The 115,343-nt window shown below is 67.1% G+C and carries 98 protein-coding genes and 1 riboswitch (2 of these 99 cut by a window edge); of the genes, 60 read left to right on the forward strand and 38 right to left on the reverse strand.

Annotated elements, in window-relative coordinates; genetic code table 11:
- The 10 genes from DKG74_RS14095 to DKG74_RS14135 all read left to right on the forward strand — a co-directional run.
- Positions 1-613, forward strand: the end of a protein-coding gene (locus DKG74_RS14095; protein ID WP_165837685.1) for an autotransporter outer membrane beta-barrel domain-containing protein. 1,820 nt of this gene lie to the left of the window's left edge; only the last 613 of its 2,433 coding nucleotides appear in the window; its start codon lies beyond the left edge, outside the window; it ends in the stop codon at positions 611-613.
- Positions 614-711: 98 nt separating this feature from the next.
- Positions 712-867, forward strand: coding sequence for a hypothetical protein (locus DKG74_RS21810; RefSeq protein WP_165837686.1), 156 nt, complete (start codon positions 712-714; stop codon positions 865-867).
- Positions 868-1,282: 415 nt separating this feature from the next.
- On the forward strand, positions 1,283-2,122 hold the full coding sequence (cpaB, locus tag DKG74_RS14100) for a Flp pilus assembly protein CpaB (RefSeq protein ID WP_165837687.1): 840 nt from the start codon (positions 1,283-1,285) through the stop codon (positions 2,120-2,122).
- A 29-nt stretch (positions 2,123-2,151) separates the two neighbouring features.
- Entirely contained in the window at positions 2,152-3,546 is a 1,395-nt protein-coding gene (locus DKG74_RS14105) for a type II and III secretion system protein family protein (RefSeq protein ID WP_165837688.1), read from the forward strand.
- Positions 3,543-4,793 (forward strand): CpaE/TadZ family protein, encoded by a 1,251-nt coding sequence (locus DKG74_RS14110; protein ID WP_109906816.1) that lies wholly within the window; start codon positions 3,543-3,545, stop codon positions 4,791-4,793. Before DKG74_RS14105 ends, DKG74_RS14110 begins: the two co-directional genes overlap by 4 nt.
- A gap of 21 nt (positions 4,794-4,814) precedes the next feature.
- Positions 4,815-6,185: a TadA family conjugal transfer-associated ATPase gene (locus DKG74_RS14115; RefSeq protein ID WP_109906817.1), complete on the forward strand. Its 1,371-nt coding sequence runs from the start codon at positions 4,815-4,817 to the stop codon at positions 6,183-6,185.
- Positions 6,186-6,207: 22 nt separating this feature from the next.
- Positions 6,208-7,131, forward strand: a complete 924-nt coding sequence (locus tag DKG74_RS14120) for a type II secretion system F family protein (RefSeq protein ID WP_109906818.1) — start codon at positions 6,208-6,210, stop codon at positions 7,129-7,131.
- 22 nt (positions 7,132-7,153) lie between these two features.
- Complete coding sequence (locus DKG74_RS14125) at positions 7,154-8,080, forward strand: type II secretion system F family protein (protein ID WP_109906819.1); 927 nt, start codon at positions 7,154-7,156, stop codon at positions 8,078-8,080.
- Entirely contained in the window at positions 8,077-8,769 is a 693-nt protein-coding gene (locus DKG74_RS14130) for a tetratricopeptide repeat protein (RefSeq protein WP_109906820.1), read from the forward strand. Before DKG74_RS14125 ends, DKG74_RS14130 begins: the two co-directional genes overlap by 4 nt.
- Positions 8,766-9,092 (forward strand): hypothetical protein, encoded by a 327-nt coding sequence (locus DKG74_RS14135; RefSeq protein ID WP_109906821.1) that lies wholly within the window; start codon positions 8,766-8,768, stop codon positions 9,090-9,092. Before DKG74_RS14130 ends, DKG74_RS14135 begins: the two co-directional genes overlap by 4 nt.
- 30 nt (positions 9,093-9,122) lie before the next feature.
- Here DKG74_RS14135 and DKG74_RS14140 read toward each other — a convergent pair whose 3' ends face one another.
- Together DKG74_RS14140 and DKG74_RS14145 are read right to left on the reverse strand one after the other, a co-directional pair.
- A complete protein-coding gene (locus tag DKG74_RS14140; RefSeq protein ID WP_109906822.1) occupies positions 9,123-9,521 on the reverse strand; it encodes a response regulator in 399 nt (132 codons plus the stop codon).
- Between the two features lie 2 nt (positions 9,522-9,523).
- Positions 9,524-11,194, reverse strand: coding sequence for a sensor histidine kinase (locus DKG74_RS14145; protein ID WP_109906823.1), 1,671 nt, complete (start codon positions 11,192-11,194; stop codon positions 9,524-9,526).
- Positions 11,195-11,637: 443 nt separating this feature from the next.
- On the opposite strand from DKG74_RS14145, the gene DKG74_RS14150 reads away from it, so the two are divergent.
- Entirely contained in the window at positions 11,638-12,669 is a 1,032-nt protein-coding gene (locus DKG74_RS14150) for a response regulator (RefSeq protein WP_165837689.1), read from the forward strand.
- A gap of 67 nt (positions 12,670-12,736) precedes the next feature.
- On the opposite strand, the gene DKG74_RS14155 is transcribed toward DKG74_RS14150, so the two are convergent.
- The gene (locus DKG74_RS14155; RefSeq protein WP_109906825.1) at positions 12,737-14,134 is read right to left on the reverse strand and encodes an aminotransferase-like domain-containing protein; all 1,398 of its coding nucleotides are present in this window, start codon (positions 14,132-14,134) and stop codon (positions 12,737-12,739) included.
- 482 nt (positions 14,135-14,616) lie between these two features.
- Here DKG74_RS14155 and DKG74_RS14160 point away from each other — a divergent pair, with 482 nt between their 5' ends.
- The 13 genes from DKG74_RS14160 (at position 14,617) to DKG74_RS14220 (ending at position 30,809) form a co-directional block, all read left to right on the forward strand.
- Positions 14,617-15,099, forward strand: a complete 483-nt coding sequence (locus DKG74_RS14160) for an MSMEG_0572/Sll0783 family nitrogen starvation response protein (RefSeq protein WP_109906826.1) — start codon at positions 14,617-14,619, stop codon at positions 15,097-15,099.
- Between the two features lies 1 nt (position 15,100).
- Positions 15,101-16,150, forward strand: a complete 1,050-nt coding sequence (locus tag DKG74_RS14165; protein WP_109906827.1) for a Nit6803 family nitrilase — start codon at positions 15,101-15,103, stop codon at positions 16,148-16,150.
- Positions 16,086-17,183: an MSMEG_0568 family radical SAM protein gene (locus DKG74_RS14170; protein ID WP_109906828.1), complete on the forward strand. Its 1,098-nt coding sequence runs from the start codon at positions 16,086-16,088 to the stop codon at positions 17,181-17,183. Before DKG74_RS14165 ends, DKG74_RS14170 begins: the two co-directional genes overlap by 65 nt.
- Positions 17,184-17,186: 3 nt before the next feature.
- On the forward strand, positions 17,187-17,726 hold the full coding sequence (locus DKG74_RS14175) for an MSMEG_0567/Sll0786 family nitrogen starvation N-acetyltransferase (RefSeq protein ID WP_109906829.1): 540 nt from the start codon (positions 17,187-17,189) through the stop codon (positions 17,724-17,726).
- Positions 17,723-18,706 carry a sll0787 family AIR synthase-like protein gene (locus DKG74_RS14180; protein WP_109906830.1) on the forward strand — a complete coding sequence of 328 codons (984 nt, stop codon included), beginning with the start codon at positions 17,723-17,725 and terminating at the stop codon, positions 18,704-18,706. The genes DKG74_RS14175 and DKG74_RS14180 overlap by 4 nt, the downstream gene beginning before the upstream one ends.
- Complete coding sequence (locus DKG74_RS14185; RefSeq protein ID WP_109906831.1) at positions 18,699-19,001, forward strand: MSMEG_0570 family nitrogen starvation response protein; 303 nt, start codon at positions 18,699-18,701, stop codon at positions 18,999-19,001. Before DKG74_RS14180 ends, DKG74_RS14185 begins: the two co-directional genes overlap by 8 nt.
- Positions 18,998-20,269 (forward strand): MSMEG_0569 family flavin-dependent oxidoreductase, encoded by a 1,272-nt coding sequence (locus DKG74_RS14190; protein ID WP_109906832.1) that lies wholly within the window; start codon positions 18,998-19,000, stop codon positions 20,267-20,269. The genes DKG74_RS14185 and DKG74_RS14190 overlap by 4 nt, the downstream gene beginning before the upstream one ends.
- A 193-nt stretch (positions 20,270-20,462) precedes the next feature.
- Positions 20,463-20,963, forward strand: a complete 501-nt coding sequence (locus DKG74_RS14195) for a hypothetical protein (RefSeq protein ID WP_165837690.1) — start codon at positions 20,463-20,465, stop codon at positions 20,961-20,963.
- A complete protein-coding gene (gene bcsQ, locus DKG74_RS14200; RefSeq protein ID WP_109906834.1) occupies positions 20,963-21,751 on the forward strand; it encodes a cellulose biosynthesis protein BcsQ in 789 nt (262 codons plus the stop codon). Before DKG74_RS14195 ends, bcsQ begins: the two co-directional genes overlap by 1 nt.
- On the forward strand, positions 21,748-26,382 hold the full coding sequence (bcsA, locus tag DKG74_RS14205) for a UDP-forming cellulose synthase catalytic subunit (RefSeq protein WP_109906835.1): 4,635 nt from the start codon (positions 21,748-21,750) through the stop codon (positions 26,380-26,382). The genes bcsQ and bcsA overlap by 4 nt, the downstream gene beginning before the upstream one ends.
- 1 nt (position 26,383) lies before the next feature.
- Positions 26,384-29,281 carry a cellulose synthase subunit BcsC-related outer membrane protein gene (locus DKG74_RS14210; RefSeq protein WP_109906836.1) on the forward strand — a complete coding sequence of 966 codons (2,898 nt, stop codon included), beginning with the start codon at positions 26,384-26,386 and terminating at the stop codon, positions 29,279-29,281.
- Positions 29,278-29,763, forward strand: a complete 486-nt coding sequence (gene bcsD, locus DKG74_RS14215) for a cellulose biosynthesis protein BcsD (protein ID WP_109906837.1) — start codon at positions 29,278-29,280, stop codon at positions 29,761-29,763. The genes DKG74_RS14210 and bcsD overlap by 4 nt, the downstream gene beginning before the upstream one ends.
- 2 nt (positions 29,764-29,765) lie before the next feature.
- Positions 29,766-30,809 carry a family 8 glycosyl hydrolase gene (locus tag DKG74_RS14220; RefSeq protein WP_109906838.1) on the forward strand — a complete coding sequence of 348 codons (1,044 nt, stop codon included), beginning with the start codon at positions 29,766-29,768 and terminating at the stop codon, positions 30,807-30,809.
- On the opposite strand, the gene DKG74_RS14225 is transcribed toward DKG74_RS14220, so the two are convergent.
- The 8 genes from DKG74_RS14225 to DKG74_RS14260 form a co-directional block, all read right to left on the reverse strand.
- On the reverse strand, positions 30,806-32,011 hold the full coding sequence (locus DKG74_RS14225; RefSeq protein ID WP_109906839.1) for an MFS transporter: 1,206 nt from the start codon (positions 32,009-32,011) through the stop codon (positions 30,806-30,808). The genes DKG74_RS14220 and DKG74_RS14225 overlap by 4 nt on opposite strands.
- A gap of 11 nt (positions 32,012-32,022) precedes the next feature.
- Positions 32,023-35,106 carry an efflux RND transporter permease subunit gene (locus DKG74_RS14230; protein WP_109906840.1) on the reverse strand — a complete coding sequence of 1,028 codons (3,084 nt, stop codon included), beginning with the start codon at positions 35,104-35,106 and terminating at the stop codon, positions 32,023-32,025.
- Entirely contained in the window at positions 35,106-38,207 is a 3,102-nt protein-coding gene (locus tag DKG74_RS14235; protein ID WP_109906841.1) for a multidrug efflux RND transporter permease subunit, read from the reverse strand. Before DKG74_RS14235 ends, DKG74_RS14230 begins: the two co-directional genes overlap by 1 nt.
- Before the next feature lie 4 nt (positions 38,208-38,211).
- Complete coding sequence (locus DKG74_RS14240) at positions 38,212-39,429, reverse strand: efflux RND transporter periplasmic adaptor subunit (RefSeq protein WP_109906842.1); 1,218 nt, start codon at positions 39,427-39,429, stop codon at positions 38,212-38,214.
- A complete protein-coding gene (locus DKG74_RS14245; RefSeq protein ID WP_165837691.1) occupies positions 39,416-40,741 on the reverse strand; it encodes a glycosyltransferase in 1,326 nt (441 codons plus the stop codon). Before DKG74_RS14245 ends, DKG74_RS14240 begins: the two co-directional genes overlap by 14 nt.
- Positions 40,741-44,721, reverse strand: coding sequence for a non-ribosomal peptide synthetase (locus DKG74_RS14250; RefSeq protein WP_165837692.1), 3,981 nt, complete (start codon positions 44,719-44,721; stop codon positions 40,741-40,743). The genes DKG74_RS14245 and DKG74_RS14250 overlap by 1 nt, the downstream gene beginning before the upstream one ends.
- Before the next feature lies 1 nt (position 44,722).
- Entirely contained in the window at positions 44,723-45,490 is a 768-nt protein-coding gene (locus DKG74_RS14255) for a 4'-phosphopantetheinyl transferase family protein (RefSeq protein ID WP_109906845.1), read from the reverse strand.
- Positions 45,491-45,738: 248 nt separating this feature from the next.
- Entirely contained in the window at positions 45,739-46,659 is a 921-nt protein-coding gene (locus tag DKG74_RS14260) for a LysR family transcriptional regulator (protein WP_109906846.1), read from the reverse strand.
- A 122-nt stretch (positions 46,660-46,781) separates the two neighbouring features.
- Between DKG74_RS14260 and DKG74_RS14265 the strand changes: the two genes are divergently transcribed.
- The 8 genes from DKG74_RS14265 to DKG74_RS14300 all read left to right on the forward strand — a co-directional run bounded on the left by DKG74_RS14265 (position 46,782) and on the right by DKG74_RS14300 (position 54,991).
- On the forward strand, positions 46,782-47,624 hold the full coding sequence (locus DKG74_RS14265) for an SDR family NAD(P)-dependent oxidoreductase (protein ID WP_109906847.1): 843 nt from the start codon (positions 46,782-46,784) through the stop codon (positions 47,622-47,624).
- A gap of 18 nt (positions 47,625-47,642) precedes the next feature.
- Positions 47,643-48,848 carry an acyl-CoA dehydrogenase family protein gene (locus tag DKG74_RS14270; protein ID WP_109906848.1) on the forward strand — a complete coding sequence of 402 codons (1,206 nt, stop codon included), beginning with the start codon at positions 47,643-47,645 and terminating at the stop codon, positions 48,846-48,848.
- A gap of 1 nt (position 48,849) precedes the next feature.
- On the forward strand, positions 48,850-49,635 hold the full coding sequence (locus tag DKG74_RS14275) for an SDR family oxidoreductase (protein ID WP_109906849.1): 786 nt from the start codon (positions 48,850-48,852) through the stop codon (positions 49,633-49,635).
- 23 nt (positions 49,636-49,658) lie between these two features.
- On the forward strand, positions 49,659-49,958 hold the full coding sequence (locus DKG74_RS14280; RefSeq protein ID WP_109906850.1) for a transposase: 300 nt from the start codon (positions 49,659-49,661) through the stop codon (positions 49,956-49,958).
- A gap of 84 nt (positions 49,959-50,042) precedes the next feature.
- Positions 50,043-50,810: an AcvB/VirJ family lysyl-phosphatidylglycerol hydrolase gene (locus tag DKG74_RS14285; RefSeq protein ID WP_109906851.1), complete on the forward strand. Its 768-nt coding sequence runs from the start codon at positions 50,043-50,045 to the stop codon at positions 50,808-50,810.
- Between the two features lie 3 nt (positions 50,811-50,813).
- Positions 50,814-52,238, forward strand: coding sequence for a WS/DGAT/MGAT family O-acyltransferase (locus DKG74_RS14290; RefSeq protein ID WP_109906852.1), 1,425 nt, complete (start codon positions 50,814-50,816; stop codon positions 52,236-52,238).
- Between the two features lie 27 nt (positions 52,239-52,265).
- Positions 52,266-53,984, forward strand: coding sequence for an AMP-binding protein (locus tag DKG74_RS14295; protein ID WP_109906853.1), 1,719 nt, complete (start codon positions 52,266-52,268; stop codon positions 53,982-53,984).
- Entirely contained in the window at positions 53,981-54,991 is a 1,011-nt protein-coding gene (locus DKG74_RS14300; protein WP_109906854.1) for an NADP-dependent oxidoreductase, read from the forward strand. The genes DKG74_RS14295 and DKG74_RS14300 overlap by 4 nt, the downstream gene beginning before the upstream one ends.
- Positions 54,992-54,995: 4 nt before the next feature.
- Here DKG74_RS14300 and DKG74_RS14305 read toward each other — a convergent pair whose 3' ends face one another.
- Positions 54,996-55,913, reverse strand: coding sequence for a LysR family transcriptional regulator (locus DKG74_RS14305; protein ID WP_109906855.1), 918 nt, complete (start codon positions 55,911-55,913; stop codon positions 54,996-54,998).
- 116 nt (positions 55,914-56,029) lie between these two features.
- Between DKG74_RS14305 and wrbA the strand changes: the two genes are divergently transcribed.
- A complete protein-coding gene (gene wrbA / locus DKG74_RS14310) occupies positions 56,030-56,632 on the forward strand; it encodes an NAD(P)H:quinone oxidoreductase (protein ID WP_109906856.1) in 603 nt (200 codons plus the stop codon).
- A gap of 143 nt (positions 56,633-56,775) precedes the next feature.
- The gene (locus DKG74_RS14315; RefSeq protein WP_109906857.1) at positions 56,776-57,108 is read left to right on the forward strand and encodes a DUF1491 family protein; all 333 of its coding nucleotides are present in this window, start codon (positions 56,776-56,778) and stop codon (positions 57,106-57,108) included.
- On the opposite strand, the gene DKG74_RS14320 is transcribed toward DKG74_RS14315, so the two are convergent.
- The gene (locus DKG74_RS14320) at positions 57,088-58,803 is read right to left on the reverse strand and encodes a glycoside hydrolase family 17 protein (RefSeq protein ID WP_133251596.1); all 1,716 of its coding nucleotides are present in this window, start codon (positions 58,801-58,803) and stop codon (positions 57,088-57,090) included. The genes DKG74_RS14315 and DKG74_RS14320 overlap by 21 nt on opposite strands.
- 165 nt (positions 58,804-58,968) lie before the next feature.
- On the opposite strand from DKG74_RS14320, the gene DKG74_RS14325 reads away from it, so the two are divergent.
- Positions 58,969-60,555, forward strand: a complete 1,587-nt coding sequence (locus DKG74_RS14325; RefSeq protein WP_109906859.1) for a fatty acid--CoA ligase — start codon at positions 58,969-58,971, stop codon at positions 60,553-60,555.
- Positions 60,556-60,676: 121 nt separating this feature from the next.
- Here DKG74_RS14325 and DKG74_RS14330 read toward each other — a convergent pair whose 3' ends face one another.
- Complete coding sequence (locus tag DKG74_RS14330) at positions 60,677-62,848, reverse strand: methyl-accepting chemotaxis protein (RefSeq protein WP_133251597.1); 2,172 nt, start codon at positions 62,846-62,848, stop codon at positions 60,677-60,679.
- 142 nt (positions 62,849-62,990) lie between these two features.
- Between DKG74_RS14330 and crcB the strand changes: the two genes are divergently transcribed.
- The 7 genes from crcB (at position 62,991) to DKG74_RS14365 (ending at position 70,020) form a co-directional block, all read left to right on the forward strand.
- Positions 62,991-63,374 carry a fluoride efflux transporter CrcB gene (gene crcB / locus DKG74_RS14335; protein WP_109906861.1) on the forward strand — a complete coding sequence of 128 codons (384 nt, stop codon included), beginning with the start codon at positions 62,991-62,993 and terminating at the stop codon, positions 63,372-63,374.
- Positions 63,371-64,384, forward strand: coding sequence for an RluA family pseudouridine synthase (locus tag DKG74_RS14340; protein ID WP_109906862.1), 1,014 nt, complete (start codon positions 63,371-63,373; stop codon positions 64,382-64,384). Before crcB ends, DKG74_RS14340 begins: the two co-directional genes overlap by 4 nt.
- Entirely contained in the window at positions 64,381-65,079 is a 699-nt protein-coding gene (locus DKG74_RS14345) for an ATP12 family chaperone protein (protein ID WP_109906863.1), read from the forward strand. The genes DKG74_RS14340 and DKG74_RS14345 overlap by 4 nt, the downstream gene beginning before the upstream one ends.
- A gap of 186 nt (positions 65,080-65,265) precedes the next feature.
- Entirely contained in the window at positions 65,266-66,798 is a 1,533-nt protein-coding gene (locus tag DKG74_RS14350) for an acyl-CoA carboxylase subunit beta (protein ID WP_109906864.1), read from the forward strand.
- An 18-nt stretch (positions 66,799-66,816) separates the two neighbouring features.
- Complete coding sequence (locus DKG74_RS14355; RefSeq protein WP_109906865.1) at positions 66,817-68,820, forward strand: acetyl-CoA carboxylase biotin carboxylase subunit; 2,004 nt, start codon at positions 66,817-66,819, stop codon at positions 68,818-68,820.
- 71 nt (positions 68,821-68,891) lie between these two features.
- Positions 68,892-69,167 carry an acylphosphatase gene (locus tag DKG74_RS14360; RefSeq protein ID WP_109906866.1) on the forward strand — a complete coding sequence of 92 codons (276 nt, stop codon included), beginning with the start codon at positions 68,892-68,894 and terminating at the stop codon, positions 69,165-69,167.
- 145 nt (positions 69,168-69,312) lie between these two features.
- Positions 69,313-70,020, forward strand: a complete 708-nt coding sequence (locus DKG74_RS14365) for a hypothetical protein (RefSeq protein WP_133251598.1) — start codon at positions 69,313-69,315, stop codon at positions 70,018-70,020.
- On the opposite strand, the gene lipB is transcribed toward DKG74_RS14365, so the two are convergent.
- Positions 70,021-70,698, reverse strand: a complete 678-nt coding sequence (gene lipB, locus DKG74_RS14370) for a lipoyl(octanoyl) transferase LipB (RefSeq protein ID WP_207779370.1) — start codon at positions 70,696-70,698, stop codon at positions 70,021-70,023. It lies immediately after the preceding gene.
- Positions 70,699-70,796: 98 nt separating this feature from the next.
- Between lipB and DKG74_RS14375 the strand changes: the two genes are divergently transcribed.
- Positions 70,797-71,033: a FliM/FliN family flagellar motor switch protein gene (locus DKG74_RS14375; RefSeq protein WP_109906948.1), complete on the forward strand. Its 237-nt coding sequence runs from the start codon at positions 70,797-70,799 to the stop codon at positions 71,031-71,033.
- A gap of 4 nt (positions 71,034-71,037) precedes the next feature.
- Here the strand turns inward: DKG74_RS14375 and DKG74_RS21815 are convergent, their stop codons facing one another.
- The gene (locus DKG74_RS21815) at positions 71,038-71,484 is read right to left on the reverse strand and encodes a GtrA family protein (RefSeq protein ID WP_165837693.1); all 447 of its coding nucleotides are present in this window, start codon (positions 71,482-71,484) and stop codon (positions 71,038-71,040) included.
- Positions 71,481-74,135 carry a glycosyltransferase gene (locus DKG74_RS14385; RefSeq protein WP_109906870.1) on the reverse strand — a complete coding sequence of 885 codons (2,655 nt, stop codon included), beginning with the start codon at positions 74,133-74,135 and terminating at the stop codon, positions 71,481-71,483. Before DKG74_RS14385 ends, DKG74_RS21815 begins: the two co-directional genes overlap by 4 nt.
- A 481-nt stretch (positions 74,136-74,616) precedes the next feature.
- On the opposite strand from DKG74_RS14385, the gene DKG74_RS14390 reads away from it, so the two are divergent.
- From DKG74_RS14390 to DKG74_RS14400, 3 genes are all read left to right on the forward strand, one after another.
- Positions 74,617-75,546, forward strand: coding sequence for a LysR substrate-binding domain-containing protein (locus DKG74_RS14390; protein WP_165837694.1), 930 nt, complete (start codon positions 74,617-74,619; stop codon positions 75,544-75,546).
- A gap of 100 nt (positions 75,547-75,646) precedes the next feature.
- A complete protein-coding gene (locus DKG74_RS14395; protein ID WP_165837695.1) occupies positions 75,647-77,644 on the forward strand; it encodes a PhoX family protein in 1,998 nt (665 codons plus the stop codon).
- A 121-nt stretch (positions 77,645-77,765) separates the two neighbouring features.
- On the forward strand, positions 77,766-78,386 hold the full coding sequence (locus tag DKG74_RS14400; RefSeq protein ID WP_165837696.1) for a TetR/AcrR family transcriptional regulator: 621 nt from the start codon (positions 77,766-77,768) through the stop codon (positions 78,384-78,386).
- A 3-nt stretch (positions 78,387-78,389) separates the two neighbouring features.
- Here the strand turns inward: DKG74_RS14400 and DKG74_RS14405 are convergent, their stop codons facing one another.
- Both DKG74_RS14405 and DKG74_RS14410 read right to left on the reverse strand, forming a co-directional pair.
- Positions 78,390-79,004, reverse strand: coding sequence for a LysE/ArgO family amino acid transporter (locus DKG74_RS14405; RefSeq protein ID WP_109906874.1), 615 nt, complete (start codon positions 79,002-79,004; stop codon positions 78,390-78,392).
- Positions 79,001-79,930 carry a DMT family transporter gene (locus DKG74_RS14410; protein ID WP_165837697.1) on the reverse strand — a complete coding sequence of 310 codons (930 nt, stop codon included), beginning with the start codon at positions 79,928-79,930 and terminating at the stop codon, positions 79,001-79,003. The genes DKG74_RS14405 and DKG74_RS14410 overlap by 4 nt, the downstream gene beginning before the upstream one ends.
- Positions 79,931-80,093: 163 nt before the next feature.
- Between DKG74_RS14410 and DKG74_RS14415 the strand changes: the two genes are divergently transcribed.
- The 4 genes from DKG74_RS14415 (at position 80,094) to DKG74_RS14430 (ending at position 83,429) form a co-directional block, all read left to right on the forward strand.
- On the forward strand, positions 80,094-80,549 hold the full coding sequence (locus DKG74_RS14415) for a DUF3592 domain-containing protein (protein ID WP_109906876.1): 456 nt from the start codon (positions 80,094-80,096) through the stop codon (positions 80,547-80,549).
- A gap of 54 nt (positions 80,550-80,603) precedes the next feature.
- The gene (locus DKG74_RS14420) at positions 80,604-81,794 is read left to right on the forward strand and encodes an MFS transporter (protein WP_109906877.1); all 1,191 of its coding nucleotides are present in this window, start codon (positions 80,604-80,606) and stop codon (positions 81,792-81,794) included.
- A complete protein-coding gene (locus DKG74_RS14425; protein ID WP_109906878.1) occupies positions 81,791-82,423 on the forward strand; it encodes a DNA-3-methyladenine glycosylase family protein in 633 nt (210 codons plus the stop codon). Before DKG74_RS14420 ends, DKG74_RS14425 begins: the two co-directional genes overlap by 4 nt.
- Positions 82,424-82,493: 70 nt before the next feature.
- A complete protein-coding gene (locus DKG74_RS14430) occupies positions 82,494-83,429 on the forward strand; it encodes a lipid A biosynthesis lauroyl acyltransferase (protein ID WP_165837698.1) in 936 nt (311 codons plus the stop codon).
- A 149-nt stretch (positions 83,430-83,578) separates the two neighbouring features.
- Here the strand turns inward: DKG74_RS14430 and argE are convergent, their stop codons facing one another.
- The 4 genes from argE to metZ form a co-directional block, all read right to left on the reverse strand.
- The gene (argE, locus tag DKG74_RS14435) at positions 83,579-84,748 is read right to left on the reverse strand and encodes an acetylornithine deacetylase (protein ID WP_109906880.1); all 1,170 of its coding nucleotides are present in this window, start codon (positions 84,746-84,748) and stop codon (positions 83,579-83,581) included.
- 78 nt (positions 84,749-84,826) lie between these two features.
- Complete coding sequence (folE, locus tag DKG74_RS14440; protein WP_243404135.1) at positions 84,827-85,528, reverse strand: GTP cyclohydrolase I FolE; 702 nt, start codon at positions 85,526-85,528, stop codon at positions 84,827-84,829.
- Positions 85,529-85,655: 127 nt separating this feature from the next.
- Positions 85,656-86,048 carry a Co2+/Mg2+ efflux protein ApaG gene (gene apaG, locus DKG74_RS14445; protein ID WP_109906881.1) on the reverse strand — a complete coding sequence of 131 codons (393 nt, stop codon included), beginning with the start codon at positions 86,046-86,048 and terminating at the stop codon, positions 85,656-85,658.
- Positions 86,049-86,126: 78 nt separating this feature from the next.
- On the reverse strand, positions 86,127-87,347 hold the full coding sequence (gene metZ / locus DKG74_RS14450; protein WP_109906882.1) for an O-succinylhomoserine sulfhydrylase: 1,221 nt from the start codon (positions 87,345-87,347) through the stop codon (positions 86,127-86,129).
- 71 nt (positions 87,348-87,418) lie between these two features.
- Positions 87,419-87,494, reverse strand: a riboswitch (SAM riboswitch).
- A 225-nt stretch (positions 87,495-87,719) separates the two neighbouring features.
- On the opposite strand from metZ, the gene DKG74_RS14455 reads away from it, so the two are divergent.
- Entirely contained in the window at positions 87,720-88,589 is an 870-nt protein-coding gene (locus DKG74_RS14455; RefSeq protein ID WP_109906883.1) for a hypothetical protein, read from the forward strand.
- A 17-nt stretch (positions 88,590-88,606) separates the two neighbouring features.
- Here DKG74_RS14455 and DKG74_RS14460 read toward each other — a convergent pair whose 3' ends face one another.
- Positions 88,607-89,029, reverse strand: a complete 423-nt coding sequence (locus DKG74_RS14460) for a hypothetical protein (RefSeq protein ID WP_109906884.1) — start codon at positions 89,027-89,029, stop codon at positions 88,607-88,609.
- On the opposite strand from DKG74_RS14460, the gene DKG74_RS21505 reads away from it, so the two are divergent.
- The 4 genes from DKG74_RS21505 to DKG74_RS14480 all read left to right on the forward strand — a co-directional run bounded on the left by DKG74_RS21505 (position 89,012) and on the right by DKG74_RS14480 (position 92,956).
- Positions 89,012-89,485, forward strand: a complete 474-nt coding sequence (locus tag DKG74_RS21505) for a helix-turn-helix domain-containing protein (RefSeq protein ID WP_133251599.1) — start codon at positions 89,012-89,014, stop codon at positions 89,483-89,485. The two genes, DKG74_RS14460 and DKG74_RS21505, sit on opposite strands and share 18 nt — an antisense overlap.
- 135 nt (positions 89,486-89,620) lie before the next feature.
- Entirely contained in the window at positions 89,621-91,285 is a 1,665-nt protein-coding gene (locus DKG74_RS14470; RefSeq protein WP_109906886.1) for a flavin monoamine oxidase family protein, read from the forward strand.
- A 79-nt stretch (positions 91,286-91,364) separates the two neighbouring features.
- Entirely contained in the window at positions 91,365-92,339 is a 975-nt protein-coding gene (locus tag DKG74_RS14475) for an NAD(P)H-dependent flavin oxidoreductase (protein ID WP_109906887.1), read from the forward strand.
- 230 nt (positions 92,340-92,569) lie between these two features.
- A complete protein-coding gene (locus DKG74_RS14480; protein WP_109906950.1) occupies positions 92,570-92,956 on the forward strand; it encodes a DUF983 domain-containing protein in 387 nt (128 codons plus the stop codon).
- A 6-nt stretch (positions 92,957-92,962) separates the two neighbouring features.
- Here the strand turns inward: DKG74_RS14480 and pepN are convergent, their stop codons facing one another.
- On the reverse strand, positions 92,963-95,602 hold the full coding sequence (gene pepN, locus DKG74_RS14485) for an aminopeptidase N (protein WP_109906888.1): 2,640 nt from the start codon (positions 95,600-95,602) through the stop codon (positions 92,963-92,965).
- Between the two features lie 116 nt (positions 95,603-95,718).
- Here pepN and DKG74_RS14490 point away from each other — a divergent pair, with 116 nt between their 5' ends.
- Both DKG74_RS14490 and DKG74_RS14495 read left to right on the forward strand, forming a co-directional pair.
- On the forward strand, positions 95,719-96,126 hold the full coding sequence (locus DKG74_RS14490; protein WP_109906889.1) for a nuclear transport factor 2 family protein: 408 nt from the start codon (positions 95,719-95,721) through the stop codon (positions 96,124-96,126).
- A 290-nt stretch (positions 96,127-96,416) separates the two neighbouring features.
- Entirely contained in the window at positions 96,417-97,208 is a 792-nt protein-coding gene (locus DKG74_RS14495) for a hypothetical protein (RefSeq protein ID WP_109906890.1), read from the forward strand.
- A 111-nt stretch (positions 97,209-97,319) separates the two neighbouring features.
- Here the strand turns inward: DKG74_RS14495 and DKG74_RS14500 are convergent, their stop codons facing one another.
- From DKG74_RS14500 to DKG74_RS14545, 10 genes are all read right to left on the reverse strand, one after another.
- Positions 97,320-97,967, reverse strand: a complete 648-nt coding sequence (locus DKG74_RS14500; RefSeq protein ID WP_109906891.1) for a YitT family protein — start codon at positions 97,965-97,967, stop codon at positions 97,320-97,322.
- A 67-nt stretch (positions 97,968-98,034) separates the two neighbouring features.
- The gene (locus DKG74_RS14505; protein ID WP_243404136.1) at positions 98,035-99,288 is read right to left on the reverse strand and encodes a UbiH/UbiF/VisC/COQ6 family ubiquinone biosynthesis hydroxylase; all 1,254 of its coding nucleotides are present in this window, start codon (positions 99,286-99,288) and stop codon (positions 98,035-98,037) included.
- A gap of 290 nt (positions 99,289-99,578) precedes the next feature.
- A complete protein-coding gene (locus DKG74_RS14510; protein ID WP_109906892.1) occupies positions 99,579-100,403 on the reverse strand; it encodes an ABC transporter permease in 825 nt (274 codons plus the stop codon).
- Complete coding sequence (locus tag DKG74_RS14515; RefSeq protein ID WP_243404137.1) at positions 100,400-101,446, reverse strand: ABC transporter permease subunit; 1,047 nt, start codon at positions 101,444-101,446, stop codon at positions 100,400-100,402. The genes DKG74_RS14510 and DKG74_RS14515 overlap by 4 nt, the downstream gene beginning before the upstream one ends.
- Positions 101,443-102,588: an ABC transporter ATP-binding protein gene (locus tag DKG74_RS14520; protein ID WP_109906893.1), complete on the reverse strand. Its 1,146-nt coding sequence runs from the start codon at positions 102,586-102,588 to the stop codon at positions 101,443-101,445. Before DKG74_RS14520 ends, DKG74_RS14515 begins: the two co-directional genes overlap by 4 nt.
- A gap of 97 nt (positions 102,589-102,685) precedes the next feature.
- Positions 102,686-103,786 (reverse strand): polyamine ABC transporter substrate-binding protein, encoded by a 1,101-nt coding sequence (locus tag DKG74_RS14525; RefSeq protein WP_109906894.1) that lies wholly within the window; start codon positions 103,784-103,786, stop codon positions 102,686-102,688.
- A 149-nt stretch (positions 103,787-103,935) separates the two neighbouring features.
- Entirely contained in the window at positions 103,936-104,883 is a 948-nt protein-coding gene (locus DKG74_RS14530) for a class I SAM-dependent methyltransferase (RefSeq protein ID WP_109906895.1), read from the reverse strand.
- A 23-nt stretch (positions 104,884-104,906) separates the two neighbouring features.
- Positions 104,907-105,998: a glycosyltransferase family protein gene (locus DKG74_RS14535; RefSeq protein ID WP_109906896.1), complete on the reverse strand. Its 1,092-nt coding sequence runs from the start codon at positions 105,996-105,998 to the stop codon at positions 104,907-104,909.
- A gap of 4 nt (positions 105,999-106,002) precedes the next feature.
- Positions 106,003-107,322 carry a glycosyltransferase family protein gene (locus DKG74_RS14540; RefSeq protein WP_109906897.1) on the reverse strand — a complete coding sequence of 440 codons (1,320 nt, stop codon included), beginning with the start codon at positions 107,320-107,322 and terminating at the stop codon, positions 106,003-106,005.
- 160 nt (positions 107,323-107,482) lie between these two features.
- Positions 107,483-108,589: an ELM1/GtrOC1 family putative glycosyltransferase gene (locus tag DKG74_RS14545; protein ID WP_109906898.1), complete on the reverse strand. Its 1,107-nt coding sequence runs from the start codon at positions 108,587-108,589 to the stop codon at positions 107,483-107,485.
- An 89-nt stretch (positions 108,590-108,678) separates the two neighbouring features.
- Between DKG74_RS14545 and DKG74_RS14550 the strand changes: the two genes are divergently transcribed.
- A complete protein-coding gene (locus DKG74_RS14550; protein WP_109906899.1) occupies positions 108,679-109,500 on the forward strand; it encodes a glycosyltransferase family 2 protein in 822 nt (273 codons plus the stop codon).
- Positions 109,501-109,614: 114 nt separating this feature from the next.
- On the opposite strand, the gene DKG74_RS14555 is transcribed toward DKG74_RS14550, so the two are convergent.
- The 3 genes from DKG74_RS14555 to DKG74_RS14565 form a co-directional block, all read right to left on the reverse strand.
- Positions 109,615-110,787, reverse strand: a complete 1,173-nt coding sequence (locus tag DKG74_RS14555) for a glycosyltransferase family 4 protein (RefSeq protein ID WP_109906900.1) — start codon at positions 110,785-110,787, stop codon at positions 109,615-109,617.
- Between the two features lie 14 nt (positions 110,788-110,801).
- A complete protein-coding gene (thrS, locus tag DKG74_RS14560; protein WP_109906901.1) occupies positions 110,802-112,721 on the reverse strand; it encodes a threonine--tRNA ligase in 1,920 nt (639 codons plus the stop codon).
- A gap of 117 nt (positions 112,722-112,838) precedes the next feature.
- A complete protein-coding gene (locus DKG74_RS14565) occupies positions 112,839-113,513 on the reverse strand; it encodes a winged helix-turn-helix domain-containing protein (RefSeq protein WP_165837699.1) in 675 nt (224 codons plus the stop codon).
- A gap of 106 nt (positions 113,514-113,619) precedes the next feature.
- Here DKG74_RS14565 and ribA point away from each other — a divergent pair, with 106 nt between their 5' ends.
- Positions 113,620-114,711, forward strand: a complete 1,092-nt coding sequence (gene ribA / locus DKG74_RS14570; protein ID WP_109906903.1) for a GTP cyclohydrolase II — start codon at positions 113,620-113,622, stop codon at positions 114,709-114,711.
- Positions 114,712-114,830: 119 nt separating this feature from the next.
- A protein-coding gene (locus DKG74_RS14575; protein WP_109906904.1) for a hypothetical protein crosses the window boundary here: on the forward strand, positions 114,831-115,343 show its 5' portion. Its footprint extends 342 nt past the window's final position; the window shows 513 of its 855 coding nt (coding positions 1-513); it begins with the start codon at positions 114,831-114,833; its stop codon lies off the right edge, out of view.

Below are 115,343 nucleotides of genomic sequence, written 5' to 3' on the forward strand. Positions count from 1 at the left end.
CCAGGTGGTCGACAGTCTGGTCGGGGCGCAGAATGGCGCGCTTGACCCCGTGCTCGACACTGTGAACGACCTCCTGTCGGGTGACCTCGGCGGTCTCGGCGGGGCGGGCGGCCTCGGCAGCCTCGGCGGCGGCACGGCGGCGCTGTCGGATATCCCGGTGCTCGGCGATGTGCTGGGCGGCCTCCTCGGCGGCCTCGGCTCGTCGGTCGGCGGCTCGACCGGCGCCACCGGTGGCCTGATCGACGTCGTTCAGGGCACGGTCAACAACCTGCTGGTCGGCACGCCGCTCGAAGCCGTTGCCGGTGTCGTCGACACGCTGGTCGATCCGCAGACCGGGGCGCTTTCGCCGCTGACCGGCCAGCTGAACGGCCTGACGTCGGTCGCCGGCGGGCCTCTGGCTCCGGTGACCCAGCTGGTCGACGGTCTGGTCGGGGCGCAGAACGGCGCGCTCGATCCGGTGCTCGATACGGTGAACGGCCTGCTGTCCGGTGGCCTCGGTGGCCTGGGCGGTCTCGGTGGTCTCGGTGGCCTGGGGGGCGGGACCGCCGCTCTGACCGACATCCCCGTGGTGGGCGGTCTGCTGAGTGGCCTGCTGGGCGGCCTGCAGGCCTGACCGGAACAGGAAATGTCATGGGCCGCGGCCGGCTTTGCCATGCCGCGGCCCTTTCGCTAAAGTCGTCGGCACAGAATGCCTAGGCGGGAATGATCAAGATGCGCGCGCGTTTCATCCATGGGCTGGCCGTGATCCTGGCTTTGAGCCTCGCCGCCCAGCTCGGTGCCTGCGGCAGCCGCCTCAACGGCAATGCCTCTGGCGGTTCGGGCCGCGCGACGACAGCCGGCGGCGGACTGTCGATTCCCTTCCCCTGACGGCGAGCCGCCCGAGGGCGGACCTTGGCGCCGCGCCGACCGGAAGCCCCCGAATCAGGGCTGGCAGCGCTGGAACGCGCGGATCGCCGGCCCGGCGTGCTGTCGGCGAAACCTCCGGAACATCGAGAATTTGCTCCCTTTTCGGGTGATGTTGGGTTCTTCCCGATGCCACTTGGATTATAGTTAGCGTGGTCGAAGGGGCGGGGAGCGGCGGCGTTGAGGTATCGGGCATTTTTTTGCCGGATACACGTTTCGCAAACGAAGCCTTTACCAAATCGCGCCAGATTGGCGTGACGTTGCAGGCCCCGATCCGATCCCGACAGATCGGCATGGGGGCTCGGGACACAGTCTTCGGAGTCAGGGGCGCGGTCCGATGGGGCGATCTAAGTTTCGTTTGATCTTCGGGGTGGTTCTGGTGGCGGTCGCCATCGGACTCATCGTTTACGGTATCACCTCGATGCGCCGGCCGCCGCCGGTCGTGCCGGGCCAGCAGGCCACGGCAGCGCCGAGCCAGGATCTCGTCAGCATCGTCGTCGCCTCGCGCGACATCGGTCGCGGCGAGAAGATCGAGGCGGCCAAGGCGACCATCCTCAAGGTCCAGGGCCCGGCGCCGGTCGGCTCCCTCAGCGACCCCCGGTCCGCGGTCGGCGCCGTGGCCCTCGTCGCGATCCCGGCCGGGCAGATCGTGTTGCAGAACTCGATCCTCGCGCCCGGCGACACGACGAAGCCCGGCCTTTCCGTGCTGATCCCGGACGGGATGCGGGCGGTCGCGCTTCGCGTCAACGACGAGGTCGCGGTCGGTAACTTCCTGCGCGCCGACGATCTCGTCGACATCCAGCTCGTGCTGTCGAACAGCGCCCTCGGCCCGGCCGAGGAAGGCGGCAACCCCGAGCGGCGCGAGTCCCGGGTGGTGCTGCAGGCGCTCAAGGTGCTCTCGGTCGGCGAAGCCTTGACCGAAGAGACCGGCGACAAGGCGATCCGGATGCAGAACATCACGGTCGCGGCCACGCCCGAACAGGCGCTGGTGCTCGCGGTCGCCAAGCAGTCGGGGGTGTTCTACCTCGCGCTGCGCAATCCGATCGACAACAAGGAAGAGCCGGTCAAGCCCGTGCGCCTCGAGGATCTCGTCGGCGCCGCGCGGCCCCAGCCGGTTCCTTCCGACAGCAGCGCGGCCCTGCCCGTACCCGCCGTGGTCGCGCCGCGCCAGATCGAAGTCATCCTTGGGTCCAACACGGGCAAGCAGGCGGTGCCATGAGTGAGAAGACGATGCTTCGGGTGGCTGCAATGACCCCGCGTGCCGACAAGCGAGATGGCGCCATGCGCCGGTTTCGTCAGGCCATGCTTTCGACGGCGACCGCCATCGCCCTGACCTTCGCCCTGCCGGCCCTGACCGGTGTGACGCTGGGCGAGGCGCAGGCCGCGGACTACGTCAACCGGCCCTCGCTGGTGATCCAGCCCGGTGTCCAGACCCCGCTGACCCTGACCAGCCCGATCGAGCGGGTCGCGATCGGCGACCCCGAGACGGTGACCGGCCGTGTCGTCGGCCCGACCGACATCCTGCTGCTTGGCCTCAAACCCGGCCGCACGAATCTGATCGTGTGGGAAGTCGGCGGCGAAAAGGCTTATGTCTACCCGGTGGTGGTGCCGCTCGGCACCGGCGACCTGACCCGCGATCTGCGCGAAGATCCCGAACTGTCGGGCGTTCGCGTCGATGCCGCCGGGGGCAAGGTCGCGCTGAAGGGCAGCGTGCCCTCCAATGACGCTCATGCCCGCGTGCTGCAGATGGCCTCGCGCTATTTCCCCGATGGCGTCAGTGACCAGATCAAGGTCATGCAGCAGCAGATGGTCAGCGTCGAAATCAAGTTCGCCGCCCTGTCGACCTCGACGCTGAAGCGCCTCGGTTTCGACTTCCGCTCGGGCCCGAACACCAGCTTCGAATATGCCGTGTCCTCGCCCGGCGCGGACCTGACGGGCGCGCTCTCGGGCGTCTCGCCGGTCTCCGACGCGCTGAACGTGCTGATGCGCCTGCCTGGCTCCGACCTTTCGGTGGTGCTCGGCATTCTCTCCGGCGCGAAACTGGCCCAGGTCCTGGCCGAGCCGACCCTGCTGGTCCGTTCGGGCGAGACGGCGGAATTCATTGCCGGCGGCGAAATTCCGATCCCGGTGCCCCAGGGTGACGGCAACACGATCACCATCGACTACCGCCAGTTCGGCATCAAGCTGAAGGTCGCGGCGACGGTGCTCAGCCCCAGCCGCATCCTGCTGAACCTGACCCCCGAGGTCTCGGACCTCGACTATGGCCGGGCCATCAGCATCGCCGGCACGCAGGTGCCCGCGATCGTCAAGCGCGGCGCGAGCTCCACCCTCGAACTCGGCAATGGCCAGAGTTTCGTGCTCGCCGGCCTGATGTCGTCCTCGACCGCGGACTCCGACGATGCGCTGCCGGTGCTCGGCGATCTGCCCATCCTCGGCGCCTTCTTCAAGCGCCAGCAGACCACGCGTGAGCGTCAGGAGCTGATCATCGTGGCGACGCCGCGCCTGGTCTCGCCGATGGATCCGCGCGCGATCCCGCCGCTGCCGGGCACGGACCTGAAAGATTACGATCCCTCCTATGGCGACATGCTGCTCGGTCGTAACCGTCTGCGTGATGTCCTGCCGCAATACGGGCTGCTGCCATGACCACAGAACGTCGCGCCATTCTCGTCGTCTCCAGCGACGAAGACTTCGCCGAACGGGTGACGTCCGCCCTGTTCTCCCGCTGCTCCATCGTTCGCGGCCTGCCCCAGCTCGAGACCCTGCGCGGTCTCATCGAGTCGACGGGGATCGAGGCGATCATCGTCGATCTCGACGATGTCGCCTGGGACGGCCGCAACATCACCGAGCTGATCGTCAGCCTGAAGGCCGAGCAGCCGGCGACGCCGCTGATCGTCGCCAGTTACAACATCTCGGCCACTTCGCTGATCCCGGCCATGCGCGCCGGGGCCAACGATGTGATCGACAAGGACTTCGCGGCCGATGACCTGATCGCGCAGATGGACTGGCTGCTGCAGTCGCGGCCGGCCAAGCGCGGCAGCAATTCCGCGCGCATCCTCGCCGTCATGGGGCCGAAGGCCGGGGTCGGCTCGACCTCGATCGCCGTCACCATGGCCGCCGAACTGGCCCGTCGCGCCGGCCCGAGCGAGCGCGTGCTGTTGCTCGACTTCGGCTTCCCGCCGTCGGAATCGGTCGATCTCCTTGGCATCAAGGCGTCCTATTTCATGACCGACGCGCTCGGCGATCTCGGTCGGCTGGACTCGACGCTGATCGACGGCGCCTTCGCCCAGACCAAGACGCCGCGGCTCTTCGTGCTGCCGCTCGCGGTCGACGACGAGAATGCCCAGATCGCCGGCCAGGGCGATCTCGCCCAGCTCGTCGACGTGCTGCGCTCCTATTTCACCGCGATCGTCATCGACGTGAACCGGGCCCTCGCGCCGCGTGTCGCCGACCGTCTGTTCGTCGATGCCAATGCCTCGATCCTCGTCGTCGACCAGTCGGTGACCTCGATCCATGGCGCTTCGGCCGCGCTCGATCGGATGCGGCGCCAGATCAACAAGGATCCGGATTTCACCCTCGTCGTGTCGCGCCACGTTGCCCGGCTGCGGCCGACGCCGGAGGAAATCGCAACGGCGGTGCGGGCCAAGGGCCGGCCGTTCCTCGTCGCCGAGGACCGGGTGTTCGTCGATGGCCAACGCAATCTGGGCACCATCCTGACGGATAGTGGCAGTGCCTTCGCCCGTTCCGTCCGCGCCATCGTCGATGCGACCACGGCGACCGCGGTCGCGGCGTCGGGGTCTTCGCCGACAGCCTCGGCGGCCGCCCGTATCGCGGCCGGCGGCAATGGCGGCATTCTCTCCCGTCTCGGCATCGGCCGGGCCGGGGCGCGTTGAGCAGTCAGGCAGGAGTGAGCGATGCGTGAAACGACCGGGCCCGGCGGCGGCGCGTCCCTCGGGGCGCCGGCTTTCCCCACCAATCTTCCGGGGGGGCGGGCCGATGGCGATATCTATACCTCGCCACTGTACCAGGAACTGAAGTTCCGGGCCTTGACCATCGTCCACGACTATCTGGAAAAGCGCGGCTTCACCCCTGACAAGGCGAACGGCGAAGTGGTGCGCAGCGAGATCAGCCGCGCCATTTCCGTCGTCGTCGCCGGTGCCGGCGTCGCCCTCAACGCCGCCGAGCGCGAGCGTCTGCTCGACGATGTCTTCTTCGAGATCGTCGGTCTTGGCCCGCTCGAGCCGCTGCTCGCCGACACCACGGTCGACGACATCATCGTCAACGGCCCCAGCCGCATCTATGTCGAGCGCGGCGGCGTGCTCGAGCGGGTGACGACGCGCTTTCGCGACGACGCCCATCTGATGAACATCATCCAGCGCATCGTCAGCCCGATCGGCCGGCGCGTGGACGAGGCTTCGCCCTTCGTCGACGCCCGCCTGAAGGACGGCAGCCGCGTGAACATCGTGATCCCGCCGATCGCCCTCGACGGCGCCACGGTCTCGATCCGCAAGTTCAAGCGCATTCCGCTGAAGATTCACGATCTCGTCCGCACCGGCACGATCAGCCAGGAAATGGTCGATTATCTCGCCGCCTGCGTCCGCGCGCGCATCAACATCCTGATCTCGGGCGGTACCGGCTCGGGCAAGACGACGATGCTCAATATCCTGTCGGGTTACATCTCGGCGACCGAACGCATCGTGACCATCGAGGATGCGGCCGAATTGCAACTGCGCCAGTCCCACGTCGTGCGGCTGGAAACCCGGCCGCCTTCGGCCGACGGAACGCCGGAAATTACCGCGCGCGACCTTGTCAAGAACGCGCTGCGTATGCGCCCGGACCGCATCATCCTCGGCGAAATCCGTGGCGGCGAGGCGGTGGAAATGGTGCAGGCCATGACCACGGGCCACGACGGCTCGATGGCCACGGTCCACGCCAATTCGCCGCAGGACGCCATGAGCCGCCTCGAGCTGCTGCTCGGCTTCGGCGGGATGCAGGCCAATGTCGCGACCGTGCGCAAGCAGATCACCTCGGCGGTGCAGGTCGTCGTGCAGGTCCAGCGCCTGTCGTCCGGCGCGCGCAAGGTCATTTCCATCGCCGAAGTGGTCGGCATGGAAGGCGAGACCATCGTGCAGAACGAACGTTTCCGCTATCGCGACAATCCGGCTTCGCCCGGCCAGGGCAGCTTCGTCATGGTGACCCGCCATTCGGCCTTCGCCGAGCGGCTGGCTTCGGTCGGCGGCGTGACGCCGGCGGGCGGCGGCGGCCGTTTCGAAGGTCGTCCGTGACGGCGGTGGGGGAGGGGTTGCGATGATCCAGTTCGGTCTTGCCCTGCTTGCCGCGGTCGCCGCCGGCTATCTGATCGAGAGCTATATCAACGACTGGCGCGCCGACCAGGTCTATCGCAGGCGGCTGCAGCAGCTCGGCCGTTCGATGGGCATGGCGACCGATGGCGAGGGTGACATCCCCGAGACCGAGCGTCTGATGGGCCTTCTCATGATGTCCTCCTCGGGCATCACAAGGCGCATGATGCAGGCCGACTGGACGGTGACGCCGCAACGCTTCATCGCCTATGTCGCGGGTCTTTTCGTCATCGTTGCCGCGGCCGTGTTCTTCCTCGGTCTGCTGGGCGGGCTGGCCGCCGGCCTCGGCTACCTCGGCCTGTCGTATCAGGTTCTCAGCGCGGCGGCGGAAAAGCAGGTCAATGCCTTCCTGGAGGAATTGCCCAGCTTTCTCGAGCGTCTGCGCCAGTTGATCTCCACCGGCAACAGCCAGGCCCAGGCCTTCGACAAGGCGCTGATCTATTCCGGCGACGCGGCGCGCTGCTACCTCGATCCGGTGGCATTGCGGCTGAAGATCGGTGTGCCGCTGCCTGATGCCCTGCGGGTACAGGCGCAGCGCCTCGGCGTCGCCGAACTCGCCATGCTGGCCATGATCGTGCGCACCAACCTGCGTTACGGCGGCAATCTCAGCTATATTCTCGAACATCTCAGCCGGGTTCTGCGCGACCGCATCCGGGTGCGGGGCGAATTCAAGGCGCTGTCCTCGGAGTTGCGCAGCACCGCTTTCGTGATGGTGGCGATCCCGCCGCTGGTTGGTCTTGCCATCATGGCGATGAACCCGTCCTACCTCGACTATTTCGCCGAGAAGGGCCAGGCCATGCTGGGTGTGGCGATCGGGCTCGAAGTCATCGGCATCGTGATCATGCGGCGCCTGCTGCGGGTCGAATATTGAGCGGCGGCGAGGGAGACAGTCGATGCCCTATATGATCGCCGCCGTCCTGCTGATCGCCGGTGCCCTGATCCTGTTGTTCGTCGGCAGCAACGTGCTGGTCGGCGAGGTGCGCAACATCGGGGATACGCGGCGCCTGCGCAGCCGCATGGCCGATGTCAGCCGCAGCGACGCCATCCTCGACGAGGAGCACGAAGGCGGCGGCTTCTTCGAGCTGGTCGGCCGGGCCACCACCCGCAGCCAGAGCACGCTGAACGAATTCGAGCAGATCATGCGCTCGACCGGGCGTTACGACGCGGGCGCGCCCTATTGGCTGGCGGGTGTCCGCCTCGTCGGCGGCATCGCCCTTGGTGTGATCGGCTTTGGCGTTGCCCTGTTCCTCGCCAAGATGAACACGGCCATTCTCACCGGTGTTGCCGGTTTCGCCATCGGTTACCTCGGTCCCCGCTATTATCTGTCGTCTGTCGCCAAGGCCCGCAGACGCCGGATCGAACGCGAGCTGCCGTTCCTCATCGACATGCTGCTGCTGCTCGTCCGTTCCGGCGCCTCGATCGAACAGGCTTTCCGCCACCTGACCCAGGAAGAAGCGGACGGCCTCGGCACGATCAAGGGCACGCTCGAGCGGCTGGTGAACGACATCGACCAGGGCAAGGGCTACGAGGTCTCGCTGCAGCGCTGGGGGGCCCGTCTCGCCATCGACGAAGGCCGCGAATTCTCGGCCCTGCTGATCCAGTCGCTGGCCCACGGCACGGAATTGACCTCGGCCCTGAAGATTTTCTCGGACACGCTGATCGAGCGGCGCATGAATGCCGCCCGCATGACCATCGGCCAGCGCATGACGCAGCTGACCGTCGTCATGATGCTGTTCATGATGCCCCCGCTGCTGATCGTCATCGCCGGCCCGGCGGTTTCGCGGCTGATCGAGGGCCTGACCAAGGTGAATGGGGGATGAAGGTGAAACCGGTTTCCGCCGGAAGGTCGCGTCGCCTGTCGCTGGCGGCCGCGCTGCTGGTGCTGCCGCTTGCCGCCGCCGGCTGCCGCAGCGCGTCGCCCTCCCTGTCGACCAGCGGGGCCAGCGTGACCACGCCGACCGCCGAGGAAGACGCACTCTATATCGCGCTGATCCGCGGCATGAATGACCGGGGTCAGTCGCAGGCGGCGCTCGCCTTCCTCGACGATTACCTGAAGCGGCATCCGGATGACGTCGAGGCCCTGAGCCTGAAAGGCGATGCCCTGTTGCGGACCAAGCAATATGAGGCGGCGGATCAGGTCTATATCGCCCTCGACAAGCGCCGGGTCCAGCCGGTGGCCGCCTTCGGCCTCGGTCAGGTGCGGGCACAGGTCGGGGACTGGAAGGGGGCGGTGCCGCAGTTCGCCCGTGCCGCCGGTGCCGCGCCGACCGATGCCCGCGTGCTGAACAATTACGGCTTTGCCCTGCTGAAGACGTCGGACTTCGCCAAGGCTTACGACGTGCTGGCCCGAGCGGTCGAATTGAGCCCGCAGAGCCAGCAGATCAGGACCAATTTCGCCATCGCCGCCCTGAACACCGGGCGCGAGGCGCAGGTCGACAGCATTCTGCAACCCATCCCGGCGGCCGAGCGGGAGGCCGCGCTTACCTTTGCCCGGAGTTGGAAACCATGACGAAGCATTTCCGCCTGCGGCCCATGGCGGCCGTCATCGCTCTTGCCCTCGCCTCCGGCCTCGCGGCGGTCGCGCCGGCTTCGGCGCAGGACCAGGGACCGGCCAGCCTCGGCGGGGCCAGCGCGACCACGACCGTGCCGGCGCTGCCGCCTTTCGCGCGGACCCGCGCGATCCTGCAGGCGCAGAACGCGCAGACGCTGGGCCGCAGCGCGCCGACCACCGGCGCCGAGTCCGGCAAGGTCTACGAAAATTACCTGAGTTCGATCGGCAAGGGCGGCGCCGGCCCCAAGGTGCAGGGTCTCGCCGACACGTCGACGAAGTGATTCTGGACGGCAGCTGTCCGGCCGGGCGTCTCAGGCGCCCGGTTTCGCCAGACTGTCGATCACCCGGCGGCAGATATCGAAGCTGAGCGGCTTGTTCAGAACGATGGGGGCAAGGCCCCGGTGCGACGCCGCCTCGGCCACCAGTTCCGGGTTTCCGCTCATCAGCACGACCTGCTCGGTATGGCGCAGCAGGGTCATGATTTCGGCGGCGCGCACACCGCCGAGCTGGGGCATCCCCACATCCATCAGGACAACGTCGGGCCGCTTGTCCCGGGCGATTTCCACAGCCTCGATGCCGTTGGCCGCTTCGAGAACCTTGTAGCCGATGCGGCCGAACAGCTCGACCAGTTCGCTGCGCAGATCCTCGTCGTCATCGACCACCAGGATGGTCGGCGACTTGGCGCCAGGCTTCTGATTGGCGGCACTCATGATCAGCTTGCTGCTTCCTCGACATACGCAGGTATTTCCAGCCTGAATACGGCGCCATTGCCCTCGTTGGAAGCACTGATCGTCCCGCCCATGTCGGTCATCAGGGTTCGGCAGATGGAAAGGCCGAGACCGCTGCCGTGGCCGACTTCCTTCAGGGTGAAGAAGGCGTCGAAGATGCGGTTCATCACATCGGCCGGAATGCCGCCGCCGCTGTCCCTGACCTCGACCAGGACACGGTCGGAGATGCCATCGTCGTGGACCGAGATGCGAATCTCGCCCCGGGTCGGCTCGTTGCGGAGCCGGCAATATTCGGCAATGGCGTCGCGGGCGTTGACGACAAGATTGAGGAAGACCTGCTGCAGCGATACCGGGTTGGCTTTCAGCGGCCGGCAATAGGGCGGTGCATCGCAGATCAGCTGGATGCCGCGGTTGCGCAGCGAGCCTTCGGTCAGGTGGCGGATATTGTCCATGATCTCGGTCACCGAGACCGGGCGCAGGCCCAGGGTGCGGCGGTCCGGATGGGCGAGGGTGCGAATCGCCCCGATGATCTCGCCCGCGCGAAGGGCCTGGTCGTGAATGCGGTCGAGCTTGGCGACCACGATCGCCTGTTCAGCCGAGCCAACCGAATTCTGCCGCTCGTTCTCGGTCTCGAGGGCGAGTTTGGCGTTCTTCACCGCCATGGCGATGACCGACAGCGGCTGGCTGATCTCATGGGCGATGACGGTCATCAACTCGCCGAGGGTGGCGAGCTTGGCCGTGTTGATCAGGATGTTCTTCTGTTCGTCGACCTCGAAGGCCTGAGTCGCGATCAGGCTGAGGCGCTGCATCAGCGCAAGCTGCGACGGCTCGAAGAAGCCCGGCGTCCGGTGCAGCGCGACCAGCATGGCGGCTTCGTTGCCGATGGTCAGCGGCGCGACCAGCGCATTGCGGAAGCGGCGCCGAACCGAGTCCGGGAATTGCGACCATTCCCGCAGCACCGTCATGTCGGCGACGACCAGCGCCTCGCCCATCAGGGCGGCGCTGATGATATCGCCATTGGGCCATTTCAGCCCGGCGAGCGCGGGATCGGTGGCGACGACGACCAGCAATTCGTCGCGCGTGCGCCGCCGCACCACCAGGGCCTCGTCGAAGCGCAGCAGGCGGGCGAAAAGGCTGAACAGATCGGCGCATTTGTCGGCGAGGGGCGAGGGCTGGATCAGCGCGCGGAGCGAGGCGAGCAGAACATCCGCTTCCTCGCGCAGGCGCATCTCCCGCGTACGGTTGGCCTCGGCACGTTCCAGCAGTTCGACCAGTTCGCCGCGGTGTTGCTCGTCGAAGGGCCGGCCGCTCCAGACCTTGCCAACGCCGACATAGCCGCCGTCGGGGCCGGCCGTGCCGGTCAGGGTGAAGTTCACCACCGAGCCGTCGCGCTGGGCAAAGCTGAGGGCGATGTCGCGCATCGGGGCGAGTCGGCCCAGCAACTGGCCGAAATGCTCGCCCTGGGCGGGATAGAGCGTGCGCTGGGCGAGTCGGTCGAGCTTGGCGCCGCGCAGCAGCTGGATCACGGCGGGATCGCAGCCGACATCGAGCGGCGAGATTTCCTCGACCCGAAAATCGGCACTGCTGCGCCAGGTGAAATCGGCGGCGAGGCTGAGAAGGTCCGGGGGCGAAGCCATGTCGACGGCATTGACCATGATCACGCCCCCCGACCGGGCGACCGACCCATCGTCCCAAGCGCCTGGAATTTCCGAAGAATCCGATCGTACACTGCCCGAACCCCCTTATGACGACGGCGGGTTTGTCCCGCGATCGCTGCCGCCGGAAACATACCATGGCGGCCCCGCCACGCCCCGACCGGCGAAGTCTAGGGAAACTTGGTGAACAGGGTGTAAACCCCCGTCCCGCGCGTCCTCCGACGAAATTACATTGTTCGTTCACATCCCGTATCGCGAATCATCCAATTTTGGACCAATTTGTGATTTGTTCACGATGTTTGGTTAGACACTGAACCGTGGTGCTGGCACTGGGTGCAGCATCTGTCGGGGTGGATGAATTCGCTTCCATTCCGCGCCCGATTGGGCATAAAGGTCTTATGTCCGCCCAAAGGGGGGAGGTGGGTTCGCCAATGACGCCTGGTATGAATCGTTCCAACACGATCTCAACGCCTGTCTATGTGATCGACGATGATGCCTCCATTGTCGAGGAAGTTGGCGATTTCCTGAAGCTGAAGGGTTTTGTCGTTCACGCTTTCTCGATTCCCGCGGAAGCTCTCGACAGCATGTTGGCTGAAGCCGAGCCCTTCCTGCTGGTCACCGACATGCAGATGCCGGGATTGAGTGGTCTCGATCTGGTGCGCGAGTTGCGTCACTTTGGGGGCTCACCGCGCATCTTTGAGACCATTCTGTTTTCGGCTTTCGCCGATCTCGACCGCGCCATCAATGCGCTGAAGCTCGGGGTGCTGGACTTCCTGGTGAAGCCGGTCGATCTCGACCAGCTGGTCGCCGCGATCCACCGCGCCGCCGAGGCGCTGGAGCTGCGTCGCGACAGCAAGCCGAATGACCGCGATCTCTCGGTGCAGCTGGCGGAAACCCTGGCCAAGGCCAAGGAATTGACCTCGACCATCGAGAATGCCGCGGTCCGTCTGTCGCGCGAATCCTCGGTGCCGGCGCCGTCTTCGATGTCGACGCCGCGCACTTCGGGTCCGGTGCCGGTCGCGCCGCCGCCGGTGGCGCAGCCTGTGCATCGCCTCAGCATCGGCCAGCCCCGCACTCTGCCGGGTCAGGCGCCTGAAGATGGCGAGATGCTGCACCGGATCAAGGCGCTGCAGGCTGCGCGTCGTTTCCGCGACAAGCTGCTGCCGTCCTGCGTCGACGGCGACGCCAACTGGGAAATCCTGCTCTATCTGATCGAGCAGTCGCTGCTGCACCGGGTGGTCTCGGTCACCTCGGCCTGTCACGCGACGACGCTGCCGTCCACCACGGCGATGCGCAAGATCGACGAACTGGTCTCGACCGGTTGGCTGCAGAAGCGCCCCGATCCGTCGGATCGCCGCCGCACGCTGATCGCGCCGACCGACCTGTGCCGCGACCGGATGCGCAATTACCTGCTGGGCCTGCCGGTCAATATCGGAACCCCGGGCTTCGAATCTTCGGTGCCGGCGCTGGCCTGATCAGACCGACATCCCAGGAACAGAAAGGCCGTCCGGCATCTCCGGGCGGCCTTTTTCCATATCGGGGTCAGATCACGCTGGCGGTCGCCGCCGGGGCGGGATGGATCAGGGCATCGGCCAGATATTCGAGAGCCTGTTGCGCTGCCTTGCGGTCGGCGAGACCGCCGAGACAGACGCGCACCGCTTCCGGCGCTTCGCGCGAGACGACGAAGGCATCGCTGCCGACGACGCCGATGCCGGAATTGCGCATGTGGCCGGTGAAACTGGACCGGCTCCAGGGCGCGGGCAGATTGACCCAGACGTGGAAACCCTCGGGATCGGCCTGCCAGGTCCCGGCCGGCAGGATGTCGCGCACCAGCGCCTGCCGGGCGCGCGACTCGGTCCGGATCGCGCTGAGCACATCCTCGGCCACGCCCTCGGCGATCCAGTGGGTGGCAAGGGCGACGGTCAGCGGCGAGGCCATGACGGTCGAGGCGCGCAGGAAGGCGGCGAGGGGCCAGGCGCTGCGCACATCCGGCGCGACGAGATAGGCGACGCGCAGGCCCGCCCCCAGGCATTTGGCGAGGCCGGCGACGTAATAGGTGATGTCGGGGGCGAGCACGGCGAAGGCCGGCGGCGGCGCAACCGGGATGCAGCCATAGGCGTCATCCTCGATGATCTTGACGCCGTGGCGCCGGGCGACCGCGATCAGATCGTGGCGCCGCCGCGTGGTGATCGTCGCCGTCGTCGGATTCAGCAGGGTGGGGTTGCAATAGAGCACCTTCACCCCGTGCCGCTGACAGGCCTCTTCAAAGGCGGCGGCGTCGATACCCTGTTCGTCCATGGCGAGGCCGACCATGCTCAGGCCCAGTTGCGCGGCGATGGCCCGCGCGCCGGGGTAGGTCAGACTTTCGCAGGCGACGGTATCGCCCGGCCGCAGGATCGTGCTCATGATCGCCAGCAGCGCGGCGTGGGCGCCGGGACAGATCAGCACCCGGTCGGCCGGAACTTCGACCCGGTGACGCGCCAGCCAGACGATGGCCGCGTCCTTGTCGGCCGGCGCGCCGCCGAAGCCCTGGTAACGTAGCAGGGCCTGCAGGTCGGCGCCGATTTCGGCAAGCCCCCGACGCATCCGTTCGACGAGGGCGGGATCCTGCGGCTCGGGCGGGAGATTCATGGTCAGGTCGACCAGCTGGACCGCGCGGGCCGGGCGCGGGCCGGGCGTCGCGGCCATGGTGCGCACGAAGGAGCCGGCGCCGACCCGCGATTCGATCAGGCCCCGGCGCTGCGCCTCGACATAGGCGCGCGCGACCGTGGTGAAATTCAGCCCCAACTGCTCCGCCAGCTGGCGCTGGGGTGGCAGGCGGTCGTTGGGAGCGAGGCGCCCGGCGCGCATGTCGGTCTCGATCGCGTCGGCGATGGCGATGTAGTGCGGACGAGTGGACTTGCCGATGTGGGGAACCCAGCCGACGAGCTTGCGGGCCATCTGCGAACCTTGGTGTAGAGTGAATGCAGTCAATTCGTTCAATGGTGGGAAATTGACTGTACTGAAGTGTCACGTCAAGGACGCTGCCGACCCGGGCTGGGCCGCAGGACGCATCCCTTGTTCCGGTATTTAACGCTGCCCTTCGCCTGGGTGCAAGGGCCGCTCTCGGCCCAAGGCCCGCCGTGCTTCTCGGCTTGGCGAGCGGTGGGTTCCGGTGGTGTCGGGGCGGGCGCCGGGCAGATTGTCGGCGCTGATGCAGGCTTTAATGATTAAAATTTGATCTTATTGATGCTCAATTGGGTGGCGGTGGTCAAAATTGCGCCATCCCGCATTGACGGGAAATCCCGTGATTGACCGTATTAAATGACTGCATTCATTTGAATCTGATTATCTGTTGTGCAGTCATTTGACTGGCATGGGGTTTGCAAAATCCTTCCCGTCACCACCCGGCGCGAGCCGAACGGACCCAGGGGAGATTTGTAATGCCTGAAGTGACAAAGCCCGCTCACCAGAAGGGCGACTTCTTCGTCAACTACGAGGAGAAGGTGTTCGAGGATGTGAAGGCCAAACCGGGCGAGAAAGCCCTGGTCACCTTCCACACCGTCGCCTTCGAAGGCTCGATCGGTCTCGTCAACCTGCTGCAGGCCACCCGCCTGCTGCGCAAGGGCTTCGAGACTTCGGTCCTGCTCTATGGCCCCGGCGTAACGCTCGGCGTGCAGCGCGGCTTCCCGACGCTGGGCGACGAGGCTTTCCCGGGCCATCTCGCCATGAACAACCAGATCGTGAAGTTCATGGGCGAGGGCGGCAAGGTCTATGCCTGCCGTTTCGCGCTGCAGGCGCTTTATGGCCATGGCGAGCCGTCGCTGATCCCGGGCATCACCCCGATCAACCCGCTCGACGTGATGGACCTCATCCTGATCCATCGCCGCGACGGCGCCTTCATCCTCAACACCTGGACGCTGTGACATGAGCGCGGGTGGACGGATGGTGAGGGCGGCGGCGGTCCAGATCGCCCCCGATATCGCGCGGCCCGACGGCACGCTCGAGCGGGTGTGCAACGCCATCATGGAGGCCGCGGCCAAGGGCGCGCAGCTCGTGGTCTTTCCCGAGACCTTCGTGCCCTATTACCCTTACTTTTCCTTCGTCCACCCGCCCGTCCTCACCGGGCCCGACCACCTGCGGCTCTACGAGCACGCGGTGGTCGTGCCGGGGCCGGTAACGCAGGCCGTCTCGCGCGCAGCCGCTTCGGGCCGGATCGTCGTCGTCCTCGGCGTCAACGAGCGCGACCACGGCTCGCTCTACAATGCCCAGCTCGTCTTCGATGCCGACGGCAGCATGGTGCTGAAGCGGCGCAAGATCACGCCGACCTATCACGAACGCATGATCTGGGGCCAGGGCGACGGATCGGGCCTTCGCGTCGTCGAGACGGCGGTCGGCCGCCTCGGCGCACTGGCCTGCTGGGAACATTACAATCCGCTCGCCCGCTATGCCCTGATGACCCAGCACGAGGAAATCCACGCCAGCCAGTTTCCGGGATCCATGGTCGGGCCGATCTTCGGCGAGCAGATGGAGGTGACGATCCGCCACCACGCGCTCGAATCCGGTTGCTTCGTCGTCAACGCGACCGGCTGGCTGAGCGAAGCGCAGATCGAGGCGATCACGCCGGACCCGAAATTGCAGAAGGGCCTGCGCGGCGGCTGCCACACGGCGATCGTCAGCCCCGAGGGCAAGCATCTGGTGCCGCCCCTGACCGAGGGGGAGGGGATGCTGGTCGCCGATCTCGACATGGCCCTGATCACCAAGCGCAAGCGGATGATGGATTCCGTGGGCCACTACGCGCGGCCCGAACTCCTTTCCCTTCAGCTCGACAACCGGCCGGCGCGGGCCGTGGTGCCCGCGCTCGACCCGATGCCCGTCCCGTCCCCCATCCCCAGCCCGCGGAGCGACGCCCATGAAGCCGACGACGCAGCAGACCTTGATCACCGAATTGCAGTCCTTCGGGGTTCGGCTGGCTGATCCGGGGGCGGGTGCCGCCAGCCGGCGCGGCGGCGCCGGGCCGTCCGACCACAAGGCCATGACGGTCGAGGGCCAGACGGTGATGGTGCCGGTTCATACCGCACCCGCCTTCGCCTCGCCCTATGTCGCGGAAAAGCCGGATGCCGCGGGTGTCTCGGTCATCCGGCGGGATGGCGTCGCGGTCGGCGAAGTGTCCTTTCCGCTGAAGCCGCGCTTTTACGAGTTGCAGACGCTGGACGGCATTCCCTATTCCCAGATCGCGACCCTGCACGGGCGCGACGTGCTGGCCACGACGATCCTTCAGACCTGCATCCGCTATCAGAGCCGGACCAAGACCTGCAAATTCTGCGCGATCGGCCAGAGCCTCGCCGCCGGCCGCACCATCGCCCACAAGACGCCGGAACAGCTGGCCGAGGTTGCCCGTGCCGCCGTGCTGCTCGACGGTGTCAAGCACATGGTGATGACGACGGGAACGCCCAATGTCACCGACCGGGGTGCCGCCGTGCTGTGCGAAAGCGCCTTCGCGGTCAAGGCGGCGGTCGATCTGCCGATCCAGGGCCAGTGCGAGCCGCCGGACGACGATGCCTGGTTCAGCCGCATGAAGGCGGCCGGCATCGACACCCTCGGCATGCATCTCGAGGTGGTCACGCCGGAGTTGCGGGCCGAGATCATGCCGGGCAAGGCATCGGTTCCGGTGTCCCGTTATCTCGATGCCTTCAAGGCGGCGGTGCCGGTCTTCGGCCGGGGTCAGGTCTCGACCTATATCCTGGCGGGCCTCGGCGATACCCAGGAGGCGATCCTCTCCATCGCCGAGACCCTGATCGAACTGGGCGTCTATCCCTTCGTGGTGCCCTTCGTGCCGATCTCGGGCACGCCGCTTGAAGACCATGCGACGCCGTCGCCCGCCTTCATGCGCGACATCCTGCAACCCCTCGGCGCCATGCTGAAGGCGGCCGATCTGCTGTCGTCCGACATCAAGGCGGGCTGCGGCAAATGCGGCGCCTGTTCCGCCCTGTCGAGCTTCGAGGGCTGAGCCATGATCTTCGAGCCGGTCCTGCCCTATGTCAGTGGCGAAGCCCGGGTGAAGATCGCCACCGCCCGCTGGGAACTGGCGGGCGCCGCGGCGCTGCGACGCCAGGTGTTCTGCCGCGAGCAGAAGATCTTCGTCGGCGACGACCGCGACGAGACCGATGCCCGGGCGCTGGCCCTGGTCGCCCTCGCGCCCATTTTTGGCGTGCCCGATCAGGTCGTCGGCACCGTGCGCATTCACGAGGATGCGCCGGGCCACTGGGCCGGCTCGCGTCTCGCGGTGGAGCCGGCGTGGCGCCGGCTGGGGGCGCTCGGCAGCGGGCTCATCCGCCTCGCCGTGGGTACCGCCGCCGCGCGCGGCTGCCGGCGCTTCACCGCCCATGTCCAGGCGCAGAACGCGCCGCTGTTCCACCGCCTGCATTGGGCGACGCTCGATATCGTCGACCTGCACGGCCGGCCCCATCATTTCATGGAGGCTGACCTCGGTCATTATCCCGCCCTCGCCGACGAGGCGGGCTTCGCCGTCCTGATCGGGAGGCGGGCGTGAGCATCGCCGATCTCGCCCTTCGCCTCGCCGGGGCCCGCGGCCTTGGGCACAAGCGGGATATCGCCGGGGTGATGACCGCCCTCGGCCTCGGCGGCCAGAGCGCCATCGCCGTTGGCGACGATTGCGCCGCGATCCCGGACGGCGACGGTTACCTGCTGTTCGCCATCGAGGGCTTCCTCGCCGATTTCGTCGAGGCGGAGCCGTGGTTCGCCGGCTATTGCGGTGTGATGGTCAATGTCTCGGACATCGCGGCCATGGGCGGGCGGCCTATTGCCGTCGTCGACGCGCTGTGGAGCCGGGATGGCGCGCGCGCGGCGCCCATTCTGTCGGGTCTGGCCGCCGGCAGCGCCGCCTATGGCGTGCCCATCGTCGGCGGCCATTCCAACACGCGGAACCCGGGGGGCGAGCAATTGTCGGTCGCCATCCTCGGCCGGGCGCGCAGCCTGCTGACCAGTTTCGATGCGCAAGGCGGCGACCGGCTGTTGATGGCGATCGACCTGCGCGGGCGCTATCGCGATCCGCATCCCTATTGGGATTGCAGCTCGACCGGGCTGCCGCCGCGCCTGCGCGCCGAAATCGAAATCCTGCCCGCGCTCGCGGAGGCGGGTCTTGTTCATGCCGCCAAGGATATCAGCATGGCGGGCGCGGTGGGCACGGCGCTCATGCTGCTCGAATGCTCCGGCCTCGGCGCGACCATCGACGTTAGCCGCATTCCCCGGCCCGAAGGCGTCGCGCTGGAGCGCTGGCTGATTTCCTTTCCCAGCTTCGGCTATGTCCTCGCGGTGTCGCCCGATCATGTCGACGAGGTGACGGCGCGTTTCGCCGCGGCCGGGATCGCCTGCGCCGATGTCGGCGGCTGCGACGCCGGCGGTCTCGTCCGCCTCGCCGACGGCAAGGACAGCGCCCCCTTGTGGAATTTCGCGCGGCAGCCGCTGATCGGCTGCGGCCCCGTCACCAACGGAGACCGAGAACATGCCTGAAGCCTGGTTCCGCGTGCGTTGGCCCGATGGCGCGGTCGAGACCTGTTACTCGCCGTCGTCGTCCATCGCCCATTATTTCGTCGCCGGCACGAGCTATTCGCTGCCCGAATTTCTTGCCCGCAGCCGGGCCGGCCTTGGCGCGGCCAGCGAGCGCGTTCGCGAGCGTTACGGCTTTCCGTGTTCGCGCGCCATGGGCCAGCTCGCCCGCATCGAACAGGCCGCCGCCGCCATCGCCGAACCGGATCAGGCCACCGTCACCATCGAAACCATGCACATCCAGGGAGAACTGCCGTGACCACCAGCCATTATCCGGTCCTCGTCATCGGCGGGGGCCAGGCCGGCCTTTCCGCCAGCCACTTCCTGAAGCAGCAGGGCATCGACCATCTGATTTTCGAGAAGAGGCGCCGCGGCCATGCCTGGCGCGAGGAGCGGTGGGACAATTTCTGTCTGGTCACGCCCAACTGGCAGTGCCAGCTGCCGGGCTTTCCCTATGCCGGGGCCGATCCCTTCGGCTTCATGAAGAAGGCTGAAATCCTCGCCTATCTCGATGCCTTCATCGAGAAGGAGCAGCCCCCCTTGCGCGAAGGCGTGACGGTAACTGCCCTGCGCCAGCGCGGCGAGGGCGGCTTTTCGGTCGAGACCAGCGAGGGCACCTATACCGCCGATCAGGTGATCGTCAGCGTCGGCGGCTATCACATCCCCAATATCCCGAGGGTGGCGGAGCGCCTGCCGCGCGGCATCCTGCAGGTTCATTCCTCGCGCTATCGCAGCAGCGAGGCCCTGCCGCCGGGGGCGGTGCTCGTCGTCGGCTCCGGCCAGTCGGGCTGCCAGATCGCCGAGGACCTGAAGATCGACGGACGCAAGGTCCATCTCTGCGTCGGCAGCGCGCCGCGCTCGCCCCGGCGCTATCGCGGACGGGACGCCGTCGAATGGCTGCACGACATGGGCCATTACGACCTGCCGGTCGAGCGCCATCCCCTGGGCGAGAAGGTGCGTGGCAAGGCCAACCATTATCTGACCGGGCGCGACGGCGGACGCGAGATCGACCTGCGGCGCCACGCGCTCGACGGCATGGTGCTGCACGGCCGCCTGCTCGATGTCGAGGACGGGGGCATGGTCTTCGCCGACGATCTCGCCGCCAATCTCGATGCGGCCGACGCGACCTACAACCGCATCCGGGAAGGCATCGACGCCTATCTGGCCGAGAAGGGCATCGACGCCCCCGAAGACCCGCCCTATGTCCCGCTGTGGCGGCCGGCGCCGGGCGAGGGGAGCGGCGTGCTGGACCTTGAGGCGGCGGGTATTTCGACCGTGATCTGGGCCACCGGCTTCCGCCCCAATTTCACCTGGGTCGAAGTGCCGGTGTTCGACGGGCGCGGCTATCCCACGCACAAGCGGGGCGTTTCGGTCTGCGCCGGACTCTATTTCCTGGGGCTGCCCTGGCTTCACACCTGGGGCTCGGGACGATTCTCGGGGGTTGCCCGCGACGCGGCCTTCGTGGTCGAGAGCATCGCCGCGCGGCGGAGCGAAATGCTCCCAAGCGAGCAGCGATTCACGGCCTGAAAATCGTCGACCTCTCTCAAAGCGCGAGAAAATTGGGGGTAGAAACGCAATTTCGGCGAAAATATTAACCCAATCCGCCCGATAATGCCGATTAAACCGGAAAATTGCTCCGATATTGTGGGCAAAAGCTGGTGTATTTTGTGAACGGTGTTAGGGCCAGATGGCGAATCATCTGTCGGAAGCGGGGTTGGCGATGTCGGCAACGGAAGATACCTCGAGGCTGTTCCGGGCAATGGGGCTGGAGCGCAAGGCGGGCGACTATAAGGATATCGGTCCGCTGACTCGCACCGGCAGGATCGCCGCCTTCGACGAAAGCGCGCTGCCGATGATGGCAGCGGTCGCCCGCTCGCTCGATGCAGGCCCCGCCGAACCGGCCGCCCCCTCCGTTCCGGCGTTCATGCCGGTTTCTGCGCCGGCTCCCGCCTTGGCCGAGGTCATCGCCGCCCGCGCCGAGAGGATGTCCCCCCTGATGGCGTCCCTGACCCCGCCGGCCCCCGCGGAGGCGGAGCCTCCGGCGCAACGAGAAGCCGCCGCTTCCGTGGCCCCGGTTCCGGTGTCCGCGCCATCGCCGTCGCCAGGGATATCCGCCCTGTCCCGCGTATTCGAGCGTTACGCAGCGTCGCCGGTAGAGGCCGTGCCTGCCGCGCCTGCTGCCGGCACGCCGTTGAAACCCCTGTTCGACAGATTGCGCTGATGCCGGTCATCGCCTTTTCATCGCCAAAAGGAGGCGTGGGCAAGACCACGCTGACCGCCAATGTCGCCATTGCCCTGCACCAGTTGGGCTGGGGCGTGCTGGTGCTCGATTTCGACGTGCAGAACAGCCTCCGTCTGCATTTCGGCGTGCCACTCGACGACGAGCGGGGCTATGTCGCGGCCGGCGATACGCCGGAGGATTGGCCCGATCTTGCCTTGAAGACGGAAGCGGGCGTTTTCCTGCTGCCTTACGGCGGCGCGACCGAGGACCAGCGGCTGCGCTTCGAGCGTCATCTGGCCGACGATCCGGATTACCTGACGCGCGGCCTGCGTACCGTTCTGGAGCGTCCGGACTGGATCGTGCTGGCCGACCTGCCGCCCGGGCCGGTGCCGGCGCTGCGCGCGCTCGACCGGATCGGCGCCATTCATATCGCCGTGCTGCTGGCCGACGCCACTTCGCTGTCGCTGCTGCCGGTGATCGAGCGTGGACATTTTTACGGCAACAAACGGCCGCTCGTCGTGCTCAATCAGGTCGACCCGCGCCGGCAGCTGAGCCGTTCGGTCGCGGAATTCGTCACGGCACGCATCCCCGAACATCTGATCGGCCAGATCTATCGCGACGAGGCGGTGGCGGAGGCGATCGGCTGGCAGCGTTCGGTCTTCGAGCAGGCTCCGGCCAGCGTCGGCGCCCGGGACATCAAGCGGCTGGCGGAAGTGCTGTCGGCCCGCCTCAAGATCGAGGCACTGCCACCGGAGCCGGCCGTGCAGGTCGGTGAGGCGCGGCGATGACCGCCGCCGACCGCCACGATGGCCAAGCCCCCGCGGCACCCGCGCGCCCGATCGAGGAGCGGATGCCGCGCTGGGGATTCTATGCCGCCCTTCTGATCGGCGGGTGCGCGGCCATTCCCGTGGTGATCGCGCCGTTCGATCTTTATCAGCAGATCGGTTTCGGGGTCGTCGTCTTCATCGCCGGCCTGATCATGAACCGGTGGCGCGGTCAAAACATGACCGTCATGCTCAGTGTGTTGTCGGTGCTGGTCTCGACCCGTTATCTCTACTGGCGGGCGACGGAAACGCTGACTTTCGAGAACTGGTTCGGCGCCCTGCTGGGCTTCGGGCTGTTCTTCGCGGAATTCTATGCCTGGCTCATCCTGGTGCTCGGCTATTTCCAGACGGCCCTGCCGCTCGAGCGCAAGGTCGAAATCCTGCCCGACGATCTCGACCTGTGGCCGACGGTGGATGTCTATATCCCGACCTACAACGAGGCGCTCGACATCGTCAGCGATACCATCCTTGCCGCCGCCAATCTGGACTACCCCGCCGACAAGCTGCGCGTCCATGTCCTCGACGACGGGCGCCGGCAGGAATTCCGTGAATTTGCCCGCAAGATCGGCGTCAATTACATCGTCCGGCCCGACAACGCCCATGCCAAGGCCGGTAACCTCAATCACGCCATGAAGGAGACCGACGGCGAGCTGATCTGCATTTTCGACGCTGATCATGTGCCGACGCGTGCCTTCCTGCAGATGACTGTCGGCGGTTTCCTGACCGATCCGAAACTGTCGCTGGTCCAGACGCCGCACCATTTCTATTCGCCCGATCCCTTCGAGCGGAACATCCGCGGCGGCGACGCCATCCCCAACGAGGGCGAGCTGTTCTACGGTCCGGTGCAGAAGGGCAACGATCTGTGGAATGCGGCCTTTTTCTGCGGCTCCTGTGCCGTCATACGGCGTGAGGCTCTCGATTCCGTCGGCGGTTTCGCCGTCGAGACGGTGACCGAGGATGCCCATACCGCCTTGCGGATGCAGAAGCTGGGGTGGAACACAGCCTATCTCGACATTGCGCTGGCGGCCGGGCGCGCGACCGAGCGTCTGGTGCTTCACGTCGGTCAGCGGGTGCGCTGGGCGCGCGGCATGACCCAGATCCTGCGCCGTGAAAATCCCCTGTTCGGCGGCAAGCTGACCCTGGCGCAGCGTCTGTGCTACCTGAATGCCATGCTGCATTTCCAGTTCGCGCTGCCACGCATCGTGTTTCTGACCGCGCCCGTGGCTTTCCTGTTGCTGGGCCAGAACATCATCGCCTCGACCGCGCCGCTCGTGCTCGCTTATGCGCTGCCTCACCTGCTGCATTCGAACATGACGAACATGCGCGTGCACAGCCGCTATCGGCTGACCTTCTGGGGCGAGCTTTACGAGACTTCGCTCTCTTTCCACCTGGTCTGGCCCGTGCTGGCGGCCATGATCAATCCGAAGCTGGGCAAGTTCAACGTGACCGAAAAGGGCGGCCTGCTCGAACGCGAGTATTTCGATTTCAGGATCGCCCGCTTTCACCTTCTGACCCTGGGTATCGTCACCCTCGGTCTGATCATCGGCTGCTACAGGTTGGTCCACGGATGGTCCGACGGCGAATTGCGAGGCGTTTTACTCATGAATGTCGCCTGGTCCCTGTTCAGCGGACTGATCCTGATCGCCGCCATTGCCGCCGCGCGCGAAACCCGGCAGATCCGCAAGACCGTCCGCCTGCCCATCGCCCTGCCGGCGACCATCTTCACCGAAGAGGGGCACGCGGTCTGCGTGAAGACGCTCAATCTCTCGACCGGTGGCGCGCTGATCCGCCTGCCGGAGGGAGTCGATGTCGATGCCGATCTGGTCGACGGGCTGGAACTGCCGGTTGGCGATGGCGCGGAAGTGTTTCCGGTCAAGGGCATCGCGGTTGAGCGCGGTCTGCTGCGAACCAGTTTCGAGGACATGCCGGTCGATCTGTATCGAATGCTTGTCGGTGTCGTTTTCGGGCGCGCCGATGCCTGGGTGGTGCGCCGTCCGCCGCCATCGGACAAGCCCAGTACCGCCCTTCTAAGCCTGATGCGGGCGACCACGGGCCTGTTCGCGCCCAGCCATACCAAGGCCCCGGCCGGACGCGCCGGACAGCCCCGGCCGCCGGTCGTGGCGGAGCCGCCCGCGCTGCCGTCGCGCGCCAGTCTGCCGGGGGCGCGCGTCACCGGGGCATCCGTCGTGGTGGCCTTGGTCGCGGCCCTGGCCTTCCTTGTCCCCAGTGGCCGCGCGGCCGCTCAGGTCGCGTCGCCGTCGGCCGGGGCACCGCAGGTTTTGCCGCAGCCGCCCGCGCTTCCATCCCCCCCATCGACGTCGGCATTGCCGGTGCCGTCCGCGCCGGTCGCGCCCGGTGGGGTGGGCGCGCCGCCTGTCGCGGACACGGCAGCGCCCGCGATGCCGTTGCCGCCCGTGCCGGGCGTGGCCGCCACGCCCGGCACGGGCGCTGCCGCCACGCCCATGGCGGGTAGCCGCACAGTGAAAGTCTCGCTGAAGGAGCTTGGGGCGATCGAGCCGCTGCGCCTGCTTGGCGTCGAGGCGGAAATCGGCTTCCCCCTCGATATCCGGCGCGATGAAGTGGTCACGGCGGCGAAGTTCGTCGTCACCATCGCCTATTCGCCCTCGCTGCTGCCCGAGCTTTCGCACATGACCGCGCTGGTCAACGGCGAGGTCGTCGGCTCGATGCGGCTGGAGCGACAGAATGCCGGCGGCCTGACGGTGGAAATCCCGGTCAATCCCGCGCTCTTCGTCCGTTATAACCGGATCGGCCTGCGCGTGATCGGCCATTACACCATGGATTGCGAAAACCCGGTGCACAGCAGCCTGTGGTCGATCATCAGCAACCAGAGCGCCCTGGAACTGACCTTGCAGCCGTTGCCGCAACGCAGTGATCTGGCGGCCCTGCCGGCACCATTCTTCGATTCCGCCGAGCGCAAGGCGCTGTCGCTGCCCATTGCCCTGCCGGCCGGCCCTTCCAGTGGCACCATTCACGCGGCCACCATCGTCGCATCCTATTTCGCTGCCGAGGCCGGCTTCCGGGGCTCGGCCTTTCCGGTCAGCCTGGGGTCGGTTCCGACCGGCAACGCGGTGGTGATCGCCACGCCGGAGGCGCAGCCGCCGGGGCTCGGCCTGCCGCCCATCACCGGGCCGACGCTCAGCGTCGTCGGCAATCCGTCCGATGCTTTTGGCCGGCTGCTGGTGGTCGCGGGCCGTAACGACGACGAATTGCGGGCCGCCGCGACCACGCTCGCCCTCGGCTCGGTCGCGCTCAGCGGCACGACGATGACGGTCGGTGTTCCCAGCGTGCCGCCGCGCCAGCCTTACGACGCGCCGCGCTGGCTGCGCGGCGACCGGCCCGTCCGCTTTGGCGAACTGGTCGAGCCCGGCGCGCTGCAGGGCGCGGGCTTCGTGCCCGGCCCGCTCGCCGTGCCCTTCCGGACCTCGCCCGATCTCTTCGTCTGGAGCGAGCGGGGTCTGCCGATGACCGTGCGCTATCGCTATCCGCGCGGGGAATGGCTGGATCTTGAACGCTCCCGGCTCGATGTCGCGATCAATCGCGAATATCTGAAGTCGTTGCCGCTCGGCGCCCCGACCATCCTCGATGACGTCCGGGATATCGTCAGTGACGATTTCGTGCTGAACGAATCCCGGGTCAAGGTGCCGCCGTTCCAGATCTTCGGCAGCAACCAGCTTTCCTTCTTCTACGATCTGCGGCCGAAGAAGCGCGGCGAATGCGAAGGCACGCTGCCGACCGGCATTCGCTCGGGCATCGACCCGGATTCGACCATCGACATTTCGGGGGCGGAACGCTTCGCCGTGATGCCCAATCTGTCCTATTTCGCCAGCGCCGGTTTCCCCTTCACCCGGGTCGCCGACATGGGCGATACCGCCGCCATCCTGCCCGATCGGCCCAAGGCGCAGGAAATCGAGGCGTTGCTCGACCTGATGGGTCGCTTTGGCGAGTTCACGGGCTTCCCGCCGCTGCGTCTCACGGTCTTGCAGGGCAGCGCCAATCTCGTCGCCGCCCGGGGCAAGGATGTGCTCGCGGTCGGCACGCTCGACGACCGCCTTGGCCTGCCACGGCTGCTTGGCGATGGGCCGATCCAGCTGTCGGACAACCGGTTGAATGTCGCCTCCGGCCGTGCCATCGACCGGGTCTACAACCTGCTCGACGGCGAAGGCTGGACTGAAGACACCGCGAAAGCCGGCCAACTTCTGCTCGGTAACAATGATTTCGCCGGCATTCTGGGGCGTGAGACCGGGGACGGCCAGTCGCTGGTCATGGTGCTGGCCAGCCGGTCCGAGCGCCTGCCCAAGGTGGTGGCCGGTCTGGCCGACACGGAAATCAACGCCGCGGTCTCGGGCGATCTCGCGATCTTCGATCAGGCCGGGGCCAGCAGCTTCCGCATCGGGCCGACCTACACCGTGGGGCACCTCGGCGCCTTCAGCAGCTTGCGCTGGTACTTCCGCAACAACCCCATCCTGCTGTCCGTGATGACGGTCGTCGCCGTCGTCCTGCTGGCCGTGGTGATCATCATCTTCCTGCGACTGATCGCCCGGCTGCGCCTGCGGCGCCCCAAGGCGGAGGTCTGACATGGCGCCCTTTCTTCGCGATCGCCTGTCGGCCCGGCCGGGCATCGCCCTGCTGGCGGTCGGCATCGCCCTCGGTGCCGGCTTGCCTGCCGCAGCGGAGGACGTGACATCGCCCTTGCCGGCGGCGCCCGAGGTGACGCGCGTTCTGCTTGAACAGGCGGTGTTCTGGCGCGAGAAGGGCCGGCGCGACCTCGCGGTTGATGCCCTGCGGCGAGTTTATGCCGTCGCCCCGGATGCCCCCGAAGTGCTCTATGGCCTCGGCGCCTTCGCGCTGCAGGACCAGGATTACGCCGCCGCCCGGGGCTGGCTGGCCCGTCTTCGCCAGATCGCCCCCGGCGATCCGCGGGGCGATCTGCTCGAAGCCCGGATGCGCGAGGCCACGGTCGCTGCCGCCCCGGCCACCGAAAGCGCGGCGACCACCCGCGTCGCCCCCGCCGCGCCGATCCGTCCCGATGCCGCGCCGGCCGCGGCGCAGGGTGACCGGCTGCGCCTCGCGGGTCATTTCGCCGAAGCCTATGACGTGCTGGCTCTCGCCCTCGGCAGCCGTCCCGACGATCCTGCCCTGCTCGCGGCGCTCGCCCGGCTTTACGAAGATGGCGGAATGCCGGTGCAGGCCTTGCAGGTCTATAACGCGGTCCTGACCCGCGATCCGGGCAATGGCGACGTCATCGAGGGCGCCGTTGTGGCCGCTCTGCGCGCGGGCGACACCGGGGTGGCCGGGCGTTGGCTGAACGATGCGCTGGCTTTGTCGCCGGGTGAGCCGGGCCTCCACGTCCTTGCGGCGCGGGTCGCCCAGGTCAGGGGCGACAATGCTGCCGCCATCGCCTCGCTGGAAACGGCGCGGCTGCTGCGGGCGCGCCAGTTGGGCCTGCCGGACGATGCCGCTCTGGCCGCCGGCTTGCCCGCCAATCCGTTCCGCCGTACCGCCGATACCGATGTAGCCGCCGCGCCTGAAACTGCGGACGCATCCCCAACCGCCGCAAGCGCCGCGACAGGGGATGGGGCCGTGCCGTCGCCTGCCCGGCGTCCGGCCCCGCCGCCCCGCATTGCCGCCGCCGGACCGGCGCCGGCAGCCGCCGGTGTCGTGTCGTCGCCGCCCGCGCCGGCCACCGTCACGCCCAACCCCGCGCCGTCGAGCCTTCCGCGGCCGTTGCAGGTCGCAGGCGAGGCGACGGCGGCGGCCGGTCAGACTTCAGGTGGTCTCTACCTGCCCGGCGGACAGGTTCGGGCCGCCGAGGGGCGCCCCGCATCGCTGACCCCCGCTGCCGTTCCAACCGTTCCGACCCCGCCATCCGGCTATCCCGCGGCCGTGGTCGCCCCTGCGGCGGCCCCCACGCCGACCTATCCGCCCCTGCCGACGCCGGCCAGCCCCGCCGCCCCGCGGCCGGCCGTGGTCGTGAACGATCCCATGAGCCAGGACATCGCGCGGGAGTTGGCGCAGCTGAAACAGGATACCGTGCCCTTCGTGCGCGGCGAGGTGGGGGTGCGCAACCGCAACGGCGAGTCCGGCCTGTCGGAACTGACCGAGGTGCACGCATCGCTTTCGGCGGCGATTTCGCCCTTCGATGAAGGCCGGCTGACCGCGACGGCGATGCCCGTCAGTCTCGATTCCGGCACGCCCGAGGGTGACGGTGCCCGCCGTTTCGGTGCCAATGCCCTGATCCCCACCACGGTGACCTCGGCCAATCACGAAGCCCTGGCGACCATCGTTGCGAATAATGCCGGAGTCTGGAACCTGCTGACGCCGACGGAAAAGCAGATCCTCGGCGCCGCGATCACGACGCCCGAGGCGACCACGCTTTCCGATTTCGTCAGCGCCAACGCGGCCGTTGTCGCCGGCTTCAGCAAAGACGTTCAGACGGCGATCGACGCCGCCGTGGCGGCGGACGCGGCGACCACGCTCGCCGACTTCGTCAACGCCAACGGGACGATCCTGGGCACGCTGACCACGGCGCAGCAAAGCGTGATCGACGCGGCGATCGCCGCCGATGTCTACAGTTTCGACACGGCGCGCATGGCTTCGCTGCGCCGTGCCCCGACCCAGGACGACGCGGGCGTCGCCCTCGCGCTCGCTTATGAGATCGGCAATATCAAGGCGGATGTCGGCTCGACCCCGCTCGGCTTCGAGGTGAAGAACGTGGTGGGCGGCATCACTTTCGCGCCGCAACTGTCGTCGACCACGACCCTGAAACTGACTGGCGAGCGCCGGGCGGTGACGGACAGTCTGCTGTCCTACGCCGGGACGGTGGAACCCTTCACCGGCAAGCGCTGGGGCGGGGTGACGCGAACCGGTGCCCGGGTGATGCTGTCCGACGACGACGGCGATGTCGGTCTCTATGGCGGTGCCGGCTATTACAAGCTCGACGGCGAGAATGTCGACGACAACCAGCAGATGGAAGCGACGGTCGGTGCCTATATACGTCCCTACAAGACGGAGCGGGCGGAGCTGTCGGTCGGCGTCAACCTGTCTTATCTGAACTACGAAAAGAACCTCGGCGAATTCTCGCTCGGACATGGCGGCTATTTCAGTCCGCAGAATTTCTATTCGATCGCCTTTCCGGTCGAATATTCGGGCGAAAGCCGCAGCGGCAAATGGAACTATACCATCGGCGGCGCCATCGGTTTCCAGAGTTACGACAAGGATGCCGCGCCCTATTTCCCGACCAATGGCAAGCTGCAACAGATCCTGGAGGATGAAGTTTCGGCCGGCCTGATCTCATCCGCCTACTACAGCGCGGCGAGCGAGAGCGGTATTGGCGGGAACATCCACGGCAGCTTCGACTATGCCTTCGATCGCCAGACGACCATCGGCGGCGCGGCGTCTTTCGACAGCTCCGGCGATTACACGGAAAGTAGTGTCATGGTCTATGTGAAGCGTTTGCTCGAGGTGGCCCCATGAGTCTGTTTGCCAGTCTGACGACTCCTGCCCCGGTGGCCGAAGACGGCGACGCGGCCTATCGGGCCGCGCTCCTCGCGGCGGAGGCCTTGCCCGGATTCTTCACCGCCGTCGCGGATGAATTATTCGCGGTCGCCGGCGCCGACAATGCGGCCGCCTTCCTGCGTCAGGTCGGTCGCCGCATGGCCGCCGCCATGCCCTTGACCGGGGCCGAGACCTTGCAGGCGCTGGAGGCGGCGATCAATGCGAAGCTGCTCGCCGCGCGCTGGGGCTGGGTCCAGTTGGGCGAGGTCGAGGCGGGTATTCGCATCCGTCACGGCGCCTTGCCGCTGCTGCCGGGACCGGCTTCCACACCGGGCGCGGCCGCGCTGCTCGAAGGCCTCTACTCCTGTTGGCTGCAACAGGCTGGCGGGGGCGAACATCTGCACGCGCGGCGTACCGGCGCTGGCGAGGCGGGCTGCGTCGAATTGCTCTACGGCCGTTAGGCATGGGCCGTGGCCTGTGGCTGCTGCTGGTGCTGGCGCCCTGGCTGGCGCTGGCCGGGGCGGCCCATGCGCAGGCGCCCGTGCCCTGGACCGACTTCAAGGGCCGCTTCCTGACCGAGGATGGCCGCGTCATCGACAATGGCAACGGCAAGGTCAGTCATAGCGAAGGCCAGGGCTATGCCATGCTGCTCGCTGTCGTCGCCGACGACCGGCCGGCCTTCGATCTGATCTGGTCCTGGACCAGGGGGCATCTGCAGCGCCAGCAGGATGGACTGTTTTCCTGGCGCTATGATCCGGGTGCCGCCAATCCGGTGGAAGACCCGAACGATGCCGCCGACGGCGACATTTTCATCGCCTGGGCGCTGACCCGCGGAGGGGAACGCTGGGCGGATCCGGCCTTGTCGGAAGAAGCGACCCGCATCCGCAAGGCGATCCGGCAGAAACTGGTGGTCGAAGCCGGCGGGCGCCTGCTGCTGTTGCCGGGCATCGACGGTTTCCGGGTCGAGACGGAGAAGGGCAAGCAGGGCAACACCCCGCCCGATCTGATCCTCAACCCGTCCTATTACGTCTTTCCCGCCTTCGCCGATTTCCACACGATTGCGCCGGATGAAGGCTGGGACCGGCTGGCGGCCGACGGCATGACCCTGCTGCTCGATGCCCGCTTCGGGCGCTATGGCCTGCCGCCGGACTGGCTGCTGGTGACCGGGGACGGGCGGCTGGCGCCGGCACCGGGCTGGCCGCCGCGCTTTGGTTACGACGCCTTGCGCGTGCCGCTCTACCTCGCCTGGGGCCGGGCGCCGGCGGCGCAGCTCACCACCCTGTCGGCGTGGTTCCGGGGCACCTATGGCGCGCTGCCCGCCTGGGTCGATCTCGCGACCGGCAAGCTCGCCGAATATCAGGCGGCGCGCGGCCTGCAGGCGGTCGCCGGCCTCGTGCTGGGCACCCGTGATGTCGCCGCCGAAGTGCCGATGGCGGACGATAATTATTATTCAGCCGTGCTCGCCCTGCTGGTCGTGGCCGCCTGGCACGACCTGTCGCGACCTTAAGCCTGCCGCGTCGCCCGCGCCGCCGCCCCGAGGGCGAGCAGGCACAGGAAAGCCGCCAGCACGAAAGCCGCGCCGGGCAGGGGATAGAGCGCGCCCTCTCCCGCGAAATGGCTGAAGGTTGTGGCGCCCAGCGCCGGGCCGAAGAAGGCGGCAAGGCCGGTCACGCTGCTGATCGTGCCCTGCAGCAAGCCCTGTTCGCCGCCCCCTGCGCCGGCCGAGACCAGGGCCTGCGCCGCCGGTCCCGCCACCATGGCGAAAGGCACGAGCACCAGCGCGGCATAGACCTGCCAGCCCGTCGTCACCATCGCCAGCGCGAGGCAGAACAGCGCGGTAAAGACGAGCGCCGTCAGCAAGGCCCCGCGCGGCCCCAGCCGGCCGATGAGGCGCGGCGCCAGCAGGACCTGCGCCAGGATCGCCATCACGCCGAGGACGCCGAGGGAGGCGCCGACATCCCCCGGCCCCCAGCCGAGGCGCAGGTTCATATAAAGCACCCAGGTCGCCTGCAGTGCCGATTGCGCCAGCATGTAGAGGAAGATCGCGGCCAGCAGCCCGCCCATGAGGCGCGAGCGCCACCAGGTCGCAAGGCCCGCCAGCGGGTTGAGCGCGGTGCGGTCGAGGGGCTTTCGCTTCGTAGCCGGCAGGCTTTCCGGCAGGACGAAGAGCGCGTAGAGCAGATTGAGCGCGGTCAGACCGGCGGCGGCGAGAAAGGGCACCCGGGGCCCGAGGTCGCCAAGGAGGCCGCCCACGGCGGGACCGGAAACGAAGCCGATGGCGAAAGCGGCCCCGGCGAAGGCGAAGGCCTTGCCCCGGTCTTCCGCCGTCGTCACATCGGCGACATAGGCCGAGGCGGCGGCGGCGCTGGCGCCGAAGGCCCCGGCGATGAAGCGGGCGACGAGCAGCAGGCCGACGCTGCCGGCGAGCGCCGCCACCACATGATCGACCGCCGCGCCGCATAGCGCCAGCAGCAGCACCGGGCGCCGGCCGAATCGGTCGGACAGGCGGCCGACCAGTGGCGCGCAGAGGAACATCGCCCCGGCATAGGCCGCCTGAATGAGGCCGAAGCTCGCGCTCGCCGCCGCCGGTCCCCGACCGTCCAGCTCGGCGACCAGATGGGGCAGCACCGGCGCGACGAGGCCAAAGCCCATGGCGTCGAGCAGGATGGTGATCAGGATGACCCGGGGGCCGGGGGTCGACAGGCGCATGGGATGGGGTCTCAGGCCGCCGGCAGCAGGCGGGGCCGCCGCCGTCCGCGCAGCCGGTCGACGGCGACATAGACGACAGGGGTCGTGTAGATGGTGACGAATTGCGCGGCGATCAGGCCGCCGACCATGGCGATGCCCAGCGGCTGGCGCAGTTCCGAGCCGATGCCGACCCCGATGGCCAGCGGCAGGGCGCCGAAGACGGCGGCCATGGTGGTCATGGTGATGGGGCGGAACCGCTGGCGGGCGGCATGGACGATGGCGTCGCGCGGGGCGAGGCCCAGCTCCCGTTCGGCGACCAGGGCGAAGTCGACCATCATGATCGCGTTCTTCATCACGATGCCGATGAGGAGGATGAGCGCGATCGCCGCGATGAAGGAAAACTCGGTTCCCGTAATCAGCAGGGCGAGCAGGGCGCCGACGCCGGACGACGGAATGGTCGACAGGATGGTCAGCGGGTGGGCATAGCTCTCGTAGAGCATCCCGAGCACGAGATAGATCGCGACGATGGCACCCAGCAGCATCCAGAGCTGGGCGCTGCCGGCATCCGACGCCGCCTTGGCGTCGCCCGCGAAAAGGCCGGTGATGTCCGGCGGCAGGTTGAGGCCGCGCGCCGTCGCCTCGATCTTGGTCATGGCGGTGCCGAGGGCGATATCGGGGGCGAGGTTGAAACCGATGGTGATCGCCAGCAATTGCCCCATGTGGTTGATCTGCACCGGCAGCAGGCCGAGGTCGCGGCTGGTCACCACCGACAGCGGCACCTGCCGCCCGTCCGTCGCCGAGACATAGAGCCGGTCGAGGGCGTCGATATCGTCGCGGTCGTCGGCGCGGACCTCGATCACCACCTTGGCCTGATCGAACTCGTTGTAGATATTGGCGACCTGGCGCTGACCGAAGGCATTGTAGAGCGCGGTGTCGATGGCCGCGACCGAGACGCCGAGGCGGGCCGCGCTGTCGCGGTCGATGACGATGCGGGCGGTCAACCCGTTGGCGGCCTGATCGGTCGAAACGTCGGTGATCTCGGGCAGGGCGCGCATGGCTTCCCGCATCCGCTCCACCTGCCGGGTCAGGCGCGGCAGGTCGGGCCCCAGCATCGTGTATTGATAGGTGGCACGGCCCGCCCGCCCGCCGACGCCGAAATCGTCGACCGGGCGCAGATAGCTGTCGATGCCGACCAGTTTCGCCAGCTTGGGGCGCAGGCGCTCCACCACCTGATCGGCCGAGACGTCGCGCTGCCCGAAGGGCTTCAGGTTCACCGTGATGCTGCCGTTGTTCAGGGCATTGAAGATGCCGACCCCGACCGAGGACGAGACGCTGTCGACGGCGGGATCGGCCATGATCGCGCGAACGACATCGGCCTGCCGCGCGCGCATGGCGTCGAAGGAAATATCCGGCGGGGCGTCGGTCACGCCCCGGATCACGCCCGTGTCCTGCTTGGGCAGGAAACCCTTGGGCACGACGCCGTAAAGCCCGAGACCGAGCAGCATGGCGACGACGATGATCCCCAGCATGGTCCAGGGCACGGTCAGGGCGGTCGCCAGGCTGCGGCCATAGGCTTCGCCGAGGCGGGCAAGGCCCCGCTCCATCGCTTCGCCCAGACGGCCGCCCTTCGCCGCCTCGCCACCCGGGGGCAGCAGATGGGCGCACATGGTCGGGGTCAGGGTCAGGGAAATCACGGCGGAGGCGAGGATGGCGACGGCCAGCGTCACGCCGAATTCCTGAAAGAACCGGCCGAGGATGCCGGGCATGAACAGGATGGGGATCAGCGCGGCGATGAGCGAGGCGGTCAGCGAGACGACGGTGAAGGCGATCTGCCGCGCGCCCCGTTTCGCCGCGTCGAGCGGGCTCGCGCCCTGTTCCATCAGGCGGAAGACGTTTTCCACCATGACGATCGTATCGTCGACGATGAAGCCGACGGCGATGATCAGGGCCATGATCGACAGATTGTCGAGACTGTAACCCAGCAGATACATGACGGCGAAAGTGGCGCAGACCGCGACCGGAATGGTCGCCGCCGGAATCACCGTGGCCCAGAAGCGGCGCAGGAACAGCGCGATCACCAGGATGACGAGGGCGGTCGACAGCAGCATGGTCAGCTGCAGGTCGAAGATGCCGGCGCGCAGGACCTTGGTGCGGTCGGCGACGACCCGGAGGTCGAGGGCGGGCGGCAGCAGGGGGCGCAGTTCGGCAAGGGCGACATGCACGCGGTCGACGACCTCGATCGTGTTGGCGCCCGGTCGCTTGCGCACTTCGACGAGGACGGCGCGCTTGCCGTCGAGCCAGGAGCCGACCTTGGTGTTGCTGACATCGTCGGTCACGGTGGCGATATCGCCGAGGCGGATCGGCGCGCTGCCCTTCCAGGCGACGATCTGGCCGCGGAAGGCGGCGGCGTCGCGCAGCTGGTCGTTGGCGGCGATGGAAAAGCTCTTCTCCGGGCCATCGAAACTGCCCTTGGGGCCGAGGGTGCTGAGCGCCGAGAGGGCGGCCCGCACATCCTCGAGATCGAGGCCGAGGGCGCCGATCCGCACCGGATCGACCGCCACCCGCACCGCCGTCTTGTCCGCCCCGCTGATCGAGACCTGCGACACGCCGGGGATCTGCGAGAGTTTTTGCAGGACGATCTGGTCGGCGAAATCATAGACCTGCGCCGCCGGCATGATGTCGCTGGCGAGGGACAGGGTGATGACCGGGAAGATGTTGGGGTTGGCCTTGATGTAGAAGGGCGGCGCCGGCAGGTCGGCGGGCAGGGTGGCGGCGGCCGCGTTGATCGCCGCCTGCACGTCGCGGGCGACACCGTCGACGTCCCGCGAGACATCGAATTGCGCGACGATGGTCGAGCCGCCGAGGGCATTGATCGAGGTGAGTTCGGTCAGGCCGGCGATGGTGCCGATCTGCCGCTCCAGCGGGGTGGCGACGGCGGCGGCCATGGTCTCGGGGCTGGCGCCGGGCAGGCCGGTGCGGACGACGATGGTCGGCAGGTCGACGACCGGCATCGAGGCGACGGGCAGGTGGAAATAGGCGACGAGGCCGAGCAGCATCACCCCGATCATCACGAGCGAGGTCGCGATGGGCCGGCGGATGAAGGGATCGGACAGCATCACGCCAGCCCTTGCGAGGCAGCCTTTCGCCCGCGCAGGCGGCGCTGCAGCCGGTCGAAGGCGAGATAGATCACGGGCGTCGTATAGAGGCTGAGGACCTGCGACAGGATCAGCCCGCCGACGATGGCGATGCCCAGCGGCTGGCGGATCTCCGCCCCGGTGCCCCCCGCGACCGCGAGTGGCACGGCGCCGAGGAGGGCAGCCATGGTCGTCATCATGATCGGGCGGAAGCGCAGCAGGCAGGCCTGATAGATCGCCTCGCGCGGGGGCATCCCTTGCGTCCGCTCGGCGTCGAGGGCGAAGTCGATCATCATGATCGCGTTCTTCTTCACGATGCCGATGAGAAGGATGATGCCGATCAGCGAGATGACATCCAGCTCCTTGCCGAACAGCATGAGACCGAGGAGGGCGCCGATGCCGGCCGATGGCAGGGTGGAGAGAATGGTGATCGGGTGGATGTAACTCTCGTAGAGCACGCCGAGGACGATATAGACCGTGACCACGGCGGCGAGGATCAGCCAGACTTCGCTGCTGCGCGAGCGGCCGAATTCGGCGGCGGAGCCGATGTAACTGCGGCCGATCTGCTCCGGCATGTCGATCGCCGCCTCCGCCGCGTGGATCGCGTCCGTCGCCTCGCCCAGCGACCAGCCGGGGGCGAGGTTGAAGGACAGGGTGACGGCGGGGAAGAGGCCGTGGTGCATCAGGGCGAGGGGGGCGGCTTCCTGCGTCGCCCTTGTGAAGGTCGACAGGGGCACCATGTCGCCGCCGGCCGACTTCACATAGGCGTGGCGGAAGGCTTCCGCGTCCTCGCGGAAGGTGGGCGCGACCTCGAGGATCACCTTGTACTGGTTGGTCTGGGTATAGATCGTGGCGATCTGGCGCTGGCCGAAGGCGTTATAGAGCGCGTCGTTGATCGAGCCGATGGAAATGCCGAGGCGGGCGGCGGCGTCGCGGTCGATGGTCAAGGCGGCCCGCAGGCCGCCCGCCTGCGCGTCGGAGGCGACATCGGCCAGCGCCGGCTGGCGGCGCAACTCGTCGAGCAGCCGGCCGGACCACAGCGACAGGTCGGCGGCGCTGACTCCCTGCAACATATATTGATACTGGGTGCGGGCATGGCTGGTGCCGATGGCCAGTTCCTGCGCCGACTGCATGTAAAGGCTGATGCCCTGCACGCCGGCCGTCTTGGCCTTCAGGCGGCGCATCACAGCATCGGCGGATTCGCCGCGCGCGCCATGGGGCTTCAGGCTGATGTAGAGCCGCCCGGCGTTACCCGTCGTGTTGATCGTGCCGGTGCCGACGAAGGCGGAGACGGCGGCCACGGCCTCGTCGCCCCGGACGATGTCGGCGATTTCCTGCTGCTTCGTCGCCATGGCGGCGAAGGAAATATCGGGCGCGGCATCGGTCACGCCAATGATGAGGCCGGTGTCCTGCTGCGGCAGGAAACCCTTGGGCACCACGAGATAGAGCCCGATGGTGCCGACAAGGGTGGCGATGGCGACCAGCAGGGTTTCGCGCTGGCGGTCCAGCACCCATCGCAGGGTCCGGTCGTAGAAGGCGACGCCCCGGTTCAGCACATCCTCGCTCCAGCGGGCGATGCGGCCGGGCTGCGCGTCCGCCCGGTCGCGGCCGAGCAGATGGGCGCACATCATCGGCGTCAGGGTCAGGGAGACGACGGCGGAAATGGCGACGGCGGCCGACAGGGTGATGGCGAATTCGTGGAACAGCCGGCCGACGACACCATCCATGAGGAGGAGCGGGATGAACACCGCGATCAGCGAGACGGTGAGCGAGACGATGGTGAAGCCGATCTGCCGCGCGCCCTTGATCGCGGCGGGCAAGGGCTTCTCGCCGTCCTCGATGTGACGGACGATGTTCTCGATCATGACGATGGCGTCGTCGACGACGAAGCCCGTTGCGACGGTCAGCGCCATCAGCGACAGATTGTCGAGGGTGAAACCCGCCAGCGCCATGATGCCGAAGGTCGCGATCAGCGAGACCGGCAGGGTGATGCTGGGGATGATCGTCGCCCAGAGCTTCCGCAGGAACAGGAAGATCACCATGACGACGAGGCCGATCGACAGCAGCAGGGTGAACTGCACCTCGTGGATCGCCGCGCGGATCATGTCGGTGCGGTCGGTCAGCACGTCGATCTTCACCGTGGGCGGGACGGCGGCGCGAAGCGAGGGCAGCAGGCGGTGGATGGCGTCCACCACCTCGATGATATTGGCGCCGGGCTGGCGCTGGATGTTCAGGAGGACGGCGGGCTTGCCGTCGTACCAGCCGGCCATGCGCTCGTTCTCGACGCTGTCGATCACCACGGCGACATCGCCGACGCGGACCGGGGCGCCGTTCCGTGTCGCGATGATCTGCCGGCGGTAGCCGTCGGCATCGAGCAGCTGGTCGTCGGCGCTGATCTGGAAGCTCTGGCGCGGGCCGTCGATGCCGCCCTTGGGGCTGTCGACCGTGGCGCCCCTTATGGCGAGGCGGACGTCTTCCATGGACAGGCCGAGACCGGCGAGGGCGACCGGGTTGACCTGGATGCGCACCGCTGCCTTCTGCCCGCCCTCGATGGTGACGAGGCCGACACCGGCGACCTGCGACAGTTTCTGCGCGATGGCTGTGTCGGCGTAATCATTGACGGCGCGCAAGGGCAATTCGCCCGAGGTCATGGCGAGGATCAGCACCGGCGTATCGGCCGGGTTCACCTTGCTGTAGGTCGGCCGGCTGGGCATGAGGTCGAGCGGCAGAAGACCGGAGGCGCCGTTGATCTGGGCCTGCACGTCCTGCGCTGCGGCGTCGATGTCGCGGCCGAGATCGAATTGCAGGGTGATCTGGCTGGTGCCGAAGGACGAGACCGAATGCATGGTGGCAAGGCCCGAAATCTGGCCGAGCTGCTTTTCGAGCGGCGTCGTCACCAGCGAGGCCATGACGTCGGGCGCCGCGCCGGGCAGGCGCGAGGTGACCTGGATGGTCGGAAAATCGACCGTCGGCAGGGCGGTGACCGGCAGCAGCCGGTAACCGAGCAGGCCGAGCAGCACGATGCCAAAGGTCAGCAGCGTGGTGGCGACCGGCCGGAGGATGAAGGCCTTGGCGAAATCCATGGCATCAGGAATTCGGCTGGGACGATCCCGCGACCGGGGCTTCCGGCTGGGGCGCCGCGGCTTCGGTCAGGGCGCCGGGTTGCAGCTTGTACTGGCCGTCGAGCACGATCTTCTGGCCCGCCGGCAGGCTGCTGGTGATGAGCGCGCGCCCGTCCTGCAGCCGGTTGACGACGACCGAGCGCATGGCGGCGCGGCCCTCGCCGTCGACGGTCCAGAGATAGGCGCCGTTCGGCCCCTGCTGGATCGCCGTCGCCGCGACCGACAGACCCTCGTAGATCGAGACGCGAAGCCTTGCATTGACGAATTGCCCGGGCCACAGGCGATTGTCGGCGTTGGAAAAACTGGCCTTCAGCTTCACCGTGCCGGTGGTCTGGTCGATCTGGTTGTCAACGAGGTCGAGGCTGCCTTCGGCCAGCAGGGTCTTGTTGTCCTTGGCGAAGGCCGAAACCGGCAGGGCGCCCGCCGCCATGCCGTCGATGATTTCGGGCAGGTGATCGGCATTCAGGCTGAAGACCACGGATACGGGCGAAATCTGGCTGACGGTGACCAGCGGGTTGGTGTCGGCGGCGTGGACGATATTGCCGACATCGACACTGCGCAGACCCGTCCGCCCGTCGATGGGCGAGCGGATCACGGTATAGTCGAGCTGGGTGCGGGCGTAGTCGACCTGCGCCTCGTCGGCGGCGACCAGGGCCTCGTATTGGGCGACCAGGGCGCGCTGGTTGTCGACCGTCTTGCGCGCGGCGAATTCGCCGATGGAGACGAGCCGGTTCAGGTTGCCGCGCGCATCGGCCAGCTGCGACTTGTCGCGCGCGAGATTGGCCAGCATCTGCTTCAGATTGGCTTCGAGCGGGCGGGGGTCGATCCGGGCGAGGACATCGCCGGCCTTTACCGTGTCGCCTTCCTTGAAGGCGATCTCGATCACCTCGCCGTCGACCCGGGCGCGGACCTGCACCGTGTTGGAGGGCTGGACCGTGCCGATCCCGTCGAGGAAGACCGGCGTCGGCCGCTTTTCGACCGTGCCCATGACGACGGGCACGGCGCCGCCGAGACCATCGAGCGCCGGTGCCCCGGCGCCGCCGGCCCAGGCGATCAGCCCGACCAGCAGGGCGGCGCCGATGCCACCGGTGACCAGTCTTGTACGCAAGCCAAGACCGCGCCAGCGGACGATCAGTCCGTCGGCCCGGCGCCGCACGCTTTCGGTGAAGTCAGCCGCCAGCATGATCCGTCGCAAAGGCAAGGCCGGATGCCGGCGCGGAGGTGGCCCGGGTCAGCAGGCCCCAGTCGGCGAGCTGGCGGATCGCCCGCTCGACACCGTTTTCCTGACGGATCTTCTGGCCCAGCCGCTCGGCATTGGCGGCCAGCTTCGGGTCGAGCACGGCCTTGATCGCCTTGGCCATTTCGGCGGCGGTCACGGTCTTGCGGTTCAGGTGATGGGGCGCGGCGCCCAGTTTTTCCAGCTGGTTCGACCAGAAGCCCTGTTCGGTGATGAAGGGCATGACCAGCGAAGGGATGCCGGCGCGGGCGGCGGCGGCGGTCGTGCCGGCGCCGCCATGGTGGAAGGCGGCGGCCATGCGCGGGAACAGCCAGTCGTGCGGCGCCTGCTTCAGGACGAAGACCTTGTCGCTGCGCAAGGAGTCGTCGGCCGTGATGCCGCCCCAGCCGGTCGCGACGATGGCGCGGCAGCCGGCGATGCGGATCGCCTCGAGCACGATGCGGGTGATGCGCTCGGCATCCTTGCTCAGCATCGAGCCGAAACCGACATAGAGCGGTTTGTCCCCGGCGGCGAGGAAGGCGGCGAGGTCTTCGGGCGGCTGCCAGACCTCGCCCTCGTCAAGGAACCAGAAGCCGGTCACCTGCTGGTCCGCGGTCCAGTCGCGGGACTTGGGCAGGATCTGTTCGGAATAGGCATAGAGCACGCGCTTGCGCTCGGCCGGGCCGCCGTAATAGGGACCGCGCCAGGTATAGGGTTTCAGCCCCAGGTCTTTCCGCAGGATATCGTTGATCGCCGGGGCGAACATCTGCCAGGTCATCATGCGCAGGGCATGATAGAGGAAAAGATTGATCGGGCCCGGAATTTTGAAGCGGGTCGGCGGCAGCATCATCGGCGTGATGTCGCTGCACGGCGTCATCGGCTGCAACTGCGCCTGCACGCAAGGGATGCCGAGGGCATCCGACAGCGAGGCGACGAGAATGGTGGCCGGCCCCTGACCGATCAGCAACTCGGCTCCTTCGGCGGCGGCCTTGCCTTCCTCGGCCCAGTGGGAGGCCATGGCGCCCAGCTTGCCGCGCATGATCCGGCCAACCTTGACGACATTCATGCCGTTTTCGATCATCTCCGGTGCCGCGCGCATCAATTCTTCGTAATCGGCGGTAATCGGCGCATAGCCGACGCCGAAGCGCCGGATCAGGTCCTCGAAATTATGGCTCGCCGCCAGGGTGACCTGATGGCCCTTCTTCTGCAGCCCGTGGCTGAGCGCGAGGAAGGGCCTGATGTCGCCCATGGTGCCGATGGCGAAGACGGTGATGCGCATCAGGCGAAGACCTTCGCTTCGGCCGGGGCCGAGGCGTCGAGAGCGGCGGCGATCACCGGGCCGATGCGGCCGAGCGTGCCGACGTCGAGCATTTCCTGATGATGGCATTCGACTTCGGTCACGGCGACGGTGCCGGCGACATGCGCTTTCCACGCCCGCGGATGATGGTGCAGGATCTGGTCGAGGTCGGCCCCCTTGCCGCGCGTGGCGCGGATGAAGGTGACGTCGGCTTTCACCTTGCCGGGGGTGAAGCGGCGAGCGAGGCGCATGTTGTTCTCGATCACCTTGCGGATGTTGTCGAAAAGGTCCGGGAACTTGCGCTGCATGTCCTGAACCGCGGGTATCGCCATCACGTCGTAACGCTCGCAGATGAACTCGGCAAGCCTGTCCATGCGCAAGGGGCCGGCGCCGAGGTCTGCCTTCTCGTAGCCGAGGAAGGAGAGGGCGCTGAGCACTTCCGCCGCCTCGTCCGCCGGCGGCTTGTCGGTGACGAAGGGATAGGCGTCGAGAAGGCCAAGGAAGGTGACGCTTTCGCCCGCGGCTTCGAGCTGGCGGGTCATCTCATGGGCGACCAGGCCGCCAAAGGACCAGCCCAGCAGGTGATAGGGGCCTTCCGGCTGGATGCGGCGCACTTCGGCCAGATAATCGGCCGCGACCTGCGGAATGCCGGCGGGCAGGGGCAGGGTCTGCGCGATGCCGCGCGCCTGCAGGGCATAGACCGGCCGGTCCTGCCCGACATGGCGCAGCAAGCCGCCATAGCCCCAGCCAAGGCCGAGCACGGGATGCAGGCAGAACAGCGGCGCCCGCCCGCCGCCCGATTTCAGGGGCAGGGTGGTGGCGAAGGGATCGTGGGCCGCGTGCCGCTCCAGCGCCTCGGCGAGGCCGGCGATGGTCGGCGTGCCGAAGACCGCGCCGAGCGGGATTTCGATCCCGTGGCGGCTGCGCAGGGTGGCGATCATGCGCGCGGCGGCCAGCGAATCGCCGCCCAGCTCGAACAGGCTGTCGTGGATGCCGACTTTCTCGAGCCCGAAAGCCTCGGCCCAGAGCCCGGCGAGGATTTCTTCCATCGGCGTGCGGGGCGCGACGTAACCCTTGCTCGGCTCGTATTGCGGGGCGGGCAGGGCGCCGCGATCGAGCTTGCCATTGGCATTGACCGGCAGCGCGTCGAGGGGGACGAAGGCCGCCGGGATCATGTAGTCCGGCAGGGTCTTCTCGATCCGGGCGCGCAAGAGGCCGGCGTCGAATTCGGCGCCCGGCTCTGGCACGACATAGGCGACCAGGCGTTTGTCGCCATTCGGCTCCTCGCGCAGGATCACCGTGTTCTGGCACACCCCGGGGCAGGCGGCGAGGGCGGCCTCGATCTCGCCGGCCTCGACGCGGAAGCCGCGGATCTTGATCTGGAAATCGCTGCGGCCGAGGAATTCCAGCACGCCGTCGGCGCGCCAGCGGGCAAGGTCGCCGGTCTTGTACAGGCGCCCGCCCGGCCCGCCGAAGGGATCGGGAATGAAACGCTCTTCGGTCAGCTCGGGCCGGCGCAGGTAACCGTCGGCGACACCGAGGCCGCCGATGTAAAGGTCGCCCGGAATGCCGATGGGCACCGGGTTCATGTGGCGGTCGAGGACATGGACCGTGGTATTCCAGATCGGCCGGCCGATGGGCGGCGCATCCAGGTCGCGGCCGCTTATTTCCATCACCGTCGACCAGATCGTCGTCTCGGTCGGGCCATAGAGGTTGATCACCCGGCCCGACAGGCGGTGCAGCGCCCGGGCCAGCGGGGGCGGTAGCGCCTCGCCGCCGACGAGGGGCAGCAACCCGCGCAGGGCGGGGGCATGGTCGGTGACCAGCGCCTGCCACAGCGACGGCGTCGCCTGCATGATGGTGGCGCCGAAGTCGCGGATGACGCCGGTCAGGGCGGCGGGATCGCGCACCACGTCGCGCGGGACGACGGCGATGGCGGCGCCCACGGTCAGCGGCAGATAGAGTTCGAGCGCGGCGATATCGAAGGCGATGGTGGTGACCGCGACCAGCCGGTCGTCGGCGGTAATGCCCAGGGTATCGCGCATGGCGGCGAGGAAGTTGGTCAGGCCGCGATGGGGCACGACGACGCCCTTGGGCCGGCCGGTCGAGCCCGAGGTGTAGATGACATAGGCTGCGTCGGAAAGACCGAAGGGCGCCTTGCGGTCGGCCTCGGTCGGGTTGTGGGCCGGCGCGGCCGAGGTATTGGTGCGGTCGAGGAACAGGCAGGGCAGGCCGTTCACTGGCAGGCGCCCGGCGATGGCGCTCGTCGTCAGCAGCAGGGCAGGCTGCGCGTCCTCGAGCGTGAGGGCGAGGCGGGCCGGCGGCGCTTCCGGGTCGAGCGGCAGATAGGCCGCGCCCGCCTTGTGGATGGCGAGCAGGGTCACCGGCAGGTGGCGGTTGCGCGGCAGGGCGACGGCGATCAGGCTGCCCGGTCCGATGCCGCGCGACAGCAGCGTATGGGCGAGGCGGTTCGCCTCCTCGTTCAGGGTGGCGTAGTCGAAGCTCGCCGTCGCGTCGACGACGGCGAGGCGATCCGGCGTCGCCGCCGCCTGGGCCTCGAATTCCTCGATCCAGGGCCGGTCGGAGACGGCATGGGCGGTGTCGTTCCACACCGTCTCGATCAGGCGGCGTTCCCCGGCCGAGAGCACGTCGACGGCGCCGATGGGGCCCGTGGGGTTCTCGATCACCGCCTCGATCATGCGCAGCAGGCGTTCCTGATGCTCCTGCAGCTCGTCCTTGGTGTAGAGGCCGGGGTTGGCGTCGAAGTCGATGCGCAGGCCGCGGCCATCGTCCCGGTCGTAGACGAAGATGGTCAGATCCTCGACCGAGCCGTTGGACAGATTGTGGAAGCTCGACGGCAGGCCGGCGAAGCGCAGGTCGTAGTCGAAGGGCTCGATATTGATGCCGGTCCAGCTGATCTGCTGATCCTGACGCAGGAGGCCGAGATCGCGGCGCAGGTCCTCGTAGCGATACTGCTGGTGGCGCAGCCCGCCCATGACCGCGCTCGACGCCTGCTGGATCAGAGTGTCGAGGGTGACCTCCGGGCTCATGGCGAAACGCATGGCGATCGCATTCGCCATCATGCCCGGGATGCGGCGAAGGACGCCCGAGGTGCGGCCGGTGACCGGCATGCCAAGGACGAGATCGTCGGCGCCCGAGACCCGGTAGATATAGGCGGCGAGCAGGGCCATCAGGATCTGCGGCATGGTCCCGCCGGCCTGTTTCGCCAGCTCGCGCAGGGCCAGCGACTTGTCCTGCGACAGCCGCGCGGTCGAGCGCAGCAGGCCGCCGGTCGGCGCCACGCGGCGCTTGGCGAGGGAAATCGGTTCGGGCAGGCCGGTCAGGCGCTCGCGCCAATAGTCGCGGTCGCGCTCGTAACGGGGCGAGTTGCGATAGCTCTGCTCGGACTCGACGATGGTCGCGAAACTGCCGAAGGGGCAGGGCTCCGGCTCCCGTCCCTCGACGAGGGCGGTGTAAAGCTCGGCGCAGCGCCGGGCGAGCAGGCCGCCGCCGAAACCGTCGAGAATGATGTGGTGGCAGCGATGGTACCAGATGAAGCGCTCGTCCGCGATCTTCAGCAGGGCGACGAACCACAGCCGGGTGCCCGCCAGATCGACCGGCGCCGACAGCTCCGCCATCATCCAGCTTTCCGCCGCGGCCAGCGGATCGGCTTCGTCGGTGAAGTCGATATAGGGAATGGTGCCGGCGTAGAACGGCTCGATCACCTGACGGGGGCCATCGTCGGTATCAAGGATGCGGGTTCGCGCCGTCTCGGCCTCGTTGGCGAGGGCATGGAGCGCGCTCAGGAACAGTTCAGGGTCGAGGGCGCCGGTAATCTCGACATATTCCGAGATGTTGAACACGGAATCCGACGGCGCGATCTTGCTGCTGACCCAGATGCCGCGCTGGCCGATGGCGAGGGGCAGGACCTGCGGCGGCGTGGTGCGTTCGACGATGCCCATGTCAGATCTCCTGGACGGTCGGCCGGGCGGTATCCGGCGCCGTCTGGTGCAGCCGGAAATGACGGGTGGTGTGAAGACGAAGCGAGGCGAGCGGGCGGTCCGCCGCGACTGTGGCGGCATAGCCGTCCGGCGCCGCGATCCGATAGAGCCAGAGCGGGGATCCGCCGGAGCGGTCGTCCAGCAGGGCCGCCGGGGCCGAGGGATCGGCGCAGACATCGAAACTGTCGAGCGGCAGCGACAGGCCCATGCCCCAGGCTTTCACGCAGGCTTCCTTGGACACCCAGGCCTGGAAAAAGCCGGCTGTGCGGCGGGGTGTGGGCAGGGCGCCGAGGGAGGTATTTTCATTTCGTGAGAAGAAAGTTTTGGCCAGATCCATGCAGGGAAAATCGGCCTGAACCTGCTCGATATCGACCCCGATCCGGCAGTGTCGCGTCAGGGCGATCAGGGCAAAATTACCGGAACGGGATGAATTGAAATCCATGATGGACGGGTCGGCGAGGCGCGGCCGACCGTTTTCGTCCGCCCCGATGTCGAGGCCGGCCGGTGCCTGGCCGGTGTAATCTGAAAGGATACGACGAAGCGCGCCCCGGCTGCGCAGGAAGCGCCGCCGGTCGAGCGGTCGCCGGAATTTCGCCGCGCGCCGCTGTTCCTCGAAACTTGGTTGCACATCAAGGGTTTGGGTCTCGGAATGCGACAGTTCGAGGTCGATCAGCCACACGTCGGCCCGACAGGCCTCCGGTGCGGGCGATGTCTCGTCATACCTGTGCATTCAGACGGTCCATGGCGATTATACGGTTGTGTAAAAACGCGCGCCGCACTGCCTTTGTGCAATGCGTCATGGACGAGGATAGTGATCACTTGGGGGTATTTGGCAGCGGAAGCGCCGTCAATTTGGGAACAACTACTTCCATTATCGCCATTTCTGGACGAAGTGATTCTGCCGAATTGGGATTGCGCGCTTTTCCTCCCCGGAAACGGCCTTGTTGTCGCCAAATGCTCCTTCGCTTACAGGCGTGTCTATATGTCGCGGAGGGGCAGGGCGGCCATGGTCTCGGTGATCATGCCGCGCAGCCAGCGGTTCGCCGGGTCATTCTCGACATTGGCGTGCCAATAGAGATAGGCGTCGAGGCCGGGCCCTTCGATCGGGAAGGGCAGCATCTGATTGGCAAAGGGCCGGTTGGTGATGCGGGCATAATGTTCGGTCATGGTCAGGATCATGTCGGTCTGGCTGACCACGCGGCAGCCGGCGAAATAATGCTGGCAGCGCAGGCGAACGTGCCGGCTGTGGCCGAGGCGGGCCAGCTCGATATCCTCGAGCCCGGGGCCGGTCGTCCGGGCGCTGACCAGAACATGCTGCAACGAGAGATAGGTATCGAGGTCGATATGGCCGCGCACGCGGGGGTGGCCGCTGCGGGCGACGACGACGAAACGGTCGGCCATCAGCCGGCGCTGGCGGATATGCTCGGGCAGCGACAGCCAGATATCGAGCGCGGCATCGACCCTGCCGGCCGCCAGCTCACCTTCCACCTCGCGCCGGTCGACGTGAATGGCGGCGAGATCGACGAAGGGCGCGACCTCGCTGATCCGGTGCATGAGGGCGGGCAGGATGCGCGCTTCCAGCACGTCGCGGATGCCGAGGGTGAAGCGTCGCCGGGTGGTCGCCGGATCGAAACGCTCCGCCTCGGCGAGGGCGATCTCGATCCCGCGCAGGGACTGGCGCACCGGCTCGATCAGGCCGCGGGCGAAGGGGGTCGGCACCAGGCGCCGGCCCTGGCGCTCGAACAGGGGATCGCCCAATACGTCGCGCAGCCGGCCCAGGGCATGGCTGACCGCGGGCTGGGTCAGGTTCAGCTTGGCGGCGGCGGCCGTGATGCCGTCTTCGGTGAAGATGGCGTCGAGCACGACGAGAAGATTCAGGTCCAGCCGGCTTATATGCATGGTGTTTATGATTCCCGCTGTCCAACATTCATTGGACGCAGGTTAGTTCACCGCTAATCTGGGGGCAATCCGACGGCGAAAACGTCGCGGTGAAAAGAAAAAGCAAGCGGGGGAGAGTCGCGGTGCAGAATCTGGCAGGCAAGGTTGCCGTCATCACGGGGGCAGCCAGCGGGTTCGGCCGCGAATTGGCGGTTCAATGCGCCGGGGCGGGCATGAAGCTCGCGCTGGCCGACCGGGATCGGGACGGGCTGGGGGCGACCCTGGCTCTCCTTCCCGAGGGAACCGAAGCGATCACACATATTTGCGACGTCTCGAAGCCGTGCGACGTCGACAATCTGGCCGAGGCGACCTATGCCCGTTTCGGCGCCGCTCATCTTCTGTTCAACAACGCGGGTGTCGCCGTCTCCGGGCCGACCTGGACGACGACGCTCGACGAATGGAAATGGGTGCTCGACGTCAATCTGATGGGCGTCGTCCATGGCGTCCGCAGCTTTGTGCCGCGCATGTTGGCGCAAGGCCAGCCGGCCCATGTCGTCAATACCGCCTCGGCCGCCGGCCTCGTCTCGCCGCCGGGTTCGAGCGTCTATTGCGTCTCGAAGCATGGCGTCGTCACCCTGTCGGAATGCCTGCATCATGAATTGCAGCTCGAGGGGGCGCAGATTGGCGTCTCGGTGCTGTGCCCGGCCTTCGTGCCCACGGGCATCGGCCATTCCGAGCGCAACCGCCCGGCCGAATTCGCCGACGCCAATCCCCAGGGCGAGATTTATGCCGAAGCCATGCGCAAGGCGATCGCCGCCGGCAAGCTGACCGCGGCCGATGTCGCCCGCATCACCCTCGAAGGGGTGCAGGCGGGGCGCTTCTACATCATCACCCACCCGACCATCAAAAAGGCGATCGAGATCAGGATGCAGGACATCCTCGAGGAACGCTCGCCAACCAATACGCTGCGCGTCAACCCGCGCTGAAACCCGAAGGATCGCATCATGGATTTCGAGTATTCGCAGAAGACGAAAGACCTGATGGAGCGGGTGAGCGCCTTCATGGACGCCCATGTCTATCCGAACGAGCATGTCTTCGAGCAGCAGGTGGCCGAGGGCGACCGCTGGCAGCCGACCCGTATCGTCGAGGAGGTGAAGCAGAAGGCGAAGGAGGCCGGTCTGTGGAACCTGTTCCTGCCGGAATCGGAATTGGGCGCCGGCCTGACCAACCTCGAATATGCCCCCTTGTGCGAGATCATGGGCCGCGTCGCCTGGGCGCCCGAAGTGTTCAACTGTTCGGCCCCCGACACCGGCAACATGGAAGTCCTCGCCCGTTACGGCACCGAGGAACAGAAGAAGCAGTGGCTGGTGCCCCTGCTGGCGGGCGAAATCCGCTCCTGCTTCGCCATGACCGAGCCGGAGGTTGCCTCGTCCGACGCGACCAATATCGAAAGCTCGATCCGGCGCGAGGGCGACGAATATGTCATCAACGGCCGCAAGTGGTGGTCGTCGGGCGCGAACGATCCGCGCTGCAAGGTCTTCATCTTCATGGGCAAGACCGACCCGAACAACCCCAACCGTCACGCCCAGCAGTCGATGATCATCGTGCCGCGCGACGTGAAGGGTGTCACCATCCTGCGCCATCTGCCGGTCTTCGGCTATGACGACGCACCCCACGGCCATGGCGAAGTGCTGTTCGAGAATGTGCGCGTGCCCGTCTCCAACATGCTGCTGGGCGAGGGCCGCGGCTTCGAGATCGCGCAAGGGCGCCTCGGCCCGGGCCGCATCCACCACTGTATGCGCCTGATCGGCCTCGCCGAACGCGCCTTCGAGAAGATGTGCCAGCGCGCCAAGGCGCGCACCGCCTTCGGCCGGCCCATCGCGCTGCATGGCGTGACGGCCGAGCGTATCGCCGAAGCCCGCATCATGATCGACCAGTGCCGCTTCCTCGTCCTCAACGCGGCCGACAAGATGGACCGCTACGGCAACAAGGTCGCGGCCAAGGAAATCGCCATGATCAAGGTGGCGGCGCCCAACATGGCCTGCAAGGTGATCGACTGGGCGATCCAGGTCCATGGCGGCGGCGGCGTCTCCAACGATTTCGGGCTTGCCTATGCCTATGCCGGCGCGCGCACCCTGCGCCTCGCCGACGGGCCGGACGAGGTGCATCGCAACGCCATCGCCAAGATGGAACTGAAGCGGATACAGTAAGATGGGCGTGAAGCAGCTTTTCGATCTCTCCGGCAAGGTCGCGCTGATCACCGGCGGCTCGCGCGGGCTCGGTCTGCAGATGGCCTTCGCGCTCGGCGAAATGGGGGCGAAGGTCGCCATCGCCGCGCGCAAGCCCGGCGAGCTGGCCGAGGCGGAGCGGGCGCTGACCGTGGCCGGGATCGAGGCAATGGCCGTCGTCGCCGATCTCGGCGATGTCGCGGGCGGCACGGTCTCCCGCCTCGTCGGCGCGGTGATGGAGCGTTTCGGCCGGATCGACATCCTGATCAACAACGCCGGCGCCACCTGGGGCGCCCCGGCCGAGGATTATCCCCTGTCCGCCTGGGACAAGGTGATGACCCTCAATGTCGACGCGCCCTTCCTGCTGGCGCAGGAAGTCGGCCGGCAGGCGATGATCCCGCAGGGCGGCGGCAAGATCATCAACATCGCCTCCATTGCCGGGCTGGGCGGCAATCCGCCGAACCTGTCGATGTTCACCGTCGCCTACAACACCTCGAAGGGTGCGGTGGTGAATTTCACCCGGGCCCTCGCCGCCGAATGGGGCCGTTACAACATCAACGTCAACGCCATCCTGCCCGGCTTCTTCCCTTCGAAGATGTCGCAGGGGCTGCTCGACCGTTTCAGCACGCAGGTCATCGAGGCGACGCCGCTCGGCCGGCTGGGCGGGGACGAGGATCTGATGGGGGCGGCGGTGTTCCTGGCGTCCGACGCATCGCGCCACGTCACGGGCCAGATGCTGGCGGTCGACGGCGGCGTTTCCGCCACCTGATCGTGTAGAAGGGAGCGTAAGGCATGAAGCAATTGTTCTGGCTGAACGACGAGACCTGGGAAAAGGTGGAACCCCTGTTGCCGTCGGGCGGTCGCGGTGCCCCCCGTGCCGACGATCGCCGCATCATCAGCGGCATCCTGCACATGCTTCACGCGGGCGGGCGCTGGCGCGACTGGCCGGCCAATCACTACGGTCCCTATGCGACGGTGTGCAACCGCTATGCCCGCTGGCGCAAGCAGGGCATCTGGCCGCGCATCCACGATGCGGTCGCTCCGGCGATTCCGACCCGCGCGCCGAAACTGGCGGAGTCGGCCCGGCACTGAGGGGAAACGACAGGTTACGGGTTGCTTTGCGTCTCTCCGGCCCCTGAGGCCGTCACCCGATGCCGAGGAAAGCAGGGCAACCCGATGACCACCGAAACCGCGCTGCGGCCACCTTCGCCGCTGCTGCTCGCCCTCGAGATGCGGGCCTTCGCCGAATTCGGCGGCTATCTCGCCGCCCGTCCCCTGCTTGAGCTCGCGCCTTCGGGCGATGGGCATCCGGTGCTGGTGATGCCGGGTCTCGCCGCCGGGGATGGCTCTACCGTGCCCTTGCGTGCCTTCCTGCGGCGGCGGGGCTATCGCACCTATGGCTGGAAGGCCGGGCGGAACACCGGGCATCCCGGCTTGCTCGGTCTGCTGCAGGACCGGCTGCACGAGATTGGCGAACGCAATGGCCGCGCGGTCAGCCTGATCGGCTGGAGCGCCGGCGGTCTCTATGCCCGGGAAATCGCCAAGCTGGTGCCGGAGCGCGTCCGTCAGGTGATCACCCTCGGCAGTCCCTTCGCCGGGGGCGCCGATGTCTCCAACGTGAAGCGCCTGCACGAATGGCTGAGCGGAAGGCGCGGCGATGATCCGGCGCTGCGCGAGCGGCTGCGCGCCACACCGCCCCAGCCTGTCACCTGCATCTACACGAAAACGGACGGCATCGTGCCCTGGCAGCGCTGCGTCGAGACCCCGCGCGAGGCGGTCGAGAATATCGAGGTGCCGGGCAGCCATTCCGGCCTCGGCCATAATCCCGCCGTGCTCTATGCCATCGCCGACCGGCTGGCTCGGCCGGAAGGGGACGCCACGCCCTTCGCCCGACAGGGCTGGCGTCGCCTCGTCTATCCCGCCCCCGTCCGGCAGGAGGTCTGAGCCATGCAGCAGCTCTCGGGGATCGACACCACCTTCCTGAACATCGAGACCAATACCTGCCCGATGCATGTCGGCGGTCTCGTCCTGTTGCAGCCGCCGCCGGGCCAGACGCCGGAACAGAGCTTCCGGGCGATCTTCGATCTGGTGGAAAGCCGGCTCGATCATGTTCCGCCGATGCGGCGACGGCTGTTGATGACGCCGCTCGACATCGACCATCCCTATTGGATCGAGGATCCGGATTTCGACCTCGTCCACCACATCCGCCGCCGCGCCCTGCCGAGCCCCGGCGGTCAGGCCGAACTCGATGCCCTCGTCTGCGAACTGGCGGCAACACGGCTCGACCGCAACCTGCCGCTCTGGGAATTGCATGTGGTCGAGGGGCTGGAAGGCGGGCGCATCGCCGTCATCACCAAGATGCACCATGCCGCCATCGACGGCGTTTCGGGCGCGGAAATCCTCACGACGCTGCTCGACCTCAGCCCGGAGCCGGCAGTCCTGCCGGCGCCGGACAAGCCGTGGCGGCCGGACGATATCCCCTCGCTGACCCGGCGCCTGTTCACCACGGCGAAGTCACTGTCGCGGCGGCCGGGCGATTCCTTCCGCCTGATCAAGTCGACCATGCCGGTGCTGGCCAGCCTGGGGCGCGAGGCGATCGAGCGCGGCAAGCTGATCCTGCAGGGCGAATCCACCCGCAGCGTGATCGGCCTTGCCCCGCGCACCCGCTTCAACCGCCAGATCACGGCGCGCCGGTCCTATGCCCATGGCGGCTTTCCGCTGGCGACCATCAAGGCCATCCGCAAGGCGTTCGGCGTTACGCTGAACGATGTCGTGCTGGCGGTCTGCGCCGATGCCCTGCGCGCCTATCTCGAGGAGCGGAGCGAATTGCCGCGCCATTCCTTGGTCGCGGGCGTGCCCATGTCGACACGGCCCGAGGACCAGAAGGGCGCGGGTGGCAATCACGTCACCTTCCTGCGCACGGCGCTTCATACCGACGAGGCCGATCCGGTCGCGCGCCTGCAAAAGATCAGCGGCGACATGGCGGCGGCCAAGGAAAAGATGCGCGCCCTGCCGGCCAGCCTGATGGGCGACTGGGCCAAGGTGCCGTCCCCGGCCCTGATGGCGCGGGCGGCGAGGCTCTACGAGAATTTCGGCATCCAGAGCTTCCACGCCCCGGCCTTCAACGTGGTGATCTCCAACGTCCCCGGACCGCCCATGCCGCTTTATTTCGCGGGGCTGAGGGTGCTGGCCAATCACCCGGTCAGCATCCCGTTCCACGGCGTTGGCTTCAACATCACGCTGATGAGCTATTGCGACAGTATAGATTACGGCCTGACCGCCGATCACGACACGGTGCCCGACATCGGCCATTTCGCCGAGCTGATGCGGGCCGCAATGGAGAGGCTGAGCCACGCCGCCGCGGCGGCGTGACGCAAAAGGCCCGGAAGGAGAGACGGTATGAGTAACGAGACGGCTGGGGGCGCCATCGACTTCCGGAAATCCTATCCGCCGGGCGTGCGCTGGGACGCGCCGCTGCCCGGCGGCGCGGTGCAGGATATCCTGACCCGCACCGCGCAAGGGTTCCCCGATCATGTCGCCATCGAATTCAACGGCGCCGATATCACCTATGGCGCGTTGCAGGCCCTGGTGTTTCGCGCGGCCAAGGGCTTTCGCGCGCTCGGCGTCGGGCCGGGGGTGCATGTCGGCCTTTATCTGCCGAATTGCCCGCATTACATCATCGCCTTCTTCGGCGTGCTGACGGCGGGGGGCACCGTTGTCAATTACTCGCCGCTCGATGCCGCGCGGGTGCTCGAACACAAGGTCGAGGACAGCGAGACCGACATCCTCGTCACCCTCGATCTCAAGGTGCTCTATCCCCAGATGGCGGCGCTGCTCGGTGCCTCGCGGCTGAAGCGGTTGATCGTCGGCAATATCGGCGACTTCTCGCCCGAGCCGGAAACGGTCGCCGCTTTCCTGAAGGCGGCCGGCCAGACCGCCGACATTCCGGCGGATGATGCGTATCACCTGACGTTCCGCGCGTTGATCGACAATGATGGCGCGGTGGAGCCTTTCACGGTCCCTGATCCGGGCGCGACCCTCGCGGTGCTGCAATATACCGGCGGCACCACCGGTCTGCCCAAGGGCGCCATGCTGTCCCACGCCAATCTGACCGCGGCGCAGGCCCAGCTGCTCGAGCTTTGTTCCGGCGACGAGCCCCTGTTCGAGATCGGCGGCGAGCGCATCCTCGCGGTGCTGCCGCTGTTTCACATCTATGCCCTGTCGGTGAACATGCTGCTGGGCATCACCATCGCGGCCCGCCTCGTGCTTCACGCCAAATTCGAGGCGGAGGCGGCGCTGCGCACCCTGACCGACCAGCGCATCAGCTTCTTCCCCGGCGTGCCCACCATGTATGCTGGCCTGCTCAATCATCCGGGCATGGCCAAGGCCGATCTTCGCGCGCTGAAATTCTGCGGCACCGGCGGCGCCCCCCTGCCGGTCGAGCTGGCGGAGCGTTTCCTGCGTCTGACCGGCTGCCACCTGACCGAAGGCTGGGGCATGACCGAGACCACGGCGACCGGCACCTTCACGCCGGCACGCGGCGTCCACAAGGCGGGCTCCTGCGGGGTGCCGGTGCCCCATGTCCGGCTGAAATTCATCGACGTCGCGGACCCTGCGCGCGAGGTCGGCCCGGGCGAGCGGGGCGAGCTGTGCATATACGGCCCCAATGTCATGAAGGGGTACTGGAAGAAGCCGTCGGCCAATGTCGACTCCTTCACGGCGGACGGTTACTTCCGCACCGGCGATGTCGCCTGGATGGACGGGGACGGTTACGTCTTTATCGTCGACCGCACCAAGGACATGATCCTGTGCGGCGGCTTCAACGTCTATCCCCGCGTGATCGAGGAAGCGGTCTATGAACACCCCTCGGTCGCGGAGGCGACGGCGATCGGCATTCCAGACGCCTATCGCGGTCAGGCGCCCAAGGTCTTCATCACGCTCAAGAGCGGGGCGGATCCCGTCACTCTCGAAGAGATGCAGGCCTTCCTGAAGGGCCGCCTCGGCAAGCACGAGATGATCGCCGCCCTCGAAATCCGGGCGGAATTGCCGAAGACCCCGGTCGGCAAATTGTCCAAGAAAGAACTGGTCGAAGAAGAAGCGAGGAAACACCAGCCATGACCGACGCGATCAACCATCAATGGCGCCTGGCGGCCCGTCCTGTCGGCCTGCCCAAGACTTCCGACTGGAGTTTCACCAGCGAAGCGCCGCCGGTGCCCGGCCCGGGGCAAGTGCTGGTCCGGGTGCTCTATCTCTCGCTCGACCCCGCCATGCGCGGCTGGATGAACGAGGGGAAGTCCTATGTCCCGCCGGTTGGCATCGGCGAGGTCATGCGGGCGCTTGGCGTCGGGCGGGTGGTCGCGTCCAATGACCCGTCGATCGCCGTCGGCGACCATGTGGTCGGCCTGATGGGGGCGCAGGATTACGCTGTGCTGGCGGCGAAAGAGGCGACGCGGATCGAGCCTTCGCTGGCGCCCTTGCCGACCTGGCTCGGCGTGCTCGGGATGCCGGGCATGACGGCCTATTTCGGCCTGCTCGACGTCGGCCAGCCGAAGCCGGGCGAGACCGTGGTGGTTTCGGGGGCGGCCGGGGCGGTCGGCGGTCTCGTCGGCCAGATCGCCAAGCTGAAGGGCTGCCGGGTGATCGGCATTGCCGGCGGCGCCGACAAATGCCGCTATGTCGTCGAAGACCTCGGCTTCGACGGTGCCATCGACTACAAGGCGGAGGATGTGCGGAAGAGCCTGCGCGCCCTCGCGCCCAAGGGTGTCGATGTCTATTTCGACAATGTCGGCGGCGACATTCTCGATACCGTGCTGGCGCAGCTCGCCCGGGGGGCGCGCATCGCCATCTGCGGCGCGATCTCGCAGTATAATTCGACCGAGGGCGTGAAGGGCCCGGCCAATTACATGTCGCTGCTGGTCAATCGGGCGCGGATGCAGGGTTTCGTCGTCTTCGATTACGCCGCCCGCTATGCGGAAGCCGCGCGCGACATCGCGGTCTGGATCGCCGAGGGCAAGGTGAAGGCCAAGGAAGACGTGGCCGTCGGCCTGGAGAATTTCCCGGCGACCCTGCTGAAACTCTTCAAGGGCGAGAATTTCGGCAAGCTGGTGCTGAAACTCGCCGATTGAGCGGTCAGGGCGCCCCGCGCGAGCGGCAACGGGCGCCCACTGTCTCGACCAGAAAATCGACGAAGGCGCGCACCTTGGGGCTGAGGTGGCGGCCGGGCGGATAGATCACATAGATCGAATGGCCGGCCAGGCGAAAGCCGCCGAGGTCGATGGGCACCAGCCTTCCGGCCGCGACATCGAGTTCGGCGAGAAAATCCGGCGTCCGCCAGATGCCGAGGCCGCCCACGGCCGAGGAACGCAGCACGTCGCCATTGTTGGCGGTCAGCCGGCCCTTGGGGCGGACTCGTCTCTCCTCCCCGCTGTCGTTGCGGAAAATCCATTCGTCGCCCGTCGCGGACAGGGAATATTGCAGGCAGTCGTGATGCATCAGGTCTTCCGGCACCTGGGGCGTGCCGCGCCGGGCGAGGTAATCGGGCGAGGCGCAGACGACGGGCAGCACGCCGCCGATGCGCCGGCCGATCATGCTGGTATCGCCCAGTTCGCTGCGGATGCGGACGCCGACATCGAAACCTTCCTCGACCAGATCGACCACCCGGTCGTTCATCACGAGGTCGACGGTGATTTCGGGATAACGGTCGAGGAAGCGGGGCAGCACGGGCCCGAGGTCCGACAGGCCGAAGGACATGGGGGCATTGACGCGCAGGCGCCCGCGCGGCTGCGCCTCCATCTGGCCGACCGCGGCCTCGAGATCGCCGACATCGTCGAGCACGCGGACGCAGCGCTCGTAAACCGCCTGACCCGTCTCGGTCAGGGCGAGGCGCCGCGTGGTCCGGTGCAGCAGCTGGGCACCAAGATGGGCTTCCAGCGCGGCGACATGCTTGCTGGTCGCGGCGTTGGACAGGTTCAGGTCGCGCGCCGCCCCCGCGAAGGAGCCCAGTTCCACCACCCGGCGGAACACCGCCATCGCCGCCAGCCGATCCATGGCGCATCCACCACTGTTTCCAAATCGGAAACGATTATGTGCGAAGTCCCGTGATTATCAAAGGCCGGCCCGAGGCCTAACTTCCGGTCATCGAATTTCTGGAAGGACAAGCCGTCATGACCAAGGTTCTCGTGCTCTATCATTCCTCCTACGGCCATATCGAGACGCTGGCCGGCGCCATCGCCGAAGGCGCGGCCTCGGTCGAGGGTGTCGAAGTCACCGTGAAGCGCGTGCCCGAGCTGATGGACGCCGAGCTGATGAAGCAGTTCGGCATGAAGCCGGATCAGGCCGCCCCGATCGCGACGACGGCCGAACTGGTCGATTACGACGCGATCATCTTCGGCACGCCCACCCGCTTCGGCATGATGACGGCGCAGATGCGCAACTTCCTCGACCAGACCGGCGGCCTGTGGGCCAAGGGCGCGCTGATCGGCAAGGTCGGCTCGGTCTTCACCTCGAGCGCGACCCAGCACGCGGGCCAGGAATCGACCATCCTGTCGTTCCATACCACTTTGCTGCACCACGGCTTCATCGTCGTCGGCGTGCCCTTCTCGGAGCCGGCGATGTTCCAGACCGCGGAGGTCAGCGGCGGCTCGCCCTATGGCGCCTCGACCATCGCCGGTGGTGACGGCAGCCGCCAGCCGAGCGAGAACGAGCTGAAGATCGCCCGTCATCAGGGCAAGCATGTCGCCAGCGTCGCGGCCAAGCTGAAGGCCTGACCGGGCAGGGGCTTTCCCCCGGCCCCGCAGTCCCCTTTCCTGCCCCCCACGAAGGGGACACCCGGCCGACGGCCCTCTTCCCCTTCGCGGGGAAGGGGGCCGTCTCTTGTTTCGGGGGCGCGATCCGGTGTTTCATCGCCGTCATGAGCACCGAACCCCGCCTGAAGTCCCGTCTCATCGTTCAGGCCCTGATCCGTCAGGCCGAAATCGCCGGTTTCGCCGCCGCCATCCTGCACAGGGGCGATGACGACGCGGGCGGCATCATGCTGGCGGTCGACCGCTATCCGGCGGGCAGCCGGCTGTTCGACCGGGCACGCGATGGCGAGGGGCGTCTGGTCTGGACCGCGGCCGATGGCGGCGCGCTGCTCGATCCGCCCAGCCTCGCCGAGCGGATCGAGCGGGCGCGGCGGCGCGACCCGGACCTCTGGGTGGTCGGGGTCGAGGACCCGAAGGGCCTATACCAGCCAGCGCCTTAGGGTGGCGGCGCCGAACGGCAGGCTCATCAGGACGAGGCAGGCGGACCAGACCCAGGCTTCGCGATTGAGCGTGCCTTCCGAGACCATCAGGCCGACGGCGAGGGCGATGAAGCCAAGGCCGACGAGGGCGGTGAACCAGCCGGTGCCCGGCTTCTCGGTCCTTCCGATCGAGCCGAACACCCGGCCGAAGGCCAGGCGGTCGAGGAAGCGGTCGCGCCCGGTGATCTGGGCGATCAGCGCGACCAGCACGGGGACAAGGGCGACGATGCCGAGATAGACCGTCGGGAAATCGCGGTAACGCCCATCGACCGGCAGCAGCGGCCAAAGCTGCGAAATGGTCGCCGCCGGCAGGTTGGGGATCAGGACATCGTCGGTCACGCTGACTTCAAGAAGGAAGGACAGCACGAAGGCGAGGCCGAGGGCGAGGGTGAGGATGATGTCGCCCGCCGCCGCGGTCCAGCCGCCGACCGCGATCCGCGCATCGCCGGAGAGCATACGGAAGGAGGCGCTGACCAGCGAGAAGGCGACGCCGCCGCCGATCAGCAGCTTGATGGCGGCCCAGGCGCGCGGCCCCGGCATATAGGCGAAATACCACGCCTCGACCGCGGCGCGGCTGACGGCATAGGTGGCAAGGCCGAGGATGGCCCCGGCGAAGAGCGCGCGGCCGAAATTCATGTGGTTGGCGCGCGTGCGCTGGCGCGCCCAGGTGACGATGATGAGGATGACGGCGACGGCCAGGCCGACCGGCCATTGCGGCATCTCGACCACCGGCCCCTTGAGGTCGAACTTCGGCTGCCAGTCATCGCCGAACAGGCCCCAGTTGGCGCCGACCGTGCCTTCCATCGCGCTTTTCCACGGCTGGTCGAAGGCTTCGATCACATTGTAGCGGATGCCCTCGGCCCCGGCCTTGTGCAGGAAATTGGTGATGAAGCGGGCCAGTTCGACCCGGCCCGCCACCGCCGCCTCGCGGTCGCGGCCATAGGTCGGCCAGCCGATCTCGCCGATCACCACGGGCTTGTTCGGAAAGGCCGCCTTCACCTCGGCCAGGATATGGTCGACATGCGCGTTGCCGGCCTCGACGGGAAGGGGATTGTCCTCCCAATAGGGCAGGATGTGGATGGTGATGAAATCGACCTCGTCGGCGAGCTGCGGATTCTTCAGCCAGAATTCCCAGACATCGGCATAGGTGACCGGCTGCTTGATCGCCGCGCGCACCTGCCGGATATGCTCGATCAGGGTCTCGACCGGCAGATCCTTGCGCAGCAACACCTCGTTGCCGACGATCACCCGGTCGATCGTGTCGGGGAAGCGGTTGGCAAGGTCGATCAGGCTGGCGATTTCCAGCTTGTTGGTGCGGATCACGGTCCCGAGCCAGGCCCCGGCGAAGACCTTGAGGCCCCGCGCCTTCGCCAGCTCCGGCACTTCCTGCATTCCTTCCTGCGCGGTGTAGAGCCGGACGCCCTTCACCTTGCCGACCAGGGCGTCGAGCGCCTCGGCGATTTCGACGCTGCTCGGGTAGTTCCCGGTCAGCGGACTCTGGCTGCCGCGGAAGGGGGCGAAAGACACGCTCTCGATCTGCCCGTCATAGGGATTGTCCAGCGCGACCGGCCGGTTGGGTAGCCACCAGGCAAGGGCGGTCAGGACAAGGGCGGAAACAAGGACCACAAGAGGCTGAACGGAGGAAGAGGGGCGCATCGGGATCTCGCACGCGGACGGCCGTCATGCTTACACCAAAGCCGCGCGCTGCGGAACGTGGCGAAACCGCGGATTTCGCGACTTGAGACCGGACGGACACGCCCCTAGACTGGCGCCCAACAAGAAAGTGACACGGCGAGAGCCGTGCGCGTTGGGGAGAGAAGAATGGCTTATTATCCGGAAGTGAAAACACTGGCCGACGTCGCGCGCCACCATGCGCGCGAACGGCCCGATTCGGTCGCCCTCGTCGAAGGCGAGAAGCAGATCGCCTATGGCGAACTGGACCGGGCCAGCACCGCCTGCGCCGCCGCCCTGATCGCTGAAGGGGTGAAGCCGCAGGGCCGCGTCGCCGTCCTCGACAAGAATGCCGCCGACTATTTCACCCTGCTGTTCGGCGCCGCCAAGGCGGGCGCCGTGCTGGTGCCGGTGAACTGGCGCCTCGCCGCGCCGGAAATCACCTTCATCCTCGACGACGCCGAAGCCGAAGTGCTCTTCGTCGGCCCCGACTTCGTGCCCGCCGTCCGCTATTTCCACGGCGAGTTCAAGACCGTGCGCAAGATCGTCGTCATGGGGCCCGCCGGGGATGGGGACTGGCCATCCTTCGCCGACTGGATCGCGCCCTTCGACACGGCCGCCGATCCGAAGCTGGACGGGGGCGAGAAGGACACGGTCCTGCAGATGTACACCTCCGGGACCACCGGCAATCCCAAGGGGGTGATGCTCAGCCACTGGAATTTCCTCGGCAATGTGCCGCTGCGTGAAGCCGCGGCCGAGGACTGGGCGACCTGGACCCCGGACGATGTGGCGCAGGTCGCCATGCCGCTGTTCCATATCGGCGGCACCGGCTCGGCCTTCCTCGGTATCTATGCCGGGGCCAAGCTGGTGATCACCCGCGATTTCGATCCCGCGCTGGTGCTGCGCCAGATCGAGGAGCACAGGATTGCCAAGGTCTTCTATGTCCCGGCGGTGCTGATGTTCCTGCTGCAGCATCCGGCCTGCCAGACGACCGATTTCTCGTCGCTGAAGTTCATTCTGTACGGCGCGTCGCCCATTCCGCTCGACCTGCTGCGCAAGTCGCTGGCGGTGTTCAAATGCGGCTTCGTGCAGGTCTATGGCATGACCGAGACCACGGGCCTCTGCACCTATCTGCCGGCGGAAGATCACGATCCGGCGGGCAACGAGCGGATGCGCAGCGCGGGCAAGCCGCAGGTCGGCGTCGAGGTGAAGGTGATCGACGCCGAGGGCAACACGCTGCCGCCGCGCCAGGTGGGTGAAATCTGCACCCGCTCGCGCGCCGTCATGGCCGGTTACTGGAAGCGCGACGATGCCACGGCAAAGACGATCGACGCTGACGGCTGGCTGCGCACCGGCGACGCCGGCTATCTGGACGAGGACGGTTACGTCTACATCTACGACCGGGTGAAGGACATGATCGTCTCGGGCGGGGAGAATATCTACCCGGCCGAGATCGAAAGTGCCCTGTTCGGCCATCCCGATATCGCCGATGTCGCGGTGATCGGCGTGCCGGACGACAAATGGGGCGAGGCGGTAAAGGCGGTCGTGGTGGCAAAGCCCGATTCCCGCGCGACGGCCGACGAAATCATCGCCTTCGCCCGCACCCGCATCGCCGGCTACAAGGTGCCGCGCTCGGTCGATTTCGTCGAACACCTGCCGCGCAACGCCTCGGGCAAACTGCTGAAGCGGGAACTCCGCGACCCCTATTGGGCCGGGCGCGACCGCCGGGTGAACTGACCGACAGGGGGCCTTTTGGCCCCCGGGTAACGGAACGGGGGGCCTTTTGGCCCCCGGGTAAAGGAACAGGGGGCCCTTTGGTCCCCGGGTAAAGGAACAGGGGGCCAAAGGCCCCCCGACCTCAGGCTGCCCGGATCTGGGCGATGAAGCGTTGGACCTCGGCGTCGAGCCGGTTGGCCTGACCCGACAGATCGGCCGCCGCCGACAGGACGCCGCCCGCGCTGCGGCCGGTTTCCAGCGTCGCCGTCCGCACTTCGCCGATGGCGTCCGAGACCTGGCGGGTGTCGTCGGCGGCATGGGCGACGTTACGGGCGATCTCGCTCGTCGCCGCGCCCTGCTGTTCGACCGCGCCCGCGATGTTCGAGGTGATGTCGTTGATCGAGGCGATGGTGCGGCCGATCGAGCCGATGGCGCCCACCGCCTGTTCGGTCTGGTTCTGGATCAGGCGAATCTTGCTGCCGATGTCCTCGGTCGCCTTGGCGGTCTGGGTGGCGAGGTTCTTCACTTCCGAGGCGACGACGGCGAAGCCCTTGCCGGCTTCGCCCGCGCGCGCCGCCTCGATGGTCGCGTTGAGGGCGAGAAGGTTGGTCTGATTGGCGATGGCGGCGATCAGGTTCAGCACGTCGCCGATCTCGCCTGCCGACGCCGAAAGGCCCTGCATGGTCCGGTTGGTGCCCTCGGCCTCGCGCACCGCATGGGCGGCGGTCTGGGCCGACTGGGCGACCCGGTCGGCGATCTCGCGCACGGAAACCGCCAGTTCCTCCGCCGCGCTGGCGACAGTTTGCACGTTGCCCGTCGCGCGGTCGGCGGCCATGGCGACGACGTCCGCCTGCTGATTGCTGCCGTCGGCGGTCGTGGTCATCACGCTGGCGCTTTGCTGCAACTCGGTCGCCGCCGCGGCAAGGGCGGCGACGATGCCGCGCACCGTCGCTTCGAGACTGTCGGCCAGTTGCTGCATCTGGTGCCGCTTTTCGGCCTCGGCCGTCCGGGCGGCGTCAGCCTCGCGCTGGCGGCGCTCGGCCTCGGCCCGGGCTTCGGTCTCGCGCTGGTGCTCGCGCGCGGCTTCGGCGGCCTGGCGCATGTCCTCCGTCTCGGACTGGAGCCGGCGGTTGTCGAGGGCGGCGCGTTTGAACACCTCGACCGCCTTGGCCATGGCGCCGATCTCGTCGCGCCGGCCGAGCGACGGGACTTCGGCCTCGAGGTCACCGGCGGCAAGGCCGGCCATCGCCCGCTCCATCCCGCGCAGGGGGGATGACAGGCTGCGCCCCGTCAGGAAGCCGGCGCCAATGGTGACCGCCGCGGCGGTGGCGACGGCGAGGATCATCAGCAGGCGCAGGTCGTCCACGGCGGCGAAGACTTCATTCGCCTGCACCCTGATCACGGACGACCAGCCGAGCCCGGGGAAACGCCCCGCGCCTTCGGAATGGGCATAGCCGGCGAGCAGCGCGGGGCCAGATGCGGGTTCGAGCAGCACGGCGCCGCTTTCGCCGCCGAGGGCGGCGGTGATCACATCGTCGCGGACGATGGCGTTGCCGGCTTCGGCATGGACCGCGTCCTTGCCGCCGCCGATATCGCTGACGATCCGTCCCTCGGCGTCGAGGATGAAGAGTTCGGCCGAGCCGAGGCCGTCGGCCGCCAGATGCTTGTGATATTCGGTCAGATTGCTGGAGACGAAACCCGGATTGGCGAAATTCACCCAATAGCCGATGGTGCGCCCGCCCGGCGGCTTGATCGGCGCGGCGAAGGTCAGGACAAAGCCGCGCGATCGCGTCGCCTCGGCCACCAGGGGCACGATGCCCGGTCCCTCGACGAAACTGCCGGTCAGGCCGTCGCGGCCTTCGAGATAGCGGCCGGCGGAAACCGCCTTGAACCAGCCTTCGCCCGAGAGGTCGCGGCCGACGAGACCCTGTGTCGAGAGTTCATCGCCCGCGGCATTCTTCGTGTTGACCGAGATGACGGTGCCTTCTGTGTCGACCAGCAGCATGAGGTCGTAGACGCCGTAAGAGCGGACGTAACCGTTCAGGGCCTCGACCAGCGGATTGCCGAGATCGGTATTGCCCCAGTTGTCGGCGTCATAGGCGGCGGTGTTCAGGGCGAAGGCCTGAACGTCGCCGTAACGCTCGGCCAGGGTGCGGTCGATCGAATCGACCATCTGGTCGGCGAGATTGTGGAAGCGGCCATAGAGCGCGTCGCGCGACTGGCCCTCGCTCGCCATATAGATGAAGAACAGCAGCAAGGCCGGCACCAGGCCGAAAGCGGCGAGTAAGAACGTAATCCTGCGCTGGATGGACATGGCTGCCCCGGCCCCTGTTTTTGTTGATTGCCGGGCATTCTGCGGGGAGAAAGGTAAACGGGGCGTAACCATGTTGCCGGAAGCCGCCGCCATCGCTAGCGTGCGCGAAAGATTGGCGATGCCGTGGCGAGAGGTTTTCCGGGTGATCGGTCCCTACCTGATGGTGGCCCTTGGCGGCGCGCTGGGTTCGGTGGCGCGGCTCGGTGTCGTGCGCCTCGGTCAGGCGCTGTTCGGCCCGGGTTTTCCGGTGGGGACGCTGGCGGTCAATTTCATCGGCAGCGCGGTCATGGGGCTGCTCGCCGCGATGCTGGCCGGCCGGCCGGGCGACGATGGCCTGCGTCTGTTCCTGATGACCGGCGTGCTCGGCGGTTTCACCACCTTTTCGGCCTTTTCGCTCGATGCCTATGCCCTGTGGGCGCGGGGCGAGGCGGGTATCGCCATTCTTTATGTCTCAAGTTCGCTGGTGCTCGGTCTCGCCGGGCTCGGCGCTGGTCTCGCCGTCGGGCGGTCGTGGGGTGCCTTATGAATGCCGTCGTGATGCGCAAGGTCGAACTGGCCGATGCCGACATGCGGGTCGATCGCTGGTTCAAGCGCCATTATCCGGATGTCGGCCACGGCCGGCTGGAAAAGCTGCTGCGCACCGGTCAGGTGCGGGTGAATGGCGGCCGGGTGAAGGCCTCCGACCGGCTGCTGGTCGGCGATGAAGTGCGGGTGCCGCCGCTGGGCGAGGCGCCGAAGCCGGCGCCCGACGCCGCCGCGCCGAAGCCGGTGTCCGCCCGGGCGCTCGAAATCGGCGAGACCCTGAAGAAGGCGATCCTGCACCGCGATGCCGATGTCCTCGTCATCAACAAGCCGGCCGGCCTCGCGGTTCAGGGCGGCAGCGGTCTCGACGACGCCCATCTCGATGCCGCCCTCGATGCCCTGATGTTCGAGGCGGCGGAGCGGCCGCGCCTCGTCCACCGGTTGGACAAGGATACCTCGGGCGTGCTCGTGCTCGCCCGCAGCCGGCAGGCCGCGACAGCCCTGGCCAAGTCGTTCAAGGCGCGCGACGCGGCCAAGACCTATTGGGCGCTGGTGATGGGAATGCCGAAGCCGACGCGCGGCCGGATCGACCTTGCCCTCGCCAAGGAAGGGCCGGCGGGGCACGAGAAAATGCGCACGGTCCAGCGCGAGGACGAGGACGACGAGTCGAAGCGCGCCGTCACTTTCTATGCCGTCGTGGAACAGGCGGCGGGCAAAGTGTCCTGGCTCGCCATGCGGCCGCTGACCGGGCGCACGCACCAGTTGCGTGCCCATGCCGCCTTCCTCGGCACGCCCATCGTCGGCGACGGCAAATACGGCGGGGCCGAGGCGTTCCTGACCGGCGGCATCTCGCGCAAATTGCATCTGCACGCAAGGGCGATCGACATCGCCCATCCGGCCGGCGGGCGCCTGAAAGTCGAGGCGCCGTTGCCGCCCCATATGGCCGAGAGTTTCCGCCTGCTCGGCTTCGAGGCTTCGCAGGGCCGGGACGTTTTCGCGGAACTGGACGAATGAAGCGATTCTGGAAACAGGCGGCGGCGCAGGCCGTCGCCAGCGGTGGTTACACGGTCGCCCTCGACGGCAAGCCCATGCGCACCCCGGCCAAGCGGCCGCTGATCATGGCCAGTCTCGCCCTTGCCGAAGCGGTGGCGGCGGAATGGAGCGCCCAGCCGGCGGATTTCAATCCCGAGACCATGGCCCTGACCCGTTTCGCCAATACGGCGGTCGACCGGGTTCCCGACCTGCGGGCCGAGGTGATCGAGGAAATGGCCAATTGGGCCGGCACCGATCTGGTCAGCTATCGCGCCGACGAGCCGCCCGAGCTGGCCGCCCGCCAGGGCGCGGCCTGGGATCCGTGGATCGACTGGCTGCGCCGACGCTTCGATGTCGACCTGAAGGTGACGGCGGGGCTGATGCCGATCGCGCAGGCGCCGGAGACGGTGGGGCGCATGGCGATGGTCCTCGCCGCGCGCAGCGACGCGGAACTGGCGGCGCTGCACACGCTGGTCGGCATTCTCGGCTCCCTCGTGCTGGCGCTCGCGGTGGCGGAGGGGGAATTGCCGCTCGACGAGGCCTGGCGCGCCAGCCGGATCGACGAGGATCACCAGATCGAGAAATGGGGCGAGGACGCGGAAGCGGCGGCGCGGGCGGTGCAATTGCACGCCGATCTTGGCCACGCTCACCGGTTTCTGACCCTGTCGCGGGCCTGAACCGTCGGTCTATCGCGAGGGGTTCTGGCCTCGCGTCAAGATTTGGTCGACCTTGGGGGTACCGACTTCCGTCATGCTGGAACAAGTCGGCGAATGATGATACGAGACCCCCCAGTCTTTCGCGTCCGCGGCATCCTGCTGCCGCACCGCGGCCGCCCTTTCGCGGCGCGGCTCTAGGGGGAACTGATGCACCATATTCTCCGCCAACTGGAAAAAAAGCGTGAAGAGGCCCGCCTCGGCGGGGGGCCGAAGCGGATCGTCGCCCAGCACGCCAAGGGCAAGCTGACCGCGCGCGAACGTATCGAGCTGCTGCTCGACGCCAATTCCTTCGAAGAATACGACATGTTCGTCGAGCACCGCTGCGCCGACTTCGGCATGGCGGAGCAGAAGGTCGCCGGCGACGGCGTCGTGACCGGCTGGGGCACGATCAACGGCCGCCAGGTCTTCGTCTTCTCGCAGGACTTCACGGTGTTCGGCGGCTCGCTGTCCGAGTCCCACGCCGGCAAGATCTGCAAGATCATGGACATGGCGCTGAAGGTCGGCGCGCCCGTGATCGGCCTCAACGATTCCGGCGGCGCCCGCATCCAGGAAGGCGTCGCCTCGCTGGGCGGCTATGCCGACGTGTTCCTGCGCAATGTCGACGCTTCGGGCGTCGTGCCGCAGATTTCGGTCATCATGGGCCCCTGCGCCGGTGGCGCGGTCTATTCGCCGGCCATGACCGACTTCATCTTCATGGTGAAGGACAGTTCCTACATGTTCGTCACCGGTCCCGACGTCGTGAAGACCGTGACCCAGGAAATCGTGACGCAGGAAGAGCTGGGCGGCGCCGTCACCCACACGTCCAAGTCCTCGGTCGCCGATAACGCCTTCGAGAATGACGTCGAGGCGCTTTACGAGACCCGCCGCCTGTTCGACTTCCTGCCCCTGTCGAACAAGGAAAAGCCCCCGGTCCGCCCGAGCTTCGACGATCCGGAGCGGGTCGAGATGAGCCTCGACACCCTGGTCCCGGCCAATCCGAACAAGCCCTACGACATGAAGGAGCTGATCCTGAAGATGGTCGACGAGGGCGACTTCTTCGAGATCCAGCCGGCCTACGCCAAGAACATCCTTACCGGCTTTGCCCGGCTCGAAGGCTCGACGGTCGGCATCATCGCCAACCAGCCGATGGTCCTCGCCGGCTGCCTCGACATCGACAGCAGCCGCAAGGCCGCCCGCTTCGTGCGCTTCTGCGACGCCTTCAACATTCCGATCCTGACCCTCGTCGACGTCCCGGGCTTCCTGCCGGGCACGGCGCAGGAATACGGCGGCATCATCAAGCACGGCGCGAAGCTGCTCTTCGCCTATGCCGAGGCGACGGTGCCGAAGGTGACCGTGATCACCCGCAAGGCTTACGGCGGCGCCTATGACGTGATGTCGTCCAAGCACCTGCGCGGCGACGTGAACTATGCCTGGCCGACCGCGGAAATCGCGGTGATGGGCGCCAAGGGCGCGGTGGAGATCATCTTCCGTTCCGAGATCGGCGATGCCGAGAAGATCGCGGCGCGGACCGCCGAATACGCGGCCAATTTCGCCAGCCCCTTCAAGGCGGCCAACCGCGGCTTCATCGACGAGGTGATCATGCCTCACTCGACGCGCCGCCGGGTGGCCCGGGCCTTTGCGATGCTCCGTAACAAGGAGATCCAGGTGCCCGCGAAGAAGCACGACAATATTCCGCTCTGACCGGCTGGTGGTTTTACAATGTTCAAGAAGATCCTGATCGCGAACCGCGGCGAGATCGCCTGCCGCGTCATCAAGACCGCCCGCAAGATGGGCATCAAGACCGTGGCCGTCTACTCCGACGCCGACGCCGACGCGCTCCATGTCGAGATGGCGGACGAGGCCGTGCATGTGGGCGCCCCGCCCGCGGCCGAGTCCTATCTGATCATCGACAAGATCGTTAAGGCCTGCCTCGACACCGGCGCCGAAGCGGTTCACCCCGGCTATGGCTTCCTGTCCGAGAAGGCGGATTTCTGCGCCGCCCTCGAGCAGCACGGCATCAAGTTCATCGGCCCGAACGTCCGCGCCATCGGCGCCATGGGCGACAAGATCGAGTCGAAGAAGCTGGCCCGCGCCGCCGGGGTCAACACCGTCCCCGGCTATCTCGGCGTCATCAAGGATACCGACGAGGCGGTGAAGATCGCTTCCGAGATCGGCTATCCCGTGATGATCAAGGCCTCGGCCGGCGGTGGCGGCAAGGGTATGCGCATCGCCTGGAACGAGGCGGAAACCCGCGAGGGCTTCCAGTCGGCGACCAACGAGGCGCGTTCCTCCTTCGCCGACGACCGCGTCTTCATCGAGAAGTTCGTGACCTCGCCCCGTCACATCGAGATTCAGGTGCTGGGCGACAAGCACGGCAACATCATCTATGTGAACGAGCGCGAATGCTCGATCCAGCGCCGCAACCAGAAGGTCATCGAGGAGGCCCCGAGCCCCTTCCTCGACGAGGCGACCCGCAAGGCCATGGGCGAACAGTCCGTCGCCCTTGCCCGGGAAGTCGGTTACGACAGCGCCGGCACGGTGGAATTCATCGTCGACGGCGACCGTAACTTCTACTTCCTCGAGATGAACACCCGTCTGCAGGTGGAACATCCGGTCACCGAGCTGATCACCGGCATCGACCTTGTCGAGCAGATGATCCGCGTCGCCTATGGCGAGACGCTGAAGATCAAGCAGTCGGACGTCGGCATCAACGGCTGGGCCATCGAATCCCGCGTCTACGCGGAAGATCCGACCCGCGGCTTCCTGCCCTCGATCGGTCGCCTGACCCATTACCAGCCGCCGGCCGAAGGCCCGGACGGCAATGGCGCCATCGTCCGCAACGACACCGGCGTCTTCGCTGGCGCCGAAATCTCGATGTTCTACGATCCGATGATCGCCAAGCTGTGCACCCACGCGGCCACGCGCGAAGAAGCGATCGACGCCCAGCGCGCGGCGCTCGACGCCTTCTACATCCGGGGTATCAGCCACAACATCAGCTTCGTCTCGGCGGTGCTCGGTCACGAGCGTTTCCGGTCGGGCCGTCTGACCACCGGCTTCATCGCCGAGGAATTCCCGGACGGTTTCACCGGCGCCACGCTCAGCGCCTCGGCGCTCGACAATCTGACGGCGGCGGCGGTCGTGCTGCATCGCCGGACCCAGGAACGCGAGGTCAGGATTTCTGGCCAGATCCCGCATCACGGCCGCAAACTGCAGACGCAGTATGTGGTTCAGATCGGTGAAGAGAAGCGTCACGTCGGCGTCGAGACGGTCGAAGGCGGCTATGACGTCAAGACCTTCGATGGCCATGTCCTGGCCATCCGCAGCACCTGGAACCCGGGCACCTCGATCCTGCGCGGCACGGTGAACGGCAAGCCGATCATCGTCCAGGTCGAGAAGAAGGGGGAAGGCTTCCGCCTGTTCCATTCGGGCGCCGAAGTCATCGCCGTGGTGCGCACGCCGCGCGCGGCCGAACTCGCCGCCCTGATGCCGGTGAAGCTGCCGCCCGATACCTCGAAGTTCCTGCTCTGCCCGATGCCGGGCCTCATCGTCTCGATCAATGTCGAGGAAGGCGAAGAGGTGAAGGCGGGCCAGACCCTCGCGGTCGTCGAAGCCATGAAGATGGAAAACGTCCTCAAGGCGGAACGCGATGGCAAGGTGGCCAAGGTCAAGGGCAAGAAGGGCGACAGTTTCTCGGTCGACCAGGTGATCCTCGAGTTCGAGTGATCCCGGCTCTCGCGACAGGCCCCGGCGGACAACCGCCGGGGCCTTTTGCTTTGTAAAGGAGGCTTTGTCGGATGAAGACCCTTCGGCTTCGCGTCACCGGGCGGGTGCAGGGCGTCGGCTTTCGCCATTTCACCCGCGATGCGGCGGCGCGCCTTGGCCTCGACGGCTGGGTGCGCAATCGGCTCGATGGCAGCGTCGAGGCCGTGGCGCGGGGTGACGCGGCCGCGCTCGACGCCTTTCGGGCGGCGCTGCGTCAGGGACCGCCGGCCTCCCGTGTCGACGATATCGTCGAGGTGGTGGACGACGAGGTTCCGGCCAAGGGCTTCTTTCAGGCCCCGACCGCCTGACGGTGCTTGCGCGCTGCACTAAAAGTTAACGAAGGCGGGCTCAAAGTGGAGCTGCCCGCCGAATGCAGGGAACCCCTACCGATGGCGTGGGTTGACCTTGTGGGGGGCGGATTGCAACTAATGGCGCAGTCGCCTTGGAGCCTCTATGTACCGGTTACTCACTTGGGCTGTCGGAGTCCTCGCCCTTGCCACCGTGCTCGGCGCGATCGGCTATGACCTGACGACGGAGAGAATCGCCCAGGCCCATGCGGCCGTGGCGCCCGCCCCGTCGCGCCCCGCCGGTGAAGTGTCCAACGAAGGCGTGGAACGGCTGGTGGTCATTCCGCTGCAGCCCGGCAACGACGCCCGCCGCCCGATCCGAAGCAGCGATGGCGGCCCGGGCATCGAGCGGATGCGTGAAGAGATGGGCTCGGCCGTGCGTCTGATCGCCTTGGCCCCGTCGACGGACAAGGGGCCGGAAGGCGCCGCCTATGTCGATATCCCGCCCGCGGTCGCCCGCAAGCTGGCGGGCGGCCTTGCCCGCATCACCCTGTGGACCCGGGCCGACCGCAAGCAGCCGTCGGCGGAATTCGGCATGGCCCTGTCGGTCGACGGCAGTTTCCCGGGCTGGCTGCGTTTCCCCACCGGCCCCGCGACCTATGAAAGCTACAGTTTCGTCGTGCCCGTGCCGGCCAGCGCCGCCGGCAAGCCGCTGCGCGTCCTGATCGCGCCCGATACCAAGGGCGGCAACGGGGCGATTTCCGCCAGCCACATGATCGTCGACCGTATCCTGAAGCCGGGCGAGCCCGAGCCGTCGACCGAAGGCGCGCCGGTCTCCCCGGCAACTGCCGATCAGCCGGTAACGGCGCAGTGATCAGTCAGCCGGCTGCACCAGCGGCAGGCCGAAGACATCCTCGAAGCTCTCGCGCAGGGCGACGTCGACATCGTCCATCGTGACCGGCAGGCCGAGATCGACCAGCGAGGTCACGCCATGCTCGCTGATGCCGCAGGGCACGATGCCGGTAAAATGCGACAGGTCCGGCTCGACATTCAGCGACAGGCCGTGAAAGGTCACCCAGCGCCGCACGCGAACGCCGATGGCGGCGATCTTGTCTTCCCGCGTGAAGGGGGCCTCGCCCCGCGTGACCCAGACGCCGACCCGGCCGTCGCGCATCTCGCCCTTCACGTTGAAGCGGGCGAGGGCGGCGATCACCCATTTCTCGAGCTTGCAGACAAAATCGCGCAGGTCCCGGCCGCGGCGCGACAGGTCGAGCATGACATAGACCACGCGCTGCCCCGGCCCATGATAGGTGAAGCGCCCGCCGCGTCCGGCGTCATAGACCGGGAAGCGGTCGGGGGCGAGCAGCTCCAGCGGATCGGCGCTGGTGCCGGCGGTATAGAGCGGCGGGTGCTCGACGAGCCAGATCCGCTCGGGCGCGCGGCCTTCGTGGATCGCGGCCACCCGCTCTTCCATGAAGGCGAGGGCGGCCGGGTAATCGGTCTGCCCGGGCGCGACGACCCATTCGATGGCGTCGCTGGCGGTTTCGGCCAGAGGGGCGGCGGTGGCGGACTGGGGCAATTGAACGTGGTCCTGTTAACCGGATGCTAAGCCTGCCGGGCGAAACTGGGACCAGCAAGCGGGAGGCCAGCGTGTCCGCAGTCGGCGAAGTCTACATCGACATATCGGTGGTGCTCGGTCAATCGACCATGCCCATTCATCAATTGCTGAAGATGGGCCGCGGCGCGGTCATCGAACTGGACAGCCGCGAGAGCGAGCCGGTGATGATCCTCGCCAACGGCAAGCTGATCGCCCGGGGCGAGATCGTGATTTCGGGCGAGCATATCGCCGTCTCGGTCACCGAACTCCTGTTCGGCAACAACCGCTGACCCGTCAGCCCTTGGCCGGCCGGAACACGATCCGGCTCGCCGCCGTGTAATTGAAGCCGAGCCCGGCGATCGCGCCGCAGGCGACGGCGATTTCCGGATAATCCTTGGTCAGCGGCCACCAGGTGATCAGCGCGGCATAGGTCGCGTAATTCGCCGTCAGGCCGCCAAGCTGCGCCGTCGCATACGTCACCCATTGCCGCAGCAGCGGGCGATGGGCCACGTCCCGGAAGGTGAAGTTGCGGTTGCACAGATAGGTGAAGGTCACCGCGCAGGCGAACGAGAACACCCGCCCGACATAAAAGCCGAGGCCGAAGACATCAAGCGCAAGACGCAAGGCCGCGATATCGACCAGCAGGCCAAGCGTGCCGATCACGACATAGTGGAAGAAGTGGCTGCGCAGGAAGGCCCGGATCAGGGCCTTCCCACGCGAAACGAGCGTGTTTTCGCTCAAGGCTGCGCACCCGGCGTCTGGGCGTGGCCGGCGGCCGGCACGTCCGGACGGCTGGCCGCGCGGCCGAAGGGCAGCCAGCGCAGGCCCGGCACCGCCGAGATCATCGAGAGCGCGAGCGCCGCGAGATAGGGCAGGGACTGCACCAGCATGACCGCGACCCAGACATAGGACTCGCGGTCCCGATCGCCATAGACGACGGCGACAGCGGCCGCGGCGGCCCAGAGCAGCAGCATCAGGGTGGTCTCTTCCCGGGCGTTCAGCACGCCCTGGATCGCCGCCGGCTTGTCCTCGCACTTCGGCGTGCGCAGGAAGGGCTTTTCCTTCTTCACGAGGCCGATGGCGAAGGCCTTGCCCACGGTGTAGGTGAGGGCGAGGCCGGCGATGGCCGCGCCCGCCGCCTGGGTCATGGTGCAGGGCACGCGCTTGGCGTAGAGCGAGAACGTATAGGCCAGCTTGAAGCCGAAGACCGCCAGGGTGGGCACCAGGAACAGGGTCACCGGGAAGGCGAAATATTCCGGCAGGATCAGCAGGCCGACCGTCCAGAGCAGACCGGCGACGGTGAACATCAGGTTCATCGCATCGGCGAACCAGGGCGCCCAGCCCATGATGAAGTGATACTTCTGGGCAAGGGTCAGGCCGGTGTCCTTGAACGGGTTCAGCCAGGACTTGCGGCCGCGCAGGATCTGCATCGCGCCGAAGGCCCAGCGGAAGCGCTGGCCGCGATAGGAGGCGAAGCTGTCCGGCGTCACGCCGCGGCCGAAGCGGTGGTTGATGTAGACCGACTTCCAGCCGTCATGCATCAGCTTCAGGCCCATTTCCGCGTCTTCGCAGATGGTCCAGGTCGACCAGTTGCCGACCGCTTCCATCGCCTTGCGCCGGACCAGGGTCATGGTGCCGTGCTGGATGATCGCGTCGCGCTCGTTGCGGATCGACATGCCGATATGGAAGAAGCCGGCATATTCCCAGTTGATCATTTCCTTGAAGGCATTGCCGGCCCAGTCGTAATGGTCCTGCGGCGCCTGCACGAAGCCGACCTTTTCCTCGTCGAAATAGGGGATCGTCGACTTCAGCCAGTCGGGTTCGACCAGATAGTCGCTGTCGATCACGCCGACGACTTCGGCGTCAGGGGCGGTCTGGCCCATGGCGAAGTTGAGGGCGCCCGCCTTGAAGCCCTTGCAGACCTCGAGATGGAAGAAGCGGAAACGGCTGCCCAGCATTTCGCAATAGGCCTGCACCGGCTGCCAGATCGCGGGGTCCTTGGTGTTGTTGTCGATGATCAGGACTTCGAGATTGGGGTAGTCGAGCTTGGCCAGGCTGTCGAGGGTACGGCGCACCATCTCGGCCGGCTCGTTGCAGATCGGCAGATGCAGCGAGACCTTGGGCCAGTGCCGCTCGCGCTCGGCGGCGGCGGGCAGGCGGTAGGGCGTGAAATGCCGCTTGCTGAAGCGGGCGAACAGTCCCTCCGACATCTCGAAGCCTTCGGCCAGGATGAGGGTGAGCAGGAACAACATGCCGAAGGACAGCACCGACCAGACGACGATCATCGGCAGGTTCAGATACTGGGTCGTGCCATAGTGCACCGTCCAGACCATGAGGTTGGCGGCGACGAGGATGAGGCCGCCGAACAGCAGCTTGCCCTGGGGCTTCAGGTTGTTCGACTTGGCGAGGAAATAGCCCAGCGGCACAAGCGCGATGGCGGCGGCGATCAGGGCCAGCAGCGGCCAGTCCTTGACCGCGGTCACGTCGCCCGACAGGGGGAACTTCGGCTCGCGGTAAGCGTCGAAAATGCCCCAATAAGCGCCGACGGCCCCTTCGATCTGCCGTTTCCACGGCTGGTCGAAGGCTTCCATGATCGAGTAGTCCCAGCCGCGGGCGCGGGCCAGCGTCAGGAAATTGCGGATGAAGTCGGCTTCGTTGTCGAGGCTGGGGGTCGCGCCGTCACGCATACGGCCATCCGACGGCCAGCCGATCTCCGAGATGACGATCTTCTTGCCCGGATAGGCGCGGGCGATCTGGTCGTAGCGGCGGGCGATATAGTCGAGCGACTGGTCGGCCGGCACGCCTTCCCAATAGGGCAGCAGGTGCACGGCGATATAGTCGGTCGCCTCGACCAGTTCGGGATGATCGAGCCAGACATGCCAAGGCTCGGCGGTCGAAACCGGCTGGTCGACCTGGCGCTTCACGTCCTTGATGATGCGGATCAGCTCGGGCACCGTCAGGTCGCCGCGCAGGACCGCCTCGTTGCCGACCATCAGACGCTTCACATTGGCATTGCTGTTCGCCATGCGCACGAGGCCGGCGATTTCCTGCTGGTTGCTGTCCTGACGCTTGTCCAGCCAGGCACCGGCGATGACGAAGAGGCCATGGCGCGCGGCCATGGCCGGAATGTCTTCCTGACCGTTCAGGGTCGAATAGGTACGGATGCCCTGGGCTACCGTGGCGACCGTCGCCAGATCCTCGTCGATCTGCGCAGGAGAAGGGTTGGTCCCTTCGTTAGGGTTCTGGTCGGCCCGGTGCGGGTCGAAGGACAGGGCCTGGATCGAACCTTCCCAGTCCGCCATGTCGGCGGGACGGTTGAACCATGCCCAGGCGCCCGCGTGGGCGGCCAGCACGACAAGAAGTACAGCGATATTGACGGCGATTTTGCGCATCTGTTTGTGACCCGGAACTGCGTCAGAGCATGAACCCGGCGTCATGGCCCCCGGTTCCTTCGCCATTGCAACCGATCGGCTATCCTGATCGCACGGGCCTCATGCAACCGGCGCATGGGCGGCGGTCGGTGGGTTGGCGAAGGGAAAGCGGGGAACGGGGCGAAGGCAGGATGGGACGACCGTATCGCCGCACCGTTCACCCGGTGCCGGCCTTCCGGTCTGGTCGCATGACGCGACGACTGCGGCGCCTCGGGCGGGAGGCGGTGGCCCTCATTCTTCGGCGTGCCCCGGCACCCCTGTACCGGCACGGGCTGACGCACCGCCACATTTCCGACGCAGTTGCGGAATTTGTCCAGATGTGTCCGTCGCCCCCCAAGAAATGAATCGTCGCTGCGGCAGCCCTGCAACAGGGGCGCGGCGAAGGGGGATGCCGTTCCGGCCGGCGCGGGTTAGATTGCAGGGCCACTGCCGGAAGATGTCCTTGTCCCGTCGCCTGCCGCCGCTCGTCGCCCTGCGTGCCTTCGAGGCCGTCGCCCGTCTGGGCGGTACGCGCCGCGCGGGCGAGGACCTGAACGTCAGCCACACGGTGATCAGCCGCCACTTGCAGAATCTCGAAGCCTGGGCCGGGGTCCGCCTGATCGAGCGCGAGGGCCGGGGCATCGTCCTGACCAACGAGGGGCGTCGCTACTTCGAGCGGATATCCGGCGCCTTCGACCTGATCGCCGACGCGACCGAAGAGTTGTCGCCGCGCGGCAGCGCGGGGGAAATGCGCATCTTCTGCGCGCCGGGCCTTGCCGTGCGCTGGCTGGCCCGCCGCCTTGCCGCGCTCGAGGCGGCCCTGCCCGGCGTCGATATCATTCTGCAGCCGACCGACCGCAGCCCCGATTTCGCCAAGGGCGAGGCGGATGCCGAGATCGCCTTCAATCCGAAACCCGGGCCGGGTATCGTCGCCACGCCTCTGGTCGAGCCTCGCTTCTTTCCGGTCGCCAGTCCGACCTTCGTCGCCCGGCGCGGGCCTTTCGTGCATCCGCGCGATATCGCGGGCGCGCCGCTCATTCACGAGGAGAGCCGGGAGCAATGGTCCCAGTGGCTGATGCGCGCCGGCCTCGATCCGGTGCCACCGCTTCACGGCCCGCGGCTGTGGCACGCCGATGCCGCGATCGAGGCGGCGCTGCAGGGGCAGGGCATCGCTCTCGGCAATATCCTGCTGGTCGGCGATCATCTTGCCGCCGGGCGGCTGGTCGAGGTCCTGACGACCGACATCCGCTTCGGCTCCTATGTCCTGCGCACCCCCGCGACGCAACGGGACGGCCGCAATGTCGCCCGTCTCGGCCGCTGGCTGGTGCTGGCCCTGCGCGAGACCCTGGCCGAGGAGGGGGCGGGCGTGTCTCCGCCGCTTGCGGCTTCATAAGAGATTTTCCGATCTGTCGCGGAATTGTAGCCGTTCGAATTTGTAATCCCGATCGCCAATGACGGCCCCCTGACGGGGCCGCATGACGAGGGGATTTCCAATGTCTGATTTCGAGGCCGAGGACCTGCGCAAGCGCAGCCTTTCTTCCGACAATACGCTTGAAGGCATGATCGACGCCCAGCTGAGCCGCCGCGGCTTCCTGGTGGGCGCGGGCGCCGTCGCCGCGACGGCCGCCGCCACGTCGATGGTCACCTTCGGCGTTCCGACCGAAGCCCAGGCCGCGACCGGCTTCACCGCCGTCGCCGAGACCACCGCCGATACCGTGACGGTGCCGCCGGGCTACAGCTTCCAGACCCTGCTGCCGTGGGGCGATTCGCTGTTCGAGGGCGACGCCGCCTGGGGCACGGGCGCGGGCGAAGTGAACGCCGGCAACATGACCGCCGACGAGCAGGAACGCCGCATCGGCTTCAACCACGACATGCTCGCCCTGTTCGCCAATCCGTTCGGCGCCCCCGCCAGCGCGAACGGCCAGTCGCATTCGGCCTATATCGCCGTGTTCAATCACGAATACACGACCGGTAGCGACATGTTCCCCGGCTATAGCGCCACGACCGCGCGGCGTAACACGGTGGATGTCGAGCTGGCCGCCCACGGCATCACGGTCGCCGGCATCCGTCTCGAAGGCGATACCTGGGTCCACGACAAGGGGATGCGCGTCGGCGACACGCCGGACGGCGCGCTGGTCGCCCGCCGCATCACCGGCACGACCCGTTTCCTCGTCGATGGCCCGGCCAAGGACGATCCGCGTCTCTCCGGTCCGGTCGCGGGCACGCTGAACAACTGCGCCGGCGGCTTCACGCCCTGGGGCACCTACCTGTCGGCGGAAGAGAACTTCAACCAGTATTTCGCCAACGCCAGCAGCCTGCCGGCCGGCACGACCAAGGATAACTATCGTATCCTCGGCATGACCAATGGCGCCTCGCAGCGCCGCTGGGAAAAGTACCACAGCCGTTTCGACCTGGCGAAGATGCCGAACGAAGGCTTCAAGTTCGGCTGGATCGTCGAAGTCGATCCGTTCGATCCGACCCGCCGCCCGGTGAAGCACACCGCCATTGGCCGTTTCAAGCACGAATGCGCCACCGTCGTCGTGCAGTATCCGGAAGGCCAGACCAAGGGCAAGGTCGTGCTTTATTCGGGTGACGACGAGCGTTTCGACTACGTCTACAAGTTCGTGACCGACGGCACCTTCGACTCCGCGAACCCGCGCGCCAAGGGGCATTTCTCGCTCCTGTCCTCGGGCACGCTCTATGCCGCGAAGCTGAACGCGGATGGCACCGGCGAGTGGCTGCCGCTGACCCACGCGAACCTCGAGTCCAAGGCCGCCGGCGCCTTCGCCGACCAGGCCGACATCTGCCTGCGCACCCGTGAAGCTGGCGACGTCGTCGGCGCGACCCCGATGGATCGTCCGGAAGACGTCGAGGCGCCGCACACCCCGGGCACCTTCGCCGGCACCGGCAAGGTCTTCGTGGTCTGCACCAACAACAGCAATCGCGGCGGTTCCGCCAACCGTCCGACCGGCACCGTCCGTTCGGGCGCGGCCGACGCGGCCAATCCGCGCACCAACAACCGCACGGGCCACATCGTCCAAATCACCGAGAACGGCAACGACCACACCTCGACCACCTTCACCTGGCAGTTCTATCTGCTGGCCGGTGATCCGAAGGCGGCGTCCGGCGCGGTCGGCGACGTCAAGGGGACGTTCTTCGGCGATCGCTTCGGCTCGCCCGACAACATCACCTTCGACAACCGTGGCCTCCTGTGGATCGCGACCGACGGCACGCCGAACAGCTATCCCTGCAACGACCAGGTGCTGTGCACCGAAGTCGCCGGCAACGGCAAGGTCCGCGTGAAGCGCTTCCTCGTCGGCCCTTACGGCTGCGAGATCTGCGGTCCGCTGTTCTCCCCGGACAACACGACCTTCTTCTGCAACATCCAGCACCCGGGCGAAGACGGCCAGCCGAGCAGCTTCCCGAACGGTCAGAAGCGCCCGACCATGGTCGCCGTGCGTCGCACCGACGGCGGCATCATCGGCAACTGATCGGCCGCGAGATCCCATCGGGGGAGGGCCCGGCGACACCGCCGGGCCCTCTTTCCGTTTCGGGGCACGCCGCTGCCTTCGTCTGATTGACATGTTGTCATGTCTGACCCCAAATGCCGCCATGGTTGATATCGCTGAAGATCAGGCTTCCGGCGCGCGCGGCGCCCGTCGCCGCCAGGAAAGCCGCCGCCGCCTGCTGGCCGCGGCCCGCAAGCTGTTCGTCGAGCGCGGCTATCACGCCACGCGCCCGCAGGACATCGCCCGCGAGGCCGAGGTCGGCAACGGCACCTTCTATCTGCATTTCGCCGACAAGCGGGACATCTTCCTCGCCTTTTCCGAGGAAGCCTGCGCCGAGATCGAAGCGGCCATCATCGGCCCGCTGACCGGACCGCAGCCCTGGAACATCCGCATCCTCGACACGCTGCAGGCTGCCCTCGCCTTCGAGGAAGGGGAGCGCAAGGTGATCGCGGCCGCCTTGATGGACCTGTCGATCATCGACCCGGGCCCTGAAGAGCCGACGGTTCGCCCGCGCGACCGCCTCGCCAAGCTGATCGCCCAGTCGCTGCAGGAAGGCATGGACAAGGGCGAGATCCGCGGCGATGTCGATCCCGAACTGATCGCCCATTCGCTGCTCGGTCTCGTCGAACAGGCGGCCTATCACGCCGAGCGCAGCAACCTGTCGAAGGACAAGGTGCGGGAGACGCTGGCGAGTTTCGTCATCGCCGGCCTCGCCCGGGTTTGAGGTTCAGGCCGAGAGCACGAGGCCGGCGGCGATCGACCACATGACGAGGGCGATCACGCTGTCGAGGACGCGCCAGGCCATGGGCCGGGCAAAGACCGGCGCCAGCAGCCGCGAGCCGAAACCAAGGCCATAGAACCAGACGCAGGACGCGAAGGCCGCGCCGAGGCCATAGGCGATGCGCCCCTCGCCCTCGAAGCGGGCGGACAGGCTGCCCAGCAGCACCACCGTGTCGAGATAGACATGAGGGTTGAGGAAGGTGAGGGCGGCGCCGGTCGCCAGCACGGTGCCGAGGCTGCCGGCCTCGCCCCCCGAGGCCTGCAGGGCCGCCGGCCGCAGGGCGCGGCGGAAGGCGATGAAACCGTAGACGGCGAGGAAACCCGCGCCCGCCAGCGAAATCCAGAACAGCAGCGCCGGCAGGCTCTGGATGATGGTGCCGAGGCCGGCGACCCCGGCGGCGATCAGCACCGCGTCCGACAGGAAGCACAGGGTCGAGATGGCGAAGACATGGCGCCGCATCAGGCCGAGACGAAGGACATAGGCATTCTGCGCGCCGATGGCGACGATCAGGCTGGCACCCAGCAGGAAGCCTTGCCCCGCGGGCAGCAATGTTTCGCTCATGCCCGGCGGCTGCCGGGCAGGGCGAGGGCGCCGCTGGCGAGGGCGACGCCGAGCGTGCCCGTCAGGATGCCGGCGACCTGGACGAGGCTCGGCCATTCGTCGAGCACGGGAATGGCCAGCAGGGCAGCGGCGGCGGGCACCAGCGCGGTCAGGGCCGAAGTGCGCGAGGCGCCGATGCGGCCGATGGCGATGGAAAAGAGCAGAAGCGAGACGATGGAGGTCAGCACGCCCTGAAAGCCCGCCTCGAGGGCGATGGTGCCCCACGACAGCTTGGCGATGCCGGGATCGAGGAACAGCACATAGACGGGCAGGTAAAGGGCGGCGGAAACCGTGGCGACCATGGCGGTCGAATGCAGCGGATCGAGGCCATGGTGCCGGACCAGCACCGTATAGCCCGCCCACATCAGCGCGCCGGTCATGAACATGACGTCGCCCAGCAGCACCTGGGGACCAAGGCCCGTGCCCAGCACCGCCTCGATCATCAGGATCGCGGCGGCGACGAGGATGAGGCCATAGCCGATGACGCGCAGCCGGCTGAAACGCTCGCCCAGGAACAGCCGGGTGAGCAGGGCGGTCGCCAGCGGCACGCCGCAGCAGATGAGGACGCCCGAATGGGACACCGGCGCGAAGGCATGGCCGCCCCCGGCGATCAGGACATAGGGCGCCCCGGCCGTGCCCGCCAGCGCCAGCACGCCGCCGATGCCGAGCCGTTTCAGCGGCAGGCCCTTGCGCAGCAGGACGGGCAGCAGCAGGAGGCCGGCGGTCGCGAAGCGCAGGGCGACGAGATCGGTGATCGCCATGGTGCCGCGCATGTCCATGCGGGTGACCACGGTCCAGCCGGCCCAGATGGCGACGCCGGTCAGGGCGAAGACATAGCCGCCGAGGGCAGACGACGCGGGGGCGAGGGCGGGCTGGGCGATCGTCATCGGGCAAGGCCATTCGGGTTCGGGGAGCGGGCGATGGTGGCGGAAGCGGGTCTGCCCGAAAACTGTGCATCTTCGGCATGTGCCATGTCCTGTCCACATGACGGGTTGATGCCGTCCCGGCCTCGCGCAAGACTTGCCGCGAACAGGGAATCGGGGCGAGGGCATGGCGGACGGGCTGAGCTTTGGACTGGCGGCTATTCTTCTCGTCGTCGCGGCGGTTCTGGTGGCGCTTGCCCTGCGGGAGCGGGCGCATTACCGCGCCATGCTGTCCTGGCCGGTGGTCAAGGGCGCGGTCGCCCTGACCGGCCTCGACGCCGAGCGGCGTATCCATCGCCACGCCGCCCGCCTCGTGCATCTGCCGACCATCGCCTATCGCTATGCCGCCGGCGGCGCCGATCATATCGGCAGCCGCATCTCCAACCGCGAGCCGGTGTTCGAGCGCGAGGAAGAGGCGGTGCAATTCCTCGCCCGTTTCCCGTCGGGGACCGCGGTCGACGTGCATTACAACCCCGCCGCCCCGAATGAGGCGCTGCTGCAGCCGCGCGCGCCGGACCTGTTGCCGCGCCTGATCGGTGCCGGTATCGCCCTCGTCTGTGCCGTGCTCGCGATCGTGCTTTGAGCATCGCCAAGGCCGCCGCCCCGTGCGACAAAGGACGATAAAGCGGGGGGAGACGTGGCGACAGTCACAGCGGAGCGCAGGGTGGTCGCCATCGTCACGGCCATCCAGTTCGTCAATATTCTCGATTTCATGATGGTGATGCCGCTCGGGCCCGACTTCGCCCGGGGGCTGAACATCGACCCGGCGCATCTTGGCATCGTCGCCGGGGCCTACACGGTGGCGGGTTGCCTGTCGGGCCTGTTCGGTGCCTTCGTGCTCGACCGCTTCGAGCGGCGAAGCGCGCTGATGGTCTGCCTCGCCGGGCTTGGCGTCGGCACGATGGCGGCGAGCTTCGCCGTCGATCTTGGCACCCTCGTCCTTGCCCGGGTGGTGGCCGGGCTGTTCGGCGGGCCGTCGACCGCGCTCGCCCTCTCGGTCATCGCCGACCTGATCCCGGAGGAGCGGCGCGGCCGGGCGCTTGGCATCGTCATGGGCGGTTTCGCCATCGCCGCCGTCGCTGGCGTGCCGGCGGGGCTGGAACTGGCCCGGCTCGGCGGTTGGCGGCTGCCGTTCCTCGCCGTCGGCATCGCCATCGTCGGCATCGCCCTGGTGGTCCGTTTCGCGCTGCCGGCCGGGCGGCGGCAGGACGGGGGCGCGATGGCGCGGCTCCATTTCCTGCGCCGGCCCAATACCGCCCTCGCTCTCGCCGCGGTCGGCTGTGCCAACATGCAGGCCTTCCTGGTGTTGCCGGCGACCACGGCCTATCTGCAGTTCAACCTCGGCTTCCCGCGCGAGGACATGGGGCTGCTCTATATGATCGGCGGCGGCCTCAGCCTCGTCGGGATGCGGCTGGCCGGGCGGCTGGTCGACCGTTTCGGCACGGCGCCGATCAATGGCGCGGCCACGCTGGCGCTGGCGGCGCTCATGTTCGGCGCCTTCGTCATGGTGCCGCCGCCCCTGCCGCTGCTCGTGCTGTTTCCTTTGTTCATGCTGGCGATGTCGGCGCGCAATGTCGGCACCCAGACCCTGATGTCGCGGGTGCCGTCGCCGGCCGAGCGGGCCGGCTTCATGTCGCTGTCCTCCGCCGTGCAGCATCTCGCGGCCTCGGCCGGGGCGGGGGTGTCCAGCCTGCTGCTGACCAGCGACGAGGCCGGACGCCTGACCGGCATGGCCAGCCTCGCCGGTCTCGCGATCCTGTCCGCCGCGCTCGTGCCCCTGCTGCAACTCGCCATCGAACGCCGCCTGCGCCGGGGGATCACGCGATGACACGGATCGCCGTCGACCACGACACCGCCCTCTCCCGGCTGGAGCGCAAATGCCGCTTCATGCGGAAAGCCCTGCGTGAGGCGGGCACGCCGCCGCCCCGGGTCCGCAAGCCGGGGTTCGACGCGCTGGTGCGCATCATTGTCGAACAGCAGGTCTCGGTCGCCGCCGGGGCCGCGATCTGGGCGCGGCTCGAGGCCGGCCTCGGCGGCGCGGTGACGCCGCAGGCGGTGCGGCGCTTCGACGAGGAGGGGTTGCGCGGCTTCGGCCTCAGCCGGCCCAAGGCGCGTTATGCCCTGATCCTGGCGGACGAAGTGGCGTCGGGCCGCCTCGACCTCGGCGCGGTCGACGCCATGCCCGACGCCGAGGCCATCGCGGCGCTCACCGCGATCAAGGGCATCGGGCGCTGGACCGCCGAAATCTACCTGATGTTCGCCCTTGGCCGCATGGATCTGTGGCCGGCCCTCGACCTCGCCCTCGCGGAAGGGGCGGCGCGGCTGATGGGGCTGGAGGCGCGGCCGGATTTCAAGGCGCTGGACGAGATCGGCAAACGCTGGGCGCCCCACCGCTCGACCGCCGCGCTGGTCATCTGGCGCTATTACGGCCATATCCGGAAAAAGCCCGAGGCTTGACCGCCGTCGCAGGATCACTAAGGTCCGCCGGGCGCGACAAAGGTCTGGAACAAGAATGCGACAGTGGTGGTTGAAGACGAAGCTGCGGCTCTATCGCGGGCTCCTGCGCGTGCAGTGGGTGATCGAGGCGGCGGCGATCTTCCTCATCCTCGCCCTGTGCAAGCTGATGGGCACCGACCGCGCCTCCCGCGTCGGCGGCTGGATCGCCAGCCGGCTGGGGCCGCGCATTTCCGTCTCGAGAGTCGCCCGCCGCCAGATCGACGCCGCCTATCCCGGGATTACCGAAGCCGGGCGCGAGGCTATCGTGCGCGGCATGTGGGATAATTTCGGGCGCTATTTCACCGAATATGCCCATCTGTCCACCCTGTGGCCACAGGGGCTGGGCGACACGCCGCCGCCCGCCGGCAGCCGGGTCGAGGTCAGCCCCGAGGTGGTCCAGCGTTTTCTCGAAATCCGCGACGACGGCAAGCCGGCGATCATCTTCACCGGCCATATCGGCAATTGGGAAGTGCTGGGCGCCGGCGCCGCCCATTACCGCCTGCGCATGGCGGCGATGTTCCGCGCCCCCAACAATCCCATCGCCGAGAAGGTGCTGCTGAAGATCCGCGGCAGTGCCATGGGCAAGCTGATCCCCGCCGGGTTCCAGGCCGCCCTGCTGGCGGCGCGCGAACTCGAGGCCGGCGGCCATCTCGGGATGCTGGTCGACCAGCATTTCAGCCGCGGCGTCTCGGTGCCTTTCTTCGGGCGCGACGTGAAGACGTCGGCGACGCTGGCGAAACTCGCCCGCCGCTTCAAATGCCCGGTTTACGGCGCCTGGGCCGAGCGGCTGGACGGCTGCCACTTCCGCATCCACATGACCGAGGCGCTCGACTTCTCGAAGGAATACGAGATGACCGACGCCCGGGCGGCGGAAACCGCGATCACCGCCCGGGTGACCGAAATCATCGAGACCTGGGTGCGCCAGCGCCCCGACCAGTGGAACTGGCTGCACCGCCGCTGGCGCTGACCGCCTTCACACAGTCACCGCCCCGGCGGAACGGGTGCCCTTGCCTGATCCAGATTCCGGCCTTCGCCGGAATGACGAGGGGTGGGGAGCGCCATCACATTCGTCACCCCGGCGCAGGCCGGGGTCTCGCGACGGGAAGGGCGCGGTCCTCAGCTGACGCAGATGCGGTCGGCGAGCTTCCGCAGGAAGGCGACGCAGGCGTCGATCTGGGCGGCGTCGACGAATTCGTTCGGCCGATGGGCCTGCAGGATGTCGCCCGGGCCGCAGACCACGGTCGGAATGCCGTGGACCTGGAAGATGCCCGCCTCGGTCGCGTAGGAAACCGCGAGCGTGTCGTTCACCCCGGCGAGGGCCTTGGCCAGGGTTTCCGCCGCCGAACCCGGATCGGGGCGCAGCGCGGGGGTGACCGAGCGCGGCACGGTGGTGATCGCGGCGATGCCCGGCGCCTTTTCCTCGAGCGCGGGCAGGACCCTGGTCCGCACATGCTCCTCGAAGCGGCGGATCGGTTCCTCGGCATCCGTGCCGGGCAGGGAGCGATATTCCCAGGCGAAACGGCAATGGCGCGGGATGATGTTCACCGCCGTGCCGCCCTCGATCGTGCCGACCGACAGGGTGGTATAGGGCGGGGTGAAGCGCCCGGTGGCATCGCCCTGCGCGCGCAGGTCATCGCCAAGCCGGCCGAGGAAGCCGATCAATTCGGCGGCGACCATGACCGCGTTGACGCCGACATGGGTCTGGCTGGAATGGGCTTCCAGTCCGGTCACCGTGGTGACGAAGGAGCGGATGCCCTTGTGGGCATCGACCACCTGCATCATCGTCGGCTCGCCGACGAGGCACAGTTTCGGCTTCGGGTGATGCTGGACGACATGGGCGATCAGGCTGTGGACGCCGAGGCAGCCCACCTCCTCGTCATAGGAAAAGGCGAGGTGGATCGGCGCCTTCAGCCCGCGCTCGATGAACTCCGGCACCAGCGCCAGGCAGCAGGCGACGAAACCCTTCATGTCGCAGGTGCCGCGGCCGTAGAGCCTGCCGTGGCGCTCGGTCACCACCCAGGGATCGGTATCCCAGTCCTGATCGTCGATGGGCACCACGTCGGTATGGCCGGACAGGATGATGCCACCCTGGTCGCGCGGGCCGACCGTCGCGTAGAGATTGGCCTTGGCCCCGCCGTGATCGAACACCAGTTCGCTTTCGACGCCGTGACCGGCGAGATAGCCGCGCACATAGTCGATCAGCTCGAGGTTGGAATTGCGGCTCGTCGTGTCGAAAGCGACAAGGCGGCGCAGCATTTCTGCCGCCCCGATGCGGTCACCGGCCATGTAGTCCCTCCAAACGAAGCCGCCCGCCCCGGAGCCCCGGAGCGGGCGACTCAAACCATAGCAGCATTATAGCGGAAATCAGGCACCCACGCTGGACGCCGGATTGCCGATGATGGTCAGGAACTCGCGCCGCGTCAGCGGATCGTGGCGGAAGGCGCCGAGCATCCGCGAGGTGACCATGGAAACGCCCGGCTTGTGCACGCCGCGCGTGGTCATGCACTGGTGCTGGGCCTCGATCACCACGGCGACGCCGCGCGGCTGCAACACGTCCTCGATCGAATTGGCGATCTGCGCCGTCATCTTCTCCTGTACCTGGAAGCGCTTGGCATAGGCGTCGACGACGCGGGCCAGCTTGGAGATGCCGACGACGCGGTTCTTGGGCAGATAGGCGATATGGGCCTTGCCGATGATCGGCACCATGTGGTGCTCGCAATGGCTTTCCAGCCGGATGTCCTTGAGGACGATCATCTCGTCGTAACCCTCGACCTCCTCGAAGGTGCGGTTCAGCATCTCGACGGGATCGGCGTCATAGCCGGCGAAGAATTCCTCATAGGCGCGGGCGACGCGGGCCGGGGTGTCGACCAGGCCTTCGCGGTCCGGATCGTCGCCGGCCCAGAGCAGCAGGGTGCGGATGGCGGATTCCGCCTCTTCCCGGGTCGGGCGGTCGGTGCGCGCCTTGCCGAGGATGAGGTTGCTTTCGCGGCCGCCCCCGGCCTTGGTATTCCCGGGCTTGGCGTCCTTGGCGGCGCCGGGCAGCTTCATGGTCGGGGTGACAGTCATAATCCATCCCTTTCGTTCGGGGCGCTTCCCGCCCCGTGTTTCCGGGCCTCAAGCACGCGAGCCGGCCGTTTCACTCAAGTCCATACGCGGCGATGCCGCGGCCGGATCAGCCCCGTCACACCGGATTTCAGTTCAGGCGCATCGGGTAATGCGGGCTGTCCAGCGAGAAGGCCGGGATCTCGACCTCGAAGGACTCGCCCGTTTCGGTTTCCATGCGGTAGGTGCCCAGCATGATCCCCGAAGGCGTGGCCAGCGGCGTGCCGCTGGTATATTCGAACCGCTCCCCGGGCTTCAGCACCGGCTGCTCGCCGACGACGCCGGGGCCGCGCACTTCCTGCACGCGGCCGAAACCGTCGGTGATGCGCCAGTAGCGGTCGCGCAGCTGCACGGTCTCCGCGCCCTGGTTCTCGATCTGCACGCGGTAGGCCCAGACATAGTAATTCTCGTCCGGCGAGGACTGGTCCTCGAGGAAGGTGGGCCGGACCGTCACATGGATCGCGCGGGTCGTCTTGTCGTACATCGTTTCTTCATATTGTCGGCCCTCTGGCAAAAGTCCAGAGGGCGCCCGGAAACATAGCGTTTATGGCGCACATAGCGTTTATAGCGGCCGGCGGCCGATGGCGTGATCGAGATCGTCGATCAGGTCGTCGGCATCTTCAAGCCCGACCGACAGGCGCATGAAACCTTCGGTGATGCCAAGGTGCTCGCGCTCCGCCGCCGGCAGGCGCTGATGCGTGGTCGACGACGGGTGGGTGATCAGGCTCTTGGAATCGCCGAGGTTGTTGGAAATGTCGATCAGCCGCAGCCGGTTCATCAGGTGGAAGGCGCCCGGGCGGCCGCCCTCGACCTCGATGGTGACGACCGAGCCACCCTTGCCCGACATCTGGGCGAGGGCGAGGCCGTGCTGCGGATGGCTGGCGAGCCCGGGGTAGGAGACATTGCGGATGCGCCCCGCCGCCTTCGCCTCGTCGAGGAAGCGGGCGACCTTCAGGGCATTGTCGCAATGGCGCTGGACCCGAAGCTCGAGGGTCTCGAGCCCCTTCAGCAGCAGCCAGGCGTTGAAGGGCGACAGCGACGGGCCGGTGTGGCGCAGATACTGGTTCAGATGCTGGTCGAAGAAATCCCGGTCGCACAGGATGGCGCCGCCCAGACAGCGGCCCTGACCGTCGATATGCTTGGTCGCGGAATAGACGACGACGTCGCAGCCGAATTCCATCGGCCGCTGCAGGATCGGCGTCGCGAAGACATTGTCGATGACGACCCGGGCGCCCGCGGCATGGGCAAGCTCCGCGACCGCCTTCAGGTCGATCACGTCGAGGGTGGGGTTGGCCGGGGTCTCGAGGAAGGCGATGGTGGCGGGCGTCGCCAGCGCCTTCTCCCACGACGTGATGTCCGAGCCTTCGACGTAATCGACCGTGACACCGAAGCGCGGCAGGATTTCGTCGAGGATGACCCGGCACGAGCCGAACAGGGCGCGGGCCGAAACCACCCGGTCGCCGGATTTCAGCTGGCACATCAGCGCGGCATGGACCGCCGCCATGCCCGACGACGCGGCGCGGGCGACCGGCGCGCCCTCGAGGATCGCCATGCGTTCCTCGAACATCGCCGTCGTCGGATTGCCGAGGCGGGAATAGGTGAACCCCTCGCGCTCGCCCTTGAAGCGGGCCTCGGCCTCTTCCGCGCTGTCATAGCGGAAGCCCGAGGTCATGAAGATCGCCTCGCAGGTCTCGCCGAAATCGGAACGATTGGTGCCCCCGCGGACGAGCTTGGTGGCCAGCTTCCAGCTGTCGGCCGTGTCGCGGGGCGTGTGGCGTGCCATGATCCTTCGATCCCTCTCGCGCCATCGTCGGGCCTCGTGGCCCGGGCGCATAAAAAAACCCGGCCGTGGCCGGGTGTTTCCTCCCGGCGTTTTAGCGGTGTTTAACGTGGCCGCAAGCCAGCCGGCTCAAATCCCACGGGAAAGGGACTTTATGCCCGGTTGGGGAGGAGGTCAATGGCGCAACGACACGGCGGCGCTGTGGGATCGGCCATGTGAGTGCGGGGGCTAATGTTGACGCATTCGGTGCCCAGGATGGCGGGCTATCTCAGCCCCGTCGAGTTCGAGGAGCAAGCTATGCTAGCTTAACCTGGTGTCCGAAAAACCGGCAGCAGGCCGAACCGCGCGGGGCGCGGTAGGTTTGGGGGAGAAGTAATGGAAGTCTATTGCAGGGGCATAGCGCGCATCAGGCACAAGGACACGGGCGTCATTTATGACGTCGAAAGCGACGAGCTAGAGTGGGATCAGGTTGGTGTCGATGAGCGGCAGATGGTGCCAGAGCTCCACTACGAGGCGGTGCTCGATCATCCACAGCTGGGCGAACTAACCTGGGGCCTTTGGGAATATCCAATCGGGATCGAAAACCATCATGACACCGACGCGGGCGGTCATGAGGTGGTCGAAGATTTCGACTACGGCCTTGAGCATGACGAGCCCGAGCCCGACGAGTGGGGCGAATATGACGTTCCCTCCAATCCGTTTTCGATCTTCATGGATTCCTACCGTCAGACGAGCCTCCTCCTGGTCGATCATGGGAAGGATGACGGCCGTGACCTCGTCAACCGGTTGGTATTCTCGCACCAAGTGACAGCACTCGAAGCCTATCTAGGCGACACGCTGATCAACACGGTAGCGGGTGACGCAGATGCGATGCAGCGCCTCATCAGTGGGGATGAGGAGCTTTCCAGGGAAAAGTTCACGCTCGCTGAAATCCGCAATGATCCGGACTTAGTCGGACGTAGGGTCCGCGAGCATTTGAGGGCGATCCTCTACCACAATCTCGCGAAGGTCGATGTTCTCTACAATATCGCGCTCGGTATCCGAATTTTGAACCTGACGTCGAACAAGGATGCCTTGTTTAAGGCGGTCAAACTGCGTCACGACTGCGTCCACCGGAACGGTTTCGACAAGGATGGCAACGAGTTGGTTGTGTTCACAAAGATGTTCGTCAGCGAGACAGCAGACGTGATCCGCAGCTTCGTCGAGAGCATTGAGAACGCGGTTCGAGCGCTGGAGGCGATGTAGCTGACGCGCGAACCGGGTCAGGCGCCAATGAGGTCATCCGGTCCTAGGTAGGTAATGTCGATCTTGGCGACGTCTGTGGCGACCTGCGCGCGAAGCAGGCCGGAGCGGTTGGGGTTAAGCGCGGCTTGGACCGTGCCGAGCGGCCCTCCGTCGGCGGCGAGGACACGCGCCTGACCACCCCAATCATGCACCTGGGGGGGGCAATACGGGGACGCTATACCTATTAAGACTGAGGCATCCTTCTGGCGAAGGTCGGCGTATCCGCAGGTCACGGCGCCCTTGCCGTCCAAGGCCGCGAAGGTGTGTCGTTTTTCCCATCTTTGATTGCATTCCATGTTCCCCGATGCCGTTTTCTCGCGATAGGCTGCGTTCAATTGCATCGCCTGTTTCGAACCCTCCGCAAGGAAAAGAAAGGCCGGAAAATGAGTCGCGATTTCCATTTCGGCAAGATTCTTCAGGAGAAGAGGCTGCAGCTGGGATTGAGCGAGGAATATTGCGCGGAAATGTCAGGGTTGAATATATCCTGCCATTACGATGTCGAAACGTATGGTGATGAATTTTTCGATAATATATCACTGGGAACGGCGCGGCGACTGTGCCGGATTTTAAATATCAGTATTATGGATGCCATCAAAGGGTATCTTTCCCCGGTCGAGGTGGTGAGCCGGTCTTGTTCCGATGCCCAGTTCTATTCAAGGAACGATTTGATAATGAACGCCCGATTGGCAAAGAAGATGAGTGAGGAACAATTGGGCGATGCCGGGGGAGTCGAGGAGTATGTTATACTGGGCCTTGAGTGGTCGCCGGATTACATCGAGTCGATGGTCATAATGGATATCGTCGACATCGCCGCCGCGCTGGAGTTGGATGTCGGTCTTCTCATCTGCGATAGATAGGCTGGTGCTGGCAAGGGGGGCGGGGGCGCTGAGCGTAATCACTCGATCCCGTCTCTCGTGCCAGTCTCTCCGCGTTACACCGCTCGCCATGCGCTGCTATCATCCCTCTCCGCCCTGAATCGGGAGAGGTCGCCCATGTCGTCGGAAGCCTTGCCGCCGGTCACCGCCTTCGGGCCGGATTTTCCCTTTGCCTTCGACGACTGGATCCGACATCCCGCCGGTCTCGCGCAGATGCCGGGGGAGGCGCTGGGGCGGGAGGTGGCGGTGGTCGGCGGCGGGCTGGCCGGCATGGTCGCCGCTTACGAGTTGATGAAGCTGGGGCTGAAGCCCGTGATCTATGAGGCCGGGCGGCTCGGCGGGCGTTTGCGGTCGGAGCCGTTCGAGGGCGGGGCCGGGCTGATCGCCGAACTGGGCGGGATGCGCTTTCCCCGCTCGGGCACCGCCTTCTACCATTATGTCGATGCCCTGGGGCTGGAGACGCGGCCCTTTCCCAATCCGCTGGCGGCGGTAACGCCGAGCACGCTGATCGAGCTCGAGGGCGAGCAATTCTATGTCGAGCGGGGGCAGACACCGCCCGAGGCTTTACGCGAGATCAGCGCGGCGTGGGCGCAGGCACTGGAGGAGGGGGCGGATTTCACCCGGTTGCAGCAGGCGATCCGCGCCCGCGACGTCGCCAGCCTGAAGGCGGTGTGGAACCGGCTGGTGCCGCTGTGGGACGAGCGCACCTTCTATGATTTCATCGCCTCGTCGCGCTCCTTCTCCCGCCTCGGCTTCCGCCACCGCGAGATGTTCGGGCAGGTCGGTTTCGGCACCGGCGGCTGGGACAGCGACTTCCCCAATTCCATGCTGGAAATCCTGCGCGTCGCCGCGACCAATCTCGACGACGACCAGCATTACGTCGTCGGCGGGGTCGAGCAATTGCCGCGCGGGCTGTGGACCAAGGTGCCGCGCCGCATGGTGCATTGGCCGGCGGGCACCAGCCTCGCGGCCCTGCACGGCGGTGCGACGAGGGGCGCGGTCACCCGCATCGGCCGAGGCCCCGGCGAGACCATCGCGATTACCGACCGCTGGGGCGACACGCGGCCTTACGCGGCGGCGCTGGTCACCTGCCAGACCTGGCTGCTGACCACCCATCTGCAGTGCGACGAAAGCCTGTTCTCCCACCGCCTGTGGATGGCGCTGGACCGCACCCGTTACATGCAGTCGTCGAAGACCTTCGTCATGGTCGACAAGCCGTTCTGGCGCGAGCGCGATCCCGTCACCGGGCGCTATCGCCTGAGCATGACCCTGACCGACCGCATCACCCGCGGCACCTATCTGTTCGACCATGGCGACGACAAGCCCGGCGTGATCTGCCTGTCCTATTCCTGGATGAGCGACGCGCTGAAAGTCCTGCCCCTGCCGGTCGAGCGGCGGGTCGAGCTGATGCTGGATGCGCTGAAGAAAATCTATCCGGACGTGGATATCGCCCGCCACATCATCGGCAGCCCGATCACCGTGAGCTGGGAGAACGATCCCCATTTCCTAGGCGCCTTCAAGGGCGCCCTGCCCGGGCATTACCGCTATAACCACCGCATGTACGGCCATTTCATGCAGGACGCGCTGCCCCCGGCGGAGCGGGGCATCTTCCTCGCGGGCGATGGTATTTCCTGGACCCCGGCCTGGGCCGAGGGCGCGGTGCAGACGGCGCTGAACGCGGTCTGGGGCATCGCCCGCCATCTGGGCGGCCACAGCCCCGCCGCCAACCCCGGCCCGGGCGAGGCCTGGGGCGAGATTGGCCCCATCGCCCTGCCCGATTGAGGGTTTGCATCCTCCCGCGTTGCTCGTCATGGTGCGGGGGCAATCACGTCCGGCCCAGCCGGCAGAGGAGAGGAAACAGATGAAGACCCGTATCACCGAACTGCTGGGGATCGAGCATCCGATCGTTCAGGGCGGCATGCATTTCGTCGGCCTCGCGCCGCTGGCCGCCGCCGTGTCCGCGGCCGGCGGCCTCGGCATCATCACCGGCCTCACGCAAAAGACGCCGGAACTGCTGGCCAAGGAAATCGCCAAGGCGCGCGACCTGACGGACAAGCCGATCGGCGTCAATCTCACCTTCCTGCCGACCTTCGCCGATCCGCCTTACCCCGAATATATCCAGGCGATCATCGAGGGCGGCGTCCGTATCGTCGAGACGGCTGGCCGCAGCCCCGAGAAATATCTGCCGGCGATGAAGGCGGCGGGGATCAAGGTCGTGCATAAATGCACCTCGGTCCGCCATGCCCTGAAGGCCGAGAAGATCGGCTGCGACGCGGTCAGCGTCGACGGTTTTGAATGCGGCGGCCATCCCGGCGAGGATGACGTGCCCAATTTCATCCTGCTGCCCCGCGCGGCCGAGGAATTGACGATTCCCTTCATCGCCTCGGGCGGCATGGCCGACGGGCGCAGCCTGGTCGCGGCACTGGCGCTGGGCGCCGAAGGCGTGAACATGGGCACCCGCTTCATCGCCACCAAGGAAGCCCCGGTGCATGAGAATGTGAAGCAGGCCCTCGTCGCCGCCAGCGAGCTGGACACCCGGCTGATCATGCGCTCCCTCAAGAATACCGAGCGGGTGATCAACAATTCCGGCGTCGCCCGCATCCTCGAGATCGAGAAGGAAAAGGGCGCGGCCCTGACCATCGGCGATATCTACGACCAGGTCGCCGGCATCTACCCCAAGGTGATGATCGACGGCGACATGGAGGCGGGCGCCTGGAGCTGCGGCATGGTCGCCGGCCTGATCCATGACGTGCCGACGGTGAAGGAACTGATCGACCGCATCATGACCGAGGCGGACGGCCTGATCGCCAGGCGGCTGGCGGGCATGATCGGATAAGGTCAATTCGCTTGAATTGACTGGATCCCGGAAGGGCGGGGGAGCGGAATTCCCCCGCCCTTTTTCGTCATTCGGCGCCTTGTTTGTCACGAGATTCCGGCCTTCGCCGGAATGACGAGGTGGGGGAGAAGCGGCCTGCGGCGGCGGGACGCAGTGGCGCCTGCGCGGAAAGTGAGCAATATTGAATGCAGTCAATATGCATTCAAATATCACAATTGATCGGATATGCCATGTCCAGCACCGACCTGTGGCCGGCCCTGCCGCCCTTTCGCACCGGCATCCGCGGCCGTTGCCCGCGCTGCGGCGAGGGCCATCTGTTCAAGAGTTTCCTGAGCCTCGCCGAATCCTGCGAGGTCTGCGGCCTCGATTACGGTTTCGCCGATCCGGCGGATGGGCCGGCCTTCTTCGTCATATGCTTCGCCTGCGTGCCCAGTGTCGTCTTCGGCATCTGGCTCGAGGTCGCCTATCAGGCGCCCTATTGGGTGCATCTGGTGACGACCCTGCCCTTCATGCTGCTGACCTGCATCCCGCCCCTGCGCCCGCTGAAGGGCTGGCTGGTGGCCAGCCAGTTCTTCTTCAAGGCGGGGGAGGGGCGGCTCGACGACGGGCGGGACTGAGCGCGGCTATTCCGCCAGCGCCTTGCCCGCCAGTTCCGCGACATTGGGTGACAGGTCCGGGCTGGCGAGGATGCGGGCGAGTTCGGCCTTCATCAGCGCGGCCAGTTCCGGCTTGTAGCGGCGCCAGCCGCCCAGCGGCTCGAGCTGGCGGGCGGCGACCTGCGGGTTGAAGCGGTCGATCGCGATGATCTGGTCGGCGAGGAAGCGGTAGCCCGCGCCGGACGGATCGTGGAAACGCACCGGGTTCATCTGGGCGAAGGTGGCGACCAGGGCGCGGAAGCGGTTCGGCGTCTTCGCGTCGAAGGCCGGATGTCCGGTCAGGGTCTTCACCTTGTCCAGCGCATCGGAGGCGGGCGAGCGGGCCTGCAGGGCGAACCATTTGTCGATCACCAGCGGCTCGTCCTGCCAGCGGGTGTAGAAGGCGGCGACGGCACTGTCATAGGCCGCGCCGCCCGCCTGCATCAGGGCGGAAAGCCCGCCGAGGGATGTCGTCATGTCGCGCGCGGCATCGGCATGGGCCTTGGCCCGCGCGATGTCGGATGGCGTGCCGGCGGCCATCAGCATGTCGAGGACGGCATTGCGCAGGGCCCGCCGGCCCGCGCTTTCCGCGTCGGGCGAGAAGGCGCCCATGGGCACGAGGCCGTCGTGCAGGGCTTCGAATTGGCCACGCAGCACCTCGGCGGCGAGTTTCCGCAGGGCATCGCGCGCCTCGTGAATCGCGGCGGGATCGGCCGGCGGCGCCGCCAGCGCGAGGTCCTGTTCGGACGGCAGGGCGAGCAGCAGGGCCTTGAATGCCGGCTCCGACGACTGATCGGCCATGGCCCGGCCAAGGGCATCGACGAAGCGCCGCTCCCCCGCCGTGTCGGGCTTGCTCTTCACCCGCGCCAGCATCAGATCGCGGGCGAGGGACTGGCCGGCTTCCCAGCGGTTGAACAGGTCGGGATCGTTGGCGAGGCGGATGAAACGGCTCTCCCCCGGCTCCGCCACGGTCACGGTGACCGGAGCCGAAAAGCCGCGCAAGGTGGACAGCACGGGTTCCTCGGCGATGCCGGTCAGGGTGACGGTCTCTTCTGCCTTGTCGAAGGTGACGATGGCCTCGCCTGTCGGCTCAACCGCGCCGGGCGCGATAAAGGACTGCTGGCGTCCCTCGGCGTCGAGCAGGCCGAGGCGGAGCGGGATCGGCAGCGGCACCTTGTCGGCCATGCCGCGCGTCGGCGCCACGGCCTGCCGCAGATCGAGGCTCAGGGTCTTCGCCCCGGCATCGTAGCGGGGCGTGACCGAAACCTCCGGCGTGCCGGCCTGCAGATACCAGGACAGCACGCCCGAGAGGTCGCGGCCGGTCACCTCGGCGAAGCAGGAGATGAAATCCTCCACCGTCACGGCCTGACCGTCGAAACGCTGGAAATAAAGGTCCATGCCGCGGCGGTAATCGTCCGGCCCGATCAGGGTGCGCAGCAGACGGACAATCTCCGCGCCCTTCTCATAGACCGTCGCGGTATAGAAATTGTCGATCTTCCGGTAGTGATCGGGGCGGGCGGGATGGGCCAGCGGCCCCGCGTCCTCGGGGAACTGGCGGGCGCGCAGGGCGCGCACGTCCTTGATCCGCTGCACCGCCTCGCCGCGCATGTCGGCCGAGAAGCTCTGGTCGCGGAAGACGGTCAGGCCTTCCTTCACGCAAAGCTGGAACCAGTCGCGGCAGGTGATGCGGTTGCCGGTCCAGTTGTGGAAATATTCATGGGCGACCACGCTTTCGATCCGCTCGTAATCGAGATCGGTCGCGGTCTCGGGATCGGCGATGAGCAGGGAGGAGTTGAAGATGTTCAGCCCCTTGTTCTCCATCGCGCCCATATTGAAGTCGCGCACGGCGACGATCATGAACAGGTCGAGATCGTATTCGCGGCCGTAATTCTCCTCGTCCCAGCGCATGGCGCGCTTCAGCGCATCCATGGCATAGGCGACGCGGGGCGCCTGCCCGGGATCGACGAAGAGACGAAGCACGACGCTTCGGCCGGAGGCGGTGACGAAACGGTCCTCCAGCAGGTCGAGATCGCCCGCGACCAGGGCGAAGAGATAGCAGGGCTTGGGGAAGGGGTCCTGCCAGACGGCGTAATGCCGGCCGTTCTCGAGCTTGCCCTCGTCGATCAGATTGCCGTTGGACAGCAGGCGGGGATAGGTCGCCTCCGCCTCGATCCGCACGGTATAGCGGGCGAGGACATCGGGCCGGTCCGGGAACCAGGTGATGCGGCGGAACCCCTCGGCCTCGCATTGGGTGTAGAAGCGCCCGCCCGAGGTATAGAGCCCTTCGAGGGCGCGGTTGGCGTCCGGGTCGATCTCCACCTCGCTCTCGAAGGTGAAGGCGTCGGGCACGCCGCGCACGGTCACATCCTCGCTCGTCACCGTGTAGCGGTCGGCGGCGAGGGGGATGCCGTCGATGGCGAAGCGGATCGGCGTCAGGCCCCGGCCGTTCAGCACCAGCGGCGCGTCGCCCCCGCCGTTGCGGCGCAGGGTGAGGCGGGCCGTGACCCGGGTCGACGAGGGCGCCAGCCGGAAATCCAGATGGACCTCGTCGACGAGGAAGGCGGGCGGGCGATAGTCCGCGAGGCGGACGCCGGGCGCGGACTCGGGAGCGGAAGCGATATCGGTCATACTGTCTATTTAGGCACGCTGGCGGTGCGATGGAAGGGGCGACAGGTCGCCGGGCGGGGTATAGGCTCGGTGCCAACGACAAGGTGCCCGCGATGCGCCGTTGGGGAGATGCAAGGATGGAACGCGAAGAACACGCCCTTTTCGACGACTTCCTGGAGCGCTGGCACAAGGTGGTGAACAGCCGCGACATGGCCGGGCTCGATGCCCTGCTGTCGCCCGGCGCCCGCCTGTCCTCCCCCGCCTTCTGGGCGCCCAAGGCCGACCGGGACTATGTCCGCACGGTGCTGACGGCTGTCCTGACCGGGGTCGAGGATTTCCACTATACCGGCGAATGGATGGGCGGCGGCCGCATCCTCCTCGAATTCGAGGGCCATATCGGCGAGACGAAGCTGAAGGGCATCGACATCATCAGCCTCGACGACGACGGCAATCTCGATCACATCGAGGTGCTGGTCCGGCCGATGAACGGCCTGATGGCGATCGCCGAACTGGTGAAGGCCGCGCTGGCCGCCAGGGCGGCCTGAAGGGCTGCCCTGACCGGAGGCGTTGACGTCGAGCTGTGGCTCCAAAGACTATCGGCTACGCCCGTTGATGGCACTTCTGCACAGGGTTGATCCTGCGCATCGTTCACCGCGCCGCGATGCTGTTGGCCGAACAGGAACAATGTTCGCATCGTTGAGTATGCCAGCCCGTCGGTCGTGCCGAACGCGCGGCGGGAACATCTCTTTCCGCAATACGAAACTGGTTGCATCCGTTTGGCAGGAAGCGATCGGGCGCTGATCACCCGGTGTCCGGTCGGAAAATTGAGGGAACGATGGCTCGTGAGAAAACATGCGACCACTACCATATCGCCATAAGGTGCGCCGAGGCGAAGGGATGGGTACTTGTTTTCACCTGCTACACACCTGACCAAATCCGTGCGCGGCTGGTGCGCCGGGGCAAGGCTCCCGTTGAGCTGCGTGAACTCCTGTCCGCGGAACGAGGCTTCCCCATGCGGACAAGTATGTACAGGCGAGGGTCTACTGCCGACACGCTGGCGTCACACACCGGCTGGGTCTATGACGATATCGCGTGCTGCTGGTGGCCGCCCGAGGCGCCGATCACGGTGCCGTCGCCCCGGCCTCGGCCGACCGCCGATTTCAGCGTTACCTTTGCGATGCCAGAATTCGGCTGGTTGCCGGTTACCCTGGTGAGCGGCAGCCAAAAGGTCTATTTCGAGGCAAGCGAGGTCTTCGATCCACTCCCCGGTTTTGTCCGTTGGCTGGAAAAGGTGGCAAGCGGCGGCGCGAGCCGCTTCGTCTTCGACGTGGAAGATACGAACGTCGAATTTCACATCATGCCCGCTCCGGATGCTGACTTCGTGCGTTTCGTCGTCGCCTTCACGATGCTGTTGCCAACCCGCAGCTTTGAACTGGACATAGTGCTTGGTCGGCGTCAGCTGGTAACCACGCTCTATTCGGCCCTACGCAAGATGTGGACCAGCGATGCATTCCAGGCCGATCCGACGCCGTGGTTCTGCGACGATCCGGTGGAGGCGGGCGAGCCACCTTACGAGTTCCCCTATTCAATTGTCTCGCCAGTGTTAGAAGCTCTGATCGAAGACTGAACGTGAGTAGAGCCCGTTCGCGTGACTCGGCACGCTGTGGAACGGCCGAGAGCAAGAAATCCGGCCCGGAACTCCTGCCGATCGGCGCGGGATAAGTCGCGCACCGAGGCCTCAGCGGGCGATATACCAGTCGCGGCGGTGGTTGAAGGCGACGAAGAGGTTCAGCGCCGCCGCGCCGACCATGGAGACCAGTACCGCCCTGCCGTCCAGCAGGAAGGCGGCGGTGGCGAACAGCACGGCGTCGAGGGCGAATTGCAGCCAGCCGGCGCGAAACCCCGTCCGTTCCTGAACGTAATAGGCGAGGATGCCCACGCCCCCGCCCGATGCCCCGTGTCGGAACAGGCCGATGAGGCCGATGCCGATGCAGAAGCCGGCGACAATGGCGCCGCTGAACGGCTCGACATGCTCGTAGCGGAAGAGCTGCGGCGCCACGCCGGTCAGGGCCGAAATGGCGATGACGCAGGCGAGCGAGCGCAGGGTGAAGCCGAGGCTCAGCCGCATGAAGGCGAGGATGTAGAAGGGCAGATTCACCACGAGGAACACGAGGCTGAAATCGAGGCCGGTCTCGTAGGAAATCAGGAAGGCGATGCCCGCCGCCTGGCCGGTGATGAGACCGAGCGCCTTCAGCAGCGAAATGCCGAAGGAGACCATGACGACGCCGAAGACGAGGCCCTGCAGGTTATCGAACCAGCTATGGGTGACGGCGGGGACCGCGCCATCGGGCAGGGAGGCTGGCTTCGGCGTACTGGCTCCGCTCATGGCTCGATACTCGCGACGGCCCCGGACCCCTTGACGATAGTCCGGTTTCGTCACGGGTGAAAAGGGATCAGAGCGGCTTTCCCTCAAGGAGGCGAGGCAAGGTGCCGACCGTGCCCCGGGCATGATGCATGAAGAAGCGCTTCAGGCCGGGCATCCGCTCCACCGCGGCGAGACCGAGGTCGCGGGCGAGGCGAATGGGCGCGAGGTCGGTCGAGAACAGGCGGTTCAAGCCGTCCATCACCGTGCCCATGATCACCGAATCCAGCCGGCGCCAACGCTCGTAGCGGGCGAGCAATTCGGCATCGCCGGCATCGAGGCCGATGCGGATGCCGTCGGCCAGCACCTCGGCGAGGGCGGCGACATCGCGCAGGCCGAGGTTCAGCCCCTGCCCGGCGATGGGATGCAGGCCATGGGCGGCGTCACCGACCAGCGCCAGCCGCGTGTCGGCGAAACGGGTCGCGACATGGAAGGCGAGCGGATAGGAAAAGCGCGGCCCGACCGAATGGACGGCGCCGAAACGGTCGCCGAAACGGCGGCGCAACTCGGCATCGAAATCCGCCCTGTCCATTCGCATCAGGAGGGGGGCGAGATCGCTCGCCTCGGTCCAGACCAGCGAGGAGCGGTTGCCGGTCAGAGGCAGGATGGCGAAGGGCCCGGCCGGCAGGAAATGCTCGTGGGCGAGGCCATTGTGCGGTCGCTCGTGTTCGACCGTGGTAACGATGCCGACCTGCGGATAGCGCCAGCCAATGGTGCGGATACCGGCTTCGGCCCGCAGGGGCGACAGGCGGCCGTCGCAGGCAACGATCAGCCGGGCGGCGATGGTGCGTCCGTCCGCAAGCGTGGCGCTTGCCCCGGCACCGCCGCGCCTCGTCCCGGTCACCCGGGCGGGGGCGATCGTGGTGATCGCGGGAAGGCCGGCGATCGCCCTGTTCAGAACGAAGCGGGCGTGGCGGTTCTCGACCATCAGGCCGAAGGGGTCGCTGCCGATGTCGGCGGCATGGAAATGCAGGGAGAGGGGGGAGGGCTTCTCCCCCGGTCGGCCATCGGAAACCCTGATGTCCAGGATCGGTTGGCCATCGGCGGCGAGGCCGTCATAGAGGCCAAGGGCACGGTACAGCTGACAGGAGGCATGGGCGATGGCGGTCGCCCGGCCGTCGAATGTGGGCGCGAGACTCGCCTCGGGCGCGACATCGTCGACGAGGATGACCGACAGTCCGGCGTGCGCGAGGGCAATCGCGGAGGTCAGTCCGACGAGGCCACCGCCGACGACGAGGGCGTCGGTGAAGAGATCGGGGGCGGGGGGCATCGCGTCTTCGGTCATGGCGGGATATTGCCCGCTCGATCGGCCATGTCCAGAGGCAGCCCAAAAACATAACGCCCGGTCGACGGGGGGTCGGCCGGGCGCAGTCGCGTTTTAAGGCGCGGACGATACCGAGGGGGGGGAAGGTACCGTCAGGGGCGACGCCGGGTCGATTGGGGGGGGAACCCGTCGCCGTCCTGTTGTTAAGAAGATGGTGCCAAACCCTGCGGGATTCAACGCCAAGCTTCATGCACTTGCTGCACCCCAGCGATGCGGGGTGGCCCGGGAACCGGTAACGGTTCCTGAACCTCTCAGTCGTTGGCGGCCGCGGCCATGCGTTCCGCCCGCTGCCGCTCGACCATGGCCCGTTTCTGGACGATGGAGGCGGTGACGACACCGATGGCGACGATGGCGATCATGATCGTCGACAGGGCGTTGATCTCGGGCTTCACGCCCAGTTTCACCGCCGAGAAGATCTTCACCGGCAGCGTGTCCCAGCCCGGCCCCGAGGTGAAGGAGGTGATCACCACATTGTCGAGCGAGAGCGTGAAGGACAGCAGCCAGCCCGAGACGAGCGCCGGCGCGATCACCGGCAGGGTGATCACGAAGAAGGTCTTGAACGGCGTCGCGCCCAGGTCCTGCGCCGCTTCCTCGATCGAGCGATCGAAGGAGACGAGGCGGGATTGAACGACGACCGCGACATAGGACATGCAGAAGGACGTATGGGCGATGATCATCGTGCCGAGGCCGCGTCCCCAGTCGATCGAGACGAAGAGGAGGAGCAGCGACAGGCCGGTGATCACCTCGGGCATTACCAGCGGGGCGTAGATCATGCCCGAGAACAGGGTGCGCCCGCGAAAGCTGGTGAAACGGGCCATGACGAAGCCCGCGACCGTGCCGAGGATCACCGAGAGGGTGGAGGCGGCGGCGGCCAGCAGCAGCGAGATCCAGGCCGCCTGCAGCAGATCCTCGTTCTGGAACAGCTCGCCGTACCACTTCACGGAAAAGCCGCCCCAGACGTTCACCAGCCGGCTCTCGTTGAACGAGAAGAAGACGAGGATGAGGATCGGGACATAGAGGAAGGCGAAGCCGAAGGTCAGCGCCACCAGGTTGATCTTGGTCAGGCCCTTGGTCATCGGCCGGCCTCCTGCAGGCGGGCCTGCTGACGCTGGAACAGCATGATCGGAATGACCAGGATCATCAGAAGGACGACCGAGACCGCGGCCGCCAGCGGCCAGTTCCGTTCGGAGGCGAAATCGGTGAACAGCTTGCGGCCGATCACGCGGACATTGTCGCCCGACATGAGTTCCGGAATGACATATTCGCCGACCGCCGGAATGAAGACGAGGAAGCAGCCGGCGATGATGCCCGGGATCGCCAGTGGCACGGTCACCACCCAGAACGCCTTGATCGGGCGGCAACCGAGATCGGCCGCGGCTTCGAGCAGGGTCATGTCCATGCGCTCGAGATTGGCATAGAGCGGCAGCACCATGAACGGCAGATAGGAATAGACGATGCCGATATACATCGCCCATTCCGTGTTCAGGATGCGCAAGGGATCGTCGGCCGAAATGACGCCGATCGAGATCAGGAAGGTGTTCAGCAGGCCGCCTTCCGTCTTCAGGATCACGATCCAGGCATAGACGCGGATCAGGAACGAGGTCCAGAACGGCAGGATCACCAGCATCAGCAGGGTCGGCCGGATGGTTTCGTCGGCCCGCGCCATGGCATAGGCCATGGGGAAGCCGATAAGGAGGCAGAGCGCGGTCGAGATCGCCGCGATCTTGGCCGAGTTCAGATAGGCCCGGACGTAAGTGTCCTCGGACAGGATCGTCCAGTAGTTCGACAGGTTCAGCTTGATGTTGACGAAATACTCGAAGCCATCGTCCACCACCTCGATCAGCTCGGTATAGGGCGGGATCGACAGGGCGGTTTCGGAGAAGCTGATCTTCAGGACGATCAGGAAGGGGATCAGGAAGAAGGCGAGAAGGAAGCCATAGGGCAGGGCGATGACGGCGCCGCGCCCGGTGAAGAGCGAAAGCGTGCCGACGATCGCCGGGGCCAGGAAGGCGAAGCGACCACGCCGCAGCCGCATTTCCAGCTTCTCGAGAAAACTGCCGTCCTCGTGGGTGATGAGGGCGGCGGTCGGCCGGTCGGCCGCGTCCCGGTCCATGCTCATGACACCAGCACCACGGCGCTGTCGGCCGCCCAGCTCAGGTAGACCTCGTCGTTCCAAGTGATCGGCCGGTCGCGCAGGCGGGTGCGGTTGGCGACCGCCGCCGTCACCTTCTTCCCGTCGGCGAGACGGACGTGGTAGATCGTGAGATTGCCGAGATAGCCGATGTCCCAGACCGTGCCCTTGACGCAGTTGAAATCGGGCTGTTCCGGCGCGGTGAGCGAGACATCCAGCTTTTCGGGCCGGACCGCGACCCAGACGGTGGCGCCGAGCGCCGCCGAGGTGCCCCGGTCGACATAGACCTGGGTGCCGGCCTCGGCCGAGGTGATCACCACATGGTCGGGGGCGACGTCCGAAAGCCGCCCTTCGAAGACATTCACATCGCCGATGAATTCGGCGACATAACGGCTGTTCGGATATTCGTAGATCTCGGTCGGGGTCGCGACCTGGGCGATACGGCCGTGGTTCATCACCGCGATGCGGGACGAGACGGTCATCGCCTCTTCCTGGTCGTGGGTCACGATGACGAAGGTGATGCCGACCTGCTCCTGGATGTTCATCAGCTCGAACTGGGTCTGCTCGCGCAGCTTCTTGTCGAGCGCGCCGAGCGGCTCGTCCAGCAGCAGCATCTTCGGCTTCTTGACAAGGGAGCGGGCGAGGGCGACGCGCTGACGCTGCCCGCCCGACAGCTGGTGCGGCTTGCGTTTGCCGAATTTGGTCAGCTGGACGAGGGTCAGCATTTCCTCGACCCGGCGGTTGCGTTCCTCCTTGGGCACGCCGTCCTGGCGCAGGCCAAAGGCGATGTTCTCTTCCACTGTCATGTGGGGGAACAGGGCATAGGACTGGAACATCATGTTCACCGGCCGCTCGTAGGGCGGCACGGTCGACATGTCGACGCCGTCCAGCTCGATCCGGCCCGAGGTCGGCCGCTCGAAGCCTGCCAGCATTCGCAAGAGGGTGGTCTTGCCGCAGCCGGACGGACCGAGCAGCGAGAAGAACTCCCGCTGGTAGATGTCGAGGTTCATGTTGTCGACGGCGACGAAGTCACCGAACGTCTTGGTGACGTTCACGATGCGAATGTAGGGCTTCGCTTTCGGATCGTTCCACGGCTCGAAAGGTACCCTGGCGGCGCTCGCCGTATTCATGCCCCAAACCCCCTCAGGCCCGGTAACCGGGTAAAAAAAAGCAGACGAAACGAGAAAGGCCGGCGTCAGGTCCTGGCGCCGGCCCCCGATCAGGCGATCATTCGCCCAGTTTGATGGTTTCCCAGATCTTGTTCAGGATGCGCTGCTCCTTCTGGGAATAGGCGGTGATGAGGAAGAGCGTCTTCATCGTTTCCGCGGTCGGATAGATGCCCGGGTTCGAGGTGACGGCGGCATCCATCAGCGGCTTCGCCGCGGCATTGCCGTTGGCATATTGGGTGGCGGCCGAATTGCGGGCGATCACCTCGGGCTTCATCATGTAGTCGATGAAGGCATGGGCGGCCTCGGGGTGCGGCGCGTCGGCGAGGATCGCCATCGAGTCGAACCACAGCTGGGCGCCTTCCTTCGGCACCGCGAAGGCGATCTCGATGCCCGACTTGGCGGCATCGGCGGCGGCCTTGGCCTGGAAGACGTCACCGTTCCAGGCGACGGCAAGGCAGATGTCACCGGTCGCCAGCTTGTCGATCATCGACGAGCCTTCGAAGCGGGTGATATAGGGCCGGATCTTCTCGAGGATCGGCAGGGCCTTCTTGATCACCGCCGGATCCTTGGAATTCGGATCCTCGCCCAGCGACTTCAGGACGGCGGGAATGACCTCGTCCGGCGCGTTCAGGATGGCGACGCCGCAATCCTTGAACTTGGCGATCTCGGCGGGATCGAAGACGATCTTCCAGGAATCGACCGGCGCGTTCGGGTCGATTTCCTTGATCTTCTTGACGTTGTAGCCGATGCCGGTGATGCCCCACATGTAATCGACGGCGTGATCGTTGCCGGGATCGAACAGCGCCAGCTTCTCGACGATGGCGGGGTCCATGTTGGACAGGTTCGGCAGCTTGGACTTGTCCAGCTTCTGATAGGCGCCGGCCTTGATCTGCCGCTCGAGGAAGGCACCCGAGGGGAAGACAACGTCATAGCCCGACTTGCCGGCCAGGATCTTGGCTTCCAGCGTGTCGTTCGAATCGAAGGTGGAATAGACGACCTTGATTCCGGTTTCCTTCTCGAAATCCGCCAGGGTCGTATCGTCGATATATTCTTCCCAGTTATAGACGTTGACGACCTTCTCCTCGGCGCGGGCGACGCCAGCGAAGGCCGCCGACGCGATCAGCGCCGTGGAAAGACAGGACTTGAGCGAAAAAGACATGAGGGCCTCCGGTTTAGGAACGCCGTTGTTTCCGCGGGGCGTTCCCGAGCAATTGGCAGGACCCGGCAATTAGAACCGTGCGGTCACGGCTTGGTCAACACAAAGCCTGCCTTTGCACGGGCTTGACCTTGTCCGTCAGCCCGTTTCCTTCAGCGTTTCCGCACGCACCAGACATTCAGGCGGTCGGCGCGGCCCGTCGCGGCGTAATGGCGCGTCAGCAGGGCCTGCGACAGGGTGCTGGGCTGCCGGTACGGCTCGCCGCCTTCGATCCGGCGCCGGTCGGCGACGATCCGATTCGAGCGCAGCATGTCGATCAGCTTCGCCTCGTCGAAAATCTCGATCTCGCCGAAGCCGAGGCGGTCCAGAATCTCGCGGAAATGCGGCTTGTCGTAGAAGATCACATGGACGGGCGCCTGCAGCCCCAGCCAGTTCTCGCCGAACTGTTCGGCGGTGCCGCCATGGGCATAGGGCACGGCGATGTTGAGGACGCCGCCGATCGCCATCTTGCGCGCGATTTTCTCCAGCGTCTCGACCGGGTGGTACAGGTGTTCGACCACGTGATTGATGCGCACGAGGTCGAGGGAGCCGTCCTCGATCCGGGCGAAACCCTCGTCATTGGCGCGCAGGCCAATGTGACCGGCGGCGGTCACGGTCTGCAGCGGCGTGTCGGCGAAATCCATGCCGATGGTCTTGCGCGCGCCGCGCTTGCGCGCCTTGTTCAGGAAGGAGGCCGAGCCGCAGCCGTAGTCGAGCACGGCGGCCTTGCGCCGGAACGCGGCCTTGTAGCGCGAACTGATGGCGCGGGTGACGCGGGCGCTTTCGGCGAGGTCGGCCATGCGCCGCACCCACCAGGTGCCGAAGCCGCCCTGGTTCTTGTTGTAGGACTGATAGGGTTCGTAATCCGCGGTGTAATAGGCGCCGGACTCGGCCTCGTTCGGCCTTGTGGCGAGGAAGCGGAGCTTGCAGGGCCGGCATTCCATATAGAGGAAGGGGCGGCCCGGCCGCAGGCCGAAATGGTCGAACGACCGCAGCCATTCGACGAGATCGGGCGACCCGCAATGCGGGCAGCGATCGAGCGATTCCAGACCCTGTTCCATCTTTCCCCTCAAGTCGGCCCGGATCACGGACCGGCGATATCGTCCTGCGCCGAAATCGCACGGCCGAAGGCGGCGCGTATGGCGGCCGCCCAGGCGTCGGCCACGATCTCGGTCGAATAATGCGTGGCGACGAAGTGTTTCGCCGCTTCGGCCATGTGATGCCTTGCGCCCGCGTCCGTTACAAGGGTCTCGAAGCGCGGCCCCCAGTCGCCGATGACGCTGACGCCCGCGAAGGGCAGGTAGCTGGGCAGGGGATCGGCGACGACGGCAAGGCCATGGGCGATCGAGGTCACCATGCGATTGTTGGATTTGACGACGGTGAACGGGTTGAGCGCGACCGGAATCACGCTGATGTCGTGCAGCTCCAGCGCCCGGCCGATGGTCGCCCGGTGCCAGCGCAGGTAATGGGTCGGTATGGACCAGCCCGAAACCACGTCCGCGTATTTCTTCCTGTTGTTGCTGATCACCGTCAGGGTCAGCGGCACTTTGCGCGCCAGCGCCTCGATCGCCGGCCTGATCCGCGCAAGGTCGGTCATGCCGCCCTCGGCGTAGGAGACGCCGTGATTGCCGAACCAGACGAGGCGCACCACCTTGCCGTCCCGCGCCAGCGCGCGGCGCAGGCGGCCGAGGGCGATTTCCGCCTTCAGTCGCTCGAAGGTGAGCAGCGGGCCGAGGTCGAGCGGATCGTCCAGCGCGTCGCCCGCGACATGGATGGGCGGTGGCTTGTCGCAATTCTCGGCGACGATCTCGCCCATCTTTTCCGTCGAGACGATGACGCCGTCGACGCTGGCGACGGCATCGCGCAGTTCGGCGTCGCGCCCGGCCAGTTTCTGCAGCTGCTTCGGATTGTGGAAATGATTGTCGCACAGGTCGAGGAGGACCGTGGTGCCGTGCTGGCGCCTCAGCTCCAGCGCATGGGCGACGGATGCCCGATCATAGAGCTTCGACAGGATCAGCACCGCCGGTGCCGGGTCCTGCTTGCGATAGAAGCCGGCATTCATGCCCTTGGCCCGCAGCGCCTCGATGATCAGGCTGCAGCGCAGGCGGATACTGGCGATGTTGTTGTCGACGCGCTGCGCCCACCAGGCGATGCGCGGCGGAGGGATGACGGTCACCGCTTCAGGCCCGGCCCGATCCCTCGCCGAACATATGCACCGTTTCCGGCAACAGCTGACGCAGCGGCCCCGCCGCTTCCTCGACGACGAGGGCGACGCGAACGCCCGGCCGGCAACGGCAGGCGATCTCGACCTGACCGCGCCACCATTTGGCCGACAGCCTGGGCTGACCGGCGGTCAGCGCCTGACCGGGCACGGTCACCGGGGCGGCGGCGGTCACGCCGATATAGACGAACTTCCCGGCCGATTGCAGCAGGCCGGCCAGGACCCAGGGAATATCGTCCTCGGGCAGGCGGTCGAGGAAGTCGATGGCGAGGATGCCGTCCGCGCCCTGACCCCGCGTGGCATCGCCCCGGAACACGCCCGGGAAGACTTCAGCGGCGTTTTTCAGGCTGCCCGCACCGGCGCTGCCGGCGAGGCGGCGGGCGCGGCGGTCATGCCGGGCGACGGTGCCGGCATCCATCAGCGGCTTCGCCTCGGCCGGGGCATTGGCGCCGCGCAGGGCCTCGAAATCGGGGCTGGGGGACGTCGCGGTGAAGACGGTGAATCCCGCCTCGTCCGCCTCGCGCTCGAGCGCCAGCCAGTAACGGCCCTGATCGTTGTGCTGGTATTTGAACAGCTCGGGGAAGGGGTGCCAGGGCTGCTTGTAGAGGGTGGTGAAATGCAGCAGCATCGACTCGCCGTCGACATATTCGAAATCGCGGGCGTTCCAGCCGGACGGCATGGTGCCCCACAGACCGGCCTGCGCCGCGACCTTCTGGAAATGGGTGCTGCTGTGGATGCGGTGGGCCTCTTCCTCGTGCCAGACGGCCGACAGACCGGCGCAGTCGATCAGCATGACCGAGCTTTCCTCGTCGCTGATCGCGAGGGCGGCCGCGCCCTTCATGTCGATGTCGAACAATTCGCCCGGATCGGCGAAATAGATCTGGTCGACGTCATTGTAGATCGCGCGCCCGGTTCGCCCGGCCAGATCGGGAATGGCATAGCGATAGCTGGTGAAGCCGGTCCACCAGTTGTTGCGGTCGAAGCCCGCGAGATCCTTCATCAGGTGGATTTCATAGGCGCGCGCCGGATCGCGGTTCTTCACCACCGACCAGACAAAGACGCGCTCCGCCCGGTATTGCTCCGGCTCGGTGCCGAGGAAGATGTGCACCGTCGGCTTGCCGTTCGGCGTGACCCCGGCGACCGGCGGCAGCTTCACGGAGACCGGACGTTCGCGCCAGCCCGCGATCCGGTCCGGCTTCTTGCCCGTCAGCCGAAAGCGCAGGGTGCGGTAGCGGCGCGGGCTGCGGAAGGAACTCTGGGCGACGGGCGCTGGACTCATTTCGGCTTCTCTTCGGATCAAGAGGTGCGGTCGGCGGCGGGCACGCCAGGGGCCCGGCCGCGAACACCCTTCGGCCGGGAACTTACCAAGCTCCGCCGCAAGTTGCCAGTGCGAGGGCGGCCGTGGACTTCCGGGCGGGCGGTCGCCGCGACGGCCGAAATCAGGCCCGGTCGGGGCCTTGGGGCGAGGTGTCGCGGAACAGTCCGGCGCCGCGGACGGCCGCCAGAAACTCGACCGACCAGCAATGGTCCGACGGTATCAGGGCCTCGTCCGGGAAATCGGGTGGGGCAGCGGGGTGAAGGTCGAACAACGAGATGCGGCGCTGTTTGGTCTGCTGCAAAAGAAAGCTGGCGATGCGCGGCGACCAGGGAACCTGGGTGCCCATGAGGATGAAAACCGGCTTTCCCGCGTTGATCGCGTCCGAGATCATGGAGACGCTTTCGGCGGTGGTGATCACCGTGTCGGCGTCGACGATTTCCCGGACATAGCGATCCTTTGCCGCAGGCTCGCCGAAGACGAGCAGGCGCACCGGCATGTCGGCCAGCCGCCGGCGCAGGTCGTCGACCACCCGGCGCGGGGTGCGGGGCGCGGTCAGCACCGTGATGCTGCTGGCCGGGTTGCCGGCGGCGCGCTCGATCAGCGCGCCGAGGTCGCGCCAATAGTCGTCCGCATAGCGGATCTCGTCGCTGTCCCCGCCAAGGAGGAACAGCAGGCGGCGTCGGCCGTCGCCCGGCGTGGGCGCCGGCAGGCCCGCGCGCAGCAGCCGCGTCGAGGCGATGGGCAGGCCGATTTCGCCGGGCGCGACGACATGGCCCTGATGGGCGACAACGGCGGCGAAAAAGCCGCGGTCCATCCGCTTCGGCGTGCCCAGATGGATCGCCGGCACACCCCACAGGGCGGCGATGAAGGCCCCCACCGCCTCGCCCCGGCCAAGGGTGGAGACGACGGCGGCGACGCGGTCCGGCGGCGGCGCCTCGCCGGTGAACAGCAGGGGCCACAGCCGGCGGCCGAGGCCCGGCGCGGCCTTCCGGCGCCGGCACCAGCGCAGCCAGGGATTGAGCAGAAGGGTGAGGGCGGCAAGGCGCAGGTGGCCCCTGACCATGACGATCTCGCCCCCGCCGGTTCCGGCCAGGGCCGAGGCAAGGCCGATCGCATTGTCGCGATCCCCGGCCTTGTAATGATCGACGACGAGAAAGCGCGGCGCTTCGGCAGGGGAGGGCGGCGATCCGCCGGTCGCCTCGCTGGTTGCATTGATCAGGGAAGGCATTCAATGTCCCGGCCGGCTCGCAAGGCGCCGGCTTGACAGGCTCGCCGAACTGTCCTGAAAGTCGCCATGTCCAGAGAGGCGGTAATCGCATGAGCAAGACGAACGACAAGGACGGCCCCAAGGCTGTCCCGCCCTTGTCGTGCTATATTCGCACACTGAACGAAGAGCGCAACATCGAGGCCGTGGTGCGCGCCGCGCGCCGGGTCGCCGCCGAGGTCGTCGTGGTCGATTCGGGCTCGACCGACCGCACCGCGGCCCTCGCGGAGGCGGCGGGCGCCCGCGTCGTGGTCAACCCCTGGCCGGGCAACGGCTTCCAGAAGCAATTCGGCGAGGCCGCCTGCAGCCATGACTGGGTGCTGGACCTCGATGCCGACGAAGTGGTCACGCCCGAACTCGCGGCCGAGATCGCGGCGCTGTTCGCGACGGGGGAGCCACCCCTCGGCGTCTACGAGATCGACCTGACCTGCGTGCCGCCGGTGGGCGAGCCCTGGTACGATTTCGACCACGCCTTCCGGCGCAAGCTCTACGACCGGCGCCGTTTCTCGATGCCGGGGCACAAGGTCTGGGACCAGCTGGAGCTGCCGGCGGGCACCAGGGTTGGCCGGCTGCGCGCCACGCTGATGCATTATGCCTTTCGCGACATCGCCCATGTCGTCGCCAAGCTGAACGGCTACAGCACCATGGGCGCGCGCGACGGCAAGCGGAAGACCAAGGGCAAGCTGCTGTTCCGTATCTGGTGCGCGCTGCCGTTCTATTTCTTCAAGCACTACATTCTGCGCGGCCTGTGCCGGGCCGGAACCTATGGCCTGATCATCGCCGCGTCCGCCGCCTATGGCCGCTGGCTGCGCGACGCCAAGATGTATGAGGCGATCAGGATCGAGGAACGCCGCGCGCGCGAAGCCGGGCGCTGACGGGGTATTTTTCCAGGCCGTCATCCCGGCGCAGGCCGGGATCTTTGGCCGTTAAGGGCGCCTCTCTCGTCGAAAGACCCCGGCCTTCGCCGGGATGACGATTAAGAGTGGACCTTAGTGTTTCGCCGTCAGGGCGGCCTTGCCGGCCGCGTACATGGCTTCGATCATGGCGGCGACGGCGGCGGGGGCGTAGTGGCTGGCGGCATAGGCCCGGCCCTGCCGCGCCCGGGCGAGGCGATCCTGGTCGTCCGCCATCAGCCGGCGCAGGGCGTCGGCGATCTCGTCCACCGTCGCATCCTCGATGTGCAGCGCGCCCGAGGCTTCCGGCGCGACCTCGGGCAGGGCGCCGCCCTTCTTGCACACGATCAGCGCATCGCCATTCATCATGCCCTCGACCGCGACCCGGGCGAAGGCTTCGGCATGGCGCGAGGGGATGGCGAGAATGGCGGCGCGGCGCATCCAGTCCATCGTCTCGGGGAACGGCCGGGGGCCGAGGAAGGCGATGTTCGGATGGCTGGCGACGGCGGCGAGGAAGCTGCGCTGATAATCGCTCGGATGGCTGCAATCCGTCGTGCCGATCTGGAACGCGCCGATGGCGACCGCCTTCCAGTCGGGGAAATCGGGCAACACGCGGGCCGCCGCCTCGGCGAAGGCGGCCGCGCCCTTGCCGCCGTTGATGCGCCCGACGAAAAGGGCGACCCTCTCCTTGGCGGCGAGGATCGCCTCGTCCGTCTCGGCCGCGGCCGCGCAGTCGACGACATTGGGAATGCGGTGGACGAGGTCGCGCGGCACGGCCGGCGCCGCCTCGTAGAGCCGCTGCTCGATCCAGTCGGACAGGGCGACGATGCCGGCGAGGCGATGCAGGCTGCCGCCGATATTCTTGGGCGGCCGCAATTCCTTCATCGACATCGGATCGTTGTGCAGGAACAGGAACACCGGAATATCCGGGAATTCCTTCTGCAGCATGACCGCGAGCAGGGGCCGGTTGTGGACCTGGATGACGTCGGGTCTGGCCGCGCGCAGGGCCCGGCGCACGCCCTCGAAATAGAACAGCGCCTCCCAGCCCATGACATAGGCGGCGGCGAGGCGGGTGGTGAAGAAGAAGGGCCGCACCGATTGGAGCCGGGCAGTCTGCAAGGGGTCGGCGACCGCGGTGCCGAAGACCGTTGTCCGTGCCTTCGAGACCCCGGCCAGCTGATCGACGCAGAGGGCGATCGCCCCCGCCGTCGTCACGGAATAGCGTTCCTTGAACGGAATCACATCGACGACATGCGGGGGGCTGGCCACGGTCTGTCTTCCGGTCAGGCGGGGGGCAGGGCTTCCCCGGCGAGGCGGGTCAGGGCTTCGGCGAGGTCAATCACCGTCTGCTCGCCGCCGTGCAGCTTGCGCAGCGCGACCTGACGGTTCTCCGCCTCGCGGCGGCCGAGGACGAGCATATAGGGCGCCTTGGCCAGCGAATGCTCGCGCACTTTCAGGTTGATCTTCTCGTTGCGCAGGTCCGTCTCGACCCGGAGGCCCTGCTCCTTCAGGAGCCGGGCGACCTCGACCGCGTAATCGTCGGCGTCCGAGGTGATGGTCGCGACCACGACCTGGGTGGGCGCCAGCCACAGCGGCAGGTGACCGGCGTAATGCTCGATCAGGATGCCGATGAAACGCTCGAGACTGCCGAGGATCGCCCGGTGCAGCATGACGGGGCGCTGCTTCGAGCCGTCGGCGGCGATATAGCTCGCATCGAGGCGCTGGGGCAGCAGGCTGTCGAGCTGATGGGTGCCGCACTGCCAGGTGCGGCCGATGGCATCGCGCAGGTGGAATTCGATCTTCGGGCCATAGAAGGCGCCGTCGCCTTCAGAGACTTCATAGGACAGGCCGGCGGCGGAAATCGCGGCGGCGAGATCGCCCTCGTTCTTGTCCCATTCCGCCTCGGTGCCGATGCGCTTTTCGGGGCGCGTCGCCAGGATCACCTTGAAATCGCTGAAGCCGAGGTCGGCATAGACCGATTCCAGCAGGCGGCAGAACTTCTTGGTCTCCTCGACCACCTGCTCGGCGGTGCAGAAGATATGGGCGTCGTCCTGCACGAACTGGCGCACGCGCATGATGCCGTGCAGCGCGCCCGAGGGCTCGTTGCGATGGCAGCAGCCGAACTCCGCCATGCGGATCGGCAGGTCGCGGTAGGAAACGAGGCCCTGCTTGAAGATCTGGACGTGGCCGGGGCAGTTCATCGGCTTCACGCCGAACATGCGCTTGCCCTCGTCCACGGGGACTTTCAGCATGTTGTCGCCATACATCTCCCAGTGACCGGAAGCGATGTAGAGCGAACTGTCGACCAGCTGCGGCGTCCGTACTTCCTCGTAACCGTCGGCGTCGATCTTGCGGCGGATGTAGTTTTCCAGCACGCGGTACAGGGTCCAGCCCTTGGTGTGCCAGAAGATGGAGCCGGCGGCTTCTTCCTGCAGGTGGAACAGGTCCATCTCGCGGCCCAGCTTGCGGTGGTCGCGGCGCTCCGCTTCCTCGAGCCGGAAGAGATACTCCTTCAGCTCCTTCTCGTCGCGCCAGCAGGTGCCGTAGATGCGCTGGAGCATGGCGTTGCGATGATCGCCGCGCCAATAGGCGCCCGCGACCTTCATCAGCTTGAAGCCATGGCCGAGCTTGCCCGTCGCGGGCAGGTGGGGGCCGCGGCACAGGTCGATGAAATCGCCCTGACGGTAGAGGCTGATCTTCTCGCCCGCCGGGATGTCGCGGATGATCTCGGCCTTGTAGATCTCGCCCTTGTTCAGGAAGAAATCGGCCGCCTCGTCGCGGTCCCAGACTTCGCGCGCGATCGCCTCGTTGCGGTCGACGATCTCGTGCATCCGCTTCTCGATCACCTCGAGGTCGGCGGTGGTGAAGGGCTCGCCCCGGGCGAAGTCGTAATAGAAGCCGTTCTCGATCGACGGGCCGATGGTGACCTGGGTGCCGGGGAACAGTTCCTGCACCGCCTCGGCCATGATATGCGCGCAGTCGTGGCGCAGCAGGTCGAGCGCGTCGTCCGACTTGCGGGTGACGATGTCGACCTTGGCGTCCCGCTCGATCACATGGGCGAGATCGACCAGAAGGCCGTCGACGCGCATGGCGAGCGCGGCCTTGGCGAGACCGGGGCCGATGTCGGCGGCGAGGGTAGTGCCACTGACCGGCCCCGGATAGGAGCGCAGGCTGCCGTCCGGCAGGGTCAGCGATACCGACATGATAGTGGTCTCCGATCCGAAGGTTGGGCGGGCAACTTCGGCGGATGCAGGCCGACTGTCAAGGCGCAGCCTGTCGCCCCGGCCCCGCCCGGCGCTCATGGCCGGGCCGGCCACCCCTCAGGGCGCGGCGGCGAGGAGGTAGCCGCCACCTTCCGCGCGGATGAGGCTGGCGCCCCCGGCGACCGCCTGGGCGAGCTTGCGGCGCAGGCGATAGACATGGGTTTCGATCGTATGGGTCGCGATGGCGGCGCCATAGCCCCAGACCTCGGCCAGCAGGATGTCGCGCGGCACCACCCGGCCGATGGCGGCGGCGAGGCGGGTCAGGATCTGGGTTTCCTTGTCGGTCAGGCGCACGGTCTCGCCGCCCGCGCCTATGAGGGTGCGGGACGAGGCGAAGAGCCGGCACGGCCCGATGTGCAGGGCGCCCGAGCCGGCGGCGAGACCGGCGCGCACCCCCTCGACCAGGGCCTGAACCCGCAGCGGCTTTCGCAAAATCGTGACCTGACCGCCCGCGCCGGCCGGGGCCCGCGCATCGTCGGCGGCGGCCAGCGCGACAATGGGCAAGGCGCAGCCCGACGCCGCCAGCACCGCGTCGGCGCCATCCGGACTGGCCGCCCGGTCAACGACGACGAGATCGGCCGTCGCCGAGGCGACCTCGGCGAGGCCGGCAAGGCGGGTGACCGCGAAGCCGGCATCCTCCAGCGGATCGGCGAGGGCGCGCGCCAGCACCTCGTCGGCGACGGCGACGAGGATGCGGGGGGCGGGGGCCTTGTTACGCGGGCGATTCGTCATGCCCTGCGATTCTGCGGCGGCCCGTCCGTCGCTGCAAGCGAGGCATGACGCGGCGTCGCGTATCGCAGGCTGCATCGGCGCCCGACTTGTGCTTAGACTGCGCGCCATGTCTTCGCCCTTCGGTTCCGCCCCCGTCTCCGCCCTCGTGGTCGTCGACCGCGCCGTCTCCGAATTGCGCCGCGGTCTCGATGTCGTCGTCACCGACGATGCCGGCCAGCGCCTGCGCATTTCCGCCGCGGAATATGCGACGCCCGACCGGCTCGCCGGTTTTTCGGGCGCCGACGCGCGCCTCCTGCTGACCAATCGCCGCGCCGCGACCCTGAAGCTGCGGCCGCTGATCGGCGATCCCGTCGCCCTGCCGCTGGCGGGCCAGCTCGACGCCGCGACCATCGCCTCGCTGGCCGATCCGACCGTCGATCTCGACCATCCCTTGCGCGGGCCGTTCTCGATCCTGCGGCGGGCGCCGCTGGCGGCGGAATTCGCCGCGGTGAAGCTGATGAAACTCGCCCGATTGCTGCCCGCCGCCCTTGTCGTCGAGGCCGCGTCGACCGACGACGGGTTGCTCGAGGTGCCGGCTTCGGCGATCACCGGCTATGACGATATGGCGGCGCGGGGCCTGCGCATCGTCTCCGACGCGCGGGTGCCGCTGGCCGATGCCGAGGCGGCGCGCATCATCGGTTTCCGCCCGGCAGACGGCGGGATCGAGCATCTGGCGATCCTGATCGGCGATCCTTCCCGGCGTGAGCCGGTGCTGGGCCGGCTGCATTCCGAATGCTTTACCGGCGACCTGCTGGGTTCGCTGCGCTGCGATTGCGGCGAGCAGCTGCGCGGCGCGATCCGCACCATCGCGGAGGCCGGCGGCGGCGTCCTCCTCTATCTCGCGCAGGAGGGGCGGGGCATCGGCCTCATGAACAAGCTGAAGGCCTACCGCCTGCAGGATCAGGGCTTCGACACGGTCGAGGCCAACGAGCGCCTCGGCTTCGATCCGGACGAGCGCATCTTCCGTCCGGCGGCGGAAATGCTGCGGCTGCTCGGCTTCGACGCGGTCCGGCTGCTGACCAATAATCCCGAGAAGGTCGCCGGCCTGAAGGCCAGCGGCATCAATGTGGTCGAACGGGTGCCCCACGCCTTCCCCGCCAACAACCATAATGAATTCTATCTCGCGACCAAAAAGGCCAAGAGCGGTCATCTGCTGTGACGTTTTCGCCCGGCAGAAGCTGCCGGGTGCCGTCTTTGCCCCCCGAATTTCGCTGATTTGACTGGGTTTTCCGCTGGCATGGGGCTTGCACCGTCCCCGTCGACCGGGAGGAGCCCACCATGACAGCCGTTGCGCCGACCACGACCGAGACGAATGCCCGCGAGACCGCGCGGCTGCCCCGTCTGTTGCCGGGCAAGCGCGGCGAGATTGGCGCGGCGCAGGCCGATTTCTTCGGCTCCTCGAAACCGGGTGACCCTGACCTGACCTTCGGCGAGGTGCTCGACGTGATCAATCCCCTGCAGCATATCCCCCTGGTCTCCACCCTCTATCGCAGCGTGACCGGCGATACCATCAGCCCGTCCGCCCGCATTGTCGGCGGCGCGCTGTATGGCGGGCCGATCGGCGCTGGCGTCGCCATGGTCGGCGCGATCATCGAACAGGCCGAAGGGGCGCCGCCCGAAACCCTGGCCATGCGTGCCCTCGGTCTCGAATCGGGCGGGGAAGCCACGGCGCTGGCCTCGGCCGGCACGGGGCCGGGCGGGTTGATCGCCGAGGCGACGACGGCGCCGGCCGCCGCGGCCACGACTGTCGCGGCCAAGCCGGCCGAGGCGACACTCGCCAGCGCGGCATCT

The organism is Zavarzinia aquatilis (genome assembly GCF_003173035.1).
Classification (GTDB): Bacteria; Pseudomonadota; Alphaproteobacteria; order Zavarziniales; family Zavarziniaceae; genus Zavarzinia; species Zavarzinia aquatilis.

Bases quoted from the DNA above. Each gene is read 5' to 3' on its own strand.
- DKG74_RS21810 (WP_165837686.1), top strand. From the start codon at position 712: ATGCGCGCGCGTTTCATCCATGGGCTGGCCGTGATCCTGGCTTTGAGC.
- DKG74_RS14105 (WP_165837688.1), top strand. From the start codon at position 2,152: ATGACCCCGCGTGCCGACAAGCGAGATGGCGCCATGCGCCGGTTTCGT.
- DKG74_RS14110 (WP_109906816.1), top strand. From the start codon at position 3,543: ATGACCACAGAACGTCGCGCCATTCTCGTCGTCTCCAGCGACGAAGAC.
- DKG74_RS14115 (WP_109906817.1), top strand. From the start codon at position 4,815: ATGCGTGAAACGACCGGGCCCGGCGGCGGCGCGTCCCTCGGGGCGCCG.
- DKG74_RS14120 (WP_109906818.1), top strand. From the start codon at position 6,208: ATGATCCAGTTCGGTCTTGCCCTGCTTGCCGCGGTCGCCGCCGGCTAT.
- DKG74_RS14125 (WP_109906819.1), top strand. From the start codon at position 7,154: ATGCCCTATATGATCGCCGCCGTCCTGCTGATCGCCGGTGCCCTGATC.
- DKG74_RS14130 (WP_109906820.1), top strand. From the start codon at position 8,077: ATGAAGGTGAAACCGGTTTCCGCCGGAAGGTCGCGTCGCCTGTCGCTG.
- DKG74_RS14135 (WP_109906821.1), top strand. From the start codon at position 8,766: ATGACGAAGCATTTCCGCCTGCGGCCCATGGCGGCCGTCATCGCTCTT.
- DKG74_RS14140 (WP_109906822.1), bottom strand. From the start codon at position 9,521: ATGAGTGCCGCCAATCAGAAGCCTGGCGCCAAGTCGCCGACCATCCTG.
- DKG74_RS14145 (WP_109906823.1), bottom strand. From the start codon at position 11,194: ATGGTCAATGCCGTCGACATGGCTTCGCCCCCGGACCTTCTCAGCCTC.
- DKG74_RS14150 (WP_165837689.1), top strand. From the start codon at position 11,638: ATGAATCGTTCCAACACGATCTCAACGCCTGTCTATGTGATCGACGAT.
- DKG74_RS14155 (WP_109906825.1), bottom strand. From the start codon at position 14,134: ATGGCCCGCAAGCTCGTCGGCTGGGTTCCCCACATCGGCAAGTCCACT.
- DKG74_RS14160 (WP_109906826.1), top strand. From the start codon at position 14,617: ATGCCTGAAGTGACAAAGCCCGCTCACCAGAAGGGCGACTTCTTCGTC.
- DKG74_RS14165 (WP_109906827.1), top strand. From the start codon at position 15,101: ATGAGCGCGGGTGGACGGATGGTGAGGGCGGCGGCGGTCCAGATCGCC.
- DKG74_RS14170 (WP_109906828.1), top strand. From the start codon at position 16,086: ATGAAGCCGACGACGCAGCAGACCTTGATCACCGAATTGCAGTCCTTC.
- DKG74_RS14175 (WP_109906829.1), top strand. From the start codon at position 17,187: ATGATCTTCGAGCCGGTCCTGCCCTATGTCAGTGGCGAAGCCCGGGTG.
- DKG74_RS14185 (WP_109906831.1), top strand. From the start codon at position 18,699: ATGCCTGAAGCCTGGTTCCGCGTGCGTTGGCCCGATGGCGCGGTCGAG.
- DKG74_RS14195 (WP_165837690.1), top strand. From the start codon at position 20,463: ATGTCGGCAACGGAAGATACCTCGAGGCTGTTCCGGGCAATGGGGCTG.
- bcsQ (WP_109906834.1), top strand. From the start codon at position 20,963: ATGCCGGTCATCGCCTTTTCATCGCCAAAAGGAGGCGTGGGCAAGACC.
- bcsA (WP_109906835.1), top strand. From the start codon at position 21,748: ATGACCGCCGCCGACCGCCACGATGGCCAAGCCCCCGCGGCACCCGCG.
- DKG74_RS14210 (WP_109906836.1), top strand. From the start codon at position 26,384: ATGGCGCCCTTTCTTCGCGATCGCCTGTCGGCCCGGCCGGGCATCGCC.
- bcsD (WP_109906837.1), top strand. From the start codon at position 29,278: ATGAGTCTGTTTGCCAGTCTGACGACTCCTGCCCCGGTGGCCGAAGAC.
- DKG74_RS14220 (WP_109906838.1), top strand. From the start codon at position 29,766: ATGGGCCGTGGCCTGTGGCTGCTGCTGGTGCTGGCGCCCTGGCTGGCG.
- DKG74_RS14225 (WP_109906839.1), bottom strand. From the start codon at position 32,011: ATGCGCCTGTCGACCCCCGGCCCCCGGGTCATCCTGATCACCATCCTG.
- DKG74_RS14230 (WP_109906840.1), bottom strand. From the start codon at position 35,106: ATGCTGTCCGATCCCTTCATCCGCCGGCCCATCGCGACCTCGCTCGTG.
- DKG74_RS14235 (WP_109906841.1), bottom strand. From the start codon at position 38,207: ATGGATTTCGCCAAGGCCTTCATCCTCCGGCCGGTCGCCACCACGCTG.
- DKG74_RS14240 (WP_109906842.1), bottom strand. From the start codon at position 39,429: ATGCTGGCGGCTGACTTCACCGAAAGCGTGCGGCGCCGGGCCGACGGA.
- DKG74_RS14245 (WP_165837691.1), bottom strand. From the start codon at position 40,741: ATGCGCATCACCGTCTTCGCCATCGGCACCATGGGCGACATCAGGCCC.
- DKG74_RS14250 (WP_165837692.1), bottom strand. From the start codon at position 44,721: ATGGGCATCGTCGAACGCACCACGCCGCCGCAGGTCCTGCCCCTCGCC.
- DKG74_RS14255 (WP_109906845.1), bottom strand. From the start codon at position 45,490: ATGCACAGGTATGACGAGACATCGCCCGCACCGGAGGCCTGTCGGGCC.
- DKG74_RS14260 (WP_109906846.1), bottom strand. From the start codon at position 46,659: ATGCATATAAGCCGGCTGGACCTGAATCTTCTCGTCGTGCTCGACGCC.
- DKG74_RS14270 (WP_109906848.1), top strand. From the start codon at position 47,643: ATGGATTTCGAGTATTCGCAGAAGACGAAAGACCTGATGGAGCGGGTG.
- DKG74_RS14275 (WP_109906849.1), top strand. From the start codon at position 48,850: ATGGGCGTGAAGCAGCTTTTCGATCTCTCCGGCAAGGTCGCGCTGATC.
- DKG74_RS14280 (WP_109906850.1), top strand. From the start codon at position 49,659: ATGAAGCAATTGTTCTGGCTGAACGACGAGACCTGGGAAAAGGTGGAA.
- DKG74_RS14285 (WP_109906851.1), top strand. From the start codon at position 50,043: ATGACCACCGAAACCGCGCTGCGGCCACCTTCGCCGCTGCTGCTCGCC.
- DKG74_RS14290 (WP_109906852.1), top strand. From the start codon at position 50,814: ATGCAGCAGCTCTCGGGGATCGACACCACCTTCCTGAACATCGAGACC.
- DKG74_RS14295 (WP_109906853.1), top strand. From the start codon at position 52,266: ATGAGTAACGAGACGGCTGGGGGCGCCATCGACTTCCGGAAATCCTAT.
- DKG74_RS14300 (WP_109906854.1), top strand. From the start codon at position 53,981: ATGACCGACGCGATCAACCATCAATGGCGCCTGGCGGCCCGTCCTGTC.
- DKG74_RS14305 (WP_109906855.1), bottom strand. From the start codon at position 55,913: ATGGATCGGCTGGCGGCGATGGCGGTGTTCCGCCGGGTGGTGGAACTG.
- wrbA (WP_109906856.1), top strand. From the start codon at position 56,030: ATGACCAAGGTTCTCGTGCTCTATCATTCCTCCTACGGCCATATCGAG.
- DKG74_RS14315 (WP_109906857.1), top strand. From the start codon at position 56,776: ATGAGCACCGAACCCCGCCTGAAGTCCCGTCTCATCGTTCAGGCCCTG.
- DKG74_RS14320 (WP_133251596.1), bottom strand. From the start codon at position 58,803: ATGCGCCCCTCTTCCTCCGTTCAGCCTCTTGTGGTCCTTGTTTCCGCC.
- DKG74_RS14325 (WP_109906859.1), top strand. From the start codon at position 58,969: ATGGCTTATTATCCGGAAGTGAAAACACTGGCCGACGTCGCGCGCCAC.
- DKG74_RS14330 (WP_133251597.1), bottom strand. From the start codon at position 62,848: ATGTCCATCCAGCGCAGGATTACGTTCTTACTCGCCGCTTTCGGCCTG.
- DKG74_RS14340 (WP_109906862.1), top strand. From the start codon at position 63,371: ATGAATGCCGTCGTGATGCGCAAGGTCGAACTGGCCGATGCCGACATG.
- DKG74_RS14345 (WP_109906863.1), top strand. From the start codon at position 64,381: ATGAAGCGATTCTGGAAACAGGCGGCGGCGCAGGCCGTCGCCAGCGGT.
- DKG74_RS14350 (WP_109906864.1), top strand. From the start codon at position 65,266: ATGCACCATATTCTCCGCCAACTGGAAAAAAAGCGTGAAGAGGCCCGC.
- DKG74_RS14355 (WP_109906865.1), top strand. From the start codon at position 66,817: ATGTTCAAGAAGATCCTGATCGCGAACCGCGGCGAGATCGCCTGCCGC.
- DKG74_RS14360 (WP_109906866.1), top strand. From the start codon at position 68,892: ATGAAGACCCTTCGGCTTCGCGTCACCGGGCGGGTGCAGGGCGTCGGC.
- DKG74_RS14365 (WP_133251598.1), top strand. From the start codon at position 69,313: ATGTACCGGTTACTCACTTGGGCTGTCGGAGTCCTCGCCCTTGCCACC.
- DKG74_RS14385 (WP_109906870.1), bottom strand. From the start codon at position 74,135: ATGCGCAAAATCGCCGTCAATATCGCTGTACTTCTTGTCGTGCTGGCC.
- DKG74_RS14395 (WP_165837695.1), top strand. From the start codon at position 75,647: ATGTCTGATTTCGAGGCCGAGGACCTGCGCAAGCGCAGCCTTTCTTCC.
- DKG74_RS14400 (WP_165837696.1), top strand. From the start codon at position 77,766: ATGGTTGATATCGCTGAAGATCAGGCTTCCGGCGCGCGCGGCGCCCGT.
- DKG74_RS14405 (WP_109906874.1), bottom strand. From the start codon at position 79,004: ATGAGCGAAACATTGCTGCCCGCGGGGCAAGGCTTCCTGCTGGGTGCC.
- DKG74_RS14410 (WP_165837697.1), bottom strand. From the start codon at position 79,930: ATGACGATCGCCCAGCCCGCCCTCGCCCCCGCGTCGTCTGCCCTCGGC.
- DKG74_RS14415 (WP_109906876.1), top strand. From the start codon at position 80,094: ATGGCGGACGGGCTGAGCTTTGGACTGGCGGCTATTCTTCTCGTCGTC.
- DKG74_RS14425 (WP_109906878.1), top strand. From the start codon at position 81,791: ATGACACGGATCGCCGTCGACCACGACACCGCCCTCTCCCGGCTGGAG.
- argE (WP_109906880.1), bottom strand. From the start codon at position 84,748: ATGGCCGGTGACCGCATCGGGGCGGCAGAAATGCTGCGCCGCCTTGTC.
- folE (WP_243404135.1), bottom strand. From the start codon at position 85,528: ATGACTGTCACCCCGACCATGAAGCTGCCCGGCGCCGCCAAGGACGCC.
- apaG (WP_109906881.1), bottom strand. From the start codon at position 86,048: ATGTACGACAAGACGACCCGCGCGATCCATGTGACGGTCCGGCCCACC.
- metZ (WP_109906882.1), bottom strand. From the start codon at position 87,347: ATGGCACGCCACACGCCCCGCGACACGGCCGACAGCTGGAAGCTGGCC.
- DKG74_RS14455 (WP_109906883.1), top strand. From the start codon at position 87,720: ATGGAAGTCTATTGCAGGGGCATAGCGCGCATCAGGCACAAGGACACG.
- DKG74_RS21505 (WP_133251599.1), top strand. From the start codon at position 89,012: ATGAGTCGCGATTTCCATTTCGGCAAGATTCTTCAGGAGAAGAGGCTG.
- DKG74_RS14460 (WP_109906884.1), bottom strand. From the start codon at position 89,029: ATGGAAATCGCGACTCATTTTCCGGCCTTTCTTTTCCTTGCGGAGGGT.
- DKG74_RS14470 (WP_109906886.1), top strand. From the start codon at position 89,621: ATGTCGTCGGAAGCCTTGCCGCCGGTCACCGCCTTCGGGCCGGATTTT.
- DKG74_RS14475 (WP_109906887.1), top strand. From the start codon at position 91,365: ATGAAGACCCGTATCACCGAACTGCTGGGGATCGAGCATCCGATCGTT.
- DKG74_RS14480 (WP_109906950.1), top strand. From the start codon at position 92,570: ATGTCCAGCACCGACCTGTGGCCGGCCCTGCCGCCCTTTCGCACCGGC.
- pepN (WP_109906888.1), bottom strand. From the start codon at position 95,602: ATGACCGATATCGCTTCCGCTCCCGAGTCCGCGCCCGGCGTCCGCCTC.
- DKG74_RS14490 (WP_109906889.1), top strand. From the start codon at position 95,719: ATGGAACGCGAAGAACACGCCCTTTTCGACGACTTCCTGGAGCGCTGG.
- DKG74_RS14495 (WP_109906890.1), top strand. From the start codon at position 96,417: ATGGCTCGTGAGAAAACATGCGACCACTACCATATCGCCATAAGGTGC.
- DKG74_RS14500 (WP_109906891.1), bottom strand. From the start codon at position 97,967: ATGAGCGGAGCCAGTACGCCGAAGCCAGCCTCCCTGCCCGATGGCGCG.
- DKG74_RS14505 (WP_243404136.1), bottom strand. From the start codon at position 99,288: ATGACCGAAGACGCGATGCCCCCCGCCCCCGATCTCTTCACCGACGCC.
- DKG74_RS14510 (WP_109906892.1), bottom strand. From the start codon at position 100,403: ATGACCAAGGGCCTGACCAAGATCAACCTGGTGGCGCTGACCTTCGGC.
- DKG74_RS14515 (WP_243404137.1), bottom strand. From the start codon at position 101,446: ATGAGCATGGACCGGGACGCGGCCGACCGGCCGACCGCCGCCCTCATC.
- DKG74_RS14520 (WP_109906893.1), bottom strand. From the start codon at position 102,588: ATGAATACGGCGAGCGCCGCCAGGGTACCTTTCGAGCCGTGGAACGAT.
- DKG74_RS14525 (WP_109906894.1), bottom strand. From the start codon at position 103,786: ATGTCTTTTTCGCTCAAGTCCTGTCTTTCCACGGCGCTGATCGCGTCG.
- DKG74_RS14530 (WP_109906895.1), bottom strand. From the start codon at position 104,883: ATGGAACAGGGTCTGGAATCGCTCGATCGCTGCCCGCATTGCGGGTCG.
- DKG74_RS14540 (WP_109906897.1), bottom strand. From the start codon at position 107,322: ATGAGTCCAGCGCCCGTCGCCCAGAGTTCCTTCCGCAGCCCGCGCCGC.
- DKG74_RS14545 (WP_109906898.1), bottom strand. From the start codon at position 108,589: ATGCCTTCCCTGATCAATGCAACCAGCGAGGCGACCGGCGGATCGCCG.
- DKG74_RS14550 (WP_109906899.1), top strand. From the start codon at position 108,679: ATGAGCAAGACGAACGACAAGGACGGCCCCAAGGCTGTCCCGCCCTTG.
- thrS (WP_109906901.1), bottom strand. From the start codon at position 112,721: ATGTCGGTATCGCTGACCCTGCCGGACGGCAGCCTGCGCTCCTATCCG.
- DKG74_RS14565 (WP_165837699.1), bottom strand. From the start codon at position 113,513: ATGACGAATCGCCCGCGTAACAAGGCCCCCGCCCCCCGCATCCTCGTC.
- ribA (WP_109906903.1), top strand. From the start codon at position 113,620: ATGTCTTCGCCCTTCGGTTCCGCCCCCGTCTCCGCCCTCGTGGTCGTC.